General features: G+C 62.2%; 102 protein-coding genes, 2 tRNA genes, 1 pseudogene and 1 riboswitch (2 of these 106 cut by a window edge). Of the genes and pseudogenes, 61 read left to right on the top strand and 44 right to left on the bottom strand.

What is annotated here, in order from left to right:
• The 3 genes from rplQ to bfr all read left to right on the top strand — a co-directional run.
• Positions 1-34: the 3' portion of a 50S ribosomal protein L17 gene (gene rplQ, locus JNA92_RS19515; protein ID WP_003255451.1), read on the top strand. 353 nt of this gene lie to the left of the window's left edge; only the last 34 of its 387 coding nucleotides appear in the window; its start codon lies off the left edge, out of view; the stop codon is at positions 32-34.
• Positions 35-206: 172 nt separating this feature from the next.
• Entirely contained in the window at positions 207-1,646 is a 1,440-nt protein-coding gene (locus JNA92_RS19510; protein WP_241806275.1) for a catalase, read from the top strand.
• 163 nt (positions 1,647-1,809) lie between these two features.
• Positions 1,810-2,274: a bacterioferritin gene (gene bfr, locus JNA92_RS19505; RefSeq protein WP_012316512.1), complete on the top strand. Its 465-nt coding sequence runs from the start codon at positions 1,810-1,812 to the stop codon at positions 2,272-2,274.
• Positions 2,275-2,341: 67 nt separating this feature from the next.
• Here the strand turns inward: bfr and uvrA are convergent, their stop codons facing one another.
• Entirely contained in the window at positions 2,342-5,176 is a 2,835-nt protein-coding gene (uvrA, locus tag JNA92_RS19500; RefSeq protein WP_241806274.1) for an excinuclease ABC subunit UvrA, read from the bottom strand.
• 129 nt (positions 5,177-5,305) lie between these two features.
• Here uvrA and JNA92_RS19495 point away from each other — a divergent pair, with 129 nt between their 5' ends.
• Together JNA92_RS19495 and JNA92_RS19490 are read left to right on the top strand one after the other, a co-directional pair.
• On the top strand, positions 5,306-6,700 hold the full coding sequence (locus JNA92_RS19495; RefSeq protein ID WP_241806273.1) for an MFS transporter: 1,395 nt from the start codon (positions 5,306-5,308) through the stop codon (positions 6,698-6,700).
• Positions 6,701-6,709: 9 nt separating this feature from the next.
• On the top strand, positions 6,710-7,261 hold the full coding sequence (locus JNA92_RS19490) for a single-stranded DNA-binding protein (protein ID WP_012316509.1): 552 nt from the start codon (positions 6,710-6,712) through the stop codon (positions 7,259-7,261).
• 143 nt (positions 7,262-7,404) lie between these two features.
• Here the strand turns inward: JNA92_RS19490 and JNA92_RS19485 are convergent, their stop codons facing one another.
• Positions 7,405-8,838 carry a TolC family outer membrane protein gene (locus tag JNA92_RS19485; RefSeq protein WP_241806272.1) on the bottom strand — a complete coding sequence of 478 codons (1,434 nt, stop codon included), beginning with the start codon at positions 8,836-8,838 and terminating at the stop codon, positions 7,405-7,407.
• 161 nt (positions 8,839-8,999) lie between these two features.
• Positions 9,000-9,106: riboswitch (TPP riboswitch) on the top strand.
• Between the two features lie 156 nt (positions 9,107-9,262).
• On the opposite strand from JNA92_RS19485, the gene thiC reads away from it, so the two are divergent.
• Positions 9,263-11,149: a phosphomethylpyrimidine synthase ThiC gene (thiC, locus tag JNA92_RS19480; RefSeq protein ID WP_241806271.1), complete on the top strand. Its 1,887-nt coding sequence runs from the start codon at positions 9,263-9,265 to the stop codon at positions 11,147-11,149.
• A gap of 86 nt (positions 11,150-11,235) precedes the next feature.
• On the top strand, positions 11,236-12,519 hold the full coding sequence (gene cytX / locus JNA92_RS19475) for a putative hydroxymethylpyrimidine transporter CytX (protein ID WP_241806270.1): 1,284 nt from the start codon (positions 11,236-11,238) through the stop codon (positions 12,517-12,519).
• Here the strand turns inward: cytX and JNA92_RS19470 are convergent.
• Positions 12,488-13,234, bottom strand: a complete 747-nt coding sequence (locus JNA92_RS19470; RefSeq protein ID WP_241806269.1) for an RsiV family protein — start codon at positions 13,232-13,234, stop codon at positions 12,488-12,490. The two genes, cytX and JNA92_RS19470, sit on opposite strands and share 32 nt — an antisense overlap.
• Positions 13,235-13,419: 185 nt before the next feature.
• On the opposite strand from JNA92_RS19470, the gene JNA92_RS19465 reads away from it, so the two are divergent.
• The 9 genes from JNA92_RS19465 (at position 13,420) to JNA92_RS19425 (ending at position 22,702) form a co-directional block, all read left to right on the top strand.
• A complete protein-coding gene (locus JNA92_RS19465; protein ID WP_241806268.1) occupies positions 13,420-14,037 on the top strand; it encodes an NUDIX domain-containing protein in 618 nt (205 codons plus the stop codon).
• A complete protein-coding gene (locus JNA92_RS19460; protein ID WP_042111790.1) occupies positions 14,028-14,480 on the top strand; it encodes a DUF1249 domain-containing protein in 453 nt (150 codons plus the stop codon). Before JNA92_RS19465 ends, JNA92_RS19460 begins: the two co-directional genes overlap by 10 nt.
• Before the next feature lie 85 nt (positions 14,481-14,565).
• Positions 14,566-15,369, top strand: a complete 804-nt coding sequence (gene cpdA / locus JNA92_RS19455) for a 3',5'-cyclic-AMP phosphodiesterase (protein WP_241806267.1) — start codon at positions 14,566-14,568, stop codon at positions 15,367-15,369.
• Between the two features lie 130 nt (positions 15,370-15,499).
• Entirely contained in the window at positions 15,500-16,108 is a 609-nt protein-coding gene (locus JNA92_RS19450; RefSeq protein WP_241806266.1) for a YqiA/YcfP family alpha/beta fold hydrolase, read from the top strand.
• A 35-nt stretch (positions 16,109-16,143) separates the two neighbouring features.
• Positions 16,144-18,048 (top strand): DNA topoisomerase IV subunit B, encoded by a 1,905-nt coding sequence (parE, locus tag JNA92_RS19445; protein ID WP_012316499.1) that lies wholly within the window; start codon positions 16,144-16,146, stop codon positions 18,046-18,048.
• A complete protein-coding gene (locus tag JNA92_RS19440) occupies positions 18,045-19,031 on the top strand; it encodes an esterase-like activity of phytase family protein (protein ID WP_241806265.1) in 987 nt (328 codons plus the stop codon). The genes parE and JNA92_RS19440 overlap by 4 nt, the downstream gene beginning before the upstream one ends.
• Complete coding sequence (locus tag JNA92_RS19435) at positions 19,028-19,546, top strand: retropepsin-like aspartic protease family protein (RefSeq protein ID WP_046788114.1); 519 nt, start codon at positions 19,028-19,030, stop codon at positions 19,544-19,546. Before JNA92_RS19440 ends, JNA92_RS19435 begins: the two co-directional genes overlap by 4 nt.
• 10 nt (positions 19,547-19,556) lie before the next feature.
• Positions 19,557-21,815 carry a DNA topoisomerase IV subunit A gene (gene parC, locus JNA92_RS19430; protein ID WP_241806264.1) on the top strand — a complete coding sequence of 753 codons (2,259 nt, stop codon included), beginning with the start codon at positions 19,557-19,559 and terminating at the stop codon, positions 21,813-21,815.
• A gap of 176 nt (positions 21,816-21,991) precedes the next feature.
• Positions 21,992-22,702 (top strand): PqiC family protein, encoded by a 711-nt coding sequence (locus JNA92_RS19425; RefSeq protein WP_241806263.1) that lies wholly within the window; start codon positions 21,992-21,994, stop codon positions 22,700-22,702.
• Positions 22,703-22,776: 74 nt separating this feature from the next.
• Here JNA92_RS19425 and JNA92_RS19420 read toward each other — a convergent pair whose 3' ends face one another.
• The gene (locus JNA92_RS19420) at positions 22,777-24,243 is read right to left on the bottom strand and encodes an AhpA/YtjB family protein (RefSeq protein WP_241806262.1); all 1,467 of its coding nucleotides are present in this window, start codon (positions 24,241-24,243) and stop codon (positions 22,777-22,779) included.
• Between the two features lie 135 nt (positions 24,244-24,378).
• Between JNA92_RS19420 and serB the strand changes: the two genes are divergently transcribed.
• Entirely contained in the window at positions 24,379-25,593 is a 1,215-nt protein-coding gene (serB, locus tag JNA92_RS19415) for a phosphoserine phosphatase SerB (protein WP_241806261.1), read from the top strand.
• A gap of 69 nt (positions 25,594-25,662) precedes the next feature.
• Here serB and asd read toward each other — a convergent pair whose 3' ends face one another.
• The 3 genes from asd to JNA92_RS19400 are packed head-to-tail and all read right to left on the bottom strand — an operon-like array spanning position 25,663 to position 28,925.
• Positions 25,663-26,526 carry an archaetidylserine decarboxylase gene (gene asd, locus JNA92_RS19410; RefSeq protein WP_241806260.1) on the bottom strand — a complete coding sequence of 288 codons (864 nt, stop codon included), beginning with the start codon at positions 26,524-26,526 and terminating at the stop codon, positions 25,663-25,665.
• 9 nt (positions 26,527-26,535) lie between these two features.
• On the bottom strand, positions 26,536-27,345 hold the full coding sequence (locus JNA92_RS19405) for a rhodanese-like domain-containing protein (RefSeq protein WP_241806259.1): 810 nt from the start codon (positions 27,343-27,345) through the stop codon (positions 26,536-26,538).
• 44 nt (positions 27,346-27,389) lie between these two features.
• Positions 27,390-28,925 (bottom strand): HDOD domain-containing protein, encoded by a 1,536-nt coding sequence (locus JNA92_RS19400; RefSeq protein WP_241806258.1) that lies wholly within the window; start codon positions 28,923-28,925, stop codon positions 27,390-27,392.
• A 130-nt stretch (positions 28,926-29,055) separates the two neighbouring features.
• Between JNA92_RS19400 and motA the strand changes: the two genes are divergently transcribed.
• Positions 29,056-29,907, top strand: coding sequence for a flagellar motor stator protein MotA (motA, locus tag JNA92_RS19395; protein ID WP_241806257.1), 852 nt, complete (start codon positions 29,056-29,058; stop codon positions 29,905-29,907).
• A 3-nt stretch (positions 29,908-29,910) separates the two neighbouring features.
• Complete coding sequence (motB, locus tag JNA92_RS19390; protein WP_241806256.1) at positions 29,911-30,930, top strand: flagellar motor protein MotB; 1,020 nt, start codon at positions 29,911-29,913, stop codon at positions 30,928-30,930.
• 29 nt (positions 30,931-30,959) lie between these two features.
• Here the strand turns inward: motB and JNA92_RS19385 are convergent, their stop codons facing one another.
• Entirely contained in the window at positions 30,960-31,439 is a 480-nt protein-coding gene (locus JNA92_RS19385) for a molecular chaperone Tir (RefSeq protein WP_241806255.1), read from the bottom strand.
• Between the two features lie 114 nt (positions 31,440-31,553).
• Positions 31,554-32,585 (bottom strand): small ribosomal subunit biogenesis GTPase RsgA, encoded by a 1,032-nt coding sequence (rsgA, locus tag JNA92_RS19380; protein ID WP_241806254.1) that lies wholly within the window; start codon positions 32,583-32,585, stop codon positions 31,554-31,556.
• A 160-nt stretch (positions 32,586-32,745) separates the two neighbouring features.
• On the opposite strand from rsgA, the gene orn reads away from it, so the two are divergent.
• Positions 32,746-33,288 carry an oligoribonuclease gene (gene orn / locus JNA92_RS19375; protein ID WP_241806253.1) on the top strand — a complete coding sequence of 181 codons (543 nt, stop codon included), beginning with the start codon at positions 32,746-32,748 and terminating at the stop codon, positions 33,286-33,288.
• 93 nt (positions 33,289-33,381) lie between these two features.
• Positions 33,382-33,993, top strand: a complete 612-nt coding sequence (locus JNA92_RS19370) for a trimeric intracellular cation channel family protein (protein ID WP_003249516.1) — start codon at positions 33,382-33,384, stop codon at positions 33,991-33,993.
• Positions 33,994-34,020: 27 nt separating this feature from the next.
• On the opposite strand, the gene queG is transcribed toward JNA92_RS19370, so the two are convergent.
• Positions 34,021-35,085, bottom strand: coding sequence for a tRNA epoxyqueuosine(34) reductase QueG (gene queG / locus JNA92_RS19365; RefSeq protein WP_241806252.1), 1,065 nt, complete (start codon positions 35,083-35,085; stop codon positions 34,021-34,023).
• A gap of 65 nt (positions 35,086-35,150) precedes the next feature.
• On the opposite strand from queG, the gene JNA92_RS19360 reads away from it, so the two are divergent.
• From JNA92_RS19360 to JNA92_RS19300, 14 genes and pseudogenes are all read left to right on the top strand, one after another.
• Positions 35,151-36,011 (top strand): NAD(P)H-hydrate dehydratase, encoded by an 861-nt coding sequence (locus tag JNA92_RS19360; RefSeq protein WP_241806251.1) that lies wholly within the window; start codon positions 35,151-35,153, stop codon positions 36,009-36,011.
• Positions 35,999-36,472, top strand: coding sequence for a tRNA (adenosine(37)-N6)-threonylcarbamoyltransferase complex ATPase subunit type 1 TsaE (gene tsaE / locus JNA92_RS19355; RefSeq protein WP_241806250.1), 474 nt, complete (start codon positions 35,999-36,001; stop codon positions 36,470-36,472). The genes JNA92_RS19360 and tsaE overlap by 13 nt, the downstream gene beginning before the upstream one ends.
• An 11-nt stretch (positions 36,473-36,483) precedes the next feature.
• Positions 36,484-37,917, top strand: coding sequence for an N-acetylmuramoyl-L-alanine amidase (locus JNA92_RS19350; RefSeq protein ID WP_241806249.1), 1,434 nt, complete (start codon positions 36,484-36,486; stop codon positions 37,915-37,917).
• Positions 37,914-39,815 (top strand): DNA mismatch repair endonuclease MutL, encoded by a 1,902-nt coding sequence (gene mutL, locus JNA92_RS19345; RefSeq protein WP_241806248.1) that lies wholly within the window; start codon positions 37,914-37,916, stop codon positions 39,813-39,815. The genes JNA92_RS19350 and mutL overlap by 4 nt, the downstream gene beginning before the upstream one ends.
• Position 39,816: 1 nt before the next feature.
• Positions 39,817-40,788 carry a tRNA (adenosine(37)-N6)-dimethylallyltransferase MiaA gene (miaA, locus tag JNA92_RS19340; protein WP_241806247.1) on the top strand — a complete coding sequence of 324 codons (972 nt, stop codon included), beginning with the start codon at positions 39,817-39,819 and terminating at the stop codon, positions 40,786-40,788.
• A 94-nt stretch (positions 40,789-40,882) separates the two neighbouring features.
• On the top strand, positions 40,883-41,143 hold the full coding sequence (gene hfq / locus JNA92_RS19335; RefSeq protein WP_003258160.1) for an RNA chaperone Hfq: 261 nt from the start codon (positions 40,883-40,885) through the stop codon (positions 41,141-41,143).
• A gap of 12 nt (positions 41,144-41,155) precedes the next feature.
• Complete coding sequence (hflX, locus tag JNA92_RS19330; protein WP_241806246.1) at positions 41,156-42,457, top strand: ribosome rescue GTPase HflX; 1,302 nt, start codon at positions 41,156-41,158, stop codon at positions 42,455-42,457.
• A gap of 96 nt (positions 42,458-42,553) precedes the next feature.
• Positions 42,554-43,735, top strand: coding sequence for an FtsH protease activity modulator HflK (hflK, locus tag JNA92_RS19325; protein WP_241806245.1), 1,182 nt, complete (start codon positions 42,554-42,556; stop codon positions 43,733-43,735).
• The gene (gene hflC / locus JNA92_RS19320) at positions 43,735-44,604 is read left to right on the top strand and encodes a protease modulator HflC (protein WP_241806244.1); all 870 of its coding nucleotides are present in this window, start codon (positions 43,735-43,737) and stop codon (positions 44,602-44,604) included. Before hflK ends, hflC begins: the two co-directional genes overlap by 1 nt.
• Positions 44,605-44,894: 290 nt before the next feature.
• Positions 44,895-46,082 (top strand): ATP phosphoribosyltransferase regulatory subunit, encoded by a 1,188-nt coding sequence (locus JNA92_RS19315; protein ID WP_241806243.1) that lies wholly within the window; start codon positions 44,895-44,897, stop codon positions 46,080-46,082.
• A gap of 56 nt (positions 46,083-46,138) precedes the next feature.
• The gene (locus JNA92_RS19310) at positions 46,139-47,431 is read left to right on the top strand and encodes an adenylosuccinate synthase (protein WP_241806242.1); all 1,293 of its coding nucleotides are present in this window, start codon (positions 46,139-46,141) and stop codon (positions 47,429-47,431) included.
• 524 nt (positions 47,432-47,955) lie between these two features.
• Positions 47,956-48,648, top strand: a pseudogene (locus tag JNA92_RS26155) (methyl-accepting chemotaxis protein); the annotation flags it as partial.
• Between the two features lie 21 nt (positions 48,649-48,669).
• Positions 48,670-49,554, top strand: a complete 885-nt coding sequence (locus JNA92_RS26150; RefSeq protein WP_372490513.1) for a methyl-accepting chemotaxis protein — start codon at positions 48,670-48,672, stop codon at positions 49,552-49,554.
• Positions 49,555-50,766: 1,212 nt separating this feature from the next.
• A complete protein-coding gene (locus JNA92_RS19300) occupies positions 50,767-51,141 on the top strand; it encodes a hypothetical protein (protein ID WP_241806240.1) in 375 nt (124 codons plus the stop codon).
• 52 nt (positions 51,142-51,193) lie between these two features.
• Here JNA92_RS19300 and JNA92_RS19295 read toward each other — a convergent pair whose 3' ends face one another.
• The 4 genes from JNA92_RS19295 to JNA92_RS19280 all read right to left on the bottom strand — a co-directional run bounded on the left by JNA92_RS19295 (position 51,194) and on the right by JNA92_RS19280 (position 54,215).
• On the bottom strand, positions 51,194-52,759 hold the full coding sequence (locus JNA92_RS19295) for an ABC transporter permease (RefSeq protein WP_241806239.1): 1,566 nt from the start codon (positions 52,757-52,759) through the stop codon (positions 51,194-51,196).
• Complete coding sequence (locus JNA92_RS19290) at positions 52,759-53,772, bottom strand: extracellular solute-binding protein (protein WP_241806238.1); 1,014 nt, start codon at positions 53,770-53,772, stop codon at positions 52,759-52,761. The genes JNA92_RS19295 and JNA92_RS19290 overlap by 1 nt, the downstream gene beginning before the upstream one ends.
• 183 nt (positions 53,773-53,955) lie before the next feature.
• Positions 53,956-54,042, bottom strand: a tRNA-Leu gene (locus JNA92_RS19285).
• A gap of 86 nt (positions 54,043-54,128) precedes the next feature.
• Positions 54,129-54,215 (bottom strand) — tRNA-Leu (locus JNA92_RS19280).
• 270 nt (positions 54,216-54,485) lie between these two features.
• On the opposite strand from JNA92_RS19280, the gene rnr reads away from it, so the two are divergent.
• The 8 genes from rnr (at position 54,486) to JNA92_RS19240 (ending at position 64,158) form a co-directional block, all read left to right on the top strand.
• Positions 54,486-57,074, top strand: coding sequence for a ribonuclease R (gene rnr / locus JNA92_RS19275; protein WP_241806237.1), 2,589 nt, complete (start codon positions 54,486-54,488; stop codon positions 57,072-57,074).
• Positions 57,071-57,817: a 23S rRNA (guanosine(2251)-2'-O)-methyltransferase RlmB gene (gene rlmB / locus JNA92_RS19270; protein WP_012316466.1), complete on the top strand. Its 747-nt coding sequence runs from the start codon at positions 57,071-57,073 to the stop codon at positions 57,815-57,817. The genes rnr and rlmB overlap by 4 nt, the downstream gene beginning before the upstream one ends.
• Before the next feature lie 355 nt (positions 57,818-58,172).
• Positions 58,173-58,598 carry a 30S ribosomal protein S6 gene (gene rpsF / locus JNA92_RS19265; protein WP_003249557.1) on the top strand — a complete coding sequence of 142 codons (426 nt, stop codon included), beginning with the start codon at positions 58,173-58,175 and terminating at the stop codon, positions 58,596-58,598.
• Positions 58,599-58,626: 28 nt separating this feature from the next.
• Complete coding sequence (gene rpsR / locus JNA92_RS19260) at positions 58,627-58,857, top strand: 30S ribosomal protein S18 (protein WP_003249563.1); 231 nt, start codon at positions 58,627-58,629, stop codon at positions 58,855-58,857.
• Between the two features lie 33 nt (positions 58,858-58,890).
• On the top strand, positions 58,891-59,754 hold the full coding sequence (locus tag JNA92_RS19255) for a hypothetical protein (RefSeq protein ID WP_241806236.1): 864 nt from the start codon (positions 58,891-58,893) through the stop codon (positions 59,752-59,754).
• A gap of 20 nt (positions 59,755-59,774) precedes the next feature.
• Complete coding sequence (rplI, locus tag JNA92_RS19250) at positions 59,775-60,221, top strand: 50S ribosomal protein L9 (protein ID WP_012316464.1); 447 nt, start codon at positions 59,775-59,777, stop codon at positions 60,219-60,221.
• Between the two features lie 113 nt (positions 60,222-60,334).
• Positions 60,335-61,732 carry a replicative DNA helicase gene (gene dnaB / locus JNA92_RS19245; protein WP_241806235.1) on the top strand — a complete coding sequence of 466 codons (1,398 nt, stop codon included), beginning with the start codon at positions 60,335-60,337 and terminating at the stop codon, positions 61,730-61,732.
• Between the two features lie 122 nt (positions 61,733-61,854).
• Positions 61,855-64,158, top strand: a complete 2,304-nt coding sequence (locus JNA92_RS19240) for a YgiQ family radical SAM protein (RefSeq protein ID WP_241806234.1) — start codon at positions 61,855-61,857, stop codon at positions 64,156-64,158.
• A 161-nt stretch (positions 64,159-64,319) separates the two neighbouring features.
• Here JNA92_RS19240 and JNA92_RS19235 read toward each other — a convergent pair whose 3' ends face one another.
• On the bottom strand, positions 64,320-64,907 hold the full coding sequence (locus JNA92_RS19235) for a TIGR00730 family Rossman fold protein (RefSeq protein WP_241806233.1): 588 nt from the start codon (positions 64,905-64,907) through the stop codon (positions 64,320-64,322).
• A gap of 348 nt (positions 64,908-65,255) precedes the next feature.
• Here JNA92_RS19235 and azu point away from each other — a divergent pair, with 348 nt between their 5' ends.
• Positions 65,256-65,705: an azurin gene (gene azu, locus JNA92_RS19230; protein WP_241806232.1), complete on the top strand. Its 450-nt coding sequence runs from the start codon at positions 65,256-65,258 to the stop codon at positions 65,703-65,705.
• 108 nt (positions 65,706-65,813) lie between these two features.
• Here the strand turns inward: azu and nadE are convergent, their stop codons facing one another.
• Together nadE and pncB are read right to left on the bottom strand one after the other, a co-directional pair.
• Entirely contained in the window at positions 65,814-66,641 is an 828-nt protein-coding gene (gene nadE, locus JNA92_RS19225) for an ammonia-dependent NAD(+) synthetase (protein ID WP_241806231.1), read from the bottom strand.
• Between the two features lie 3 nt (positions 66,642-66,644).
• On the bottom strand, positions 66,645-67,850 hold the full coding sequence (pncB, locus tag JNA92_RS19220) for a nicotinate phosphoribosyltransferase (protein ID WP_241806230.1): 1,206 nt from the start codon (positions 67,848-67,850) through the stop codon (positions 66,645-66,647).
• 492 nt (positions 67,851-68,342) lie between these two features.
• Here pncB and JNA92_RS19215 point away from each other — a divergent pair, with 492 nt between their 5' ends.
• The 6 genes from JNA92_RS19215 (at position 68,343) to JNA92_RS19190 (ending at position 74,812) form a co-directional block, all read left to right on the top strand.
• Entirely contained in the window at positions 68,343-69,479 is a 1,137-nt protein-coding gene (locus JNA92_RS19215; protein ID WP_241806229.1) for a branched-chain amino acid ABC transporter substrate-binding protein, read from the top strand.
• A gap of 154 nt (positions 69,480-69,633) precedes the next feature.
• Positions 69,634-70,548 (top strand): ABC transporter permease subunit, encoded by a 915-nt coding sequence (locus JNA92_RS19210; RefSeq protein ID WP_012316457.1) that lies wholly within the window; start codon positions 69,634-69,636, stop codon positions 70,546-70,548.
• A 2-nt stretch (positions 70,549-70,550) separates the two neighbouring features.
• Positions 70,551-71,852 carry a high-affinity branched-chain amino acid ABC transporter permease LivM gene (gene livM / locus JNA92_RS19205; RefSeq protein ID WP_241806228.1) on the top strand — a complete coding sequence of 434 codons (1,302 nt, stop codon included), beginning with the start codon at positions 70,551-70,553 and terminating at the stop codon, positions 71,850-71,852.
• Positions 71,849-72,724 carry an ABC transporter ATP-binding protein gene (locus JNA92_RS19200; protein WP_241806227.1) on the top strand — a complete coding sequence of 292 codons (876 nt, stop codon included), beginning with the start codon at positions 71,849-71,851 and terminating at the stop codon, positions 72,722-72,724. The genes livM and JNA92_RS19200 overlap by 4 nt, the downstream gene beginning before the upstream one ends.
• Positions 72,721-73,437, top strand: coding sequence for an ABC transporter ATP-binding protein (locus JNA92_RS19195; RefSeq protein ID WP_241806226.1), 717 nt, complete (start codon positions 72,721-72,723; stop codon positions 73,435-73,437). The genes JNA92_RS19200 and JNA92_RS19195 overlap by 4 nt, the downstream gene beginning before the upstream one ends.
• A 607-nt stretch (positions 73,438-74,044) precedes the next feature.
• Entirely contained in the window at positions 74,045-74,812 is a 768-nt protein-coding gene (locus tag JNA92_RS19190; RefSeq protein ID WP_241806225.1) for an SDR family oxidoreductase, read from the top strand.
• 100 nt (positions 74,813-74,912) lie between these two features.
• Here the strand turns inward: JNA92_RS19190 and JNA92_RS19185 are convergent, their stop codons facing one another.
• From JNA92_RS19185 to JNA92_RS19170, 4 genes are all read right to left on the bottom strand, one after another.
• On the bottom strand, positions 74,913-76,010 hold the full coding sequence (locus JNA92_RS19185) for an AGE family epimerase/isomerase (protein ID WP_241806224.1): 1,098 nt from the start codon (positions 76,008-76,010) through the stop codon (positions 74,913-74,915).
• A 50-nt stretch (positions 76,011-76,060) separates the two neighbouring features.
• Positions 76,061-76,693 (bottom strand): TetR family transcriptional regulator, encoded by a 633-nt coding sequence (locus JNA92_RS19180; RefSeq protein WP_241806223.1) that lies wholly within the window; start codon positions 76,691-76,693, stop codon positions 76,061-76,063.
• 70 nt (positions 76,694-76,763) lie between these two features.
• On the bottom strand, positions 76,764-78,458 hold the full coding sequence (locus JNA92_RS19175) for a hypothetical protein (RefSeq protein ID WP_241806222.1): 1,695 nt from the start codon (positions 78,456-78,458) through the stop codon (positions 76,764-76,766).
• Positions 78,459-78,646: 188 nt separating this feature from the next.
• Positions 78,647-79,144, bottom strand: a complete 498-nt coding sequence (locus JNA92_RS19170) for a phage infection protein (protein WP_241806221.1) — start codon at positions 79,142-79,144, stop codon at positions 78,647-78,649.
• 341 nt (positions 79,145-79,485) lie between these two features.
• Between JNA92_RS19170 and JNA92_RS19165 the strand changes: the two genes are divergently transcribed.
• Positions 79,486-81,552 carry an AsmA family protein gene (locus JNA92_RS19165; RefSeq protein ID WP_241806220.1) on the top strand — a complete coding sequence of 689 codons (2,067 nt, stop codon included), beginning with the start codon at positions 79,486-79,488 and terminating at the stop codon, positions 81,550-81,552.
• A gap of 32 nt (positions 81,553-81,584) precedes the next feature.
• On the opposite strand, the gene JNA92_RS19160 is transcribed toward JNA92_RS19165, so the two are convergent.
• Together JNA92_RS19160 and osmE are read right to left on the bottom strand one after the other, a co-directional pair.
• On the bottom strand, positions 81,585-82,115 hold the full coding sequence (locus tag JNA92_RS19160) for a ferritin-like domain-containing protein (protein WP_241806219.1): 531 nt from the start codon (positions 82,113-82,115) through the stop codon (positions 81,585-81,587).
• A gap of 48 nt (positions 82,116-82,163) precedes the next feature.
• Entirely contained in the window at positions 82,164-82,505 is a 342-nt protein-coding gene (osmE, locus tag JNA92_RS19155) for an osmotically-inducible lipoprotein OsmE (protein WP_241806218.1), read from the bottom strand.
• A 125-nt stretch (positions 82,506-82,630) separates the two neighbouring features.
• On the opposite strand from osmE, the gene JNA92_RS19150 reads away from it, so the two are divergent.
• Positions 82,631-83,521 (top strand): esterase/lipase family protein, encoded by an 891-nt coding sequence (locus JNA92_RS19150; protein ID WP_241806217.1) that lies wholly within the window; start codon positions 82,631-82,633, stop codon positions 83,519-83,521.
• Here JNA92_RS19150 and JNA92_RS19145 read toward each other — a convergent pair.
• Complete coding sequence (locus tag JNA92_RS19145; protein WP_241806216.1) at positions 83,502-84,392, bottom strand: DMT family transporter; 891 nt, start codon at positions 84,390-84,392, stop codon at positions 83,502-83,504. The genes JNA92_RS19150 and JNA92_RS19145 overlap by 20 nt on opposite strands.
• A gap of 143 nt (positions 84,393-84,535) precedes the next feature.
• On the opposite strand from JNA92_RS19145, the gene JNA92_RS19140 reads away from it, so the two are divergent.
• The 3 genes from JNA92_RS19140 to JNA92_RS19130 all read left to right on the top strand — a co-directional run bounded on the left by JNA92_RS19140 (position 84,536) and on the right by JNA92_RS19130 (position 86,752).
• The gene (locus tag JNA92_RS19140; protein ID WP_241806215.1) at positions 84,536-85,324 is read left to right on the top strand and encodes an AraC family transcriptional regulator; all 789 of its coding nucleotides are present in this window, start codon (positions 84,536-84,538) and stop codon (positions 85,322-85,324) included.
• Between the two features lie 64 nt (positions 85,325-85,388).
• A complete protein-coding gene (locus tag JNA92_RS19135) occupies positions 85,389-85,673 on the top strand; it encodes a PsiF family protein (protein ID WP_241806214.1) in 285 nt (94 codons plus the stop codon).
• 71 nt (positions 85,674-85,744) lie between these two features.
• Positions 85,745-86,752, top strand: a complete 1,008-nt coding sequence (locus tag JNA92_RS19130) for an AI-2E family transporter (protein ID WP_241806213.1) — start codon at positions 85,745-85,747, stop codon at positions 86,750-86,752.
• A 118-nt stretch (positions 86,753-86,870) separates the two neighbouring features.
• Here JNA92_RS19130 and JNA92_RS19125 read toward each other — a convergent pair whose 3' ends face one another.
• On the bottom strand, positions 86,871-88,136 hold the full coding sequence (locus tag JNA92_RS19125; protein WP_241806212.1) for an Hsp70 family protein: 1,266 nt from the start codon (positions 88,134-88,136) through the stop codon (positions 86,871-86,873).
• 164 nt (positions 88,137-88,300) lie between these two features.
• Here JNA92_RS19125 and cbpA point away from each other — a divergent pair, with 164 nt between their 5' ends.
• Both cbpA and JNA92_RS19115 read left to right on the top strand, forming a co-directional pair.
• Complete coding sequence (cbpA, locus tag JNA92_RS19120; RefSeq protein ID WP_241806211.1) at positions 88,301-89,254, top strand: curved DNA-binding protein; 954 nt, start codon at positions 88,301-88,303, stop codon at positions 89,252-89,254.
• Between the two features lie 2 nt (positions 89,255-89,256).
• A complete protein-coding gene (locus JNA92_RS19115; protein WP_012316438.1) occupies positions 89,257-89,562 on the top strand; it encodes a chaperone modulator CbpM in 306 nt (101 codons plus the stop codon).
• 155 nt (positions 89,563-89,717) lie between these two features.
• On the opposite strand, the gene JNA92_RS19110 is transcribed toward JNA92_RS19115, so the two are convergent.
• The 17 genes from JNA92_RS19110 to cbiE all read right to left on the bottom strand — a co-directional run bounded on the left by JNA92_RS19110 (position 89,718) and on the right by cbiE (position 107,108).
• The gene (locus tag JNA92_RS19110; RefSeq protein WP_241806210.1) at positions 89,718-90,233 is read right to left on the bottom strand and encodes a GNAT family N-acetyltransferase; all 516 of its coding nucleotides are present in this window, start codon (positions 90,231-90,233) and stop codon (positions 89,718-89,720) included.
• 31 nt (positions 90,234-90,264) lie between these two features.
• Positions 90,265-90,963 (bottom strand): urea ABC transporter ATP-binding subunit UrtE, encoded by a 699-nt coding sequence (urtE, locus tag JNA92_RS19105; RefSeq protein WP_241806209.1) that lies wholly within the window; start codon positions 90,961-90,963, stop codon positions 90,265-90,267.
• A gap of 99 nt (positions 90,964-91,062) precedes the next feature.
• On the bottom strand, positions 91,063-91,920 hold the full coding sequence (gene urtD, locus JNA92_RS19100; protein ID WP_241806208.1) for an urea ABC transporter ATP-binding protein UrtD: 858 nt from the start codon (positions 91,918-91,920) through the stop codon (positions 91,063-91,065).
• On the bottom strand, positions 91,917-92,996 hold the full coding sequence (gene urtC / locus JNA92_RS19095) for an urea ABC transporter permease subunit UrtC (protein ID WP_241806207.1): 1,080 nt from the start codon (positions 92,994-92,996) through the stop codon (positions 91,917-91,919). Before urtC ends, urtD begins: the two co-directional genes overlap by 4 nt.
• Positions 92,996-94,483 carry an urea ABC transporter permease subunit UrtB gene (gene urtB / locus JNA92_RS19090; RefSeq protein WP_241806206.1) on the bottom strand — a complete coding sequence of 496 codons (1,488 nt, stop codon included), beginning with the start codon at positions 94,481-94,483 and terminating at the stop codon, positions 92,996-92,998. The genes urtC and urtB overlap by 1 nt, the downstream gene beginning before the upstream one ends.
• A 126-nt stretch (positions 94,484-94,609) precedes the next feature.
• On the bottom strand, positions 94,610-95,875 hold the full coding sequence (gene urtA / locus JNA92_RS19085) for an urea ABC transporter substrate-binding protein (protein ID WP_241806205.1): 1,266 nt from the start codon (positions 95,873-95,875) through the stop codon (positions 94,610-94,612).
• Positions 95,876-96,063: 188 nt separating this feature from the next.
• Complete coding sequence (cycA, locus tag JNA92_RS19080) at positions 96,064-97,470, bottom strand: D-serine/D-alanine/glycine transporter (RefSeq protein ID WP_241806204.1); 1,407 nt, start codon at positions 97,468-97,470, stop codon at positions 96,064-96,066.
• A gap of 129 nt (positions 97,471-97,599) precedes the next feature.
• Complete coding sequence (locus JNA92_RS19075) at positions 97,600-98,964, bottom strand: PepSY-associated TM helix domain-containing protein (RefSeq protein WP_241806203.1); 1,365 nt, start codon at positions 98,962-98,964, stop codon at positions 97,600-97,602.
• Between the two features lie 56 nt (positions 98,965-99,020).
• Positions 99,021-101,087 (bottom strand): TonB-dependent copper receptor, encoded by a 2,067-nt coding sequence (locus JNA92_RS19070; RefSeq protein ID WP_241806202.1) that lies wholly within the window; start codon positions 101,085-101,087, stop codon positions 99,021-99,023.
• Positions 101,088-101,151: 64 nt separating this feature from the next.
• Complete coding sequence (locus JNA92_RS19065; RefSeq protein WP_241806201.1) at positions 101,152-101,583, bottom strand: DUF2946 domain-containing protein; 432 nt, start codon at positions 101,581-101,583, stop codon at positions 101,152-101,154.
• Positions 101,584-101,609: 26 nt separating this feature from the next.
• A complete protein-coding gene (locus JNA92_RS19060; protein WP_241806200.1) occupies positions 101,610-102,089 on the bottom strand; it encodes a copper chaperone PCu(A)C in 480 nt (159 codons plus the stop codon).
• 48 nt (positions 102,090-102,137) lie between these two features.
• Complete coding sequence (locus JNA92_RS19055; protein WP_241806199.1) at positions 102,138-102,527, bottom strand: DUF2946 domain-containing protein; 390 nt, start codon at positions 102,525-102,527, stop codon at positions 102,138-102,140.
• Positions 102,528-102,664: 137 nt separating this feature from the next.
• Positions 102,665-103,519 (bottom strand): SPFH domain-containing protein, encoded by an 855-nt coding sequence (locus JNA92_RS19050; protein WP_241806198.1) that lies wholly within the window; start codon positions 103,517-103,519, stop codon positions 102,665-102,667.
• A 24-nt stretch (positions 103,520-103,543) separates the two neighbouring features.
• Positions 103,544-103,981, bottom strand: coding sequence for an NfeD family protein (locus JNA92_RS19045; protein ID WP_241806197.1), 438 nt, complete (start codon positions 103,979-103,981; stop codon positions 103,544-103,546).
• A 109-nt stretch (positions 103,982-104,090) separates the two neighbouring features.
• Complete coding sequence (locus tag JNA92_RS19040; protein WP_241806196.1) at positions 104,091-104,813, bottom strand: cobalt-precorrin-6A reductase; 723 nt, start codon at positions 104,811-104,813, stop codon at positions 104,091-104,093.
• Positions 104,810-105,904 (bottom strand): cobalt-precorrin-5B (C(1))-methyltransferase, encoded by a 1,095-nt coding sequence (locus JNA92_RS19035; protein WP_241806195.1) that lies wholly within the window; start codon positions 105,902-105,904, stop codon positions 104,810-104,812. The genes JNA92_RS19040 and JNA92_RS19035 overlap by 4 nt, the downstream gene beginning before the upstream one ends.
• Positions 105,897-107,108, bottom strand: coding sequence for a precorrin-6y C5,15-methyltransferase (decarboxylating) subunit CbiE (cbiE, locus tag JNA92_RS19030; RefSeq protein ID WP_241806194.1), 1,212 nt, complete (start codon positions 107,106-107,108; stop codon positions 105,897-105,899). Before cbiE ends, JNA92_RS19035 begins: the two co-directional genes overlap by 8 nt.
• Positions 107,109-107,283: 175 nt before the next feature.
• Between cbiE and cobG the strand changes: the two genes are divergently transcribed.
• The 4 genes from cobG to cobJ are packed head-to-tail and all read left to right on the top strand — an operon-like array spanning position 107,284 to position 111,659.
• Positions 107,284-108,615: a precorrin-3B synthase gene (gene cobG, locus JNA92_RS19025; protein WP_241806193.1), complete on the top strand. Its 1,332-nt coding sequence runs from the start codon at positions 107,284-107,286 to the stop codon at positions 108,613-108,615.
• On the top strand, positions 108,608-109,234 hold the full coding sequence (locus JNA92_RS19020) for a precorrin-8X methylmutase (protein WP_241806192.1): 627 nt from the start codon (positions 108,608-108,610) through the stop codon (positions 109,232-109,234). The genes cobG and JNA92_RS19020 overlap by 8 nt, the downstream gene beginning before the upstream one ends.
• Positions 109,234-109,965, top strand: coding sequence for a precorrin-2 C(20)-methyltransferase (locus JNA92_RS19015; protein ID WP_241806191.1), 732 nt, complete (start codon positions 109,234-109,236; stop codon positions 109,963-109,965). The genes JNA92_RS19020 and JNA92_RS19015 overlap by 1 nt, the downstream gene beginning before the upstream one ends.
• A gap of 2 nt (positions 109,966-109,967) precedes the next feature.
• Positions 109,968-111,659 carry a precorrin-3B C(17)-methyltransferase gene (cobJ, locus tag JNA92_RS19010; RefSeq protein ID WP_241806190.1) on the top strand — a complete coding sequence of 564 codons (1,692 nt, stop codon included), beginning with the start codon at positions 109,968-109,970 and terminating at the stop codon, positions 111,657-111,659.
• Positions 111,660-111,668: 9 nt separating this feature from the next.
• Here cobJ and JNA92_RS19005 read toward each other — a convergent pair whose 3' ends face one another.
• Both JNA92_RS19005 and JNA92_RS19000 read right to left on the bottom strand, forming a co-directional pair.
• Entirely contained in the window at positions 111,669-112,265 is a 597-nt protein-coding gene (locus JNA92_RS19005) for a MarC family protein (RefSeq protein ID WP_039602487.1), read from the bottom strand.
• Between the two features lie 109 nt (positions 112,266-112,374).
• Positions 112,375-113,985: the 3' portion of a hybrid sensor histidine kinase/response regulator gene (locus tag JNA92_RS19000; protein ID WP_241806189.1), read on the bottom strand. 1,161 nt of this gene lie beyond the right edge of the window; only the last 1,611 of its 2,772 coding nucleotides appear in the window; its start codon lies beyond the right edge, outside the window; the stop codon is at positions 112,375-112,377.

Raw genomic sequence — 113,985 nt, 5'->3', positions numbered from 1 at the left:
TCCAGTCGGTGGTGCTGTAGAAGCTGCCGAGTAAGACGTTCTGTCTGCTACAAAAAACCGGGCCTAGTGCCCGGTTTTTTGTTTTTATAGGAATTGTTTTTTTCTATCGATACGACACGTGCAATGAATTTGTTCTGAATCGACCGCTCGTCGATACTCCTATCCAAGCCGATTCGCCGGCAGTTCAAAACCGATATGGAGAGCCCATGAGCAAGATTCTCACCACCGCCAGCGGTGCCCCCGTAGCTGACAATCAGAATTCCCGCTCTGCTGGCCCGCGCGGCCCGTTGTTGCTCGACGATTTCCACCTGATCGAGAAGCTCGCTCACTTCAACCGCGAGAACATTCCTGAGCGGCGTGTACATGCCAAAGGCTCGGGAGCCTATGGCACGTTTACCGTCACCCACGACATCACTCGCTACACCAAGGCCAAGCTGTTCGACACGATTGGTAAGCAGACGGAAACCTTCCTGCGCTTTTCCACCGTCGGCGGCGAGCGTGGTTCGGCTGACACCGAGCGTGATCCTCGCGGCTTTGCGGTAAAGTTTTACACCGAGGAAGGCAATTGGGACATCGTCGGCAACAACACGCCGGTTTTCTTCATCCGCGATCCGCTCAAGTTCCCGGATTTCATCCACACCCAGAAGCGCCATCCGCAATCAAACCTGAAGAACGCTCAGATGATGTGGGATTTCTGGTCGCACTCGCCTGAAGCGCTGCACCAGGTCACCATCCTGTTCTCCGATCGCGGCATTCCGGACGGCTACCGGCACATGCACGGCTTCGGCAGCCACACCTATAGCTTGATCAGCGCTACCGGCGAGCGCACATGGGTCAAATGGCACTTCAAGACCCAGCAAGGTATCAAGAACCTTACGCCAGCCGACGCTGCGCGCCTGGCGGGTACAGACCCTGACTACGCCCAGCGTGACCTGTTCGAGGCCATCGAGCGCGCAGACTTCCCCCGTTGGACCGTGTGCATTCAGGTCATGACTGAGGAGGAGGCAGCCAGCCGCGAAGAAAATCCGTTCGATGTGACCAAGACCTGGTCGCAGAGGGACTATCCGTTGATCGAGGTGGGTGTCCTGGAGCTCAACCGCAACCCGCTCAACTATTTTGCTGAAGTCGAGCAGGCTGCGTTTGGCCCGAGCAACATGGTGCCGGGCGTTGGGCTGTCCCCAGACCGCATGCTGCAGGGCCGCGTTTTCGCCTATGCCGATGCGCACCGGTACCGTGTGGGCACCAACCACCAGCAGTTGCCGGTCAACGCGCCACGCTGCCCGGTCAATAGCTACCAGCGTGATGGATCAATGGCGTTTGGTAGCTATGGCAGTGCACCCAATTACGAGCCCAATAGCTATGGCGATGCGCCTAAGCAGTCGCCTGGCCATGGCGAACCTGCATTGGCCCTCAAAGGCGCTGCGGACCGCTACGATCACCGTGAAGACAATGACTACTACAGCCACGCCGGTGCACTGTTCCGCTTGATGAACGATGAACAAAAGGCACTGCTGATCAGCAATATCGCCGGAACCATGGCAGGTGTCAGTCAAGATGTCATTCAACGACAACTGCAGTACTTCTTCAGGGCTGATCCGGCCTATGGTGAAGGCATTGCCAAGGCATTGGGCGTGAATCTCGCCTAACTCGAAGTGATAAGAAGAACCGCCCTCATTTGGGCGGTTTTTCAATGAATATCACTACTGTTTACCTGATTTTTGCCCCTGATTGCGCATTTTTCAGTGACCGTGGGCAATTCCTGGTTCAAACTATGTCTCATTAGACGTATCCACACGGAGAATCAGGGCGATGCAAGGTCACCCGGACGTAATCAATTATCTCGTCACGTTGCTGAAGGGCGAACTGGCCGCACGCGACCAGTACTTCATTCACTCGCGCATGTACGAAGACTGGGGCCTGTCCAAGCTCTACGAACGCATCAACCATGAGATGGAAGAGGAAACCCAGCACGCCGATGCGCTGATGCGGCGTATCCTCATGCTCGAAGGCACCCCCGACATGCGCGCGGATGACCTGGAAGTGGGTAGCACTGTGCCGGAAATGATCGAAGCGGACCTCAAGCTCGAGTACAAGGTTCGTGCGGCCTTGTGCAAAGGCATCGAGCTGTGTGAGCTGCACAAGGACTACATCAGTCGCGATATCCTGCGTGCGCAGCTGGCCGATACCGAAGAAGATCACACCTACTGGCTTGAGAAGCAGCAGGGCCTGATCAAGGCCATCGGCCTGGAAAACTACCTGCAGTCGCAGATGTAAGTTATCCACAGATAAAAAAGAGCCCCAGGCACCATCCGTGCCTGGGGCTTTTTCATGGGCTACCAGATCAGGCCCGGTCACGCTCCAGAAGCGGTTTCAGATAGTGCCCTGTGTACGACTGCTTCATCTTGGCCAGTTCCTCCGGGGTACCGCTGGCAATAATTTGCCCACCCTTCGAGCCACCCTCTGGGCCCAGGTCGACCAACCAGTCCGCGGTCTTGATCACATCGAGGTTGTGCTCGATAACCACCACCGTGTTGCCGTGGTCGCGCAGGCGGTGCAAGACGTCCAGCAACTGCTGAATATCGGCGAAGTGCAGGCCCGTAGTCGGCTCGTCAAGGATGTACAGGGTCTTGCCAGTATCGCGTTTGGACAGCTCGCGTGAGAGCTTGACCCTTTGCGCTTCACCCCCCGACAGTGTGGTCGCCGACTGGCCCAGCTTGATGTAAGACAGGCCTACATCCATCAAGGTTTGCAGCTTGCGCGCCAGCGCCGGCACCGCATCGAAGAATTCGCGCGCATCCTCGATGGTCATTTCCAGGACCTCGTGGATGTTCTTGCCTTTGTATTTGATCTCCAGGGTTTCGCGGTTGTAGCGCTTGCTCTTGCACACGTCGCACGGCACGTAGATGTCCGGCAGGAAGTGCATTTCCACCTTGATCAGCCCATCGCCCTGGCACGCCTCGCAACGGCCGCCCTTGACGTTGAACGAGAAACGCCCCGGGCCGTAGCCGCGTGAGCGCGATTCCGGCACGCCGGAAAACAGCTCACGAATCGGGGTGAAGATGCCGGTATAGGTCGCCGGGTTCGAACGCGGTGTGCGGCCGATCGGGCTCTGGTCGATGTCGACGACTTTGTCCAGGTGCTGCAGGCCATCCATGTTGCTGTGCGGTGCGGCTTCCAGGCTGCTGGCACCGTTGAGGGCAGTAGCGGCCAGGGGATACAGCGTGTTGTTGATCAACGTCGACTTGCCCGAGCCGGATACGCCAGTCACGCAGGTCAGCAGGCCGATCGGGATTTCCAGGTCAACGTTCTGCAGGTTGTTGCCTCGCGCGCCCTTGAGCTTGAGGGACAGCTTTTTGTCGCGGGGCGTGCGTTTGGCAGGGACGGCGATTTTCTTGCGGCCGGACAGGTACTTCCCGGTCAGCGAGTCGGGATGTGCCATGACTTCTTGCGGCGTACCCTCGGCAACGATCTGGCCACCGTGTACGCCGGCACCTGGGCCGATATCCACCACGTAGTCCGCCAGGCGAATGGCGTCTTCGTCGTGCTCGACCACGATCACGGTGTTACCCAGATCGCGCAGGTGGTTGAGGGTGGCGAGCAGGCGGTCGTTGTCGCGTTGATGAAGACCGATGGACGGTTCATCAAGGATATACATCACCCCGACCAGCCCCGCACCAATCTGGCTGGCCAGGCGGATCCGCTGCGCTTCGCCGCCGGACAAGGTGTCGGCACTGCGATCCAGGGTGAGGTAATCCAGGCCAACGTTAACCAGAAACTGCAGGCGTTCGCAGATTTCCTTGAGGATCTTTGCCGCAATTTCACCGCGACGCCCGGTCAGGGTCAGCTCACCGAAGTAGCTGCTGGCTTCACCGATAGGCAGGTTGGTCACCGCCGGCAGGGTTTTTTCGCCAACCCAGACATGCCGTGCTTCCCGGCGCAGGCGGGTGCCGCGGCAGTCGGGGCAGGGCTGGGTGCCGAGGAACTTGGCCAGCTCCTCACGCACCGTGGCCGACTCGGTTTCGCGGTAGCGCCGCTCCAGGTTGGGCACGATCCCTTCGAACGGGTGCGAACGCTTGACGATGTCGCCACGGTCGTTCAGGTACTTGAAGTCAACGCTCTGCTTGCCACTGCCTTGCAGGATTACCTTCTGGTGCTCGGCCGACAGCTCGCCAAACGGTTCCTCCAGGCTGAACCCATAATGCGCTGCCAGCGAACCCAGCATCTGGAAGTAGTAGACGTTACGCCGATCCCAGCCGCGGATAGCGCCCTCGGCCAATGTCAACTCGCTGTTGACCAGGCGCTTGATATCGAAAAATTGCTTTACCCCCAGGCCATCGCAGGTCGGACAGGCGCCGGCCGGGTTGTTGAACGAAAACAGCTTGGGCTCCAGTTCGCTGATCGCATGGCCGCACACCGGGCAGGCGAAGCGAGCGGAGAAGATCGTCTCTTCGCCTTCTTCATCGTCCATCGGGGCGACCAGGGCGATGCCGTCGGCCAGCTTGAGGGCGGTCTCGAATGACTCGGCAAGGCGTTGTTGCAGGTCGGCGCGGACCTTGAACCGGTCCACCACCACATCGATGCTGTGTTTCTTCTGCTTGTCCAGCTTAGGCAGTTCGTCGAGTTCGTAGAGCTTGCCGTTGACGCGTGCCCGAACGAAGCCTTGGGCACGCAGTTCGTCGAACACGGCCAGGTGCTCACCCTTGCGCTCGCGCACTACCGGTGCCAGCAGCATGAGCTTGCTGCCTTCCGGGCGCTCCAGCACCAGGTCGACCATCTGGCTGACGGTCTGCGCCTCCAGCGGAATGTCGTGGTCCGGGCAGCGCGGAGTACCCACGCGGGCATAAAGCAGGCGCAGGTAGTCGTAGATTTCGGTGATGGTGCCTACCGTCGAGCGCGGGTTGTGCGAAGTCGACTTCTGCTCGATGGAGATGGCAGGCGACAGGCCTTCGATCGTGTCGACGTCAGGTTTTTCCATCATCGACAGGAATTGCCGGGCGTAGGCCGACAGCGATTCCACATAGCGGCGCTGACCCTCGGCATACAAGGTATCGAATGCCAGGGAAGACTTCCCGGACCCGGACAAGCCGGTGATCACGATCAGCTTGTCCCGCGGCAGGGTCAGGTCGATGTTCTTCAGGTTGTGGGTACGTGCCCCACGAATAAGGATCTTGTCCACTGCGGCCTCGCTTGGCGGGCATAAACAAGGAAGTATACGGGGCGCTGCCAGTACGCGGCAAAGCGTCACGTAGATGCCGTCAAGCTGTCGGACTGATAGAATCGCCGCCGGTTCACACGAGGTTAATCCATGCACGACACCCACAACGAGCGCATGAGTGGCAGCGAAACGCGCGCCGCTGGCGGCCTGGCCCTGGTCTTTGCCTTTCGTATGCTGGGCATGTTCATGGTCTTGCCGGTGCTGGCCACCTACGGCATGGACCTGGCCGGTGCCACGCCCGCGCTGATCGGCCTGGCCATCGGTGCCTATGGCCTGACCCAGGCGTTTTTTCAAATCCCTTTCGGGATGATTTCCGATCGCATCGGCCGCCGTCCGGTGATCTACCTGGGCCTGGTGATCTTCGCTTTGGGCAGTGTACTGGCGGCTCAGGCCGACTCCATCTGGGGTGTGATTGCCGGGCGAATTCTGCAGGGCGCCGGGGCGATTTCTGCCGCAGTCATGGCGCTGCTGTCCGACCTGACCCGCGAGCAGCACCGTACCAAGGCCATGGCCATGATCGGCATGAGCATCGGCCTGTCGTTCGCTGTGGCGATGGTCGTTGGCCCACTTCTCACCAGCGCCTTCGGCCTGTCAGGATTGTTCCTCGCCACGGCAGGACTTGCGCTGGTGGGCATTTTGCTGATCGCCTTCATCGTGCCCAACACCCACAGCACCTTGCAGCACCGCGAATCGGGTGTGGCGCGCCAGGCACTCGGTCCAACCCTGCGCCATCCGGACCTTCTGCGCCTGGACGCCGGCATCTTCATCCTCCACGCGATCCTCATGGCGAGCTTCGTTGCGCTGCCTCTGGCCTTCGTCGAGCGCGGTGGCTTGCCCAAGGAAGAGCACTGGTGGGTGTACCTGACTGCGCTGTTCATCTCATTTTTTGCAATGGTCCCTTTCATCATCTACGGCGAAAAAAAGCGCAAGATGAAACGCGTATTGGCCGGAGCGGTCAGTGTGTTGCTGCTGGTGGAGGTGTTCTTCTGGCAGTGGGCTGACAACTTGCGCGGACTGGTGATTGGCACCGTGGTATTCTTTACTGCATTCAACCTGCTGGAGGCATCGCTGCCGTCGCTGGTTAGCAAGGTGTCGCCTGCTGGCGGCAAGGGGACGGCGATGGGGGTGTATTCCACCAGCCAGTTCCTTGGTGCTGCGCTGGGTGGGATTCTTGGCGGCTGGCTGTTCCAGCACGGTGGGCTGAACACGGTGTTCCTCGGTTGCGCGGTGCTGTGTGCCGTATGGCTGGTGGTTGCGTTACGCATGAACGAGCCGCCGTATGTGACCAGCCTGCGCATGCCGCTGACGCCTGAGGCAGTCCGGGAAGCCGGCCTGACCGAGCGCCTGATGGCCGTGCCGGGTGTGACCGACGCCGTTGTGGTGGCAGAAGAAGCTGCCATCTATATCAAACTGGATACGAAAATTTTGGACCGTGCGACCCTCGAGCGTCTGGTGAACCCAGCCTCTTCGGCGTGCGAAGCCTAGGAGAACGTTATGGCCCGTGGGGTTAACAAAGTCATTCTGGTCGGCACCTGTGGCCAGGATCCCGAAGTCCGCTACCTGCCCAACGGTAACGCCGTGACCAACCTGAGCCTGGCTACCAGCGAGCAGTGGACCGACAAGCAGTCGGGCCAGAAGGTCGAGCGCACCGAGTGGCACCGTGTGTCGATGTTCGGCAAGGTTGCCGAAATCGCTGGCGAATACCTGCGCAAGGGTTCGCAGGTGTACATCGAGGGCAAGCTGCAGACCCGCGAGTGGGAAAAAGACGGCATCAAGCGTTACACCACCGAAATCATCGTCGACATGCAGGGCACCATGCAGTTGCTCGGCGGCCGTCCGCAGAACCAGCAAGGTGGCGGCGACCAGTACAACCAAGGTGGTGGTAACAACTACAACCAGGGTGGCCAGCAGCAACAGTACAACCAGGCGCCACCACGTCAGCAGGCCCCACGCCCGCAACAGGCTCAGCAGCGCCCTGCGCCGCAACAGCCTGCGCCGCAGCCGGCTGCTGACTTTGACAGCTTTGATGACGATATTCCGTTCTGAGCAACCTCAGGTCGGTAAGACGTCCAGCTTCATCGAAAACCCAGGGCATTTGCCCTGGGTTTTTTTGCGTCTCGCGGATTGCCAGAGGATCGGGAAATGCCTCCTCGAACGCTTTGCTTCGGCGATTGCCGTGACCGCTCGCCTCAAGGCCTGCGTTCGAAGTTCTTCGCCGCTGCCGCCGCCAGGTCCGGTGGCAGGAAGTCCTTGTCCGGATTGTAGTCCGCCTTCAGGTACCGCTTGAGGTCCACCAGGTCCTGTGGGCTCAAAGTACCAGCCGCCTGCTTCAGGCTGAGGTTGTCGAGAATGTAGTCGTACCGGCTGTTGTTGTAGTCGCGAACCGAGGTGTACAGCTGGCGCTGGGCATCGAGCACGTCGACGATATTGCGAGTACCGACCTGGTAACCGATCTCGGTGGCTTCCAGCGCGCTCTGGTTGGAAATGATCGACTGCTTGCGCGCTTGCACCTGCTCCACATCGGTATTCACGGCACGGTGCAGGTTGCGTGTGTTCTCCACCACCTGGCGGCGCAGGCTCTCGCGTTGTTGTTCGCTCTGGCTCAGGCGCTGGTATGCCTCGCGTACTTGCGAGCTGGTCAGGCCGCCACTGTAGATCGGGATGTTCAGCTGCAGGCCGATGCTGGTCTGCTCCACGTCACCGCTGTAGCGCACGCCCAGTTGCGAAGGGTTGGAGAAGCCCAGGCTGTCATTGTCGCCTTTCTGGTATTTGGCTACCGCATCAAGGGTCGGGGCGTGGCCGGCCTTGCGCTGGCGTAGGGTTTCTTCGGCGGCATCGACTGCGTAGTTGGTTGCCAGCAGGTTGAGGTTCTGCCGCCCCGCAGTCTCGACCCAGGCCTTGGCGTCGTTGGGGGTGGGCACCTGTATCGGCAAGGTGTGAACAACGCCCTGGATCGAGGTGTATTCGCGGTTGGTGAGGGTCACCAAAGCCTCGAAAGCATCCTGCACCTGGCGTTCGGCAATGATCCGGTTGGCCCGGGCGGTGTCATAGCTGGCCTGGGACTGCAGCACGTCGGTCTTGTCGGACAGGCCGACATCGAAACGTTCGTTGGACTGGTCGAGCTGGCGCTTGAAGGCCGATTCTTCGGCTTTCGTGGCTGCCAGGTTGTCCTGGGCCCGCAGCACGGCAAAGTAGCTTTGCGCGGTCTGCAGGATCAGGTTTTGCTCAGTGGCAGACAACTCCAGCGCTGCCTGCTCGTTGACGGCCTCGGCAGCCTGCAACTGGAACCAGCGATCGGCGCGGAAGACAGGTTGCGCCAGTGTGGCGCTCCAGGAATTGCCGCTGCGGTTCGAGGTGATCGAGGGTTCGTCGAGTTTGGTGCGGGTGTTCATCATTTCGGCACCTGCCGACAGGTTGGGCAGCAGGCCGGCTCGGGCCTGGGGCACCACTTCGCGGCGCGCGCCATAATCGGCGCGAGCGGCGGCAAGATCGGCGTTGTTGTCGACCGCTTCCTGGTAGACACTGACCAAATCAGTCTTCACCGTCATGGGCACATCCGCTGCCCAGGCCACTCCGTTGGACGCACAAGACACGGCAATCGCCAGTGAGAGTTTGCGCAGCATAGAGGCAATCCTTGTACGAAATTTAATTACTGAACTGTTGAGTATCGAGCGATGGGGCAGTGTAGTGCCATGCGCAATTGGCAACAATCGTTGGCGGTGCCTTTCATCATCCCCCCGTTTTACACGCTTGGCTTTGCCGGCCACTCCAGTCTAGACTGCGCACGTTCTTGTCGGGGTGCCTTGAAGCAAAGGCTGAGATCGCATAGGTGCGGATCCCGTTGAACCTGATCAGGTTAGCGCCTGCGTAGGGAACAAGATTGCTCGCCTTCCCGGGGAGCCTCTTGTGCCAGGTCCGGGAATGTCGCAGCTGCATGCAGCTCAAGGCACTCCATGTATCCGGCACTGCATACCCGCCAAGGGGTGCGTCCGCGTCTTTCAGGTTCTCCCCGACATTCCACCGCTAGGAAGCTGTCTGGAGCCTGTGATGAGCAAACAAGAAAAAACGATCAACCTCAGCGAATCGGCGCAAGTCGATCAGCAGTCCGTGCAACCCTTCCCGCGTTCGCGCAAGGTCTATGTCCAGGGCTCGCGCCCGGACATCCGCGTGCCGATGCGCGAAATCAGTCTGCACGACACCCCCACCGACTTCGGCGGCGAAGCCAACGCGCCGGTACTGGTCTACGACACTTCCGGCCCCTATACCGATCCCGACGTCATCATTGATGTACGCAAAGGCCTGGCCGATGTGCGGTCGGCCTGGATTGACGCCCGTGGCGATACCGAGCGCCTGGGTGGGCTGAGCTCGAATTTCGGCCAGCAACGCCTGAACGACGCCGAACTGGCCAAGCTGCGCTTCAACCATGTGCGCAACCCGCGCCGCGCCAAGGCTGGCGCCAACGTCTCGCAGATGCACTACGCGCGCCAGGGCATCATCACCGCCGAGATGGAGTACGTCGCCATCCGCGAGAACATGAAGCTGCAGGAGGCACGCGCTGCTGGGCTGCTCACGCAGCAGCACGCCGGCCACAGCTTCGGCGCCAACATCCCCAAAGAAATCACTGCCGAGTTCGTGCGCGAGGAGATCGCCCGCGGCCGCGCGATCATCCCGGCCAATATCAACCACACGGAACTGGAGCCGATGATCATCGGCCGCAACTTCCTGGTGAAGATCAACGGCAACATCGGCAACAGCGCCTTGGGCTCCTCGATCGAAGAAGAAGTGGCCAAGCTGACCTGGGGTATTCGCTGGGGCTCGGACACGGTCATGGACCTGTCGACCGGCAAGCACATCCACGAAACCCGCGAGTGGATCATCCGCAACTCGCCGGTACCCATCGGTACCGTACCGATCTACCAGGCCCTGGAAAAGGTCGGCGGAGTTGCCGAAGACCTGACCTGGGAGCTGTTCCGCGACACGCTGATCGAGCAGGCAGAGCAGGGCGTTGACTACTTCACCATCCATGCTGGCGTGCTGCTGCGCTACGTGCCACTGACCGCCAAGCGAGTCACCGGTATCGTCAGCCGCGGCGGGTCGATCATGGCCAAGTGGTGCCTGGCGCATCACCAGGAGAACTTCCTGTACACGCATTTCGATGAGATCTGCGAAATCATGAAGGCTTACGACGTGAGCTTCTCGCTCGGTGACGGACTACGCCCAGGCTCGATTGCCGATGCCAACGACGCGGCGCAGTTCGGTGAGCTGGAAACCCTTGGCGAGCTGACCAAGATCGCCTGGAAGCACGACGTGCAGTGCATGATCGAAGGCCCTGGCCATGTGCCGATGCAGCTGATCAAGGAAAACATGGACAAGCAGCTGGAGTGCTGCGACGAGGCGCCGTTCTACACCCTCGGCCCTCTGACCACTGACATTGCGCCAGGTTACGACCACATCACCTCGGGCATCGGCGCGGCCATGATCGGCTGGTTCGGCTGCGCCATGCTGTGCTACGTCACGCCCAAGGAGCACCTGGGCCTGCCGAACAAGGATGACGTCAAGACCGGCATCATCACTTACAAGATCGCCGCGCATGCTGCCGACCTTGCCAAGGGGCACCCAGGCGCACAGATCCGTGACAATGCCCTGTCCAAGGCGCGTTTCGAGTTCCGCTGGGAGGACCAGTTCAACCTGGGCCTGGACCCTGACACCGCGCGTGCCTTCCACGACGAAACCCTGCCGAAGGAGTCGGCCAAGGTCGCGCACTTCTGCTCGATGTGCGGGCCGAAGTTCTGCTCGATGAAAATCACCCAGGAGGTCCGGGAGTACGCCGCCAACCTGCGCATCGATGCCGTGGATGTGTCGGTTGAGGAGGGTATGCGCGAGCAGGCCGAACGGTTCCGCCAGGAAGGCAGCCAGCTGTACCACAAGGTGTAAGCCGCTGTGATCGTTTGCAGGAGCGCCCCGGCAACGCCGCTCCTGCAACGACTGCGTCGATTGGATTTCTTTGTCGAGTGACAACAATGACAACTACCAGCCATTTTTCCCCCGACCACCCCGTCCCCGCCAGCCAACGCCCGTTCGGTGGCCGGGACCTGTTCTCGCTCTGGTTTTCCCTCGGCATCGGCCTGATGGTCCTGCAGGTGGGCGCGATGCTCGCCCCCGGCCTGGGCCTGGCCGGCGCGGTGCTGGCCATCATCTTGGGTACCGGCGTGGGCGTACTGCTGCTTGGGGCGGCAGGCGTGATTGGCAGCGACACGGGCCTGTGCGCCATGGCCACCCTGCGCCTGAGCCTGGGCAGCCACGGCGCGCGCTTGCCGGCGTTGCTCAACCTGCTGCAACTGATCGGTTGGGGGGCGTTCGAGATCATTGTCATGCGGGACGCCGCCAGCCTGCTGGGCGCGCGCACCTTCGGTGAAGGCAGCCTGTGGAACAGCCCAATGTTCTGGACCCTCTGCTTCGGTGGCCTGGCCACGCTGCTCGCGGTCAGCGGGCCGCTGGCATTCGTGCGCAAGGTGCTGCGTAAATGGGGGATCTGGCTGTTGTTGGGCGCTTGCCTGTGGCTGACCTGGAACCTCTTCGCCAAGGCTGACCTGAGCGAGCTGTGGCAGCGCAGCGGAGATGGGTCGATGTCGCTGGCCACGGGCTTCGACATCGTCATCGCCATGCCGCTTTCCTGGTTGCCGTTGATTGCCGACTACTCGCGCTTCGCCCGCAGCGCCAGGCGCGTGTTCGGCGGGACCGTGCTCGGTTACTTCATCGGCAATACCTGGCTGATGAGCCTGGGCGTGGCCTACACCCTTGCCTTTGCGCCGAGCGGTGAGGTCAATGCGCTGCTGCTGGCCCTGGCCGGTGCCGGGCTGGGTATTCCGTTGCTGCTGATTTTGCTGGACGAGTCGGAGAAGGCCTTTGCCGATATCCACTCGGCGGCGGTATCGACTGGCCTGCTGGTACGCCTGAAGGTCGAGCACCTGGCGTTGGCCATCGGTGTGCTATGTACGCTGATTGCTCTGCTGGCGCCGCTGGCCCAGTACGAGAACTTCCTGCTGCTGATTGGCTCGGTGTTCGCGCCGCTGTTCGGTGTGGTGCTGATGGACCACTTCGTGATCCGCCGCCGCCGCCTTCCAGCACAAATCGATGGTTTGCACTGGCAGGCGCTGCTGGCTTGGGCGGTGGGCGTGGTGGCCTATCACAGCATCGCTGCGCAAGCGCCAGAGGTCGGCGCTACCCTGCCGGCATTGCTGCTGGCGGGTGGGCTGCATGCGCTACTGAGCCTCAGCCGCGGCCGGGGAACAGTTCGGGCTTGAGCACGCCATTCAGGCGAGGGTAGGGAAGCTTCAGTTCCACGTGGCCCATGGAGTAGGGCGCGATGGTATAGACCTCGTATTTGACAACCACTGCGCCGTACGTCAGAGCGATGTGCGGCGACTTCTTGAACGGCCAGGTTTTGACGAACTCGGCATCCTTGTCCATCCCCACGCTGATCAGCCAGGCGCGGTGCGATTCTTCTACCGTTTTCCAGAAGGTGTCTTCCTGGCCCGGGACCAGCATGTCCTGCAGGGTCAGTACCTTGTCCAGCTTGCGCGAATAGTTGATGAAGCCGCGGCCTGGCATGCCATGAGCGCCGCCGCTATCGAGGTAGCTGGACAGCTCGATGATCACCAGCCCGTCATGCTGTTCACGTACCTTGGCCTGCAGGTAGCTGCTGTTGCGTTTGTCGGCAGTTGCCAGGTATTGCTGCTCATACGCCTGCAAAGTGCTTGGTGCGGTGCCATGCTGGTTGTCTTCGGTCAGTTGCAGCAGGCGCTTTTCGACGATTGCGTCGAGCTTGGGCAGGTCCGGGAAGTGAATGGTGTCAATATTCACCAGTGGGCAGTCACTCTCGCTGCAACCTGGCTTTACGTGCTCCCAGGCGTCGCGCTTCACCTCCAGCGGGGCACGGTAATTCGGCGCGAACAGGCTCTGGCAGGCACCGAGGGCCAAGGCCAGCACCGCCACGGCAGTCAGTTTGACAAGTGTCATGATGATCCTTGCAATACAGGGAAAAGTCGGCCTTTGACCGCCTGCGCGGCCTTCAGTTCGCCACTAAGCTAACAGAGAGAACAGCCCCTGTCCCGACTGCGCGAATGGTTAACGGAAAGGGGTGAAACAGGCAGGCGTGCAGAGTAGGATGGCGCGAAGCGGTATTTGAGGTAATGAGGATTTCCATGTCAGACGCGTTGAATTCAGTGCCCAAGGGCTTCGACATCATCGAACGGGCCAATTGCTTCCAGGGCTTCTACAGGCTCGACAAGCTTCGCCTGCGCCATGAGCTGTTCGCCGGGGGCATGGGCCGTGAGATCAGCCGCGAACTGTTCGTGCGCCATGATGCCGTTTGCGTGCTGCCTTACGATCCGCTGCGTGATGAAGTGGTATTGATCGAGCAGTTTCGCGTCGGTGCGCTGGATAAAGTCGACAATCCCTGGCTGATCGAGATGGTCGCCGGCCTGATCGACAAGGACGAACAGCCTGAAGAGGTCGCTCATCGTGAAGCCGAAGAGGAAGCAGGCCTGACCTTCAGCGCCCTATGGCCGATGACGCGGTATTTCCCGTCGCCGGGCGGCAGTGATGAATACGTGCACCTGTTCCTTGGCCGCTGCAGCAGCGAAGGCGCCGGGGGGCTGCACGGCCTGGAAGAAGAGGGCGAGGATATCCGCGTGCGGGTCTGGTCGTTCGAAGATGCCTTGCAGGCTGTGCGCGATGGGCGTATCTGCAATGCGGCGACGATCATTGGCCTGCAATGGCTGGCGCTCAACAGAGATGAAGTACGAGGTATGTGGAAGTGAACCTGCTGCGTGAGCGTTATCGGGTCGATCTGGCCGGGCTGCAGGCAGCCTGTGAGGCCAACTACGCCCGGCTCATGCGCTTGCTGCCCGACATGCGTACCACTCAGAGTTCGCGCCGCATCGGCATGACCCAGGGCGACCAGATGCTCGGCGTGCTGGTCCTCGATGTAGTGCTGGCCTGCCCGTATACCACTACCCTGCGGGTGCGCCAGGAGCACAGCCTGCCTTGGCTGCCGGTGCCCCACCTTGAGGTGCAGGTGTACCACGATGCGCGTATGGCCGAAGTGGTCAGCGCCGAACACACCAGGCGCCTGCGCAGCATCTACCCGTATCCCAACCAGTCCATGCACCAGCCGGATGAAAAGGCCCAGCTCAATCTGTTTCTCGGCGAATGGCTGAGCCACTGCCTGGCGTGTGGTCACGAGCTGGCAAGTGTGCGCTGAAATGTGACCCAGGTCGGTTTCGGCTGTTTTCTCGTAACCGATCCCCCGCCATAATTCGTGCTGAATTCCCCCGAGGAGACGGCCGGTGCCGCACCCAGACCCCTCTCAGGCACCCGTATGCGTGGTGCAATTGACTGACGCTCACCTGTTCGCTGACCCTGCGGGCACGCTGCTGGGGCTGCGCACGCGCGACAGCCTGTGTCATGTGATCGCTCAAGTGCGTCGTGAACAGCCGCGTATCGATCTGCTGTTGTGCACGGGTGACCTTTCGCAGGATGGCAGTGTTGCCTCGTATCAGGCGTTTCGTGATCTTACGGGCGAGATCGGCGTGCCGGCGCGCTGGTTGCCGGGTAATCATGATGAAGCCAGGGTCATGGCCGAGGTGGCGCCGGAGCTGGTGCAGGCAGTGACCGATATCGGCGCCTGGCGTGTCATCATGCTCAATTCTGCGGTGCAGGGCGCGACCCATGGGCTGCTTGAGCCGGCACAGCTGGCGCTGCTCGATGATGCGCTGGTGTCGGCCGGTGGGCGCCATTGCCTGGTCTGCTGCCATCATCAACCGGTGGATATCGGCTGCGCCTGGATCGCACCGATCGGGTTACGCAATGCGGATCAATTGCTGCGCCGGCTTGAGGGTTATCCACAGGTGAGGGCGCTGCTTTGGGGGCATATCCATCAGGAGTGGGATGAGCTGCGTGGCGGGCTGCGCCTGCTGGCCACGCCATCGACCTGCATACAGTTCGCCGCGGGTAGCGAAGACTTCAAGGTGAGTGAGGAGCAGCCAGGTTACCGCTGGTTGCGCCTGCATGCTGACGGGCAGCTGGAGACCGGGGTGCAGCGGGCCACGGACTTCGAGGTGAAGCTCGATTTCGATAGCCCGGGCTATTGAACTCAGGCCAGCAGCATCGCAAAAATTGTTGCGAAAAACCCGCCGCTGCGCCAAAACACGGCGAACACGCTACACTGCGCATCCCTGCGCCTCCACCATGGGGCGCGAAGCCAAAGATTCCGGGGGCAGCATGTCGGGTTCCATCCTCTATATCCATGGCTTGAACAGCTCACCGCTCTCCACCAAGGCGCGTCAGCTCGACGCTGTGATGCAGCAGCTAGGCCTGTCCGGCCAGCTGCGCGTACCCGCCTTGCACCATCACCCGCGCCAGGCCATCGCACAGCTCGAAGCGGCCATCGCCGAACTGGGCGCGCCCCTGCTGGTCGGCAGTTCGCTCGGCGGCTACTATGCCACCCATCTGGCCGAGCGCCTGGGCCTCAAAGCCCTGCTGATCAACCCCGCGGTCACCCCGCACAAGCTGTTCGACGGCTACCTGGGCACCCAGCGCAACCACTACAGCGGCGAAACCTGGGAGCTGACCCACGATCATGTCCAGGCCCTGGCTGAGCTGGAAATGCCGGCCCCCGCGGACGCCAGCCGCTATCAAGTGTGGTTGCAGACCGCCGATGAAACCCTGGACTATCGCCACGCCCAGCATTATTACCGGGCGTGCGCGTTGCGTATCCAGGCCGGTGGTGACCACGGCTACCAGGGCTTTGCCGAGCAGATACCAGCCCTGCTGGCCTTCGCCGGAATTGCCCGGAGGCAGTATGCGGCGCTCGATTTTTCTGTATTTTGATTTTTTCGCATTCACCAGACTGACGACGAGAACCCATGGCCAACCCCAGCGCTAGCGCCTATAACGCAGACGCCATCGAAGTCCTCTCGGGCCTTGACCCGGTCCGTAAACGGCCGGGCATGTACACCGATACCAGCCGGCCCAACCACCTGGCCCAGGAAGTCATCGACAACAGTGTCGACGAAGCCCTGGCTGGCCACGCCCGTTCGGTGCAGGTCATCCTTCATGCCGACCACTCGCTGGAAGTCAGCGATGACGGCCGCGGCATGCCGGTGGATATCCACCCCGAAGAGGGCGTATCGGGGGTCGAGTTGATCCTCACCAAGCTGCATGCCGGCGGCAAGTTCTCCAACAAGAACTACCAATTCTCCGGGGGGCTGCACGGCGTCGGCATCTCGGTGGTCAATGCCTTGTCGACCCAGGTGCGCGTGCGCGTCAAGCGGGACGGCAACGAATACCAGATGACCTTTGCCGATGGCTTCAAAGCCAGCGAGCTGGAAGTGGTCGGTACTGTCGGCAAGCGCAATACCGGCACCAGTGTGTACTTCAGCCCCGATCCGAAGTACTTCGATTCACCCAAGTTTTCCATCAGCCGCCTCAAGCACGTGCTCAAGGCCAAGGCCGTACTGTGCCCAGGCCTGTTGGTAAGCTTCGAGGACAAGGCCAGCGGCGAGAAGGTCGAATGGCATTACGAGGATGGCCTGCGTTCCTACCTGGTCGACTCGGTCAGTGAGTTCCAGCGCCTGCCGGACGAGCCCTTTTGCGGCAGCCTGGCCGGCAACAAGGAAGCTGTGGACTGGGCCTTGCTGTGGCTGCCCGAAGGCGGTGACAGTGTTCAGGAAAGCTACGTCAACCTGATCCCCACCGCCCAGGGCGGTACCCACGTGAACGGCCTGCGTCAGGGCCTGCTCGATGCCATGCGCGAGTTCTGCGAGTTCCGCAACCTGTTGCCGCGCGGGGTCAAGCTGGCGCCAGAAGACGTTTGGGAACGCATCACGTTCGTGCTCTCGATGAAGATGCAAGAGCCACAGTTCTCTGGGCAGACCAAAGAGCGTCTGTCGTCGCGCGAGGCTGCAGCATTCGTCTCGGGCGTGGTCAAGGACGCCTTCAGCCTGTGGCTCAATGCACACCCCGAACTGGGCATGCAGCTGGCGGAACTGGCCATCAGCAACGCCGGCCGCCGCCTCAAGGCCAGCAAGAAAGTCGAGCGCAAGCGCGTCACTCAGGGCCCTGCGCTGCCGGGCAAGCTGGCCGATTGCGCAGGCCAGGACCCAATGCGGGCCGAGCTGTTCCTGGTCGAGGGTGATTCGGCCGGTGGCTCTGCCAAGCAGGCGCGTGACAAGGAGTTCCAGGCGATCCTGCCGCTGCGCGGCAAGATCCTCAACACCTGGGAAGTGGACGGTGGTGAGGTGCTGGCCAGCCAGGAAGTGCACAACATTGCCGTGGCCATCGGTGTCGACCCGGGCGCTGCCGACCTGTCGCAGCTGCGCTATGGCAAGATCTGCATCCTTGCCGACGCCGACTCCGACGGCCTGCACATCGCTACCCTGCTGTGCGCGCTGTTCGTTCAGCACTTCCGTCCGTTGGTCGAAGCAGGCCACGTCTACGTTGCCATGCCGCCGCTGTACCGTATCGACCTGGGCAAGGAAATCTACTACGCCCTCGATGAGGCTGAGCGCGACGGCATTCTCGACCGCCTGGTGGCCGAGAAAAAGCGTGGCAAGCCACAGGTCACCCGATTCAAAGGGCTGGGCGAAATGAACCCACCGCAGTTGCGCGAAACAACCATGGACCCTAACACCCGGCGCCTGGTCCAGCTGACCCTGGATGACCTGCAGGGCACCACCGAAATCATGGATATGCTGTTGGCCAAGAAACGTGCGGGCGATCGCAAGAACTGGCTGGAGACCAAAGGCAATCTGGCCGAGGTTCTGGTTTGATTCGTTCGTTTGTCGCGGTTTTCCTTACGCTGGTCGCGCTGCAAAGCCTGGCTGGCGACTGGCCGGAGCTGAAGCTGACATCCGAGCATCCGATCGACGGCATGCGCGGCGGCAATCTCTCCGGGCTGGCTTTTTGTCGGGGTGCGTTGTGGGGCGTTTCGGATCGCGATGATGACCGTATCTACCGCTTCGACCCGCACAATCAGGTCTGGCGCGCCCAGCCTTTGACGTTCTCCCCACCCCCGGTGCCGGACAGCGGTTTGCCTTGGGGGCTGAAGTCGCGCAACTGGGCGGTGTCGTTCATTCGTGGCGGGCAGTTTGATTACGAAGGCATCACGTGCGATCAGGCTGGTAACATCTACCTGGTCAGCGAAGCGCATGTGGCCGTGCTGCAATTGCCGGTCGTAGGCGCACCTGCCTGGCTCAGGGTTGACCCAGCGATGATTCGCCAGGCACGGGCCAGTGGCATGCTGCTGAACTTCAATGCCCTGTTCGAAGGCCTGGCGATCAACCCGGCCGGTGATCGCCTGTGGCTTGCGGCCGAGCGTGAGCGCCGGGGCTTGGTCAAGATAGAACGGCAGCAGTCGGTATGGACGTGCGGACGCAGTTGCGTACTGCTCAGTGAAGCCGGGGTCGAGATGCAACCGCCACAAATGCCTGAGGCCCGTGCGCTTTCGCGTGATTTTGCTGACCTGGCCTGGTTCGAGGGCAAGCTGTTCACCCTCGAACGTAATGCATACCGCGTGTGCCGGCGCCATGCCGACAACGGCGAGGTCGAGCGCTGCTGGTCATTCGCCGCCGATGCTCTGGTGCCCGAGCGCCGCTACGATCAGCCGTTCGGCCTGGCCGAAGCGTTGGTGATCGATGCCAAGGGCGCCTGGATCGGTCTGGACAACAACAACGCTGATCGCGCCGATGGTGAAAACCGCCCGGTCGTCTGGCGCTTCGCCGCCCCGCAGGGCGGGTGGAGCGCCACACCATGAGCCAGCCACCGGGCAAGCGTGCGGGCAGGGTACTGATGATCGTCGCCTGGGCGGCGGCGATGTTCCTCGCTACGCGGTTTTTCGGTGAGTGGGAGGCGCGCGAGCGTAACCCCAATACCCAGGTGCAGTCCGAGCACGGCGAAGGCTTCATCGAGGTGCGCCTGCTGGGCAATGGCCAAGGCCATTTCGTGGCAGATGGCGCGATCAACGGCAAAGCTGTGCATTTCATGCTCGATACCGGCGCCACCGACGTGGCGATCCCCGAAGCGCTGGCCCGTGACCTGAGCCTGCAACGTGGCAGCCCGGTCATCCTCAGCACCGCCAACGGTCGCACCGAAGGTTACCGCACGCGACTGGACAGCCTGCAGCTTGGGGATATCCGCCTGCAGGGCGTGCGCGCCCTGGTGGTGCCGGGGCTGGATGGGCAAACGGTGCTGCTCGGCATGAGCGCTCTGAAACAACTTGAATTTACCCAGCGCGGCGGCACCATGCTGCTACGCCAGAACCTGAAATGACGAGGCCCGCATGAGCGACTCACTGGAACTCAGCCTCGACGGCGTCGAACGCCGTTCGCTGGCTGACTTCACCGAACAGGCCTACCTCAACTATTCCATGTACGTGATCATGGACCGGGCCTTGCCGCACATCGGCGACGGCCTCAAGCCTGTGCAACGACGCATCGTCTATGCCATGAGCGAGTTGGGGCTCGATGCCGATGCCAAGCACAAGAAGTCGGCGCGTACCGTCGGCGACGTGCTCGGTAAATTCCACCCCCACGGCGATTCGGCCTGCTACGAAGCCATGGTGCTGATGGCGCAGCCGTTCAGCTACCGCTACACGCTGGTCGATGGCCAGGGTAACTGGGGGGCGCCGGACGATCCGAAGTCGTTCGCGGCGATGCGTTACACCGAAGCGCGCCTGTCGCGCTATTCCGAGGTGCTGCTCAGCGAACTGGGCCAGGGCACCGTGGACTGGGTGCCCAACTTCGACGGTACCCTGCAGGAACCTGCGGTACTGCCGGCACGGTTACCGAACATCCTGCTCAACGGCACCACCGGCATTGCCGTCGGCATGGCCACCGACGTGCCGCCACACAACCTGCGCGAAGTGGCCAGTGCCTGTGTGCGCCTGCTCGACGAGCCCAAGGCCACCCTCGAGCAGCTGTGTGAACACATCCAGGGGCCGGACTACCCGACCGAAGCTGAAATCATCACGCCGCGTGCCGAGATCCTCAAGATCTACGAAAGCGGCCGCGGTTCGATCCGCATGCGCGCCGTATACCGGGTCGAGGACGGCGACATTGTCGTCACTGCGTTGCCGCACCAGGTCTCCGGGGCCAAGGTGCTGGAGCAGATCGCCGCGCAGATGCAGGCGAAGAAGCTGCCCATGGTCGCTGACCTGCGTGACGAATCGGACCATGAAAACCCCTGCCGTATCGTGATCATCCCACGCTCCAACCGCGTGGATGCCGACGAACTGATGCAGCACCTGTTCGCCACTACCGAGCTGGAAAGCAGCTATCGGGTCAACGTCAACATCATCGGCCTGGACGGGCGGCCACAGCTCAAGAACCTGCGTGCCTTGCTTCTGGAGTGGCTGCAGTACCGTATCGGTACCGTTCGTCGTCGCCTGCAGCACCGCCTGGAGAAGGTCGAGCGGCGCCTGCACCTGTTGGAAGGCTTGCTCACTGCATTCCTCAATCTCGATGAAGTCATCCACATCATCCGTACCGAGGAGCATCCCAAGCAGGCATTGATCGCTCGTTTCGACCTCACCGAAATCCAGGCCGACTACATCCTTGAGACCCGCCTGCGCCAGCTGGCGCGTCTGGAGGAGATGAAAATCCGCGGTGAGCAGGACGAATTGCTCAAGGAGCAGGCCAAGCTGCTGGCCTTGCTCGGCAGCGATGCCAAGCTACGCAAGCTGGTACGCAGCGAACTGATCAAGGATGCGGAGACTTACGGCGACGACCGCCGGTCGCCGATCGTCGCGCGCGCCGAAGCCAAGGCACTGTCGGAAAACGAGCTGATGCCGACGGAGCCTGTCACCGTCGTGCTGTCGGAAAAAGGCTGGGTGCGTTGCGCCAAAGGCCACGACATCGATGCAACCGGCCTCTCGTACAAAGCGGGCGATGGCTTCAAGGCTGCAGCAGCGGGGCGTTCCAACCAGTTTGCCGTGCTCATCGATTCCACCGGGCGCAGCTACTCGGTGGCTGCGCATACCTTGCCATCGGCGCGTGGCCAGGGTGAGCCGCTGACCGGTCGCCTGACGCCGCCGCCGGGGGCTACCTTCGAATGCGTGCTGCTGCCGGAGGATGATGCGCTGTACGTGGTGGCATCGGATGCCGGTTACGGCTTTGTGGTCAAAGGTGAGGATTTGCAGGCCAAGAACAAGGCCGGCAAAGGGTTGCTCAGCCTGCCTAACGGGGCCAAGGTCATCGGCCCGCGCCCTGTGGCAAACCGTGAACAGGACTGGTTGGCGGCCGTGACCACCGAAGGTCGCTTGCTGGTATTCAAGGTCGCCGACCTGCCGCAACTGGGCAAAGGCAAGGGCAACAAGATTATCGGTGTGCCCGGTGATCGGGTCGCCAGCCGTGAAGAATATGTTACAGATCTGGCGGTAATTCCCGAGGGCGCCACCCTTGTATTGCAAGCTGGCAAGCGTACCCTGTCTTTGAAGCCGGACGACCTTGAGCATTACAAGGGCGAGCGCGGGCGGCGGGGTAGCAAGCTGCCACGCGGGTTCCAGCGCGTTGACGGTTTGCAGGTGGAAAGTCCGGCATAAATCAGCAGAAATGTCTGGGGCGGCAATTTCAGCGCCGTTCCAGGCAGAAATGCTGGAGTCGGGCCGACATTTCGCGGATGATAGTGCACCTGTGGTGCCGGCGTGGCCGTGTGCCCGATTGAATCTATATCAGTATCAATGCGGTTAGCCTGGTGGCGACCGCCTGGATGGGATGAATGAAATTTCTGCGCCTTCCATTTGCGCTGTTGATGACGGGCCTGCTGGGGCTGAGCGGATGCAGCATGCATCAGCCGGTTGCCCTGTATCAGCTCGACAGCGGTGACCCTGGCCAGCCTTCGCAGAGTGCGGGCATGGCCGTGGTGCTCGGCCCGGTGTCGGTCGCCGATTACCTGCAGCGTGAAACCTTTTTGCAGCGCCAGCCGGATGGCAGCCTGAGTTCGGCGACGGACGGTCGTTGGGCCGGTAGCCTGTCGGCAGACATCGACCAACTGTTGGTGCGTCAGCTGGCCTGGCGCCTGGACAGCCAGCGGGTGGTCCTGGCACCGGCCAGCAGTGGCTTCTCGCCTGACGTACAGGTATTGCTGTCGATCACTCGTCTGGACTCGGGCAAGAACCAGCCGGCTATTCTCGACGCCCAATGGCGTTTGCTGGACCGCCGTGGGAATGTGCGTGACAACCGGATCGTTCACCTCGAGCAGCCGCACGAAGGCAGCGAGTCTTCGCAGGTACAGGCCCAGGGGCAGTTGTTGCAGAAGCTGGCAGAACAGTTGAGCGCTGCGGTCAAACCTTTGGCCAACCAGCCGGCGATCGCTGAAGAGTCGCGCAAAAAACCTGCAGCGCCGGTTCAAGTCAAGAAAGCACCGGAGAAGTCGAAGATCCCTATGGCTTCGCCTATTCGGACCGATATGGAAGTCTATCGGTTCTGATGCTTACCCCGGATACACAAAAGCCCGCACATGTGCGGGCTTTTTCATGGGTGTGAGATCAAGGGCACTCGGTATCACGCCCTGCGTTCGTGCATCCGCGCCAACTGCCGCTCCAGCATCGAGGGGTAGGGCTCCATCAAGCGTTCGACACAGCAGGCCCCTTCAGGGCTGGCAATTGGCCGAATGCGCGCACGCTGGCGAATCAGCGAGTCGTCACTGATCTGCCGCTCCACCAGCAGTAGGTTGCGGCTGTGCTGGGAGAGCGCCAGGGCGTCCTGGGCTTTTTCGGTCATCAGCAGGTCTACCTGTTCCAGCCCCTGCAAATCATCGCCCAAGGCCAGGCCCAGTTGCAGTTGCAGGGTGATGCCGCTGTCGGCGACCTCGATCTGCAGGGCGTGGCCGAGTGCGCGCAGCAGTTCGCCGCAGCAGATTGCATTGGTCAGGTAATCCTCGCCGCAGTCGCGGCTGTGGAACAGCACCAACGTGCTGCCGTCGTTGAGCGTGTGGGTTTCGCCATCGTACAGCGACGCGGCCTGCTCCAGGCAGTCGCGGTAGCGCTCCAGCAACTCGGTCAGGCGGGTGCGCGGCAGCCGGCGCAGTTGCTCCTGCGATCCTAGCTGAACGGCCAGCACCGCAGTGCTCTGCGGCTCGTCGGACTCGACTGCTGCGGCCTTCGGCGCGCTTTCTTCGTGGTCCAGCAGGCCGGCAAAGGCTTCATCATCGTCTTCGTCGCCTACCTGAGCAGCAGCCTTGGCCCGTGGCGCAGCTTTGACCGGCGCAGGGGCATCGTGCAGATCGTCGAAGTCGTCTTCATCTTCATATTCCTCCGGTTCAGGCTCTGGAGGGGGCGGCGGGGCCAGGCGCGCATGCAGCTGACGGGCAATATCGCCGATCTCATCCTGACGATCGATCGCCGGGGTGTAGGGGTGCGGGTCACGCAGCCATACACGCAGTTGCAGCAGCGGCAGGGTGATGTGGCGGCCTTGGCGCAGGCTCAGGCTCAGTGCCAGGGCCAGCAGGATCGCGGCCAGGATGCCCATGCTCTGCAGGCTGATCAGCATCGGCTGCTGGAACTGGCTCATGTCCAGGCTGATGCGCAGTTGCCCGGCCGTCACGTCCTGGAAGGTGATCTTGGTCTGGTACAGGCCTTCGGCCTCACCCAGCAGGCTGTTGCGTGGGCGCTGCCCGGCTTCTGCCAGGATACGGTTGTCCACGCTGTATATAGCCGCGTGGGCCACCAGCGGGTTCTTCACCAGGTTGCCCAACAGCACGTTGAGGCTGAGGATGTCGTTGGACACCAACAACTCGGTCGCCGATGTGGCTGTCTGGGTGGTCAGGCTCTGGCCAAGGGCGTCCGCCTGCTCGTGCATGGCCTGCTTGAACTGCAGACCCATCACGCAGGCATAGATCACCAGCGCCAGCGCCACCAAGAAAATGTTGGTGCTGGCGATGCGCAGTGCCAGGGGAACGCGACGTTGGCGCAGGGCACGGAAGATCATGAGGAAGAAGTTGTCTGGTTTGACGGGCGTGGGCCGGTTCACAGAGCGCGGCTCTTAATGGCATGAAAGTGCTGCGCAGTATAGCGACCCGAGTTTTGTCGGCAAAGTATCGTTGGCGCCCGATGGTCACGGAAAATCGGTAGAATGCGCATTTTTCATCGAAGTCGGAGCCAGGTTGTGCGCGAAATCGTTCTGATCAACATCACCGGTGAGGACCGCCCGGGTCTCACTGCCGCCATCACCGGCGTCCTCCTCCAGGGCGGTGTGAACATTCTCGACATCGGCTTGGCTGTCATGCATGGCACCCTGTCGTTCGGCATTCTGGTCGATATTCCGGACAACGAAGTGGCCACCAGCCTGTTGCAGAGCGTGCAGTCCAAGGCCCATGAGCTGAACCTGCAGGCCCGCTACACGCCGATTTCCGAGTCTGATTACCAGCACTGGGCCGATGGCCAGGGCGAAGCCCGCTATATCGCTACCGTTCTCAGCCGCAAGATCACCCCGCAGCAACTGCAGCGTGTCAGTGCAGTCATCAGCCAGTACGGCCTGACCATCGAGCGTATCGAGCGGTTGTCTGCGCGTGTTGCGCTGGGCGTGCAGAGTGAGCATGGCAAAGCTGCCCTGGAAATTTCCGTACGCGGAGAGCCAAGCGATGCCCAGGCCCTGCGTGCCGACTTCTTTGCCTTGTCCGAGGCGTTGAACATCGATATCGCCTTCCAGAAGGACGACCTGTTCCGTCGCAACCGCCGCCTGGCGGTGTTCGACATGGATTCGACCCTGATCGAGGCCGAAGTCATCGATGAACTGGCCAAGGCTGCCGGCGTCGGCGAGCAGGTGGCAGCGATCACCGAGCGGGCAATGCGCGGCGAACTGGACTTTCGTGCCAGCTTCAAGGAGCGCATGGCGCTGCTCAAGGGCCTGGACGTTGGTGTGCTGGACCAGATCGGTGCTTCGCTGCGCCTCACCGAAGGTGCCGAGAACCTGTTCGCCGAGCTCAAGCGCATGGGCTACAAGACTGCGATCCTCTCGGGTGGTTTCACCTACTTTGCCAAGCAGGTGCAGGCGCGCCTGGGCATCGATTATGTGTTCGCCAACGAACTGGAAGTGGTTGATGGCAAGGTGACCGGTGTGGCGGTCGAGCCCATCGTCGATGCCCAGCGCAAGGCAGAGCTGCTGCAGCAGTTGGCGAGCGAAGAGGGCCTGCAACTGGAGCAGACCATTGCCGTAGGCGACGGTGCCAACGACCTGCCGATGCTGTCGCTGGCCGGTCTGGGCGTCGCCTTCCGCGCCAAGCCGTTGGTACGTCAATCGGCCAAACAGGCCATCTCGACCCTTGGGTTGGACGGCGTGCTCTATCTGCTGGGGCTGCGCGACCGCGACGCGCGGGGCTGACACAAACCTCGCTGACAAAAAGGCCCTGCATGACTACAGCCATGCAGGGCCTTTTGGTTTTGAGCAGAATCAAGCCTGCGCGGGAACCGCCAACAGCTCACCCATGCGCGTTGCCGAACCGGCACCCAGGGTTTCAGCCCACTTCACCTGCTCCGGCCCGAACAGCACGATAGCCGTGGAGCCCAGCTTGAAGCGGCCCAGTTCCGCACCCTTCTCCAGATGGATCGGCGCACGGCTGCCTTCGTCATAGCGGAAGGTTTTAAGTTCGCGCTTGGGCGGGGTGACCAGGCCGGCCCACACGGTTTCGATCGAGGCAACGATCATCGCCCCCACCAGCACCACGGCCATCGGCCCGCGCTCGGTGTCGAACAGGCACACCACACGCTCATTGCGGGCAAACAGCTCAGGGACGTTTTCTGCAGTGGTCTGGTTCACCGAGAACAGGCGACCCGGCACATAGACCATTTCGCGCAGGGTACCGGCCAGCGGCATGTGCACGCGGTGGTAGTCCTTCGGCGACAGGTAGATGGTTGCGAATTCACCACCCATGAACGGGGCGGCCAGGGCCGGGTCGCCGCCGAGCAGCTCCAGGGCGCTGAAGCTGTGGCCCTTTGCCTGGAAGATGCGACCGTGTTCGATCGGGCCCAGCTGGCTAACAGCACCATCGGCCGGGCAGAGGATGGCCCCCGGCGTTTCGTCCAGCGGACGTGCACCCGGCTTGAGGGCCCGGGTGAAGAAGGCATTGAAGTGCTCGTAGGCGGAGAGGTCTTCGACCAGTGCCTCGCTCATGTTCACCTGGTAGCGCTTGGCGAACCAGGCGGTGAAGGCATTCTTGAACCAGCGTGCGCGGCACTCGGCGACGCAGCCGGCCAGCCGCGACAGCAGATGGTGCGGCAGCAGGTACTGGCTGATGATGAACAGACGGGATTTCATGCAGGTTCCTTAAACTTCTACAGGCGTGTCCGGATGGTTGCCCCATTCGCTCCACGAGCCGGCATAGGCCTTGACGCGTGGGTAGCCGAGGGCTTTGGCCACCAGGTAGGTAAAGCCGGAGCGGCGGTGGGACTGGCAATGGGTGATCACTTCCTTGTCAGGGGTGATGCCCAGTTGCTGGAGGACTTGGGCGATGTCCTTGCGGATGCGCAGGTGGTCGTTGAGGTCCATGCCTGCCGTCCACTCGAAGTTGATCGCGCCGGGTATATGGCCACCTTTGGCTGCTAGGACCTTTTCACCGGAAAATTCTTGCGGGCCGCGAGCATCCCAGATCACCAGGTCATCGGCGCCCAGACGGCTTTGCAGGTATTCGCGGGTGGCGGTCGGTTCGCCATGCAGCTGCAGGCGCACCGGTACGGAGGCGGGCGGCGGCACCTCGGTCGAGAGCTTGTCCGCCGGCCAGGCCTGGATGCCGCCATTGAGGTAATGGCAGGCCTTGTGGCCGATGACGTCGAGCAGCCAGATGAAGCGCCCGGCCCAGCCGCCGCCCTCATCGTCGTACACCACGTAGACCGCATCGTCCCGGTGGCCAAGTTCGCTGAACAGTTTTTCCAGCTCGCCAATGGCCGGCAAAAGCCCCGGCGCGGGCGGCAAGCCCAGCTGGGTGCGCTTGCCTTCGACGAAGCGGGCGCCGGGGATATGGCCGCTGACATAGCGGTTGGCGCTACTCAGGTCGACCAGGATCAGCTGGGGGGACGCCAGGCGCGAAAGCAGGTCCGCAGGCTCGATCACCAGCGGTAGTCCGGCAAAATCAGTCATCCACGGTCTCCAGTGTGGAAAGGGGGGCGATTGTAGCGCAAGGGTCAGGCATTGCGGTTGGCAAACGCCGCAAGGGCGCGCTCGATACATTGCGCGGTTTTACCGAATGCTTGAACACTGACATCTGCCATCGGTTTACCGCCTTGGTCGGCCACTGCCAGCATCAGCACCTGGTTATTCACGGCCAGCGAGCGCAGCAACAGGTGTTCGCCACGGAAGAACGCACGCAATGGGGCGGGCAGCAGGGCCGCGAACTGCGCATGGTTGTCTGGCGACAGGCGCAGCTGCGCGGCCTGGCCGACCAGTTTCTGCAACAGCTTGCTCTGCGTGACGGGCAGGGCGATGGTTGCAGCCTCCTTGGGCAAACCGGCCGTTTGCTGTACACGCAGGTAGTCACTGGCCTTGTCCAGGGTCAGCAGCATGATGCGCTGCATGCCGCAGGCCAACAGTGCTTCGCGGGCGTGGGTGGCCAGGTGCACGGCATTGGTGAAGGGGCTGGGCTGTGCCAACAGCGCTTGGCACAGCGTGCGCCAATGGCCGAGCGCCTCGCTGGAAGGCGGTGGCGGTGTCAGCATGTCTGGGTGCGGGCGACGCTGTTGCCAGGGCCAGATCAAGGCCTCGGCTGGGTGGAACAGGGCATGCCTGGCGTGCCGGCGAGCACTGGCGGCGGCCTGTTGGTGAACTTGCTGTTGCACGTCCTCCAGTGTGGTCTGCAGGTACAGCGCGGTAAGCAATTGCCAGCGCAGCAGGTGCGGGTTGTCCCAGCCTACCTGTGCCGCCAGCGCCAGGTTGTTGGCCAGCAGCACGGTATTGGCCGGCTGGTTGAACCAGCGGCTCAGTGCCGGCGCCTCATCCAGGCGGTGTTGTTGGCTAAGCAGGTCTTCGTCGCGGGCGATGCTCAGTATCTGCCCCAGTTGCTCACGCTCTTCAAGAAGCATGCGGTAACCCTGGGTGACCCATTGCGACAGGCGCCAGTGTTCGGCCATGGCTTGGCATAGCGCCAGAATGCGCACGCCAAACAGCTCGAGCTCGACCTCTTGCGCCTCTTCGCCCTTGTGGATAACCCGTAGTTCCCACGCGTCCAGCAGCTTGGGGTAGGCCAAGGCCAACGGCCATAGTGGCGAGAGGAACAGCAGGCTACCCCAGTGAATTTCCTGCCACAGCCGTGCAAGGCGGCTGGCGAACAGGCCGCTGGCCTGCTGCGAAGCATGCTGGCTGATCAGCAGGAACTGGCGCAGCACCGGCGGGATGTCCTCGTCCGGCAGCGCTGGCAGGCGGGTAAGCAATTCCCTAGTGCGTGCCAGGCCCAGCCTGTTCAGGGCGATTTCCAGGCTTTCGGCGGGCTCTGCCTGGCTGGCATTGGCGGGATGATTGGCCTCGCGCATCACCGACAGCACCAGGGCCGGGCTGTCCTGCATCAGTTCGGCGATATCGCGAAGCGAACGGCGGCTATCGTTGATAGCGCTCATGACCCGGTCATAACTCTGCTTCGGCACCGGTACACGAATACCGTCCAGCAGCTTTACCCAGGCCTCTAGCGTACGCGGATTCTGAGTGGGCACCTTGGATTCCATTGGCATTTTGACATCAGTCCGAACTGGCTTTTCGCTTTGAGTGGCTATAGTCTGGCGCAGTTCTGCCGATAAGTAGAAGAAGAGTTTTAAAGCTCCCGTCCCTCATCCTGACCACGACAGCAAGTGCTTTGAACCTATGGCTAAAATTATCGGCATCATCGTCGTATTCGCGAGCGTGCTCGGCGGATATGTGCTCTCCCACGGCAAGATTGCGGCACTGATCCAGCCGTTCGAAGTGCTGATCATCGGCGGTGCAGCCTTTGGCGCCTTCATGCAGGCCAACCCCGGTTACATGACCATGCATGTAATCAAGAAGTCGCTGAAGATGTTCGGCACCCGCTTCACCCACACCTTCTACCTGGAAGTGCTGGGCCTGGTGTACGAAATCCTCAACAAGAGCCGTCGCGAAGGCATGATGGCGATCGAGGGCGATATCGAAGACGCCGCAGCCAGCCCGATCTTTGCCAAATACCCAGCGGTGCTGGGTGATGAACGCATGACCGCCTTCATCTGCGACTACCTGCGCATCATGTCCACCGGCAACATGGCACCCCACGAACTCGAAGGCTTGTTCGACATGGAGCTGCTGAGCATGAAGGAAGAGCTCGAGCACCCGTCGCATGCGGTCAACGGCATTGCCGACGGCATGCCCGGTTTCGGTATCGTCGCAGCTGTACTGGGCATCGTGGTGACCATGGCGTCTCTGGGCGAGGGCGACCAGGCCTCGATCGGCCTGCACGTCGGCGCGGCGCTGGTCGGTACCTTCTTCGGTATCCTTGCAGCCTATGGTTTCTTTGGCCCGCTGGCCAAGTGCCTGGAGCACGATGCCAAGGAAGAGCTCAACCTCTATGAATCGATCAAGGCTTCGCTGGTCGCGTCTGCTTCTGGCATGCCACCTTCGCTGGCCGTTGAATTCGGGCGCAAGGTGCTGTATCCGAAGCATCGCCCGAGCTTTGCCGAGCTGGAACAAGCAGTTCGCGGTCGCTGAGTCATGGAAAACAATCAGCCGATAATCATCAAGCGCGTCAAGCGCTACGGTGGTGGCCACCATGGCGGCGCCTGGAAGATCGCTTTCGCTGACTTCGCCACGGCGATGATGGCGTTCTTCCTGGTGCTGTGGCTGCTGTCCACTGCCACGCCCGAGCAGAAGATCGCCATTGCCGGTTACTTCAAGGACCCGATCGGTTTCTCCGAGAGCGGAACGCCTTATGTGATCGATCTTGGTGGTTCGCCCCAGCTTGCGCCGGAAAAGACCATCAACCCGGAAGAAAAGTCCGAGCCTACGCCCGATACCAGCATCCAGTTGGACCAGGATCAGGTCGAGACCATGGCTGATCAGGTTGAGCGAGAACGCCTCGAACTGCTGTTGCAGGAGCTGCAGAACAAGGTCGAGGAAAACCCGCAGCTGCAGAAATTCAAGGACCAGATTCTCTTCGAGATCACTCAGGACGGCTTGCGCATCCAGATCATGGATGCCGAGAACCGGCCGATGTTCGATATCGGCAGTGCCCGACTGCAGCCGTATTTCGAGGACATTCTGCTGGCCATGGCCGACACCATCAAGGCAGTGCCGAACAAGATCAGCGTCAGTGGCCACACCGATGCCAAGCCTTATTCGGGCAGCGGAGAGTTCGGCAACTGGGAACTGTCGGCCAATCGCGCCAATGCCGCACGGCGGGCGCTGGTTGCCGGTGGCTATCCGGATGACCAGGTCGCGCGGGTAGTGGGTTATGCGTCGTCTTCGCTGTTCGATCGCAAAGACCCTTTCAACCCGGTAAACCGCCGTATCGACATCATCGTCCTGACCAAGAAGGCCCAGCGTAACATTGAGGGTGAGCAGGGTACGGCGCCTGCACAGCCTAGCCAGCCAGCGCCGCCTGCCGGCGCTGCGCCAGGTGCGCCGGCGGCACCTGCTGCGCAGGATGCACCCATGCAACCGCGTGAACTGCGCCAGAAGCTGAACATCTTCGAGGAAGGGACCTTGAAGATGGACGAGCCCAAGGACTCGTGACGGAGGGGCCGCCCAGCGGCCCCGATGCATCAGAACCCCCGCCGGATCTTGGCCTTCAGATCCGCATGAAAGAAATCTGCATTGTCCCGGTCGGCACAGCTTCCGCGTCCCGGGGGTAACGTCATGGCACGGGTGAACGTGCACTCATCGTGATAGGCCCGCACAAACAGGTCGATGTGCTTGCGCTCGCGCATTACCGGCCATCTGCCAAAACACTCAGGTAGCGCGCCGCCGTTGCTTTGATAAAGGCTGACACGCCGGCTGCTCATGACTGCTGCCCCCAGCAGCCAGGGTGTCCACCAGTCGGCGGCGGCCCATTCGGACAAAAGGCCAATCCAGTGGGTTGCATCGCCCATGGATCGGCAGAAGTTGCCATACAGATCTTCGCGGGTCTGCCCTTGGCAGTCGAACAGGACCAGCTGCGTCGGAATGCTTTCGAGCAGCAGGCGTTCGTTGAGGATAAAGGCGTCAAGCCGCTCTTCGTGGCGGTAAGTGCTTAAAACCGGCATCGCGGTTGCCCTCCCTGATAGGAAGTCATGACCATCAGGGAAAGCAGCAGGCGGGGCAATAGATGACGGCGAAACCGGAAGAGCCCTACGAGGGTAGGTAATATTTCCTACGAATCAGTAGTTGTCATCCGGCAGGCTGGCAATGATCGAGCGGTAGCTGTTCATGCGCTGCTGCTTGATACGGCCATCTTCGAGTGCCCTGAGCAGGGCACAGCCTGGCTCGCGATCATGCTTGCAGTCGCGAAAGCGGCAGGTGCCGAACAGGTCGCGGAACTCGATGAAGCCGTCTTCCACATCATCACGGCTGACATGGCCAAGGCCGAACTCTCGGATGCCTGGCGAGTCGATCAGGTCGCCGCCATTGGGAAAGTGGTAAAGGCGCGCAGTGGTGGTGGTGTGGGTGCCTTGGCCCGACCATTCGGACAGGTCGCCGACCCGGGTGTCAGCAGCAGGCAGCAGGCTGTTGACCAGAGAAGACTTGCCCACACCCGACTGGCCGACGAACACGCTGATATGGCCGTCCAGCATCTGCTGCAGGCGCTGCATGCCGTCGCCGTGGTGGGCAGAGACCTCCAGCAACGGGTAGCCCAGGTCGCGGTACACCTCGAGCAAGGCATGGAGTGCGGGGCCGTTCTCGTCGTTGATCAGGTCGGCTTTGTTCAGCAGCAACAGTGGGCGGATGCCCGCGTGCTCGGCGGCGACCAGATAACGGTCGATCAGGTTCGGATGCGGCTCGGGCGCTGGCGCGAAGACGATGACGATGAGGTCGACGTTGGCGGCAACCGGCTTGAGCTGACCGTGGTTGTTCGGCCGGCACAGCTCGGTGCTGCGCGGCATCTGCGCGACGATTACGCCAATGCCCTGGTTGCCGGCACGCCAGACCACGCGGTCACCGGTGACCAGCGCCGGCAGGTTTGCGCGCAGGTGGCAGCGCACGACCTGGCCTGCAGCCTCGCCGTCCTGAGCCTCCACCTCAACCTGTACGCCAAAGTGAGCGATCACCAGGCCCAGTTGCTCCGGCCCCAGGTCACCCCCTTCCAGCTCCTGCAGCGCATGCTGCTCGCGTTTGGCGGCGCGAGCGGCGCGTTCGTTCTGGATCTTTTCGATACGCCAGTTCTGGCGGCGATTGAGCTGGCGTTTGGCCATTAGTGTTCCGTGCGAGTTGCGTGAGAGAGCCGTGGTGGGGCATTGAAAGCGGCAGGCAGTTTAGCACGACGGGCGGCGGACCATTCTGGTTACCTTTGCGCCGGGAATGCGCTGGTCCATGCCGCTAGGCTACTATGACGGCCTATACGAGGAGCCCTTCATGCAGAACCCACAGAACCTGATCTGGATCGATCTGGAAATGACCGGCCTGGATCCGGACACCGACGTCATCATCGAGATGGCCACCATCGTCACTGACAGCGAGCTGAACACGCTGGCCGAAGGGCCGGTGATCGCCATCCACCACAGTGACGAAGTGCTGGCGCGCATGGATGAGTGGAATACCCGCACCCACGGCGGCTCGGGGTTGACCCAGCGTGTACGCGAAAGCAAGGTCAGCATGGCCGAGGCCGAAGCGCAGACCATCGCCTTCCTGGAGCAATGGGTCCCCAAAGGCAAGTCGCCGATCTGTGGCAACAGCATCTGCCAGGACCGCCGCTTCCTCTATCGCCATATGCGCAGCCTGGAAAACTACTTCCACTATCGCAACCTCGATGTCTCCACAGTCAAGGAGCTGGCTGCGCGCTGGGCACCGGACGTGCGGGACAGCTTCAAGAAGGGCAGCACCCACCTGGCGCTGGACGATATCCGCGAGTCGATCGCCGAACTGCGCCACTACCGCACGCACTTCATCAAGGTGTGAGGTGAAAGCGGGCGCATAGAATGTGCGTGCGCCCTCTTTTGGTGCCTTGGGCAACTGGTTAGACTGCGCGCCTTTCCCGCACGGACCCGCGCCATGTTGTTGATGCTCTACCTTATCGCCATCACTGCCGAAGCCATGACTGGCGCTCTGTCCGCCGGGCGGCGCGGTATGGACTGGTTTGGCGTGGTGCTGATCGCCTGTGTGACTGCACTGGGTGGTGGCTCGGTGCGTGATGTGCTGCTCGGGCACTACCCACTGACTTGGGTGAAGCATCCGGAATACCTGGTGCTGACCAGCTTCGCCGCGCTGCTGACGATTTTCATCGCACCGATGATGCGCCGCCTGCGGTCGCTGTTCCTGGTGCTGGATGCCTTGGGGTTGGTGGCTTTCACCCTGATTGGCTGCATGACTGCGCTCGAGATGGGGCAGGGCATGTTGGTGGCGTCGATCAGTGGCGTCATTACAGGGGTGTTCGGCGGGATCCTCAGGGATATTTTCTGCAACGATATCCCGCTGGTGTTCCGGCGCGAGCTGTATGCCAGCGTGTCGTTTGCCGCAGCGTGGTTCTACCTGGGCTGTGTGTATTTCAAGGTGCCGGCAGAGCAGGCCATGCTGCTGACCTTGTTTGGTGGGTTCCTGGTGCGGCTATTGGCGATCCGCTTCCATTGGGAAATGCCCAAGTTTCACTACAACGACCAGCAGTGAACGCCTGAGGCTGCTTTGCGCCCCCGGCTACGTAATGCCATGCCGCGCCAGCGCCCACTCCACATGTTCACGCACCAGTTGCGAAGGGTCTTCCCGGCGGGCCTTCAAGGCTTCCAGTACCGGAATCGTCGAAGGCGCATTGCCCAGCCCCACTGCCAGGTTGCGTAGCCAGCGCTCATACCCGGCGCGCCGCAGCGGCCCGCCTTCGGTCTTGCGTAAAAATGTCTTTTCATCCCACATGAACATCTCGGCCAGCTCGGCATTCTCCAGGCCATGCCTGGGCTGGAAGTCGTTTTCCTGGGTGGGTCGTGCAAAACGATTCCACGGGCAGACGATCTGGCAGTCATCGCAACCGAACACCCGATTGCCCATCATCGCGCGCAGCTCCACAGGAATGGCGCCTTTCAATTCGATGGTCAGGTAGGAAATGCAGCGCCTGGCATCCAGCACATAGGGCCCGACAAAGGCCTTGGTCGGGCAGATGTCCAGGCACGCCTGGCAGCGCCCGCAATGCTCGCTGGCATGCGCCTCGTCTACGGGCAGCGGCAGGTCGACGAAAAGTTCGGCCAAGAAGAAGTAGCTACCTGCCTTGCGGTTGAGCAGCAGGGTGTTCTTGCCGATCCAGCCCAGCCCCGCCTGTTCGGCAATGGCCTTTTCCAGCACCGGAGCACTGTCGACGAATGCCCGGTAGCCGAACGGGCCGATGTCTTCCTGGATGCGATCGGCCAGGTGCTGCACGCGTTTGCGCACCAGCTTGTGGTAGTCGCGGCCAAGGGCATAGCGCGAGACGTAGGCTTTTTCCGGCTGGGCCAGGCGTTGCGCCATCTGTGTATCGCCGGGCAGGTAGTCCATGCGCAGCGAAACCACCCGCACGGTGCCAGGGATCAGCTGGTCGGGGTGGGCGCGTTTGCCATCGTGAGCGGCCAGGTATTCCATCTCGCCCTGGTAACCTGCGTCGAGCCAGCGCTGCAGGTGCTGTTCGTGCTCGCCAAGGTCCACACCGGCGATGCCGACGTGGGCAAAACCGAGTTCTCGGCCCCAATTTTTGATCGATTGGGCCAGGGCGGCGAGGTCAAGTGTGCAAGCGGACATGGATGGGCAAGGCAATACGGGCTCAGGTGGGTATAATTCTGCCAGACATTGGAGCCTTTGACCCCATGCCGCAGACCAAGCACCCAAGCCATGCCCCACTCCTGCTCAGCAGCGTGACCGTCCCGCGTCTGCCCGCCAGGCATCCGCACGCCCATAAAGGTGACTTCGGCCACGTATTGGTGGTGGGCGGCGACCTCGGTACCGGTGGCGCAGTGCTGCTGAGCGCCGAAGCCTCACTGCGCTGCGGCGCTGGGCTGGTAAGTGTGGCAACGCGGCCCGAGCACGTTGCCCCAGCCCTTGCCCGTGTGCCAGAAGCGATGTGCCTGGGCGTGAGCTCGGCCAACCAGCTGATGGGCGTGCAGGAGCGCGCGTCGGTGCTGGTGGTCGGCCCGGGGCTGGGCCAGGCCGCCTGGGGGCGTAGCCTGCTGTCGGCTGTCGCCAATGCCGAGCGGCCGCAGGTGTGGGATGCCGATGCGCTCAACTTGCTGGCGCGCACGCCCCTGGCATTACCCAGTGGCAGCATCCTCACCCCGCACCCGGGGGAGGCTGCGCGGCTGCTGGGCATTTCAACCGAGGCGGTGCAGGCCGACCGGGCGGGCGCGGCGCGCAAGCTGGCGCGCCGCTATGCCAGTGTTTGCGTGCTCAAGGGCGCCGGTACACTGGTGGCGGACCCATCGGGGCAGTTGGCCCTGTGCCAGCGCGGGCATCCGGCGATGGCGGGGGCAGGCTTGGGTGACGTGCTCACCGGTGTGCTGGCGGCGTTGTTGGCTCAAGGGCTGGATGCCTGGTGCGCCGCAGGTCTTGGGGTGTGGCTGCACGCCTGTGCCGGCGAGCGTTTGGGTGTGAAAGGTAGAGGCCTGGCGGCCAGTGATCTGGCGCCGGTCATTCGTGAGTTGTTGGAGGAGCATTCTGCGTGTCTGGCATAACCCTGTTTCTGGCCGATGAAGAGGCCACCGTCACATTCGGTGCATCACTGGCCGAGGTGACCGGCGGTCGCGGCATCATCTTTCTCGAGGGGAACCTGGGTGCGGGCAAGACGACGCTGTCCCGTGGCCTTATTCGCGGCTTGGGCCATACTGGTGCAGTGAAAAGCCCGACCTTCACCGTGGTCGAGCCTTACGAGATTGGTGACGTACGTGCCTTCCATTTCGACCTGTATCGCCTGGCCGATCCGGAAGAGCTGGAGTTCATGGGCATTCGCGACTACTTCGAGGGAGATCCGCTGTGCCTGTTCGAATGGCCAGAAAAGGGTGCGGGCGTTTTGCCAAAGCCTGACCTGACCATTACCATAAGCCCCCAAGCGGGCGGACGCTCGCTGATCCTTTCGCCGCAGGGGGCTCGCGGCGAGGCCTGGTGCACTGCGCTGGCCAAACACTATAAACAGTAAGTGGGGTAGGTATGCGCATACGCGCACTGGTCGCTGTAGTTGGGCTGCTGCTGACAGCGGTGACCGTCGACGCTATGGCCGTCACTCAAGTCAAGAGCATGCGCCTGTGGCGCGCACCGGACAACACGCGGCTGGTCTTCGACCTGTCTGGCCCCGTGCAGCATAGCGTCTTCACCCTCAGCGCACCCGATCGCCTGGTCATCGATATCAATGGCGCGACACTGGCGGCGCCGTTGAACGTGGCCACCTCCAATACACCCATCAGCAACGTGCGCTCCGCCCAACGTACGCCTAACGATCTGCGCGTGGTGGTCGACCTGAAAAAGTCGGTCACGCCCAAAAGCTTCACCCTGGCACCCAACGCCCAGTACGGCAACCGCCTGGTCGTCGACCTGTACGACCAGGAAGCCGATGCCATCGCCGCCTCGGCACCTGCTGCACCGCCTGCGCCTGTGCAAACCCCGGCGACCACGCCAGCGGTACCGGTCAGCCCGGCCCAGCCCGCGATCAAACTGCCACCTGTACCCAGCGGCAAGCGTGACATCGTAATCGCCATCGACGCGGGTCATGGCGGTGAGGACCCGGGGGCTTCGGGGTCGCGTGGTCAGCATGAGAAAGACATCGTGCTGCAGATCGCCAAGGAGCTGCAGCGTCAGATCAATACCGAGAAGGGCTACCGTGCCGAACTGACCCGTACCGGTGACTACTTCATTCCGCTGCGCAAACGTACCGAGATTGCCCGCAAGAAAGGCGCCGACCTGTTCATCTCGATCCACGCCGACGCTGCTCCGTCGCGGGCTGCCTTCGGCGCCTCGGTATTCGCCCTGTCCGACCGTGGCGCCACATCCGAGACCGCCCGCTGGCTGGCCGACACAGAAAACCGCTCCGACCTCATCGGTGGCGCGGGTAACGTCAGCCTGGACGACAAAGATCGCATGCTCGCAGGTGTGCTGCTCGACCTGTCGATGACCGCAACGCTCAGTTCCAGCCTCAACGTCGGGCAAAAAGTGCTGGGCAACATGGGGCGTATCACCTCGCTGCACAAGCGGCGTGTGGAGCAAGCGGGCTTCATGGTACTGAAGTCGCCGGATATTCCATCGATCCTGGTCGAAACCGGGTTCATCTCCAACAATAATGAAGCTGCCAAGCTGGCCACGCGCAGCCATCAGCAGGCATTGGCCCGGTCGATCCACACCGGTGTGCGCCAGTACTTCCAGCAGAACCCGCCGCCTGGCACTTACATTGCCTGGATGCGCGACAGCGGCAAGATCGCCCAAGGGCCGCGTGAACACACGGTGCGCCCAGGTGAGACCCTGGCGATGCTCGCCGTGCGCTACCAGGTCAGCGTGGCTAGCCTGCGCAATACCAATAGCCTCAAGAGTGATCAGCTGAAGGTCGGCCAGCACCTCAATATTCCCTCAACGACCCTGGCTTCGCAGCAATGAGCGGTGGTTCACGCATCCAGCTGCTAAGCCCGCGGCTGGCCAACCAGATTGCCGCAGGTGAGGTGGTCGAGCGCCCGGCTTCTGTGGCCAAGGAGTTGTTGGAGAACAGTCTCGATTCCGGCGCCCGGCGCATCGATGTCGAGGTGGAGCAGGGCGGCGTCAAACTGTTGCGGGTACGTGACGACGGCAGCGGTATTTCTGCCGACGACCTGCCATTGGCCCTGGCCCGGCATGCCACCAGCAAGATCCGCGAACTGGAAGACCTCGAAGGGGTGCTGAGCCTGGGCTTCCGTGGCGAGGCGCTGGCCTCGATCAGCTCGGTGGCGCGCCTGACGCTCACCTCGCGCACTGCCAATGCGAGCGAAGCCTGGCAGGTCGAGACCGAAGGTCGCGACATGACCCCGCGAGTGCAGCCTGCTGCGCATCCTGTCGGCACCTCGGTGGAAGTACGAGACCTGTTCTTCAATACCCCGGCCCGTCGCAAGTTTCTCAAGGCCGAGAAGACCGAATTCGACCACCTGCAGGAAGTCATCCGGCGCCTGGCCCTGGCCCGCTTCGATGTGGCCTTCCACCTGCGGCACAACGGCAAGAGCATCCTCAGCCTGCATGAAGCGCATGATGAAACGGCCCGTGCGCGGCGAGTCGGCGCCATTTGTGGCGGGGGCTTCATGGAGCAGGCGCTGCCGATCGATGTCGAGCGTAACGGCCTGCGCCTGTGGGGCTGGGTCGGCCTGCCGACGTTCTCGCGCAGCCAGGCAGACCTCCAGTATTTCTTCGTCAACGGCCGTGCGGTGCGCGACAAGCTGGTAGCCCATGCGGTGCGTCAGGCTTACCGTGACGTCCTGTTCAATGGTCGTCACCCGACGTTCGTGCTGTTCCTTGAGCTTGAGCCCAACGGCGTCGACGTCAACGTGCACCCAACCAAGCACGAAGTGCGTTTCCGTGAGGGGCGTTCGGTTCACGACTTTCTCTATGGCACGCTGCACCGTGCCTTGGCCGACGTGCGCCCGGAAGACCATCTGGCCTCGGCGCCGGCCGCCGCTGCCGAGGTCGTCCGCCCAACGGGGCAACAGGCGGGCGAATTCGGCCCGCAAGGCGAGATGCGCCTGGCCTCGCCTGTGCTCGAGCAACCCCAGGTGCCCCAGCATTCGATTTCCAACGGCGGCAGTGGCGCCGGTTACCAGTATCAGTACAGCCCCCGCCCATCGCAGCCGTTGCCCGCTGCCGAGGCCCAGGCGGTCTACCGCGAGTTCTACAAGCCACTGAACGATGACGCCGCAGCGCCCGCGTCGTTGCCGCAGAGCCAGGGCGACATTCCGCCATTAGGCTATGCCCTGGCTCAGCTCAAAGGCATCTACATCCTCGCCGAGAACGCTGCCGGCCTGGTCCTGGTGGACATGCACGCAGCCCACGAGCGGATCATGTACGAGCGGCTCAAGGTGGCGATGGCCAGCGAGGGGTTGAGTGGCCAGCCGCTGCTGGTGCCCGAGTCGCTGGCGCTTAGCCAGCGTGAGGCCGATTGCGCCGAGGAGCATGCCCAGTGGTTCCAGCGTCTGGGCTTCGAGTTGCAGCGCCTGGGCCCCGAGACACTGGCGATCCGCCAGATTCCTGCGCTGCTCAAGCAGGCCGAGGCCAACCGCCTGGTGCAGGATGTGCTTGCCGACCTTATGGAGTACGGCACCAGCGATCGCATTCAGGCGCACTTGAACGAACTGCTCGGTACCATGGCCTGCCACGGTGCCGTGCGTGCCAACCGGCGCTTGGCGGTTGCTGAGATGAACGCCCTGCTGCGTGACATGGAAAACACCGAGCGTAGCGGCCAGTGCAACCATGGCCGACCGACCTGGACCCAAATGGGCCTGGACGACCTGGACAAACTTTTCCTGCGCGGTCGATGACATGAGCGGCAAGCCCCCAGCAATATTCCTCATGGGCCCGACGGCGGCCGGCAAGACCGACCTTGCCATCGAGCTGACCAAGGTCTTGCCCTGCGAGCTGATCAGCGTCGACTCGGCGCTGGTCTACCGCGGCATGGACATCGGCAGCGCCAAACCCTCAAAAGAGGTTTTGGCTGCCCATCCACATCGTCTTATCGATATTCGCGACCCTGCCGAGAGTTACTCGGCTGCGCAGTTTCGCACCGATGCCCTTCAGGCCATGGCCGAGATCACCGCGCGAGGCAAAGTCCCGCTGCTGGTGGGCGGCACCATGCTCTACTACAAGGCCTTGATCGATGGCCTGGCGGACATGCCGCCCGCCGATGCCGGGGTGCGAGCCGCGCTCGAGGCCCAGGCGCAGGCGCTGGGTTCGGCCGAGCTGCATCGCCAGCTCGCCGAAGTGGACCCGGAGTCCGCCGCACGCATCCACCCCAACGACCCTCAGCGCCTGATCCGTGCGCTGGAGGTCTACCAGGTGAGTGGCGAGAGCATGACAGCCCATCGCCAGCGTCAATTCGCGGAAAGTAGCGGCGCAGACGCATGCGCTGGTGGGCATTTGCCCTATACTGTCGCGAGTTTGGCGATTGCTCCCACAGATCGTCACATTTTGCATCAGCGAATTGCGTTACGATTTTCGCAGATGCTGGAACAGGGCTTCGTCGACGAGGTCCGATCGCTGCGAGCCAGAAGTGACTTGCACGCCGGGCTGCCGTCTATACGGGCAGTGGGGTATCGGCAGGTCTGGGACTACCTCGACGGCAAGCTGACTGAGAATGAGATGCGAGAACGCGGTATCATTGCTACTCGCCAGCTGGCCAAGCGGCAGTTCACCTGGTTGCGCGGTTGGTCCGACGTGCACTGGCTCGACAGCCTGGCCTGCGACAATCTGTCCCGCACCTTGAAATACCTTGGGGCCATCTCCATATTGAGCTGAGTCCCTGCTGATTGCCGTCTATTCTTGCGAAGGGGCGGCCTAACTTATCGATTTTTCTGATTTTCTACTATTTATCCTTACAGGAGTGCGGCATATGTCAAAAGGGCATTCGCTACAAGACCCTTACTTGAACACCTTGAGAAAAGAAAAGGTCCCGGTTTCGATCTATCTGGTCAATGGGATCAAGCTGCAGGGCTCGATCGAATCGTTCGACCAATTCGTGGTGCTGTTGAAAAACACCGTCAGCCAGATGGTCTACAAGCACGCGATTTCGACCGTGGTTCCAGCCCGTCCGGTTCGCCTGCCAAGCCCGTCCGATTCCGAACACGGCGACAGCGAACCAGGCAACGCCTGATAGGAGCCTGCATTGTTCTTTGAGCGCCACGGTGGTGGTGAGCGGGCGCTGCTCGTTCACTTGGAAGGTCAGAACCCTGAGGCGCGCGAAGACCCGCAGGAGTTTCAGGAACTGGCATTGTCGGCCGGAGCCGACATCGTCTCGCTGGTCACAGTGGCAAGGCATCAGCCTACCGCCAAATACCTGATTGGCAGCGGCAAGGTCGAGGAACTGCGCGACCTGGTCAAAGCCGAACAGGTAGATCTGGTGATTTTCAATCACACCCTCACGCCCAGCCAGGAACGTAACCTCGAACGCGTCTTCGAGTGTCGCGTGCTTGACCGTACCGGGCTTATTCTCGACATCTTCGCCCAACGGGCGCGTACCCATGAAGGCAAGCTGCAGGTCGAACTGGCCCAGCTCGAGCACATGAGCACGCGGCTGGTGCGCGGCTGGACCCACCTTGAGCGTCAGAAGGGTGGTATCGGTATGCGTGGCCCGGGTGAAACCCAGCTGGAAACCGACCGGCGTCTGCTGCGGGTGCGCCTGCGCCAGATCAAGTCACGCCTGGAAAAGGTTCGCAGCCAGCGTGAGCAGGCTCGCCGGGGCCGTCGGCGCGCGGATATTCCGTCGGTATCGCTGGTGGGCTACACCAACGCTGGCAAGTCCACGCTGTTCAACGCCCTGACCGAATCCGATGTGTACGCTGCCGACCAATTGTTCGCCACCCTCGACCCGACCCTGCGCCGGCTCCAGCTCGACGACCTTGGGCCAATCGTGCTGGCTGACACCGTTGGCTTCATTCGTCACCTTCCGCACAAGCTGGTCGAGGCATTTCGGGCTACGCTCGAAGAGTCGAGCAACTCCGACCTGCTGCTGCATGTGATCGATGCCCATGAGCCAGAGCGCATGGAGCAGATCGAGCAGGTGCTGGCAGTATTGGGCGAGATCGGTGCCGAAGGCTTGCCGATACTCGAGGTCTATAACAAACTCGACCTGCTTGAAGATGTCGAGCCGCAGATCCAGCGCAATGCCGATGGCAAGCCGGAGCGGGTCTGGGTATCGGCTCGAGATGGTCGTGGCCTGGACCTGCTTGGTCAGGCCATTGCCGAATTGCTGGGGGATGATCTTTTTGTCGGTACCCTGTGCCTGGAGCAGCGTTTTGCCCGCTTGCGCGCGCAATTCTTTGCCTTGGGTGCGGTGCAGAGTGAAGAGCATGACGAAGAAGGGCGCAGCCTGCTGAGTGTGCGATTGCCCAGGGTCGAGTTGAATCGCCTGGTCAGCCGCGAAGGCATGGAGCCGCAAGTGTTTGTCGAGCAACACACTTTGCAATAAATGCCCGCCGAGGTCGTCGGGCAGCAGTGGCAGGCATTCTGTAGCATTGGACGGCGCGCCGTGGGCGCGTCTTTGCTTTATCAGATGGAGAGCGCTATGGCTTGGAACGAGCCGGGTGGCAACTCGAACAATCAGGATCCCTGGGGCGGTCGCCGCGGTGGTGGTGGCGGCGGTGGCGATAAAAAAGGCCCGCCGGATCTGGACGAGGCCTTCCGCAAACTGCAGGACAGCCTTAATGGCATGTTCGGCAGCGGCAAGAAACGTGGCGGCGGTGACCGCAATGTCGGCAAGGGTGGCGGCTACGGCCTGCTGGGCATCGGCCTGGCGGTACTGGCTGCCATCTGGCTGTACAGCGCCGTGTACGTGGTCGACGAGCAGGAGCAGGCCGTTGTGCTGCGCTTCGGCAAGTACTATGAAACGGTCGGTCCCGGCCTGAACATCTACTTCCCGCCGATCGATCGCAAGTACATGGAAAACGTCACGCGTGAGCGTGCCTACACCAAGCAGGGCCAGATGCTCACCGAAGACGAGAACATCGTCGAGGTGCCACTGACCGTCCAGTACAAGATCACCAACCTGCAGGACTTCGTGCTCAACGTCGACCAGCCCGAGGTGAGCCTGCAGCATGCCACCGAGAGCGCCCTGCGCCACGTGGTGGGCTCCACCTCGATGGACCAGGTGTTGACCGAGGGTCGTGAGCAGATGGCCGTGGATATCCGCGAACGCCTGCAGCGCTTCCTCGACAACTACCGTACCGGTATCACCGTCACCCAGGTCAACGTGCAGAGCGCGGCAGCCCCGCGTGAAGTGCAGGAAGCCTTCGACGACGTGATCCGTGCGCGTGAAGACGAACAGCGTGCCCGTAACCAGGCCGAATCCTACGCCAATGGCGTGGTGCCGGAAGCCCGTGGTCAGGCGCAACGCATCATCGAGGACGCCAACGGTTACCGCGACGAAGTCATCGCCCGCGCCAAGGGTGAGGCTGACCGCTTTACCAAGCTGCTCGCCGAGTACCGCAAGGCCCCTGACGTAACCCGTCAGCGTCTGTATCTGGAGACCATGCAAGAGGTCTACAGCAACACGAGCAAAGTCATGGTGGCAACCAAGGATGGGCAGAACAACCTGCTCTACCTGCCGCTGGACAAGATGGTCGAAAGCGGTCGCAACAAGTCCGCGCCGGCTACCGGTGTGTCGCCATCGGCCAATGATGCGGCCGCACGTGCGGCGCAGGACCTGCAACAGCAACAGCAGCAGATGCGCACTAGGGAGAGCCGCTGATGAGCAATAAATCGCTGATCGCCCTGATCGCAGCTGTGGTGCTGGCTGTCGTGGCCTGGAACAGCTTCTACATCGTGGCCCAGACCGAACGTGCGGTACTGCTGCAATTCGGCCGTGTGGTCCAGGCGGATGTCCAGCCTGGCTTGCATGTGAAGATTCCTTATGTGAACCAGGTGCGCAGGTTCGACGCCCGCCTGATGACCCTCGACGCCCCGACCCAGCGGTTCCTGACCCTGGAGAAGAAAGCGGTGATGGTCGACGCCTACGCCAAGTGGCGTGTTCAGGATGCCGAGCGTTTCTATACCGCGACTTCCGGTCTCAAGCAGATCGCCGATGAGCGTCTGTCTCGTCGTCTGGAAAGCGGCCTGCGTGACCAGTTCGGTAAACGTACCCTGCACGAAGTGGTGTCCGGTGAGCGCGATGCGCTGATGGCTGATATCACCGCATCGCTGAACCGCATGGCCAGCAAGGAGCTGGGTATCGAGGTGGTCGATGTGCGCGTCAAGGCCATCGACCTGCCGAAGGAAGTCAACCGCAGCGTGTTCGACCGTATGAGCACCGAGCGTGAGCGGGAAGCCCGCGAGCATCGTGCCAAGGGTAACGAGCTGGCAGAGGGTATCCGTGCCGATGCCGACCGTCAGCGCCGCGTGCTGCTGGCCGAAGCCTATCGTGAGGCGGAAGAAACCCGTGGTGATGGTGATGCCCAGTCGGCCGCCATCTATGCCAAGGCCTACACCCAGGACGCCGATTTCTATGCGTTCTACCGTAGCCTTCAGGCATACCGCGACAGCTTCTCCAGCAAGAGCGATGTGCTGGTCCTGGATCCGAAGAACGAGTTCTTCCGCTTCCTGGACAAGAGCAAGCCCTGATGCTCTGATCGGGAAGTGCCCCGCCTGGCAGCTAAAACACCAGGCGGGGTGCATCCTGATTAAAAAGGGGTGTATGATGAGGCAGCCGGGAAATTTCCCGGCTTTTTTGCGTCTGCAAGGTTGATTGGCAAAGCGCCAGTTGACGGTTTGGTCAGTTCGCAAGGCAATTCGAGGGTATTGGGTACGGTGGCGGCGCTGGGATCAGTGCTGCCTGCTGCTGTGCGCCAATGCCTGCTTTACTGACGGCTCGCCTGCAGGCAAGCCGCCCGGACCAGAGGGGAAATGGCGTAATGGCAACGGTAGACCGCTGGCTACTGCCAGATGGCATCGAGGAAGTACTGCCACCTGAGGCTGCGCGTATCGAGATCGCGCGTCGTCAGGTGTTGGACCTGTTCCAGAGTTGGGGCTACGAACTGGTCGTCACCCCGCATATCGAGTACCTGGAGTCGCTGCTTACCGGCGCCGGCCAGGACCTGGATCAGCGCACCTTCAAGGTGGTCGACCCGCAGTCCGGTCGCCTGATGGGCTTCCGTGCCGACTTTACCCCGCAGGTGGCGCGCATCGACGCCCACACCCTGCGCCGCGAAGGCCCGAGCCGCCTGTGCTATGCCGGCAGTGTGCTGCACGCCCAGCCGCGTGCCCTGTCCACCTCGCGCAGCCCGATCCAGCTGGGTGCCGAGTTGTACGGCGACGCCAGCCCTACCAGTGATGTCGAAGTCATCAGCCTCATGCTCGCCACGCTGCAACTGACCGACGTCGCGGATGTGCACATGGACCTCGGCCATGTCGGCATCTACCGTGGCCTGGCGCGCGCCGCCGGGTTGTCCGGTGCAGTCGAACAGCAGCTGTTCGATGCCCTGCAGCGCAAGTCGGTCGATGAAGTGCAGGCACTGACTGCCGACTTGCCGAAAGACCTGAGCAACATGCTGCGCGCGCTGGTCGAGCTGTGCGGTGGCCGCGAAGTGCTGGCCGAAGCCCGTGTGCGCCTGGGCCGCGCCCCAGCCAGCGTGCTGGCGGCGCTGGATGACCTGCTGGCGATAGCTGATCGCCTGGCCGCGCGCTACCCGGACCTGCCGCTGTATTTCGATCTTGGCGAGCTGCGTGGCTACAACTACCACACCGGTGTGGTGTTCGCCGTGTTCGTGCCTGGCGAAGGTCAATCGATCGCCCAGGGCGGGCGCTACGACGACATCGGCGCAGATTTCGGCCGGGCCCGCCCGGCCACTGGTTTCTCCACGGATTTGAAGACCCTGGTCACACTGGGGCGAGCGGAGGTCGTATTGCCAACTGGCGGCATCTGGATGCCCGACAGTGGTGACGCGGCCCTCTGGCAGCAGGTCTGCCAGTTGCGCAACGAGGGCCAGCGTGTGGTTCAGGCTCTGCCTGGCCAGCCGTTGAGTGCTGCTCTCGAGGCGGATTGTGATCGGCAATTGATTCAGCAAGACGGGCGCTGGCAGGTTCTGCCGCTGACCCATTGAGTTTCTGCGTCGGCAGTAGGCCGGCAACCAAGTTTGCGTGAATGAGGACCAATGTAATGGGTAAGAATGTCGTCGTCCTGGGCACCCAGTGGGGTGATGAGGGCAAAGGCAAGATCGTCGATCTGCTGACCGAACATGCTGCCGCCGTAGTGCGCTACCAGGGTGGCCACAATGCTGGCCACACGCTGGTGATCAACGGTGAAAAAACCGTTCTGCACCTGATCCCGTCCGGCATCCTGCGCGAAGGCGTGCAGTGCCTGATCGGCAACGGCGTGGTCGTTGCGCCCGATGCCCTGATGCGTGAAATCACCAAGCTGGAAGAGAAGGGCGTACCGGTGCGTGAGCGCCTGCGCATCAGCCCGGCTGCTCCGCTGATCCTGTCGTACCACGTAGCCTTGGACCAGGCCCGCGAGAAAGCCCGTGGCGAAGCCAAGATCGGCACCACCGGCCGCGGTATCGGCCCAGCCTACGAAGACAAGGTCGCCCGTCGCGGCCTGCGCGTTGGCGACCTGTTCCACCGTGAGCGTTTTGCCGCCAAGCTCGGTGAGCTGCTGGACTACCACAACTTCCAGCTGGTCAATTACTACAAAGAGCCGGCCATCGACTTCCAGCAGACGCTGGACGAGTGCATGGAATACGCCGAGCTGCTCAAGCCGATGATGCTCGACGTGACCGCCGAGCTGCACAACCTGCGTCGTGCCGGCAAGGACATCATGTTCGAAGGCGCCCAGGGTTCGCTGCTGGACATCGACCACGGTACCTACCCGTACGTCACCAGCTCCAACACCACTGCTGGCGGTATCTCCACCGGCTCCGGCGTTGGCCCGATGTACCTGGACTACATTCTGGGTATCACCAAGGCCTACACCACGCGCGTGGGTTCCGGTCCGTTCCCGACCGAACTGTTCGACGAAACCGGTGCCGGCCTGGCCAAGCGTGGTCACGAGTTTGGCTCGACCACTGGCCGTGCCCGTCGTTGCGGCTGGTTCGATGCCGTCATCCTGCGTCGCGCCATCGACGTCAACAGCATCTCGGGTATCTGCCTGACCAAGCTGGACGTACTGGACGGCATGGAAACCATCAACATCTGTGTTGGCTACAAGGACGCAAACGGCGCCGTTAACGATGCCCCGTCCGACGCCGACAGCTACATCGGCCTGGAGCCGGTGTACGAAACGATGCCAGGCTGGAGCGAGTCGACCGTGGGCGCCAAGTCCCTGGAAGCCCTGCCAGAAGCTGCTCGCGCTTACATCAAGCGCATCGAGGAGCTGGTTGGCGCGCCGATCGATATCATCTCCACCGGCCCGGACCGCAACGAGACCATCGTGCTGCGTCATCCGTTCGCCTGATCTGCCACAGGCTGATCTGACGCCGCGCTCTTGAAAGAGAGCGCGGCGTTTTTGCATCTGCTTGGTGCTAATAGCACCGCTGCTCAACCTTGGCGTTTATCCCTGCTGTGCCCGGCACAACCCTTGCTGTAAGAAGTTGCTGTAGATGCCATCAAAATAATGGCGCCAGAAAGCACGAGGGTTTTACCGTGTCTGCCATCCTCTCACTGTTACGAAGCCGCCTCTTGCGGCCTGTGTTTGTTGCCCTTGGTATCGCCCTTTTGGTGCAGGTGCTGGTCGCCGTTGCGCTGACCCGAAGCACTGTCACTGCCCTTGAGGCCGACTTGGGCGAGCGCCTGGGCAGCGATAGCCGTAAGCTTGCCAGCGAGCTTGAGCAAGCTGGGCAGGACGTACGCGCCGGCCTCGACAGCCTTTCCAGCAGTACGCGACAGCGCCTGAGTGCCGGGCTGTCCGAGCGGCTGCAAACCGAGCAGCAGCAACTGCGCGCAACACTGGAAAAAAACCTCAAGGACTCGGCCAACGACATGGCCCAACTGCTGGCATCGGTCGCCCCGCGGGCTATCTGGGACAACGATGTGCCGGTGCTTTCAGACTTCGCACGCCGGGCCCAGCGCAACCCCAACGTCCTGTTCGTGATTTATGACGACGCCCAAGGTCAGCACCTGACCCGCTACCTGAATCGACAGAACCCGATCAACCAGGCCTTGATGGAAAAGGGCCAGGGTGAGCGGGCCTTGGACAAGGTACTGGATGCCGCTCGCCGCGACCCTTCGGTGTACTTCGTCGAAGCCTCGATCAGCCCCAACGGCGCGGAAATCGGCAAGGTACTGATGGGGGTATCCACTGCCGGTGTTGATCAGGCGCTCAAGGCCCTGGACCAGCGCTTCGCTGCCTTGATCACCAGTGCAGAGCAGCTGGTGGGCGACAGCCTCGGTGCCGCCGCAGCCGACAGCGGCAAGGCCCTGCGCGAGCGCCTGGAAACCGCACAGGGCAGTGCTACGGCGATGCAGGCCAATACCGCACAAACCGTGCGCCACGCTGCCGCAGAGCTGCGTTGGCGCATCGGGCTGGGTCTTGTGGTGGTAGGGGTGGGTGTTTTGCTGGTAGTGGCCTTGGTGCTAGGCCGTCGGGTGCTCAGCAAGCTGCGCCTGCTGATCACCGCACTCAACGATTTGGCTGCAGGTGAAGGTGACCTGACCAAGCGCGTCAACCTCGACAGTCGCGACGAGATTGGTGACATGGCCTCAGCGGTCAACCGCTTCGTCGACAAGTTGCAGCCGATTGTCCGCGAGGCCGGCGAGGTGGCACAGCGTACGGGGGTCGAGATTGGCAGCATGACCCAGCGCAATGCTGGCGCCGATGCTGCCGCAGCACTGCAACGCGACGAAGTGGCCGCCAGCCTGCGCGACCTGTCGAGCATGGCCGATGAGGCCCAGGCTGAAAGCCACGCCATGCAGGCGGCGCTGCAGCAGGTGGTCGACATCCGGCAAGCGACCGATGAGAACAGCCGCGCGTCAACCCAATTGGCCGGCATGATCGAGAACCTGGCAGGCCAAGTCGAAACCGGCTCGCAGGTGATCGAACGGCTGGCCAGGCAGAGCGAGCAAATCGAGGTGGTGCTGACCGTGATTCACGGCATCGCCGAACAGACCAACCTTTTGGCGCTCAACGCCGCCATCGAGGCCGCGCGTGCCGGCGAAACCGGGCGCGGCTTCGCCGTGGTGGCCGACGAGGTGCGGGCACTGGCGAGCAAGACGCAAAGCTCGACCGGTGATATTCAGGCCCATATCGCAGCGCTGCAGAAGGGCGCCAAGGAGGCGGTGGCAACCATCGGTCAGGCGGGTCTGAAGGCCAGTGAAGGCCTGTCGGTGCTGCGCGAGAACGAGCGCCGGCAGCAGTCGGTGCAGGCCGCAGTGGAGCAGGTGCATGCCGCAATCGGGCTGGCCACGCGGGCCGCTGAGCAGCAAGCGCATGGGGCGCAGGCGGTGCGTGGGCGGGTTGAGAATATCCATGCTCAGGCAGAGCGTTCGGCAGAAGTGGTGATGCAAACCACAGCGAGCAGCAAGGTGCTGGATGACTTGGCGGCGCAGTTGCGGGCGAGCCTGGGGCAATTCCGCGCCTGATCATGCGAATCAAGGTTTGAGGAGAAGCTGTCTTGCTCAAAATTCGAAAGGCTGTGCGCCCCCTGGGAGCAACTGTCTGGCTCAACTTCTAAAAGTTGCCGCAATCCAAGTGGGAGCCGGCTTGCCGGCGATGGGCCGCAAAGCGGCCCCCAGATGCTCGCTGGCCCCGTCGAGCGCGCTCGGGCTATCACAGCTCGGCTGTGGGGGCTGCTGTGCAGCCCATCGCCGGCAAGCCGGCTCCCACCGCGACCGCGCAATTCCTCAAGCCTGCGGAGCAAACACCCGGAGTCCGTCAAAAAGACGCTAGTGGAGGTTGATCAGCTGCATAGAGTCCCACTTGGGTGGTGGCTCATTAAGCCAGATATGTCGAGACCAGCGCCCTGGCCGGTAGGATTTCTGGTAGTGCCGGTGGTGGGCTCGCGGGAGGCGCATTGCTAAGCTCTGTGTGGGGGGGTGGAATTCCCTCGGCAGGATTTGGAGGGGTAACATGCGTCGTAATTGGGGCGGCCGTGGGTGGGAAGTATGGAGGGGATTACGGTGGTGAGTGGATGGGCGGTCTGGGGGAGGTGATTTATGAGAGTGTGCGAGAGTGAGTTCCGTAGCAATGACAGTAATCGCGTCTATCCTAATAGCTTGTATGGGGGTCAGCGTGTGCATGATGGTTTATTTGGCTTGTCGTTATGTAAAGGATATTGAAGCGGCCCTGTCTAAATGCAGTTATATTCAGAGTAATAAGGATAACTTTTCATCGGCCGGACTTGTTGGGAAGGTGATGCGGACCTGCCTGGCGGCAAACATGCTTATGATTCCGGGGTTGTTCATTCGAAAAGGTGTGGCAGACGTTTCGGATGTAGAGAGCTTCCCAAAGCCTATTAAAAAAATCCTACTACCATCGTGGCTGGGGCTCGTATTGTCGACGATCTTGTTCTTTGCTTTCAATTGGATAATAAGGGTTTTAACGTGAGCCAATGATGTAGCCTCAAGTGCTCAGGCTGTTTTCCCCAAATCGCTTGGTAGAAAGGCTGAGTGCGTCGAGAGGAGTTCGCTAGTTGCGGGCTTGGGAGTGGGCGATTGGTGGATATGTCGGGGCGTATGGAGGCAATAGCATTTGTTGCTGTAGGTATTCCCACCGATGGAATGGCAAATTCCGCATGCGTAATATTGCAAGTGTCGCTGGAGAAGAGGAGGGGAGGTTTTGTATGAGGCAGTGCGATGAGTAACTTGCACCTGGCGGTGCTCGGTGTGGCTGTGATTATTTCTCCGTTTTTGATGTTTGGTGTGTGGATTTTTTTAGTGTATCGATATTTGGATCGTATCGAATCAATCTTATCAAATAGTCGAATGGTGGCTGTGAATAGAGAAGTTTATTCTCATGCTGGGTTGCTCGGGAAAGTCATGCGGTTAGGGTCGATTTCTGCAATGCTATCTCTGAAATATTTCAGCATCCGAAAGAATCTATTGGCTAGCGATGACGTTAGTAAAGTTCCCATCGATCTGCAGAGGCTGTTAGTGGGCTTGTGGAATATACAAATTCTTCTGATTGCACTGATCGTTCTGTTTTTTGTTTGGATAGAGTACTGGAGGTAAGCTCCTGTGTGTCGTTCGAAAATCCAGGCTGCTCGGCAGCCTGGACAGGTTCTTACGCCTTGTTCAAATACATCCGCGTCGTGAGCAGATATACCGGCAATCCCGAAACCAAGATCAACAACGCTGCATAAGGCGCCGCCGCCGCGAACTCGACGTTGGCAGTATGCGCCCAGACCTCGGTGGCCAGGGTGGTCATGCCAGTGGGGCTGAGCAGCAGGGTGGCCGTCAGTTCCTTCATGGCATCGAGGAATACCAGTGCGAAGGCGGCCGCCAAGGCTGGGAAGATGATCGGCAAGGTCACCCGGCAAAACGCCGCGAAACTGCTTGCACCCAAGGTGCGGGCCGCCTCTTCGAGTGTCGGTGAGGCTTTGTTCAGGGCGGTGCGCACCGGCGCTTGGGCCAGTGGCAGGAACAGCAACGCATAAGCCAGCAGCAAAAGCGCAGTGGTCTGGTACAGCGCCGGCACGTAGTGCAGGGCGAACACCACCAGCGTCAGTGCAATCACCAGGCCGGGCAAGGCGTGCAGCAGGTACGGCAGACGCTCGGCCCAGATCGCCAGGCGGCCTTTGTAGCGCACCACCAGGAAACTCACCGGCAGCGCCAGCAGTACACAGAAACCTGCGCCACCCAGCGATACTGACAGTGAGGTGAGCAGCGCCTTGCTGATCGCCGCGACCGGGAACGCCGCCGACGAACCCACGCTCAGCCAGTAGCCGAGCATGGCCAGCGGAATCCCGCTACCCAGTATCGCCAGCGCCACGCAGAACAGCTGCGCCAGGGGCATCCATCCGCCCAGGCGCATCGGCTGCGCACGGCGTGCCACACCTTGGCCGATGCGCACGTGGCGCGCCTTGCCACGCACTTTCAGCTCCAGCCAGAGCATCGCCAGGCACAGCGCCAGCAGCACTGCCGAGAGCATGGCGGCGTTTGCGTTGCTGAACTCCAGTTCGAACTGTTGATAGATCGCCGTGGTGAAGGTCTGCAGGCCCAGGATCGACAAGGCGCCGAACTCCACCAGCATGTGCAGGGCAATCAGCAATGCGCCGCCGAGCATCGACGGCCACAGCAGCGGCAGGGTGACCTTGGTGAACACGCCCCAGCGGCTGCAGCCCAGCGTGCGCGCCGACTCTTCAAGCGAAGTGTCGAGGTTGCGCAGCGTGGCAGCCACCGGCAGGAATATAAGTGGGTACTTGGACAGGGCCATGACCAGAATGGCCCCGCCCAGCCCCTCGAAGTCCGAGCTCAGCGACACCCAGGTAAAGCTGCTGACGAACGATGGGACGGCGAATGGCAGGCACAGCACTACGCCCCACAGGCGACGGCCTGGTAGATTGCTGCGTTCGAGCAGCCACGCCAGCGCCAGGCCAACCACCATGCACGCCACCGTCACCCCGACCATCAGCATCAGGGTGTTGCGCATCAGGCCCCAGACGAACGGGCGCCAGAGCAGGTGCAGGGCTTCACGCCAGCCGGCTTCCCAGGTTTTCATCGCGACGTACAGCAATGGCAGCAAGCTCATTGCAACCAGAAACAGTACAGGCAGCACCACCCAGATGGAGGGGCGCTTGCGGCGCGGTACGAAGCGTACCGGCACCGGCTCGGACAGGGCGGCGGTCATCAGAGCAGGCCGACCTCACGTTCAAGCTCCAGCGCTTCCTCGGCATTGCCCAGGTCGGCCGGCGAGATTTTCGGCGGGCGCAGGTCTTCGAACGGCTTCAGTCCACGGTCGGACACCATGCCTTTGTGCAGCGGGTATTCAGCAGTGGTCTGGGTGATCACGCGCTGACCTTCTTCGCTGGCCATCCAGTTGAGCAGCGCCTGGGCTTCCTTCGGGTGCTTGCTGGCCTTGACCGCAGCGGCGCCGGAGATAGTCACCAGGTTGCCGGCGTCACCGTCGGCCAGGTAGTACAGCTTGGAGTCCAGTTTGCCGCGCTCACGCTCCAGGGCGTACCAGTAGTAGTTGTTCACCAGCACGGCGGCGACTTCGCCTTTTTCCACGGCTTTCAGGGCGACCATATTGTTGGTGTAGGTCTTGCCGAAGGCTTTCAGGCCGGTAAGCCATTCTTCGGTGGCTTCACGACCGTGCATCTTGAGGATGGCAACAGCCTGTTCCTGGAAGGCACCGCTGGTCGGTACGAAACCGACCTTGCCGTCCCACTCGGGGTTGGCGAAATCCATTACCGTGGTCGGCAGGTCTTTCTCGTCGATCTTCTTCGGGTTGAACACCACCACGCGGGTGCGCGCGGTCACGCCCATCCAGGAACCGTTGGCGGCAACGTATTCTTTGGGCAGCATGTTCAGCGTGGCGTCATCGATCTTCGCCAGCAAACCCAGCTCGCCCAGGTTGTTCAGCGGCGGCGATTCTTCGGTATAGATGATGTCGGCTGGCGAGCGGTCGCCTTCTTCGATGATCTGGCTGGCGAGCTGGTTGCTGCTGCCTTTGCGGATATTGATATGGATGCCGGTCTTGGCCTCATAGGCCTTGGCGATAGCTTCGCCGATTTCCTTGTGCTGACCGTTGTACATGGTCAGTGTGACCGGCTCGTCTGCCATGGCGGCCGGGGCGCCCACCACCAGGCTAAGAACAGCGGCGGCCAAGGTGCGCATCAGCGGTTGCGGACGGATCGTCATGCGGGTACTTCCTCGCTTACGGCTACATATTTAGAAACAATGGTAAACGAAATCGTTTCTCAAGTGGCCGTGTGACGAGAAATTCATGGTCAGCCCATCGTCGGGTGGTTCGCCATGCAGGGGAGGGCTGAAACAAAATCGCAGGCAAGAAAAAACCCACTAGCAAGCTAGTGGGTTTTTGTATGGTGCCCAGGAGAAGACTCGAACTTCCACGACCGTTAAGTCACTGATACCTGAAACCAGCGCGTCTACCAATTCCGCCACCTGGGCAAAGCTTTACATCATCTGATGAAGGCGACTATCGTTCGCTTCACACAGTAGTAACAGATCCTTGGTCATCTGTTACTTGAAATACTTGGTGCCCAGGAGAAGACTCGAACTTCCACGACCTTGCGGTCACTGATACCTGAAACCAGCGCGTCTACCAATTCCGCCACCTGGGCACACATTCGAGATAAAAAGATGCTTTACAGCGCCATTCATCTCTACTACAACTTCGGGGTTGTCCGTCGTTGTGGTGCGCACTATACGGACGCTCCCAAGGGCTGTAAAGCCCCTGATCAAAAAAAATTTCAAAAATTCAACCTGTTGATTCCACACGCCTATTGCCGCACTGCGGACATGCTGCTGGGGCTGTCCAAGCCCGACATTTCCGGTTTCAATAGGCCTATGCCAGAATTCATATCTATATACCCCAAGGTGAACCCCTTCTGATGGCCGATTGGCAATCCCTCGATCCCGAGGCCGCTCGCGAAGCGGAAAAATACGACAACCCTATCCCCAGCCGTGAGCTGATCCTGCAGCGCCTTGCCGACCGTGGCGAACCGGCCGCGCGCGAGGAACTGGCGGCCGAGTTCGGTCTTTACGAAGAAGACCAGATCGAAGCCCTGCGCCGCCGCCTGCGCGCCATGGAGCGTGACGGCCAACTTATCTATACCCGGCGCGGCACCTACGCCCCGGTCGACAAACTGGACCTGATCTGCGGCCGGATCTCAGGCCACCGCGATGGGTTCGGTTTCCTCATCCCTGACGATGGCAGCGACGACCTGTTCCTCAGCCCGTCGCAAATGCGCCTGGTATTCGATGGCGACCGTGCCTTGGCGCGTGTCTCGGGGCTCGACCGTCGTGGTCGGCGTGAAGGTGTGCTGGTAGAGGTCATTTCCCGCGGCCACGAAAGCGTGGTCGGCCGCTATTTCGAAGAAGGCGGTATCGGCTATGTGACGCCGGACAACCCCAAGATCCAGCAGGAAGTGCTGGTGACCGCGGGCCGTAATGGTGGTGCCAAGATCGGCCAGTTCGTCGAAATCAAGATCACCCACTGGCCAACTCCGCGGTTCCAGCCCCAAGGCGATGTGGTCGAAGTGATCGGCAACTACATGGCGCCGGGCATGGAAATCGATGTCGCCCTGCGCAGCTATGACATCCCGCACGTCTGGCCCCAGGATGTGATCAAAGAGGCGCGCAAGTTCCGCTCCGAAGTCGAAGAGAAGGACAAGGAAAAGCGCATCGACCTGCGCCACTTGCCCTTCGTCACCATCGACGGCGAGGATGCCCGCGACTTCGACGACGCTGTTTATTGTGAGCCGCTTGGCAAGCTGCGGCTGTTCTCCGGTGGCTGGCGCCTCTATGTGGCCATCGCTGACGTGTCCAGCTACGTGCGTCTGGGCTCTGCCCTGGATGTCGAGGCGCAGCAGCGCGGCAACTCGGTGTACTTCCCCGAGCGCGTTGTACCGATGCTTCCGGAGGAGCTGTCAAACGGCCTGTGCTCGCTGAACCCGCACGTCGATCGTCTGGCCATGGTCTGCGAAATGACCATGAACAAGGCCGGCCAGATGGTCGACTACCAGTTCTACGAAGGGGTGATCCACTCCCATGCCCGCCTGACCTACAACAAGGTCAGCAGCATGCTCGAGCATGCCCGCACCCGTGAGGGCAAGGCGCTGCGCGAGGAGTACAAGGAAGTCCTGCCAGACCTGAAGAACCTGTACAACCTGTACAAGGTGCTGCTGGATGCCCGTCACGCCCGCGGCGCCATTGATTTCGAAACTCAGGAAACCCGCATCATCTTCGGTGAGGAGCGCAAGATCGCGGAAATCCGCCCGACCGTGCGCAACGATGCCCACAAGCTGATCGAAGAATGCATGCTGGCCGCCAACGTCGCCACGGCCGAGTTCCTCAACAAGCATGGCGTGCCGGCGCTGTACCGCGTGCACGATGGCCCGCCACCGGAGCGCCTTGAAAAGCTGCGTGCCTTCCTGGGCGAGCTGGGCCTTAGCCTGCACAAAGGCAAAGACCCTTCGCCCAAGGACTACCAGGCACTGCTTGCAAGCATCGCCGGGCGCCCGGATTTCCACCTGATCCAGACGGTGATGCTGCGTTCGCTGAGCCAGGCGGTGTACAGCACCGACAACAACGGCCACTTCGGGTTGAACTACGAGGCGTACACGCACTTTACCTCGCCGATCCGTCGCTACCCGGACCTGCTGGTGCACCGCGCCATCCGCAGCGTTATCCGTTCCAAGGTCGATACTCCGCACGTCAAGCGTGCCGGCGCCATGAGCATTCCCAAGGCGCGTATCTATCCGTACGACGTGAACACGCTCGACCAGCTCGGCGAGCAGTGCTCCATGACCGAGCGCCGCGCCGACGAAGCCACCCGTGACGTGGTCAACTGGCTCAAGTGCGAATTCATGAAAGACCGCGTGGGCGAGACCTTCCCTGGCGTGATCACCGCGGTTACCGGTTTCGGGCTGTTTGTCGAACTGACCGATATCTATGTCGAAGGCCTGGTACACGTCAGTGCGCTGCCGGGTGACTACTACCACTTCGACCCCGTGCATCACCGCTTGTCGGGTGAACGAACCGGGCGCAGCTTCCGTCTGGGCGACACCATCGAGGTCAAGGTCATGCGCGTTGATCTTGATGAGCGCAAGATCGACTTCGAAGTGTCCGAGCAGCAGCTCGCCGCGCCGATTGGCCGCAAGAACCGTGGTGCTGCACCGGTTGCAGGCGCTGCAGAAAAAGCCGAGCAGCAGCCGGCGGTGGAGGCCAGGGCTACCCCGAAACCGCGCAGCCGCAAGAGCGAGGCCGCCGAGGCTTATTTCCCGAAAGACGCCGTACAGCGTAACGCCGAAGTGCGCAAAAGCCGCGAAATGAAGAAGGCGCTGATGACCGACGCGCGCACTGGCGGCCACGCTGGCAGCAAGTCGGACAAAGGCGGCAAGCCCTCCGGCAAGCCCACCAAGCACCGTAAAGGCCCACCGAAGTCCGGTGCGCCGCGCAAGAGCAAGAACAAGTCATGAGTCAGCTGGAAAAAATCTACGGCGTGCATGCCGTGCAAGCGCTGCTGCAGCACCACCCGAAGCGGGTCAAGCAGATCTGGCTGTCGGAAGGGCGCAGTGAGCCACGCATCCAGGCGTTGCTGGCATTGGCCGCAGAAAACCGTGTGCAAGTCGGCCAGGCCGAGCGCCGTGAGCTGGATGCCTGGGTCGAGGGTGTCCACCAGGGCGTGGTTGCCGAGGTCAGCCCAAGCCAGGTGTGGGGCGAGTTGATGCTCGAGGAGTTGCTCGAGCGCACCGAAACGCCACCGCTGATCCTGGTGCTGGACGGTGTCACCGATCCGCACAACCTTGGCGCCTGCCTGCGCACCGCCGATGCTGCCGGGGCTACGGCAGTGGTAGTGCCCAAGGACAAATCCGCGACGCTGACGCCGGTGGTGCGCAAAGTGGCCTGCGGCGCAGCGGAAGTGATTCCGCTGGTGGCCGTGACCAACCTGGCGCGCACCTTGGAGAAACTTCAGCAGCGTGGCCTGTGGGTGGTGGGTACGGCCGGTGAGGCCGAGCAAGAGATCTATCAGCAGGACCTGACCGGCCCGCTGGTGATGATCATGGGCGCCGAAGGCAAGGGCATGCGCCGCCTGACCCGTGAGCACTGCGATTTTCTGGTCAAGTTGCCAATGTCGGGCAGCGTCAGCAGCCTGAACGTTTCGGTGGCTACGGGCGTTTGCCTGTTCGAGGCAGTGCGCCAGCGTCAGGCCAAGCGCTGATCTTGCGCCTGTAAGACTCTGCCACTGCCAAGCTGGCACTCCACGGGTACCGCCATAGGTTCAATGCCTATGGTGGTCCGGTGGCAGCAACTGTCGTGCTCAACTTCTACATAGCTGGCGCGATCCCTGTGGAAGCCGGCTGGCCGGCGATGAAGGGCGTGCAGGTCTAAAGTGTTTCCGGCTGTTCAAATAATCGCCAATCACCTTGCTTGTGCGCACCGCCTTCTCTACAATTGCGCCCCTTGCCGAGCTGGCAGGTGCGCATGTGCCTCCCCTCCATGGCAAGACATACAGTGTCATTCACTCCTTGTCTGACCAGATACGCTGGCAGACTACTAACCCGTAAGGAGCATTCATGCGTCATTACGAAATCATCTTCCTGGTTCACCCGGACCAGAGCGAGCAAGTCGGCGGCATGGTTGAGCGTTACACCAAGCTGATCGAAGAAGATGGTGGCAAGATCCACCGCCTGGAAGATTGGGGCCGTCGTCAACTGGCCTACGCAATCAACAATGTTCACAAGGCTCACTACGTGATGCTGAACGTTGAGTGCACCGGCAAGGCCCTGGCCGAGCTGGAAGACAACTTCCGCTACAACGATGCCGTGATCCGTAACCTGGTCATCCGTCGCGACGAAGCCGTAACCGGTCAGTCCGAGATGCTGAAGGCCGAAGAGAACCGCAGCGAGCGCCGTGAGCGTCGTGAGCGTCCTGAGCATGCTGACTCCGCCGAAGGCGACGACAGCAATGACAGCGACTCCAGCGATAACGCTGACGAGTAATCCACGGACCTTTTGAGGAGCCTATTACATGGCACGTTTCTTCCGTCGTCGTAAATTCTGCCGCTTCACTGCTGAAGACGTGAAAGAGATCGACTTCAAAGATCTCAACACCCTGAAAGCTTACGTATCCGAAACCGGCAAAATCGTTCCAAGCCGTATCACCGGTACCAAAGCTCGTTATCAGCGTCAGCTGGCTACCGCTATCAAGCGCGCCCGCTTCCTGGCCCTGCTGCCCTACACCGACAGCCACGGCCGCTGAGACCGGGTCGTCGACAAGTAGTAAGGGATAAGCATGCGAGCGTTGGCTGATTTCATCATGCGCGGTCGTGTGCAGGCCACCTTGGTGGTGGTCGTGAGTGCGGTATTACCGCTGCTGTTCTGGTTGAGTGCCGCTGCCGGGAGCCTTGTGCTGCTGCGGCGCGGGTTCAAGGACGCTTCAACGGTCATCGCTTTCGGCCTTTTGCCGGCGGTGGCCATATGGGCCTTCGGTGATCCAAGCACCTTGCTGGTGCTGGTGGGAACACTGGGGCTGGCCGCCTTGTTGCGTGCCGGGCATTCCTGGAGCCGGGTGTTGTTGTCCAGTGTTGTGTTGGGATTGGTCTACAGCCTCATCCTGGACGCGGTACTGCGCGAAACCTTCGAGGTGTTGGCCAAGGCGCTTTCCGAAGCGCTGCCGCAAGTCGAAGGCAAGCCAGTCATTCCCGGTGAGCTGATCGGCCCTGTGCTGGTCGCTTCCACAGCGGTGATGTTGCAGTTGTTCAGTGTGCTGGCTTTGATGCTGGCGCGTTATTGGCAAGCAGCGTTGTACAACCCTGGAGGCTTCGGTCGCGAGTTTCGCGCCCTGAAGTTGCCGCGGGCAGTCATGCTGGCTCTGGTTGCCGCGATGGTGTTGGGTCCGTTCATCGGCCCGCAGTTCATCGTCCTGGCTTCCGCGTCCAGCCTGGTGCTCGTCCTGGCCGGCATCGCCTTGATGCATGGGCTGGTGGCACAGGGTCGACTGGCCGGTTTCTGGCTGGTCGGCATGTATGTGACGCTGCCGCTGATAATGCAGCTGATTTATCCGTTGCTCGTGGTTTTGGCCATTGTCGACAGCCTGATTGATTTTCGCGGTCGCAAGTCCCCTGAGGGAAATGACTCCGCGAACGGTGAAGGTTAAAAGTTAAGAGGTTTTACCAAATGGAACTGATCCTGCTGGAAAAAGTCGCTAACCTGGGCAACCTGGGCGACAAAGTTAAGGTTAAGGCTGGTTACGGCCGTAACTTCCTGCTGCCATTCGGCAAGGCCACCGTTGCCAACGCCGCCAACCTGGCTGCGTTCGAAGAGCGTCGCGCCGAGCTGGAAAAAGCAGCTGCTGACCGTAAATCGTCGGCTGAAAGCCGCGCTGCCCAACTGGCCGAGCTGGAAGTGACCATCACTGCCACCGCTGGCGACGAAGGCAAGCTGTTCGGTTCGATCGGCACCCACGACATCGCTGACGCCCTGACCGCCTCCGGCGTTGAAGTGGCCAAAGCTGAAGTTCGTCTGCCGAACGGCACCATCCGTCAGGTTGGCGAATACGACGTAGCCGTGCACCTGCACAGCGACGTTGAAGCCACTGTACGTGTGGTCGTCGTAGCAGCCTAAGCTGCGCTGACTGGGTAGCTCCTTGCGGGCTGCCCGGTTAACATCGGGCACGTCCTGTTTCTGAACAGGCCGTGCCCTTTGTCTTTTTCATCCTCCAGAATTTTTTCGTGGCCATGAACGAGATCACCAATCCCGAACAGCTAGACCTGCAAACCGCTGCCCTCAAGGTGCCGCCGCATTCCATCGAGGCCGAACAGGCCGTGCTCGGTGGCCTGATGCTGGACAACAACGCCTGGGAGCGGGTGCTGGATCAGGTGTCGGATGGCGATTTCTATCGGCATGACCACCGCCTGATCTTCCGTGCCGTGCACAAGCTGGCCGACGCCAACCAGCCGTTCGACGTCGTTACCCTGCATGAGCAACTGGACAAGGAAGGTTTGTCGACCCAGGTTGGCGGCCTGGCGTACCTGGCAGAGCTTGCCAAGAACACCCCGTCGGTTGCCAACATCAAGGCCTACGCCGCGATCATTCGCGAGCGGGCAACGTTGCGCCAGCTGATCAGCATCAGCACCGACATCGCCGACAACGCCTTCAACCCGCAAGGGCGCAATGCCGCCGAAATCCTCGACGATGCCGAACGGCAGATCTTCCAGATCGCCGAGGCACGCCCCAAAACCGGCGGCCCGGTTGGGGTAAACGAACTGTTGACCCTGGCTATCGACCGGATCGACACGCTGTTCAACTCCGACAGCGATATCACCGGTGTTTCCACAGGTTTCACCGACCTGGACGAGAAAACCAGCGGCCTGCAGCCTGCCGACCTGGTCATCGTGGCCGGGCGTCCTTCGATGGGTAAGACCACCTTCGCCATGAACCTGGTTGAAAACGCCGTGTTGCGTACCGACAAGGCGGTGTTGGTGTTCTCCCTCGAGATGCCAGGTGAATCGCTGATCATGCGTATGCTCTCGTCCCTGGGCCGCATCGACCAGACCAAGGTGCGCTCTGGTCAGTTGGACGATGACGACTGGCCGCGCCTGACGTCGGCGGTCAACCTGCTCAACGACCGCAAGCTGTTCATCGACGATACCGCCGGTATCAGCCCTTCGGAGATGCGGGCCCGTACCCGCCGCCTGGCGCGTGAGCACGGTGAGATCGCCATGATCATGGTCGACTACTTGCAGCTGATGCAGATCCCGGGTTCGGCCGGTGACAACCGTACCAACGAAATCTCCGAAATCTCCCGCTCGCTAAAGGCCCTGGCCAAGGAATTCAACTGCCCGGTCATCGCCCTTTCGCAGCTCAACCGCTCTTTGGAACAACGCCCGAACAAGCGCCCGGTCAACTCCGACTTGCGTGAATCCGGTGCAATCGAGCAGGACGCCGACGTGATCATGTTCGTGTACCGGGATGAGGTGTACCACCCGGAGACCGAGCACAAGGGCGTCGCCGAAATCATTATCGGCAAGCAGCGTAACGGCCCCATCGGCTTCGTTCGCCTAGCGTTCATCGGCAAGTACACCCGCTTCGAGAACCTCGCACCGGGCATGTACAACTTCGACGACGACGAATAGAAGTCTACGCGGGTATCACAGTTCACTAGCGGATGAATCCGACGGCTATCGTCGGATTTGGTCAAAATTTGTGCTATATTTCGCGCCCGCGATTTTCCTGCTCAATAGAACCGGTCACTGACATGCAAGCAGCCAAACCACTCTACGACTATCCCAAGTACTGGGCCGAATGCTTCGGGCCAGCACCTTTCCTGCCGATGAGCAGGGAGGAGATGGATCTGCTCGGCTGGGATTCCTGCGACATCATCATCGTGACCGGTGATGCCTACGTCGATCATCCGTCATTCGGCATGGCCATCATCGGCCGCCTGCTGGAAGCACAAGGCTTTCGCGTGGGCATCATTGCCCAGCCGAACTGGCAGTCCAAAGACGACTTCATGAAGCTTGGTGAGCCGAACCTGTTCTTCGGCGTCGCGGCGGGCAACATGGATTCGATGATCAACCGGTACACCGCAGACAAGAAAATCCGCTCTGACGATGCCTATACCCCCGGCGGCATGGCGGGTAAGCGCCCTGACCGCGCCAGCCTGGTGTATAGCCAGCGCTGCAAGGAAGCCTACAAGCACGTACCGATCGTGCTTGGGGGCATCGAGGCATCGCTGCGGCGCATCGCGCACTATGACTACTGGCAGGACAGGGTCCGCCATTCGATCCTGATCGACGCCAGCGCCGACATCCTGCTGTACGGCAACGCCGAGCGGGCGATCGTCGAGGTCGCCCAGCGCCTGTCCAGTGGCCAGAGCATCGAAAGCATCACCGATGTGCGCGGCACCGCATTCGTGCGTCGTGACACGCCCGAGGGCTGGTACGAGATCGACTCGACCCGCATCGACCGCCCTGGCCGCGTCGACAAGATCATCAACCCGTACGTCAATACCCAGGACACCCAGGCCTGTGCCATCGAGCAGGCCAAGGGCGACCAGGAAGACCCGAACGAAGCCAAAGTCGTGCAGATCCTCGACAGCCCGCGCATGACCCGGGAAAAGTCGGTGATCCGCCTGCCATCGTTCGAGAAGGTACGTAACGACCCGGTGCTCTATGCCCACGCCAACCGTGTGCTGCATCTGGAAACCAACCCGGGCAACGCTCGCGCCCTGGTGCAGAAGCACGGCGAAGTGGATGTGTGGTTCAACCCGCCGCCCATTCCCATGACCACCGAGGAAATGGACTACGTGTTCGGCATGCCCTATGCCCGTATTCCGCATCCGGCCTATGGCAAGGAGCGCATCCCGGCCTACGAGATGATCCGTTTCTCGGTGAACATCATGCGTGGCTGCTTCGGCGGCTGCACGTTCTGCTCGATCACCGAGCACGAAGGCCGGATCATCCAGAACCGCTCCCACGAGTCGATCCTGCACGAAATCGAGGAAATGCGTGACAAGGTGCCGGGCTTCACCGGCGTGGTCTCTGACCTCGGCGGGCCGACGGCCAACATGTATCGCATTGCCTGCAAAAGCCCGGACATCGAGAAGCACTGCCGCAAGCCGTCGTGCGTGTTCCCCGGCATCTGCGAGAACCTCAACACCGACCACAGCTCGCTGATCGAACTGTATCGCAAGGCACGCGCCCTGCCAGGTGTGAAGAAGATCCTGATCGCCTCGGGTCTGCGCTATGACCTGGCAGTGGAGTCGCCGGAGTACGTCAAGGAGTTGGTCACCCACCACGTGGGCGGTTACCTGAAGATTGCCCCGGAGCACACCGAGCGTGGCCCGCTGGACAAGATGATGAAGCCGGGCATCGGTTCCTATGACCGCTTCAAGCGTATGTTCGAGAAGTACTCGAAAGAGGCGGGCAAGGAGCAGTACCTGATCCCGTACTTCATCGCCGCCCACCCTGGCACCACCGACGAAGACATGATGAACCTGGCCCTGTGGCTCAAGGGCAACGGCTTCCGTGCCGACCAGGTGCAGGCGTTCTACCCCTCGCCGATGGCTTCGGCCACGGCCATGTACCACTCGGGCAAGAATCCGCTGCGCAAGGTCACTTACAAGAGTGAAGGGGTGGAGATCGTCAAGAGTGACGAGCAGCGCCGGTTGCACAAGGCGTTTCTGCGTTACCACGACCCGAAGGGTTGGCCGATGCTGCGTGAGGCGCTGGAGCGTATGGGCCGTGCCGATCTCATCGGCCCTGGCAAGCATCAGTTGATCCCGCTGCACCAGCCGCAGACCGATACTTACCAGAGTGCACGACGCAAGAACTCGACCCCGGCCGGCAGCCACAAGGTGGGCAAGGATCAGAAGATCCTCACCCAGCACACAGGTTTGCCGCCGCGTGGCAGTGATGGCAGCAAGCCGTGGGACAAGCGTGAGAAGGCCAAGGCTGAAGCGTTCGCCCGTAATCAGCAGGCGGCCAAGGAGCGTAAGGAAGCGGCAAAAGGTGGTGGCAAAGGCAACAAGAAGCCGCGCCAGCCTGTCATCCCGCGCTAAGGCTCAAAGGGGGCCGCTTTGCGGCCCATCGCCGGCAAGCCGGCTCCCACACTTACCGTGCAGCCCTTGAAGGCTGAGTTTGCAAGTGCAGGCCTTGAATGCGCGCCAAACCTGTGGGAGCCGGCTTGCCGGCGATGGGCTGCAGCGCAGCCCTTTTCGGATCAATCCGGTTTTTTGCCAACCCATTTGGGCTGCACCGGTGAGACAAACGAATTCATCCCGTCCAGCAGGTGCTCCGCCTGCTGCTCCAGCAGCAACATCGCGCGATGCTGCGGCCGCACGAATCCTTCTTCGACGATATGGTCGAGGAACCCGCCCAACTTCTCATAGAAGCCATTGACATCAAGCAAACCTAGCGGCTTTGCGTGATACCCAAGCTGGCCCCAGGTCCAGACTTCAAATAACTCTTCCAGCGTACCCAGGCCCCCCGGCAGGGCGATGAATGCATCGCTCAGTTCGGCCATGCGCGCCTTGCGCGCGTGCATGCCGTCAACGACCTCCAAGCGGGTCAGGCCCTTGTGGCCGATTTCGGCATTCATCAGGCTCTGGGGGATGATGCCGATCACTTGGCCACCCGCCGCCATGGCCGCGTCGGCGACCGTGCCCATAAGGCCGATAGCGCCACCGCCATAGACCAACGTCAGGCCCCGGCGTGCGATCGCCTGGCCGAGGGCGATCGCCGCTTCACGGTAAGCGGGGTTGGCACCGATGCTGGCGCCACAGAACACACAAACGGAACGTACAGGCATTGCTCTTCTCCAGTCACAGGCGTGCACAGGGTACGGCCAATGCATGGCGGTTCCAAGGCAGCTTTCATTCCGGGCGGGAGAACTCGCAGATCGCACCACTGGCGCCGTGGGCGTAGGCGGCGAGCAGGCTGTTCATGAAACTTGAGAGGGACATTGCAGTAGCTCCTAAATGAGAGGTTGTCCCATCGTCTATTAAAAGGGCATGATGTGCTCTTAGATTGGTTGTATACAATCCATTGAACAATTCTACTGGCTGGCCACTTGACGTCCCCTTGATGCACGTCAGCAAGGGGCTGAACGGTTTCAGGCAGTCTCGCAATTGATAAAACCCTGCCAAGGAGATTCATGATGTTTGCGAAAGCTGTAGCGGTATCCTTGCTGACCCTCGCCAGCGCCTCCGTCTTCGCCGCCGAGTGTTCGGTGACTGTCGACTCGACTGACCAGATGTCCTACACCACCAAGGAATTCACCGTCGACAAGAGCTGCAAAGCGTTCACCGTGAAACTGACCCATTCCGGCAACCTGCCGAAAAACGTCATGGGCCACAATCTGGTGATCAGCAAGACTGCCGACATGCAGGCCATTGCCACCGAAGGCATGAGCCAAGGCATCGACAAAGGCTACCTGAAGGAAGACAACGCCAACATCATCGCCCACACCGCGATGATCGGCGCACCAGAGAAACAAACCGAAGTGAAGTTCGACACTTCCAAGCTGGAAGCGGGTGGCGATTACAGCTTCTTCTGCACCTTCCCAGGCCACATCTCGATGATGAAGGGCAAGGTCGTCGTCAAGTAACAGCTCGAAAGCAAAGGAGGGCTTTGCCCTCCATTCGCGACACGCGGCCGCCTCCACAGAAGATCGCACATCCCTGGAGAGGCGGCTGCGCAGCAGGCCCCATTGGCCTCAAGGGGCGAACGGCAGTTCGCGCTTGTGCTGGGTCTTGCGGTAGGTGGCGACGATGATGTCGAACGCTTCCTGCTCAACCGGCTGGCCATGCAAGAAGGCATCGATCTGCTGGTAGGTCACGCCATGCGAGGCCTCGTCAGGCTTGCCTGGCTCCAGGTCTTCCAAGTCAGCCGTCGGCACCTTCTCAACCAAAGCCTCCGGCGCCCCGAAGCTGCGCGCGATGGCCCGCACCTGGTTCTTCACCAGGCCGCTCAACGGGGCCAGGTCGCATGCACCGTCACCAAACTTGGTAAAGAAGCCCATCACCGCCTCGGCGGCGTGGTCGGTGCCGATCACAAGGCCTGCACGGGCGCCTGCGATGGTGTATTGCGCAACCATGCGCGTGCGCGCCTTGACGTTGCCCACGACGAAGTCCACCAGTGATGGCGAGCCGTCTTTGAGTGCCTGCACTTCTGCAGCCAGTGCACGCACGGCAGGTGCGATATCAACGGTGTGCACTTCGTCGGCGTTGATCACTTCCAGGCACGCCTGGGCGTCGTGCTCGTCATGCTGTACCTGGTAGGGCAGGCGCACGGCAATGAAGCGGTAGGCCGGGTCGCTGGTTTCGGCGCGCAACTCGTTGATGGCGCGTTGGGCGAGCAGGGCGGCAGTCAGCGAATCGACGCCCCCGCTGATGCCCAGTACCAGGGTCTTGAGACGGGCGTTGGCCAGGCAATCCTTGATGAACGCCACGCGCCGGGCGACTTCGGCCTCGAGCGCAGCGGCGTCTGCAAACGGCGGCTGCACGTTTAGCGCCTGGGCAATCTCTTGCTGAACGGCTTGCATGGGTTACTCCTTGCTGGGGATTTTGAACACGTGACGCATGTAGGCGACGAAGTTCTCGTCGCGGCACTGGGTCTTGGCGGCCTCGTCAGAGATCTTCGCCACCGGCGAGCCGTTGCAGTCGGTCATTTTAAGCACGATATTCATCGGCGCCACGCCGGGGATGTCGCAGGTCAGGTTGGTGCCGATGCCGAAACTGACGTTGATGCGCCCGCGCAGGGCACGGAAAATCTGCAGCGCGCGGGTCAGGTTGAGGCCGTCGGAGAACACCAGGGTTTTGGTCATCGGGTCGATACCCAGCCTTTGGTAATGGGCGATCGCCTTTTCCGCCCAGGCCACCGGCTCACCTGAGTCATGGCGCAGGCCGTCGAAGAGTTTGGCGAAGTACAAATCGAAATCGCCCAGGAAAGCATCCATGGTGATGCAGTCGGTCAGGGCGATGCCGAGCAGGCCGCGGTACTCTCGGACCCAGCAGTCCAGAGCGGCGATCTGGCTGTCGATCAGCCGCGGGCCGAGCTGCTGGTGGGCCATGATCCATTCGTGGGCCATGGTGCCCAACGGCTTGATATCCAGTTTCCATGCCAGGTCGACGTTGCTGGTACCGACGAAGCGGGCCGGGAAGTCATCGCGAAGTACCCGCACCACTTCCTCCTGCACGCGGCCGGAAAAGCGCCGGCGGGTGCCGAAGTCAGCCACTTGCAGCTCGGCCAGTTCGTCGTCGCTGGCGTGCGCCTGCAGCCAGTCGAACTTGCGGTAGAGCTGGTCACGGGCCTCGGCCAGGCGCATGCGCGGATGAAGGTGGCGGTTGCGCACTTCGCTGATGATGGCCAGCAGCGGGACCTCGAAGAGAATCACATGCAGCCAGGGGCCTTTGAGGCGCAGGTAAAGCTGGTCGCTCTCTATGCCGACCTGTACATAGCGCAGGTTGAAACGGAACAGGCGCAGGAAACGCAGGAAATCGGGCTTGAGGAAGCTGATGCGTTCCAGGAAGGCGAGCTGGCCATCATCGAGGGTCAGTTCGCTCAGCCGTTCGAGCTGGTTGCGGATCTCGCCCAGGTAAGGACGCAAGTCCTCGCCATTGCGGCAGCGAAACTCCCATTCCACGTCGGCGTCGGGGTAGTTGTGCAGCACGGCCTGCATCATGGTGAGCTTATAGAAGTCGGTATCGAGCAGGTTATGCACGATGCGCTCGGCGAATGCGCTCTCGCTCATCAAGGGTGGCTCCGGAAGCAGGACTGGCGGCCATTGTGCCAGCCTTTTCAGGGTTGTTGTGGCAGTGCGGCCCCAATGCGGGCGCGCCAGCTGCCAAAGATCTGCTTCAGCCGACTTGCCCGCGAGGGGCCAGCACCCTCAAAACGGGTGTTTTTTCGTGCACCCGTCAGCCTTGAAACGGTGCTGCCTGTAGCAGTCGCGCACCAGCGGTGTGCACTTCGGTGACGTCTGCTGTTACAGGGCGGTTGCACGTAAACACTTGTCAGGGTTGCAATGATGGCACTCGCTGGTTGCTCCTTGTTCGCGCAAACGGTGGCGCTTGTCGCGTGGTAGACGGTTGCACAGTCAATAAAGAAAAGGCCGTCGGTCGCCTCGACGCAGCCCGCTCAGTGTGTTTTTCCACAGGACAAAACCAATGGCACGGCCCTTGCTCGGAGCTCAGGGCTGAGAAGTTGTAGTGCCAACCAAAAAAAACTCAAGGAGCACCACCTCATGTCGCAGACGTTTTACAAGAAAGGTTTCCTGGCACTGGCCGTGGCTACGGCACTGGGTGTTTCTTCGTATGTTCAGGCCGACGTCAAGATCGGTGTCGCGGGGCCGATGACCGGGGCTAACGCAGCGTTTGGCGAGCAGTACATGAAAGGTGCCCAGGCGGCAGCTGACAAGATCAATGCTGCCGGTGGCGTCAACGGCGAGAAAATCATCCTGGTCAAAGGCGATGATGCCTGTGAGCCGAAACAGGCTGTATCGGTTGCCAACCGCCTGGTCGATCAGGACAAGGTAATCGGTGTGGTGGGCCACTTCTGCTCTTCCAACACCATTCCCGCTTCCGAGGTGTATGACGAAGCAGGCGTGATCGCCATCACCCCTGGCTCCACCAACCCGCAGGTCACCGAGCGCGGGCTGAGCGCCATGTTCCGTATGTGCGGCCGTGATGACCAGCAGGGCATCGTTGCCGGTGACTACATCGTCGATGTGCTCAAGGGCAAGAAAGTGGCGGTACTGCACGACAAGGACACCTACGGCCAGGGCCTGGCCGATGCAACCAAGGCGCAGCTCGAGAAGCGCGGGGTCAAGCCGGTACTGTATGAAGGCCTGACCCGTGGCGAAAAAGACTTCAGCGCCGTGGTGACCAAGATCCGTTCCACCGGTGCCGACGTGGTCTACTTCGGTGGCCTGCACCCCGAAGCCGGTCCGCTGGTGCGTCAGCTGCGTGAACAAGGCCTGAAGGACGTCAAGTTCATGTCCGATGACGGCATCGTCACCGACGAACTGGTCGCGACGGCCGGCGGCGCCCAATACGTCGACGGCGTGTACATGACCTTCGGGGCCGACCCGCGCCTGCTGCCAGACAGCAAGGCGGTGGTGGAAGAGTTCCGCAAAGCGGGTACCGAGCCTGAAGGCTACACCCTCTACGCCTACGCTTCGCTGCAAGCCTTGGCCGCTGCCTTCAACGGTGCCAAGTCGAACAAGGGCGAAGACGCTGCCAAGTGGCTCAAGGCCAACCCGGTGCAGACCGTCATGGGCGAGAAGAAGTGGGACAGCAAAGGCGACCTGACTGTCTCTGACTACGTGGTCTACCAGTGGGACAAGGACGGCAAGTACCACCAGCTGGATAAACAAAAATAACAACGGCAACCAGCCCGGGCCTGCGCCCGGGCCGATGCCCCTGCGGTACCTGTCTTTATTCGGAGATCTGCACGGTTCTGCGCTGCGAGAGCCGCTTCATCCGTGGCTTGCCGTGGTCGGCGCTCGTGCAGTCTCGCTCAGGTGAGATTGCGTTATGGATGGTATTTTCCTGCAGCAACTGGTCAACGGCCTGACCCTAGGGTCGGTCTATGGCCTGATCGCCATCGGCTACACAATGGTCTATGGCATCATCGGCATGATCAACTTCGCGCACGGCGAGGTGTATATGATTTCCGCGTACCTCGCGGCAATCAGCCTGGCATTGCTGGCTTATTTCGGTATCGAGTCGTTCCCCCTGCTGATGTTGGGCACCTTGTTGTTCACCATTGTCGTCACGGGTGTGTATGGCTTCACCATTGAACGCATCGCCTACAAACCCCTGCGCAACTCCACCCGCCTGGCACCGCTGATCAGTGCCATCGGCATCTCGCTGATCCTGCAGAACTATGCGCAGATCAGCCAGGGCGCCCGCCAGCAAGGCGTGCCCACCCTGCTCGAAGGCGCCTGGCGCGTCGAAGTGGGTACCGGCTTCGTGCAGTTGACCTACACCAAGATCTTCATCCTGATTGCCGCATTCGTCGGCATGGGGCTGCTCACCTATGTGATCAAGTACACCAAGCTCGGCCGCATGTGCCGCGCCACCCAGCAAGACCGCAAGATGGCCTCGATCCTCGGTATCAACACCGACCGGGTGATCTCCTACGTGTTCGTCATCGGCGCGGTGATGGCTGCGCTTGCCGGTGTGCTGATCACCATGAACTACGGCACCTTCGACTTCTACGCCGGCTTCATCATCGGCATCAAGGCATTCACCGCGGCGGTGCTCGGCGGCATCGGCTCGCTACCCGGTGCCATGTTGGGCGGCATCATCCTGGGGATCTCCGAGTCGTTGTTCTCTGGCCTGATCAACTCCGACTACAAGGACGTGTTCAGCTTCTCGCTGCTGGTGCTGATCCTTATCTTCCGCCCACAAGGCCTGTTGGGTCGCCCGCTCGTGGCTAAGGTGTGAACATGTCCACTGCCAAAACTGCCTCCGTTGCCGAAACCCAAGGTTTCGATCTCAAACGCAGCCTGCTGGAGACCATCGTCGCCGGCCTGCTCGCGCTCATTGTCTTTGGTCCGGTCGTCGGCGTGGTGCTCGACGGCTACAGCTTCAATGCCGAACCCCGTCGCGTGGCCTGGCTGGTCGGTGGCGTGATGCTCGGGCGCTTCCTGCTCAGCCTGTACCTGCAGACCGCTGCAGGCAAACGCATGCTGCAAGGCTTCGACAGCGGCGGCTCGGGGGTGCACGTCAATGCACCGAACTACAAGTCGCGTCTGCGTTACATCATTCCGGCGCTGATCGTGATCGCCATCGTCTTCCCCATCTTCGCCAACAAGTACCTGCTGACCGTGGTCATCCTCGGCCTGATCTACGTGCTGCTGGGCCTTGGCCTGAACATCGTGGTGGGCCTGGCGGGCCTGCTCGACCTGGGCTACGTGGCGTTCTACGCCATCGGCGCCTATGGCCTGGCGCTGGGCTACCAGTACCTGGGGCTGGGGTTCTGGAGTGTGCTGCCACTGGCGGCCATCGCCGCAGCGTTGGCGGGTTGCATATTGGGCTTCCCTGTTTTGCGCATGCACGGTGACTACCTGGCGATCGTGACCCTGGGCTTTGGCGAGATCATCCGCCTGGTGCTGAACAACTGGCTGTCGTTCACCGGTGGCCCGAACGGCATGCCAGCCCCGGCGCCGACCTTCTTTGGCCTGGAGTTCGGCCGCCGAGCCAAGGATGGCGGGGTGCCGGTCCACGAGTACTTCGGCTTCGATTACAACGCTAACCTGAAGTTCGTGTTCATCTATGCCGTGCTGTTCCTGGTCGTACTGGCGGTGCTCTACATCAAGCATCGGCTGACCCGCATGCCGGTTGGCCGCGCTTGGGAAGCGCTGCGTGAAGACGAAATCGCCTGTCGCTCGATGGGCCTGAACCATGTGCTGGTCAAGCTCTCGGCCTTCACCCTGGGCGCCTCAACTGCAGGCCTTGCCGGGGTGTTCTTCGCCACCTACCAAGGCTTCGTCAACCCGTCCTCGTTCACGTTCTTCGAATCGGCGCTGATTCTGGCCATTGTCGTACTGGGCGGCATGGGTTCGACGGTGGGCGTGGTGATCGCTGCGTTCGTGCTGACCGTAGCGCCGGAACTGCTGCGAAGCTTCTCCGAATACCGGGTGTTGCTGTTCGGTGTGCTGATGGTGCTGATGATGATCTGGCGACCGCGAGGGCTGATCCGTATCAGCCGCGCCGGCGTGGTCCCACGTAAAGGAGTGGCGCCATGAGCGACGAAATCATTCTCTCGGTCGACAACCTGATGATGCAGTTCGGTGGCATCAAGGCGCTCAGCGATGTCAGCCTGAAGGTCAAACGTAACCAGATCTTCGCCCTGATCGGCCCCAACGGCGCCGGCAAGACCACGGTGTTCAACTGCCTGACCGGTTTCTACAAGGCCAGCGGCGGGCGTATCGAGCTGAACGTACGCGGCAGCCATACCAACGTCATCCAGTTGCTCGGTGAGCGCTTCCAGGCGGCGGACTTCGTTTCGCCGGCGCGTTTCGTTTCGCGCCTGTACTACAAGATGTTCGGCGGCACCCACCTGGTCAACCGCGCGGGGCTGGCGCGGACCTTCCAGAACATTCGTCTGTTCAAGGAAATGTCGGTGGTGGAAAACCTGCTGGTAGCCCAGCACATGTGGGTCAACCGCAACCTGCTGGCCGGCGTGCTCAACACCAAGGCCTACCGCAAGGCCGAAAGCGATGCCCTGGACCACGCATTCTACTGGCTGGAGGTGGTCGACCTGGTCGACTGTGCCAACCGCCTGGCCGGGGAGCTGTCGTACGGCCAGCAGCGCCGCCTGGAAATCGCCCGGGCCATGTGCACGCGGCCGAAGATCATCTGCCTGGACGAACCGGCAGCCGGCCTCAACCCGCAGGAGACCGAAGCACTCAGCCGCATGATCCGCGTGCTGCGAGACGAGCACGACATCACCGTGGTGCTGATCGAACACGACATGGGCATGGTCATGAGCATTTCCGACCATATCGTCGTGCTCGACCATGGCAACGTAATCGCCGAAGGCGCGCCGCAGGATATCCGCCACAACCCGACGGTGATCGCCGCCTACCTGGGTGCCGACGAAGAGGAACTGGTATGAGTGCACCCATTCTGGAACTGAAGGATCTGGACGTGTTCTACGGGCCTATCCAGGCATTGAAAAAGGTCTCGATGCACATCGACGAAGGTGAGACCGTGAGCCTGATCGGCGCCAACGGTGCCGGCAAGTCGACCCTGCTGATGTCCATCTTCGGCCAGCCGCGGGCGGCCGCCGGGCAGATTGTCTACCGCGGCACCGACATCACCCGCAAGTCGTCGCACTACATCGCCTCCAATGGCATCGCCCAGTCGCCAGAAGGACGCCGGGTGTTCCCCGACATGAGCGTCGAGGAGAACCTGATGATGGGTACCATCCCCATCGGTGACAAATATGCCAGTGAGGACATGCAGCGCATGTTCGAGCTGTTCCCACGGTTGAAGGAGCGGCGTAACCAGCGTGCGATGACCATGTCCGGTGGTGAGCAGCAGATGCTGGCCATTGCCCGTGCGCTGATGAGCCGGCCCAAACTGCTGTTGCTCGACGAGCCTTCGCTGGGGCTGGCGCCGATCGTGGTCAAGCAGATCTTTTCGACCCTGCGCGAACTGGCCAAGACCGGGATGACCATCTTCCTGGTGGAGCAGAATGCCAACCATGCGTTGAAGTTGTCGGACCGGGCCTATGTCATGGTCAACGGCGAGATTCGCATGACCGGCACCGGGCAGGAGTTGCTAGTCAACGAAGAGGTTCGTAGTGCCTATCTGGGCGGGCACTAAGCTGGACCCGGGGCTGCTTTGCAGCCCCGATATTGTTCAAATAGAGAATGTGGACAACTTGTCGCATAGCTTTCTTGATCCACGCCACAATCCCTGCGCAAGCCATTGTTTCCACAGGCTCATTGTTGTCCACGGATAATGTGGAACCGCCTGTGGAAAACATGGTGGCATCTCGCTGCAACCCATTGAAATCAAGGCTTGCACGGTGCTGGTTAAATGTTGACCAGTTGCCGCAGTGAGCGCTTTCAGGCGTATCTTCACAGGTGTCATTCAAGCCCCCAATAATACGCACGGACTGTGGATAACTCTGTGCGAAACCCTTGGACAGACTGCTGCAGGCGGCATGGTTGAAAGCGTCGCGCCATCATAGGGCTGCGCAAGGATGACCGTAGTTGGCTGAAAGGGTTCCGCCCGAGGGTCAAGTTGCCCCCAATCCGTGGGGAAAGCCTTGTGGATAACATGCGCATAGATGGCGCAGGCCCCTCTACCATGCGGGTTTTCGGGTAATGTACAAAAAATGACCAAGGGCTTCTATGGCTTGCTGACGACGCCCGTCGCGGGCATGCTGCAAAGCTTGCCGAAAATAATCCACAGCGAGGAACAGAGCATGACGTCCACCGTATTCATCACTGGCGCGACTTCCGGTTTTGGCGAAGCCTGCGCGCGCCGTTTCGCCGATGCCGGCTGGAAGCTGATCCTTACCGGCCGGCGCAAGGAGCGCCTGGACGCCCTGTGCGCCGAGCTGTCAGCCAAAACCGAAGTGCATGGCCTGGTGCTCGATGTACGTGACCGCAAGGCCATGGAGCAGGCTATCGCCAATTTGCCGGCCGGCTTCGACACGTTGCGCGGCCTGATCAACAACGCAGGCCTGGCGCTTGGCGTCGATGCTGCGCAGAACTGCAGCCTGGATGACTGGGAGACCATGGTCGACACCAACATCAAAGGCTTGATGTTCACCACCCGCCTGCTGCTGCCGCGTCTGATCGCCTATGGCCGTGGGGCGTCGATTCTCAACGTCGGATCGGTGGCGGGTAACTATCCGTACCCGGGCAGCAACGTGTATGGCGGCACCAAGGCGTTCGTTGGCCAGTTTTCGCTGAGCCTGCGCTGCGACCTGCGCGGCACGGGCGTGCGTGTCAGCAATATCGAGCCGGGGTTGTGCGAGAGCGAGTTCTCGCTGGTGCGCCACGGCGGTGACCAGGCCAAGTACGATGCCACCTACGCCGGTGCCGAGCCGATTCAGCCGCAGGATATCGCCGAAACCATCTTCTGGATCCTCAACCAGCCGGCGCACATCAACATCAACAGCCTGGAGCTGATGCCGGTGAGCCAGGACTGGGCTGGGTTATCGATCGATCGTTCGGTGAAAGGCTGACGCCCTAGGGGCGCTTTGTCGCCCAACCGCCGGCAAGCCGGTTGCCACAGGCGTTGCGGTCGCCGCTCGCTGTGTGGCAACCGGCTTGCCGGACGTGGCGTCAGTCAAGGCGCTGCAGGCCTTCCAGGCAAGTCGCCAGGTGGTAGGGCGTAGTCGAAGGCATGTCATGCCGGCTGACCGCACCGTCACCATCGCGGCATTCATACCAGCCGCCATCGTGCAGGAAGCGTTGCTGCATTGCCTGCAACTGCTCGGCCAGCTTCGCTTCACTGCCTGGCCGTAATGCCAGCGCGCGCAGATATTCAGCCTGTGCCCAGATCCGCTGGGTCGCATCGATCACCTTGCCATCCACCGCGAGCATTGCCAGCACCGCGGCATCCTTCACTCCGCACTGCTCGGCGTAACCGAATGCGCGGTTGATCGACGCATGCAGCGGCGTGCCGCGCAGCAGTGCCGAGGTATGCAGCAGGTAGAACCACTCGAACTGATGCCCCGGCTCGAACCAGTTATCCACAGCACCGCGGGGTTTTTCCAGCATCAGGCCAGAGTGCGGCTCGATGAAGTGCGTCTGCAGGGCTTGGCACAGTTGCAGCAGTGCTTGTTGAACACCCGGGTCTTCACGCACGCAGAGCACTTGCAGGAAGGCTTCGGCCAAGTGCATCTGTGGGTTTTGCAGGGGGCCGCTGCCAAGGTCGCTCCAGTCTTCACCCAGGCTCGCTTCGTAGAGGCCGTCATTGCGGGCAAACTGCTCGCTGACGATCTCAAGGGCAGCATTGAGGGCCGACTCCACCAGGCCTTCGCGGACTTTGCCCCAGTAATGAGCGCAGGCAAACACGATGAATGCATGGGTGTAGAGGTCCTTGCGCCGGTCCAGCGGCTTGCCTTGGGCATCGATGCTGTAGAACCAGCCGCCATGTTCAGCGTCGTGGAAATGCCGCTGCAGGGAGCGGAACAGCGCAGCAGCCCGCTCGGCCGCGCCCGGTTGTTCGATGCGGCTGCTGAACAGGTACAACTGACGCGCGCAGGCCATTGCCCGGTACCGCTGCACCGGCAGCGGGTGGTGCGTGGCATCCAAGGCCTCGTAGGGCAGGGCCATTTCGGCATTCCAGCCCGGGCCGAGCCACAGCGGTACGATGCCTTCGGCGAAGTGCTGTTTGAAGCCGGCCAGTTCGGCTGGAGTGGGGCGGGGGTCGGACATGAATGCGCTCGTCACAATCGGGCAGTGCGCCATGGTAGCAGAAGTGCGCTTCAGCCCGGATTGCCCAGACCCTGCCAATGCCGTGCACCGACGAAGATGAAGCGTAACTGCTGGGTTATCTTGTCCCGTGCGCTCAGGGCCTGTGGATAACCTTGCTCCGGGTTGTCGATCAGTTCCGGCAGGGTGGCAAACACGGTCTTCACCACCAGGTCGGCGATCACCGCCAACGCTGCCTCGTTCAGGTGCTGCCAGCGTTTCATGCGCGCAAGGTCGGTGGACAGGTCGTTGCTGATACCTTGGCGCAAGCGGCCGATGGCCTGGCGCACCGCCTGCGAGCCGCCGTACTGCTCGCGGGCCAGGAACAGGAACTGTGCCCGGTTGGCGGCTACCACGTCGAGGAAGATGCGTACCGAAGCGTCGGTGATGCCGCCCAGTTCGAATTCATTGTGCCGCACCAGGCGGATGGTCTGGCGGAAGGTGTCATCGACCTCGGCCACCAGCGCCAGGCCCAGGGCGTCCATGTCGGGGAAGTGCCGATAGAACCCGGTGGGCACGATGCCGGCGGCCTTGGCCACTTCGCGCAGGCTGATGCTGCCGAAGCCACGGCCACTTTCCATGAGCTGGCAGGCCGCGTCGAGCAGGGCCTGGCGAGTCTGTAGCTTCTGTTCGGCGCGCGGCAGCATGTCAGGTCATTGATCACATGAGAAACCTGCACTTTATTGGCTCATGGCCAAAAGTCAAAAAAAAGCAGTTTCAAGCCGCTTGCTCGCTGAGGTGGCGCGCAGCGTAATGCTCAATGTAGTTATCGCCGCTGATGGGGACCTCCAGCATCTTCATGTCCATGTTTGCCAGGCGCTTGAGAATGGAGGGCGCATACTTCAGCAACAAGGCCTGTTTGCGTTTGGCCCAGCTCCGCACTTGCCTGGCCGAGGCCGCCTGGGTACGCAGCAGGGCCACTGCGTGGTGCTCTAATTGGTTCAGTAAGTAGACATCGAGGATCACTTCATCCAACGCGTCGTTTCGGGCATTGGCCAGGTATCTCAAGCAGGGCATGCGCACCCCCAGCAGCCTGGCCAGCAACAGCAACTCTTCGGTCTGCATGTGCCGGTTCGGTGTTCTGGCAATGCCCGAACGCAGGGCTTCGATGGACGCATCCAGGTGTTTGAGCAGGCGCTGGCGTTGTTTGCCAGTGCTGGCCTGCGTGCTGGCAGGGGCTGCCTTTTTCAGTGAGTAGGAAGCGGCTTTGAGCATGATGACCATGTTTTCGCCTTCGGCTGTGATCGCGCCGTTGTTGGTCAGCAAGTAGCCGATGATCTTGTTCGCCGAGAACATCCCTTGGGCTCCGCACCGTTCACGGCACCTCGTCAGGATGTCCTGGCTGCCCCAGGTCGAAACCGCCTTGAGAATCGCCACCTCGTTAAGTACTTCGGGGGGCAAAGGCTTGATTGCATCACTGCCCAGGCCCGCGACGATCTGTTCCAGCCAGGCTGCGTGGACCAGGGTGGTCGCAACGTCGATGGCCATGGGGTGGCGATAAGTGGGATAGCTGAGCAGGTTGACCGGCCCCGCTGGGCTGAAGCTCTGGCGTTTCTGAGCGTAAGCGTAATTGATCTGCAGGCCCGCCATCGCTACTGCAAGGGAGCAACTGGCCATACACAGCTTGCCGGACTGAACGCGTTCGACCGAGCTGAGGAAGCGCTGGCTGCGCGTGTTCGTCAGCCGCAGGCTGCCGTCGCGGTCGAGTTCGATAATCCCTCGCTGCAGCAGTGCCTCGTACGGGAGTTCGACGTTATCGAACGAGGTCATGGCATTGTCCAGGTGCAACCCCGGCTTGTGGCCCAGCGCCGTGATTCGAATACCGGGGCAGGCGGCGCCATCTGCCTGCAGTGGAACCAGGAATGGCAGGATGCCGACGAACTGATCCTTGACCATCAGCCGTGCCATGACGACCGCTATTTTCGGTAGCGAACTGTGCGTACTGTTCGGCATGAACTTGTAGGACTGGGCACTGGGAGAGTTAAGCATGAAGCGCTGTCGTTCAGGGTGGTAGTGCGCTTCGGTTTCCAATGAAAAAAGATTGCTTCCGTACCCCAGTTCAGTTGCCAGGTACACACCGATTGCGGTGCCATCGTTCAAGCGGCTGTAATGTTCACGCACGTAGTCACTGTCATCGCCCAGGGATTTGATGGTCCCCATGCACAGGTTGTAATGAATGGAAATCATCGATGCCAGGGCGCCATCATGGATGGCACAGACTGCGTGAAGCTGGAGCAATCTGGGCAGGTCGCACAGCAAGGTATCACCCCGCATGCTGGGGTGCGCCAATACATCGATCAAGGCTTGCTTGGCATCTTCACCGTTCGTGATGGGCCGGGCGATGCGGGCCAGAAGTTCTTCGTCCAGCCAGTCCGGCGTGAGTGCTATCAGATCAGTTGCGGGATTGGTCATGCCAACGCTCCATCGCCTCATTTGTCTCAACTTAACAATGGCGATGGGGGGGCTGAAACTGGCAGAAATGATAGGTACTGGTGCATCAGGCGGGCATGCAATACCCCCGTAAAACAAAGCCCGGTCAAGTGACCGGGCCGGGAGGGGCGCAAGCGCTGTACTGCCAGTTGTTCTTTTCGGCCATGGCGTCAGCTCACGCGGCTGATTTCGACCAGACGGTCCGAGCCACCTTCGGCAACATGGCCACTGCGTTCGATCAGACGGTCAGAACCACCCTCGGCAACACGATCATTGCGCTCGATCAGACGGTCAGAACCACCCTCGGCAACACGATCATTGCGCTCGATCAGACGGTCAGAACCACCCTCGGCAACACGATCATTGCGCTCGATCAGGCGGTCAGAACCACCCTCGGCAACACGATCATCGCGTTCGATCAGGCGGTCAGAACCACCCTCGGCAACACGATCATTGCGTTCGATCAGACGGTCAGAACCACCTTCGGCCACACGATCACTGCGTTCGATCAGGCGATCCGAGCCACCTTCGGCAACGGTTTTCAAGGGCTGGGCGATTTCCACAGCGCTGGAGCGCGATTCGGCGGTCAGGTGCTGGTCGGCTGCAGGCACGGCAAAAGCGTTGGCAGCAAGAATGGACAAGGTCAGGGTCAGCAGTTGGCGTTTCATGATTTGAGTGCTCCTCAGAGGGGCTGGAAAGTGGGTACGGAGCCAATGCTACGCCCGGTAACGCCAGAGAGAAGTTCATACGGATAATGGTAACAATCGATGCCATTGATAGCCGTCCAAGAGGGCTCTGGCACGCGGCCTTCAAGTCGATGTATGGCTTATTGCCACCGTTGCTTTCACGTCACGGCGCACCTGCTCTATGGGCAAAACCTGAACAATGAGCCAAGAAAAACTTCGCTATCATGAGCTTCACCGATAAAACCCTGCGGGCTTTCATCAGTCCGAGACAGTGAGTGCCATCGTTGCGCCGTTATGCGCCAAGCCGTCAGGAGAATCACGCAATGACGCGTCCCGCCAGAATCCTCGTCTGGACCCTTACCAGCCTGCTGACCCTGCTGGCGATACTGGTGGTGGTGATCGCCACCTTCGACTGGAACCGCGTCAAGCCGCTGCTCAATGAGAAAGTCTCCGAAGCGTTGCACAGGCCGTTCGCGATCAATGGCAACCTGGCGGTGCATTGGCGTACTGAGCCGGAAGAAGGCGGGTGGCGTGCTTGGGTACCGTGGCCGCACTTCACTGCCGAGGACCTGACCCTGGGCAATCCCGATTGGCTGAAGGCGCCAGAGATGGTCGGCCTGGAGCGTGTGGAGTTTCGTCTGGCGCCGCTGCCACTGATATTCCAGCAGATCGTCATCCCGCGTATCGACCTGGTCAAACCCACCGCCAGCCTTGCTCGGCTGGCCGATGGCCGCGCCAACTGGACCTTCGACTTAGGCCCCAAGGATGAGAATGCGCAACCCTCCAAGTGGCAGTTGGACATCGGCGCCATCGGTTTTGACCAAGGCAATGTAAGCCTGGACGACCAGACCCTGAAAACCAGCATGAAGGTGCAAATTGACCCGCTGGGCAAACCGATCCCGTTCAGCGAGATCGTTGGCAAAGCCAGCGCGCAAAAGGCCGGCGGTGCACAGGATTACGCCTTCGGGCTCAAGGTCCAGGGCCGCTACAAAGGTCAGCCGGTTTCCGGCACGGGCAAGATCGGTGGCCTGCTGGCGCTGCAGGACGCCAGCCAGCCGTTCCCGCTGCAGGCCGATGTGCGGGTTGCCGATACCCACGTCGTTCTCGCTGGTACCCTGACCGACCCGCGTAACCTGGGTGCGCTGGACCTTCGCTTGCGCCTGTCCGGTGCAAGCCTGGGCAACCTTTATCCGCTGACGGGGGTGACCCTGCCAGATACCCCGGCCTACTCGACCGATGGCCACCTCACGGCCAACCTGCAGGCGGCCACGGGCGCGACCTTCAACTACCAAGGGTTCAACGGCAAGATAGGTGACAGTGACATCCACGGCGACCTGGCGTTCACCGCAAGCCAGCCACGGCCGAAACTCTCCGGCAAACTGGTGTCCAATCAGCTGTTGTTCAAAGACCTGGCACCACTGATCGGTGCCGACTCCAACGCCGAGCAGAAGGCCCGCGGGGGCGCCAGCAAGCAGCCTGCTGGCAAGGTGCTGCCGGTGGAGGAGTTCCGCACCGACCGCTGGCGCACCATGGACGCCGACGTCGAGTTTGCCGGCAAGCGCATCGTTCACAGTGAACAGTTGCCATTCAACGATCTCTCCGCCCATGTGATCCTCGATGACGGTCTGCTGCGCCTGGACCCCCTGCGCTTTGGCGTGGCCGGTGGCAACCTGGCATCCAGTATTCGCCTGGATGGCCGCAGCGTGCCGCTGCAGGGGCGCGCCCGTCTGACCGCACGCGGCTTCAAGCTCAAGCAGCTGTTCCCCACCTTTGCGCCGATGCAGACCAGCTTCGGGGAACTCAACGGCGATGCCGATATCACTGGCCGCGGCAACTCGGTGGCGGCGCTGCTGGGTACGGCCAATGGCGACCTACGCTTGCTGATCAACGATGGCGCGATCAGCCGCAGCCTGATGGAGATCGCCGGGTTGAACGTGGGCAACTATGTGATCGGCAAGCTATTTGGCGATGAGGATGTTCAGATCAATTGCGCAGCGGCCGATGTAGGTATCAAGGACGGGCTGGCGAGTACGCGCCTGTTCATATTCGATACCGAGAACGCGATCATCTATGTCAATGGCACCGCCAACTTCGCCAGCGAGCAGCTGGATTTGAAGATTACTCCGGAGTCGAAAGGCTTGCGCCTGTTCTCCCTGCGCTCGCCGCTGTATGTTCGCGGGCCGTTTGCCAAGCCGGGTGCAGGCGTGCAGGCGGTGCCGCTGGCCTTGCGCGGGGCAGGCATGGTGGCGTTGGGTGTGGTGGCAGGGCCGGCGGCGGGGTTGTTGGCGCTGGTAGCACCGAGCAGTGGCGATGAGCCCAACCAGTGCACGCCGTTGTTGCAGCAGATGAAAGCCGGCAAGGCGCCGGCTGAGGTGAAGGGCGAGAGATGAATGAACAGGGGCCGCAAAGCGGCCCCTGGTGATTACAAGCCTTCGAGAATATCCGACATGTCGTCGGCGTGTTCTTCTTCCTGAGCCAGGATGTCCTCGAAGATCCGACGCGTGGTCGGGTCCTTGTCACCAATGTACTGAATGATCTCGCGGTAGCTGTCGATCGCGATGCGTTCGGCCACCAGGTCCTCCAGCACCATCTCCTTCAACGTGTTGCCCGCTACGTATTGAGCATGGGAGTTCTTGGTCAGGTTGTCCGGGTTGAAGTCCGGCTCGCCACCCAACTGCACGATGCGCTCGGCCAGTTTGTCGGCGTGCTCGGCCTCTTGGTTGGCATGCTCGAGAAACTCCTCGGCAGCCACGCTCGCCTTGATCCCGCTGGCCATGAAGTAATGGCGCTTGTAGCGCAATACGCAGACAAGCTCGGTGGCCAGCGACTCATTGAGCAGGCGCAGGATTTCCTGGCGGTCGGCGTGGTAACCCTCGGTCACCGCACCTTGCTCGACGTGCTCACGGGCACGCTTGCGCAGGGTTTGGACATCGGTCAGTTCAACGTTGCTCATGGTTATCTCCAGACAAATCAGGAAGAGTGGTCAAGGTATTACGCAGGCTCAGGCGCCGTGTACGGCTTCGCTGTCCTCTTCTCGTTGTTTGCAGGTCTTGAAGCCCTTGGCATCGACATGGCCGGTGGCATCGAAGCGCACGTAGTAAGGCTGCTGATGGCCATCGCGGTTGAGGATGTAGTCGTTGCAGGTGCCTCCATGCGGCAGGTCGATGGCATTCGATGGGCTGCCACCGATGGCGATGACTTTCTGCATGGTCATGCCGTTTTCAACTTGCTTGACCAGTGGCTCGTCGCGGAAGGTGACGTAGTCCACAGGGTTTTCCGGGCGGCTGCCACAGGCGGCCAGGGTCGCGCTTGCCAGAAGGATTGCCAGGGTCTGTTTGTACATGGTCCCGCTCCTTGCTCCAGGGTCTGTTCTGGTTTGGAACCGCGCGGCGCGTCAGGAGTTCGATTGCGATGCTCATTCAGGCCGCTGTAGTGTTGGCGGGTCGTCCACGCAAAGGGGCTGGGCCCATGCAGCAGGAATTGGCTACGCGATACCCGTTGGTGCTGGTGCCGGGCATGCTCGGCTTTGTCAGGGCGTTGCTGTATCCCTATTGGTTCGGCATCGTGCCGGCCTTGCGCAAGGATGGGGCGCAGGTGTTTCCCGTGCAGGTATCGCCCTTGCACTCCAGCGAAGTGCGCGGTGAGCAGTTGCTGGCGATCATCGAAGACATCTGCCAGCGCACCGGCGCTGACAAGGTCAACCTCATCGGCCATAGCCAAGGCGCCCTGAGCGCGCGATATGCCGCTGCCAAGCGGCCAGAACGTGTGGCATCGGTGACCTCGGTGGCCGGGCCCAACCATGGCTCGGAACTGGCCGACCACCTGGCGCGTACAGCGCCGGGCGATTCTGCTCAAGGGCGCATCCTCAGGGCGGTTCTGCACGGCCTGGCGGTGCTGCTGGGGTGGCTGGAAACCGGATGGCGGCGCGCCCCATTGCCAATCGACGTGCATGCCTCGCACCAGTCGCTGACCAGTGCCGGCGTAGCGCTGTTCAACCAGGCTTATCCACAGGGCCTGCCCGACACCTGGGGCGGCGAGGGGGCGGCAGAGGTCAACGGCGTTCGTTACTATTCGTGGTCAGGCACTTTGCAACCAGGTTTCACCGACCAAGGGCGTAACCGCTTTGACGGCAGCAACCGCTTCTGCCGCCTGTTCGCCCGCAGCTTCGTCAAGGAAAAGGGCCAGTGTGACGGCATGGTCGGGCGCTTCAGTTCGCACCTGGGGCAGGTGATCGGGGATGACTACCCGCTGGACCACCTGGACATCGTCAACCAGTCGCTCGGCGCCGTGGGCAAAGGCGCCGAGCCGGTACGCCTGTTCACCGAGCACGCCGCTCGCCTCAAGGCCGCGGGGCTGTAGCCCGGCGCACGGGGGTGCTCCAGCGTTCGGCGAGGATCACCCCGGCCAGGGTCAGCAGGCCGCCGATCAGGTGGTAGCTGGCCAGTTGCTCGTCGAGCACTGCGGCTGCGATCAGCGCGGTCACCAGTGGCAGCAGGTTGAAGAACAACGTGGTGCGGCTTGGCCCCAGGCGTTGCACGGCCTGCATCCACACCAGCGGCGCGATCATAGAGGCCAACACACAGGCGTACAGCACCAAGCCCACGTTATGCACATTCAGGCCGGTCTTTTCAGAAACCAGGAACAACGGCAGCAAGACCATGATTGCTACCAGCACCTGCAGATACAGCAGCTGCAAGGGCGGCAGGCGCAGCTGCCATTTCTTCAGCAGGAAGCTGTACAGCGCGTAGGCCAGGGTGGCCACCAGCATCAGCAGGTCGCCGCGGTTCAGGCCTTGCTCCAGCAAGATGCCGGGCCGGCCGGCGGAGACGACTTCCAGCACGCCGATGAACGACACCACAGCGCCGGTCAGCGCACCGTAGCTCAGCCGCTGGCCGAGCCACGCGATGGACAGGGCCAGCGACATCAAGGGCATCAGCGAGAGAATGATGCCCATGTTGGTGGCGCTGGTGATGCTGGCCGCGAAATAGGCCAGGCTTTGGTAGAGGGCCATGCCGAGCACGCCAAGGACGAAGATTCTGGCCAGGTGCGGACGGATGGCCGCGCGGTTGCGCCACACGGCCGGTAGCAGGAATGGGGTGAACAGCAGCCCTGCGAGCAGCCAGCGGTAGAAGCCGATCTCGGCAGGGTGAATGGCACCTGCGGACAGCTTGGTGACCACGGTGTTGCCGGCCCAGATGAGGATGGCGGTAAGGGGGTACAGGTAATTCATGACGCAGCGGCTCTCGGATGCTCACTAGCCCCTGTGGCAGCGTGCCCGCTTGCACAGAGGTTGTAGGGTGGCCCGGTATTATCGGATGTCTGTCAGCAAGCCTATACTCTTATCCAGACAACCTGCCCCTTGAAGCAGACAGCATGCGCCGTAAATACCTCGACATCCCCCAGTTCGACCTGCTTCCTGCGCCGGTGTACCTGCGCCACGACGAATTCGGCGCCGATACGCACAGCGCGCCGCACCGCCACACCTGGGGCCAGCTCAACTACACCGCCCATGGCGTGATGCACCTGGACGTCGACGGCCAGCGTTTTCTGTCACCCCCGCATTACGCTGTGTGGGTGCCGCCGGATACCGAGCATGGTTGCTACAACCCGCAGGCCATCGTGTACCGCTCGGTCTATCTGGACCGTAGCCTGTGCGCCGGGCTACCGCAGCAGCCGTGCAGCCTGGTGATCAGCGATATCCTCAAGGCCATCCTCGGCGACTTCGCCCGTCGTGATGTCAAGGTGGCGCAGGACGAACGCGACCAGCGCCTGGTGCAGGTGTTGCTCGACCAGTTGCTGCAGGCACCCACCCAGACCTGCTACCTGCCCTTCGCTCATAGCGAGGGCCTGCGCCAGGTGCTCGATGCCCTCGTCGCCGAACCTGGTGACAACCGCCCGCTGGCGGACTGGGCGGCGCAGGTGCATGTCAGCGAACGCACCCTGGCGCGGCAATTTCTGCGCGAGCTGGGCATCAGCTTTGGTGAGTGGCGCCTGCGCCTGAGGTTTTTGCGGGCCATCGAGGCGCTGGAGGCCGGTTTGCCGATACAGGCCATCGCCTTCGACCTCGGCTACAGCAGCGCCTCAGCATTCATCGCCATGTTCCAGCGCCAGGCCCATTGCACGCCGGAGCAGTACCGGCGGCAAGCGCGCACGGGTGTGTAAAATTTGTTGTCTACACTCATCTGCGACACCGTGCATCGGGCGCGGGAGAGAAGGAGACCACTCCATGAAGATGCTGCACATGCCATTGCTGGCGTTGGCCGTTATGTTCAGTGCGCAGGGATTCGCCGCCACCGCTCAACAGGAAAAGATGACCGCGTGCAATGCCGACGCTTCTGCCAAGGCGCTCAAGGGCGATGAGCGCAAAGCCTTCATGAGCAACTGCCTGAAGAAAAGCGTACCGCCCACCCAGCAGGAAAAGATGAAGCTCTGCAACGCTGACGCCAGCGCCCAGGCCTTGAAGGGCGATGAGCGCAAGGCCTACATGAGTGACTGCCTGAAGAAGAAATGACCTGCGCCTATGCCTGTAGGACGAAGGCTGGCAGACTGCGGTTCTTTTCCGTTGTCTGCCGTTGAGGCTGTATGACCTTCACCCCCCGCCAGGTCACCCTGGCCAGCTGGATCATCGTATTTGCCGGCCTGCTGCTGGCGCTCCCTCTGAAATTGTTACCTAGCTTGCTGGCCGGGTTGCTGGTATTCGAGCTGGTGAACATGCTTACGCCACGCCTGCAGCCGATCATTGCCGGGCAACGCGCGCGCTGGCTGGCGGTGGCGCTGCTGGGTACCCTGGTGGTCAGCACCCTGACCTTGCTGATCGCCGGCGCGTTCAGCTTCCTGCTGCACGAGGCAGAAAACCCCGGCGCCTCGCTGGACAAGTTCATGGCCCTGTTCGAGCGTGCCCGTGGCCAGTTGCCGCCGTTCATCGAGAGCTACCTCCCGGCCAGCGCCGCGGAATTCAAGGTGGCCATCGGTGACTGGATCAAGAGCCACCTCAGCGACCTGCAACTGGTAGGCAAGGGCATGGCGCACATGTTCGTGACGCTGCTGATCGGCATGATTCTCGGCGCGATCATTGCGTTGCAGCGCATCCCCGACATTTCCCGGCGCAAGCCGCTGGCTGCCGCCTTGTTCGAGCGCCTGAGCCTGTTGGTGCAGGCGTTTCGCAACATCGTCTTCGCGCAGATCAAGATCTCGCTGCTCAACACCGTGTTCACCGGCATATTTCTCGCTGTGGTGCTGCCGCTGTTCGGTGTGCACCTGCCGCTGACCAAGACGCTGATCGTGCTGACCTTCCTGCTTGGGCTGTTACCGGTAATCGGCAACCTGATGTCCAACACGCTGATCACCATCGTTGGCATGTCGCTGTCGATCTGGGTGGCGGCGGCCGCGCTGGGGTATCTGATCGTTATCCACAAGGTCGAGTACTTCCTCAACGCGCGGATCGTGGGCGGGCAGATCAGTGCCAAGGCCTGGGAGCTGTTGCTGGCGATGCTGGTGTTCGAGGCGGCGTTCGGCCTGCCGGGCGTGGTAGCGGGGCCGGTGTACTATGCGTACCTCAAGAGTGAGCTGAAGCGGGCGGAGCTGGTTTGAAGCGGCAAGCTGCAAGCTTCAAGCTACAAGCTGCAAGCTGCAAGCTAAAGCCGACCGCGGTGGGCGTTTCATCGCCAATCGGCTTGTAGCTTGTAGCTTGTAGCTTGTAGCTTGCGGCTCATCCGTAACGTTTGCGTGCTTCGATCGCCAGGCCGCTGCCGATGCTGCCGAAGATGTTGCCCTCCACATGCCGCGCATTGGGCAGCATCGCCGCCACGCTGTTGCGCAGCGCCGGGATGCCGCTGGAACCACCGGTGAAGAACACCGTGTCCACCTGGCCTTCGCTTACACCGGCTTTGGTCAGCAACTCGCTGACGCTACCACGCACCCGCTGCAGCAGCCCTTCGATCGCGCCTTCGAACACCGTACGGGTCAGGTCCACGCCCAATTCGCGCTCGACGCGGCCGAGGTCGATACGGCGGCTTTCGTGGTCGGTCAGCTCGATCTTGCTGGCTTCCACCTCCATCGCCAGCCAGTGCCCGGCCCGCTGCTCGATCAGCTTGAACAGACGGTCAATGCCCAGCGTGTCCTCGATGTCATAGCGCATGCTGCCCAGTGCCAGTTGCGACTTCTGCGAGTACAGGGCGTTGATGGTGTGCCAGGTGGCCAGGTTGAGGTGATAGCTGGTCGGCATCAGCGCACCGCTCTTCATCCGGCTGCCGTAACCGAACAGCGGCATCACGCCCTGCAGGCTCAACTGCTTGTCGAAGTCGGTACCCCCGATGTGCACGCCGCCGGTGGCGAGGATGTCGCTTTGACGCTCGGCTACCTGGTGACGTTCAGGTGACAGGCGGATCAGGGTAAAGTCCGAGGTGCCCCCGCCGATATCCACGATCAATACCAGCTCTTCACGGCTGATACCTGACTCGTAGTCGAACGCGGCGGCAATCGGTTCGTACTGGAACGACACGTCCTTGAAGCCAATCTTGCGGGCCACGTCGGCCAGGGTGTCCTCGGCCTCCTGATCGGCGGCCTGGTCTTCGTCTACGAAGAACACCGGACGGCCCAGTACCACCTGATCGAAGCTGCGGCCGGCAGCGGTTTCGGCGCGGGTTTTCAGCTCGCCGATGAACATGCCCAGCAGGTCCTTGAACGGCAAGGCGCTGCCCAGCACGCTGGTGTCGTGCTTGATCAGCTTGGAGCCCAGCAGGCTCTTGAGCGAGCGCATCAGGCGACCTTCGTAGCCTTCGAGGTACTCGTGCAGTGCCAGCCGGCCATACACCGGGCGGCGCTCTTCGATATTGAAGAAAACCACCGAGGGCAGGGTGATCTTGCCGTCTTCCAGGGCTATCAGCGATTCGACCCCGGGGCGGTGCCAGCCGACGGTAGAGTTGGAGGTGCCGAAGTCGATGCCCAGGGCACGGGCCGGGGATACGTCAGACATGGGAAAAGGGCTTCCGGAGGCAAAACGGCCGCGCAGTTTATGCCACTTGGCCAGAGAATCAAGACCGGTCGTCTGCCTTGAAGCAAAGCCAAGCGAACCTTGAAAGGCTATGCTTGACCCTTATCTTCAGATGCAACATGAAAATTCACATTGGTGATCCATAGATGGACTTCAAAGACTACTACAAGATACTCGGCGTAGAGCCCACGGCGGACGAGAAGGCGATCAAGGCCGCGTACCGCAAGCTGGCGCGCAAGTATCACCCTGACGTCAGCAAGGAGCGCGACGCCGAGGAGAAATTCAAAGAGGCCAACGAGGCCTACGAGGTGCTTGGCGACGCCCAGAAACGCGCCGAGTTCGACGAGATCCGCAAGTACGGCGGCCAGCACGGCCGGCCATTCCAGGCCCCGCCGGGCTGGGAGAACCGTGGCGGTGCGGGTGGTGGTTTCGAGGGCGGTGATTTCTCCGACTTCTTCAGCTCGATCTTCGGTGCGCGGGGCGGCAACCCGTTTGGCGGCGCTCGGCAACAACGCAGTGCTGGCAGGCGAGGGCAGGACGTGGAACTGGAACTGGCGATCTTCCTTGAGGAAACCCTGAGCAAGGAATCCAAGCAGATCAGCTTCCAGGTGCCGCAGACCAACGCTGCCGGCCAGCGAACCGGGTTCACCACCAAGACCTTGAACGTGAAGATCCCGGCTGGCGTGAGCGACGGCGAGCGCATCCGCCTCAAAGGCCAGGGGGCACCTGGCAGCGGTGGCGGCGCCAACGGCGACCTGTTCCTGACCATCCGCATGGCACCGCACCCTCTGTTCGATGTCGAAGGCCAGGACCTGATCATCACCGTGCCATTGGCACCGTGGGAGGCTGCTTTGGGCACCAAGGTGGCGGTGCCGACCCTGGACGGCAAGATCAACCTGACCATCCGCCCCGACAGCCAGAGCGGCCAGCGCCTGCGTGTGCCTGGCAAAGGCCTGGCGAACAAGCAGGGCGAGCGCGGCAACCTCTACGCCCAGCTCAAGGTGGTCATGCCGCCGGCATCCGACGCCTCTGCCCGCCAATTGTGGACCCAGCTTTCCGAGAAAGCGGCGTTCAACCCGAGGACACAGTGGAGTAAGTGATCATGAGCAGCACCCTGATCGTTCAACTGGACATGCGCACGCTTTGCCAGGAGGCCGATATCACGGCCGACTACGTGGTCGAGATCGTCGAGCACGGCATCGTTGAACCTTCGGGGCGAACGCCGGAGGAGTGGTTGTTCGATGATCAGGCGCCGCTGCTGGCCAGGCGTGCGGCGAAGCTGCACCAGGAGCTGGAGCTGGAGTGGGAAGGGGTGGCACTGGCGCTGGAACTGTTGCAAGAGGTGCAGCAGTTGCGCAGTGAGAACAGCATGCTCAAGCAGCGGCTGGGCAGGTTTACCCAAATGTGATGTCGACTGCACCGGCCCCCACAAGGGATGGCGCAGGGCGGCTCCACAACTGAGGCCCCAGCTGGGGGAAGGCCTGCCTTGCTCAATTTCTAAAGCCGGCGCGATCGGCGTGGGAGCCGGCTTGCCGGCGATGGGGCCCGTGCAATCAGCAAAAATCAGGCTGGCTCTGCCTCCGGGTCGAGCACCAGCTGCATGAAAGTCAAATCCAGCCAGCGCCCGAACTTCACCCCCACCTGGGGCATCTGCCCGGTCACCGCAAAGCCCAGGCGCTCATGCAGGCGCACCGACGCCGCATTGCCGCTCTCGATGGCTGCGACCATCACATGCTTGCCACACCCCCGCGCGCGCTCGATCAGTGCTGCCATCAACTGCGGCCCCAGGCCCTTGCCGCGCTGATCGCCCCGGATATACACCGAATGCTCCACGGTATGGCGAAAGCCCTCGAACGGCCGCCAATCGCCAAACGACGCATAGCCCAGCACACCGCTATGATCCACTGCCACCAGAATCGGATAACCCTGCTGTGCCCGGGCCTCGAACCAGGCCTGGCGGTTGCCGAGGTCCACCGGCGTTTCGTTCCAGATCGCCGTGGTGTTGCGCACCGCGTCGTTATAGATGTCCAGGATGCCCGGCACGTCAGCGGGCAGGGCATCGCGAATTTCGTGGCTCATTGCTACATCTCACTAGGTCCAGGGCTGCAGATTAAATGGTTACCAGCCCACGCACACCCTCGGCCTGCATGTTTTCGCCACGCCCGCGCTGGATGATTTCGCCACGGGCCATGACCAGATACTGGTCGGCAAGCTCCTCGGCAAAGTCATAGAACTGCTCCACCAGCAGGATGGCCATGTCGCCACGCTCAGCCAGGCGGCGGATGACGGCACCGATTTCCTTGATGACGGATGGCTGTATACCTTCGGTGGGTTCGTCGAGAATCAGCAGGCGTGGTCGGCTGGCCAGGGCGCGGCCGATAGCCAACTGCTGCTGCTGGCCGCCAGACAGGTCACCACCGCGCCGCTGCTTCATCTGTTCCAACACCGGGAACAGTTCGTAGATGAACGCAGGCACCTCACGCGCCTCGCGTGCCGGGAAGCGCGACAGGCCCATCAGCAGGTTTTCCTCGACGCTGAGCCGCGCGAAGATCTCGCGGCCCTGGGGCACGTAGGCAATACCGGCATGCACCCGTTGCTGCGGCTTGAGCGCGGTGATTGGCTTGCCTTCCCACGCCACGCGGCCTTCGCGTGGCGGCACCAGGCCCATCAGGCAGCGCAGGAGGGTGGTCTTGCCCACGCCGTTGCGTCCGAGCAGGCAGGTGACTTCACCGACCTTGGCCTCGAAGGACAGGCCGCGCAGGATGTGGCTGCCGCCGTAGTACTGGTGCAATTCACTGACTTCAAGCACTTTCAATTCCTCGTTCTTGTCAGCTACAAGCCTCGAGCCGCAAGGGCAAGATAAAGCACCGCTACTGCTTGCGGCTTGCGGCTTGCCACTTGAGGCGCGCTAGCGCCCTAGATAAACCTCGACCACCCGCTCATCCGCCTGCACCTGCTCCAGCGACCCTTCTGCCAGCACGCTGCCCTGGTGCAGCACGGTCACATGGTCGGCAATGCTGCCGACAAACCCCATGTCGTGCTCCACCACCATCAGCGAATGCTTGCCGGCAAGGCCCTTGAACAGCTCAGCGGTGAACTCGGTCTCGGCATCGGTCATGCCAGCCACCGGCTCGTCGAGCAGCAACAGTTGTGGCTCCTGCACCAGCAACATGCCGATCTCGAGGAATTGTTTCTGCCCATGCGACAGCAGGCCTGCCTGGCGCTGGGCCAGAGGGAGCAGGCGCAGGGTGGTCAGTACCTCCTCGATGCGTTGCTGTTGCTCACCGTTCAAGCGTGCTGCCAGGCAGGCCCAGACCGATTTTTCGGTTTTCAGTGCCAGTTCCAGGTTCTCGAACACGGTCAGCGCTTCGAACACCGTGGGCTTCTGGAACTTGCGGCCAATGCCGGCCTGGGCGATCTGGTATTCGCTCATGCGGGTCAGGTCCAGGGTATCGCCGAAGAACGCACTGCCGGTGTCGGGGCGCGTCTTGCCGGTAATCACGTCCATCATGGTGGTCTTGCCAGCACCGTTGGGGCCGATGATGCAGCGTAATTCACCTACACCGATGTACAGGTTCAAGTCATTGAGGGCCTTGAAACCATCGAAGCTGACGCTGATGCCTTCCAGGCTCAGCACCGTGCCGTGACGGGTATCGAGCCCCGCCTCCCGGCGGCTGCCCAGGCCAATGGCATCACGGCCACTGCCAAGGTTGTCGAATACCGGTTCGAGCATGAATTCCGGATGCACAGGTGGCACGCCTTTCATGGCTGGCTCCTTTTCTTCAGCAGGCCGACCACGCCCTTGGGCAGGTACAGGGTGACGAGGATGAACAATGCGCCGAGGAAGAACAGCCAGAATTCAGGGAAGGCAACGGTGAACCAGCTCTTCATGCCGTTGACCAAGCCTGCGCCCAGCAGGGGGCCGATCAGTGTGCCGCGCCCGCCCAGGGCTACCCAGACAGCAGCCTCGATGGAGTTGGTCGGCGACATTTCGCTCGGGTTGATGATGCCCACCTGTGGCACATAAAGTGCGCCTGCCAGGCCGCAGAGCACGGCGCTCAGCACCCACACCAGCAGCTTGAAACCCCGCGGGTCATAGCCACAGAACATCATGCGGTTTTCTGCATCGCGTACCGCGGTGAGCAGCCGGCCGAACTTGCTCTGGGTCAGGCGCCAGCACAGGTACAGGCTTGCCAGCAGCAAACCGACGGTGAGCAGGAACAGCACCGCGCGGGTGCCCTGCGCGGCAATGTCGAAGCCCAGAATAGTGCGGAAGCTGGTGAAACCGTTGTTGCCGCCAAACCCTGTCTCATTGCGGAAGAACAGCAGCATGCCGGCGAAGGTCAGGGCCTGGGTCATGATCGAGAAATACACGCCCTTGATCCGCGAGCGGAATGCGAAGAAGCCGAACACCAGCGCCAGCAGGCCCGGCGCCAGCACCACCAGGCACAGGGCCCAGGCAAAGTGCTGGGTACCGGCCCAGTACCAGGGCAGTTCGTTCCACGAGAGGAACGTCATGAACCCTGGCAGGCCGTCACCCGCGGCCTGGCGCATCAAGTACATGCCCATGGCGTAGCCACCGAGGGCGAAGAACAGCCCGTGCCCGAGCGACAGCAGCCCGGCGTAGCCCCAGACCAGGTCCAGGGCCAGGGCGACGATGGCGTAGCAGAGAATCTTGCCGACCAGCGTGAGGGTGTAGGCCGATACCTGCAATGCGTGGTCGGGGGGTAGCAACGACAGCAGCGGCATGGCCAGCAACAGCAGGACGACGACCGTGCCAATGGCGAGCGACAGGCGCGGCCCGGCTTTTTGCGAAGCGGTGACAAGCAGTGGCTGGTTCATCAGTCGATAACCCGTCCCTTGAGGGCGAACAGGCCTTGCGGGCGCTTCTGGATGAACAGAATGATCAACGCAAGGATGAGGATCTTGCCAAGCACTGCGCCTATTTGCGGCTCCAGCAGCTTGTTGGCTATCCCTAGGCCGAAGGCGGCCCAGAGGCTACCGGCCAGTTGCCCGACACCGCCGAGCACCACCACCAGGAACGAGTCGATGATGTAGCTCTGGCCAAGGTCCGGGCCGACGTTGCCGACCTGGCTCAGCGCTACACCACCAAGCCCGGCAATGCCCGAGCCCAGGCCGAAGGCGAGCATGTCCACGCGCCCGGTGGACACGCCACAGCAGGCAGCCATGTTGCGGTTCTGGGTCACCGCACGCACGTTCAGGCCCAGCCGCGTGCGGTTGAGCAGCAGCCATGTCAGCAGCACCACGGCCAGCGCGAACGCAATGATCACCAGACGGTTGTAGGGCAGCACCAGGTTGGGCAGCAGCTGGATGCCACCCGACAGCCAGGCCGGGTTGCTGACCTCGACGTTCTGCGCGCCGAACAGCAGGCGGATGGCCTGGATCAGTATCAGGCTGATGCCCCAGGTCGCCAGCAGCGTTTCCAGCGGGCGGCCGTAGAGGTGGCGGATCACCGTGCGCTCCAGCGCCATGCCCACCCCGGCGCTGACGGCGAAGGCCACAGGCAGGGCAATCAACGGGTAGAACTCGATGGCGCCGGGGGCGTAGCGCTGCAGCAGCACCTGGACCATGTAGGTGCTGTAAGCACCGAGCATGAGCATCTCGCCGTGGGCCATGTTGATCACGCCCAGCAGCCCGAAGGTGATCGCCAGGCCAAGGGCCGCCAGCAGCAGGATCGAACCCAGCGACAGGCCGCTGAACGCCTGGCCGAGCAGTTCACCGAACAGCAGCTTGCGTTTGACTTGGGCCAGGCTTGTTTCAGCGGCAGTACGCACGGCTGCGTCGGTTTCTACATCGGGCTGCAGCAAAGCCTCCAGGCGCGTGCGGGCCAAGGGGTCGCCAGTTTGGCCAAGCAGTCGTACCGCCGCCAGGCGTACGGCTGGCTCGCTGGCGCCCAGTTGCAGGTTGGCCAGTGCCAGGCCAAGCGCAGCGTGCACCGCAGTGTCGGGTTCGCTGGCAAAGCGCCGGTCGAGGAACGCCATTTGCGCCGGGCGCGCACTTTTTTGCAGTTGCTGGGCGGCGGCCAGGCGCGTGTCGCTGTTGTCGCTGAGCAACTGATGGCTGGCCAGGGCGTTATCGATCAAGCCGCGCAGGCGGTTGTTAAGACGCACCTTGCGGGTGTCATCGGCGGCGATGCGGCCCTGGCGCAGGTTTTCCAGCAGCGGCAGGCGCGCGGCTTCGGGTTGCGCCGCCCAGCCTTCGAGCAGGCGAGCCTGCTCGGCGGGCTTGGCGGTGAGGAAGAATTCGCCCTCGCTGGCCTGGGTTGCCAGGGGCAGCAGGAGCAGCAGGGTAAGGAGGATTCTGAACATGCGGGCAATCCTGAAATCGGCGGTGGATTCATCGCCGGCAAGCCGGCCCCCACAGAGTGGTGCTGTTCTCAGGACCCTGTGGGGGCTGGCTTGCCAGCGAATGGGCTGCAGCGCAGCCCAGTGCACTCAGTTGCCTTTCACTGCATAGTCAGGGCGCTTTTCGTTGCCTGGAATGAACGGGCTCCACGGCTGCGCGCGCAGCGGTTGCTCGGTTTCCCAGACCACGCTGAACTGCCCGTCATCCTGGATTTCGCCGATCATCACCGGCTTGTGCAGGTGGTGGTTGGTCTTGTCCATGGTCAGGGTGAAGCCGGACGGGGCCTTGAAGGTTTGCCCACCCAGGGCTTCGCGGACCTTGTCGACATCGGTGGACTTGGCTTTTTCCGCCGCTTGCGCCCACATGTGGATGCCCACGTAGGTGGCTTCCATCGGGTCGTTGGTCACGGCCTTGTCGGCACCCGGCAAGTTCTTGGCTTTGGCATAGGCCTTCCAGTCTGCGACGAACTTCTGGTTGACCGGGTTATCCACCGATTCGAAGTAGTTCCAGGCGGCGAGGTGGCCTACCAGCGGCTTGGTGTCGATGCCGCGCAGTTCCTCTTCACCCACCGAGAACGCCACCACCGGTACGTCGGTGGCTTTCAGGCCCTGGTTGGCCAGTTCCTTGTAGAACGGTACGTTGGAGTCGCCGTTGACGGTGGAGATGACCGCGGTTTTACCGCCCGCCGAGAACTTCTTGATGTTGGCGACGATGGTCTGGTAATCGGCGTGGCCGAACGGGGTGTAGACCTCTTCGATATCCTTGTCGGCCACGCCTTTGCTGTGCAGGAAGGCGCGCAGGATCTTGTTGGTGGTGCGCGGATAGACGTAGTCGGTGCCGAGCAGGAAGAAACGCTTGGCGCTGCCGCCGTCTTCGCTCATCAGGTATTCCACGGCGGGAATCGCTTGCTGGTTGGGCGCGGCGCCGGTGTAGAAGACGTTCGGCGACATCTCTTCGCCTTCGTACTGCACAGGGTAGAACAGCAAGCCGTTGAGCTCTTCGAACACTGGCAGCACCGACTTGCGTGACACCGAGGTCCAGCAGCCGAACACCACCGCGACCTTGTCCTGGGTCAGCAGCTGACGGCTCTTTTCGGCGAACAGCGGCCAGTTGGATGCAGGGTCGACCACCACCGGTTCGAGCATCTTGCCGTTGACCCCGCCCTTGGCGTTGATCTCGTCGATGGTCATCAGGGCCATGTCCTTGAGCGATGTTTCGGAAATCGCCATGGTCCCGGACAGCGAATGCAGGATGCCGACCTTGATGGTCTCGGCGGCCTGGATGCTCCAGCTAAGACCCATCGCCGCAATCGATGCGCTGAGGGTAAAGGCCTTGATCAGACTGCGACGCTTCATGTGCTCTCTCCGCTGAGTTTTTTTTGGTGTTGGCCAAGCGGGGAGGGGCGTTGCAAGGGGTGTGCCGAACGGCAAAAGGTGCGTAATAGAAGGGCTGTGCGAGGTGTTGGGGCGCGGGGCCGGTCCAGGATGGTGCCTGGATGTTTTGCCTGCACAGCATTGGGGCTGCTTTGCAGCCCCTTGGTGCATCAGCTGTTGCGCACCGCCGTTCGCGGATGGCGCTTGCTGCGCACACCTTGGTAGGTGACCGCCAGCAACACGAACCAGATTGGCGTAACGATCAGCGCAGAGCGGGTGTCCGCTTCCAGGCTCAGCAGCACCAGGATGAAGGCGAAAAACGCCAGGCACACGTAGCACATGAAGCGCCCGCCCGGCATCTTGTAGGTCGACGCCTGGTGCAGCGCCGCCCGGGTTTTGCGGTACTTCAGGTACGACAGCAGGATCAGCGTCCAGACAAACATGAACAGCACCGCGGAGACCGTGGTCACCAGGGTGAATGCCTCGATCACATTCGGCACCATGTAGATCAGCACCGCGCCAAGCAGCAGGCAGGTGCACGAGAAGTACAGGCCGTTGGCTGGTACGGCGCGGCTCGACAACTTTTCGAATGCGCGCGGTGCATCGCCTTCCTGGGCCAGGCCGAAGAGCATGCGGCTGGTGGAAAACACGCCGCTGTTGGCCGACGAGGCCGCCGAGGTCAGCACCACGAAGTTGATGATGCTCGCCGCCGCCGGCAGGCCGGCCAGCACGAACAGTTCGACGAACGGGCTCTTGCCCGGCACCACGTCGCGCCAGGGGGTCACCGCCATGATCGCGATCAGTGCCAGCACGTAGAACACGATGATGCGGATCGGTATCGAGTTGATCGCCCTTGGCAGGGTGCGTTCAGGGTTCTTCGCTTCGGCGGCGGTGGTGCCGACCAGCTCGATGCCGACGAAGGCGAATACGGCGATCTGGAACCCGGCGAAAAAGCCCATCAGGCCATTGGGGAACATGCCGCCGTCATTCCACAGGTTGGCCAGCTGTGCGGTGCGCCCACTCGGCGATTCGAAACCGGTGATGACCATGTACAGGCCGGTTGCGACCAGGCCGAGGATGGCCAGGATCTTGATCAGGGCGAACCAGAACTCCATCTCACCGAACATCTTCACGGTAACCAGGTTAAGCGACAGCAGCACTGCAACGCAGGTCAGCGCGGGTATCCACTGCGGCAGGTCCGGGAACCAGAACTGTGTGTAGGCGGCAATCGCGACCACATCGGCAATACCGGTGACCACCCAGCAGAACCAGTAGGTCCAGCCGGTGAAGTAGCCGGCCCAGGGGCCGAGCAGGTCGGCCGAGAAATCGATGAACGACTTGTAGTTGAGGTTCGACAGCAGCAGTTCGCCCATGGCGCGCATGACGAAGAACAGCATGAAGCCGATGATCATGTAGACGAAGAGGATCGACGGCCCCGCCAGGCTGATGGTCTTGCCCGAGCCCATGAACAGGCCGGTGCCGATGGCACCACCGATGGCGATCAGCTGGATGTGGCGGTTGGTCAGGTTACGCTGCAGGTGCTGCGCTTGAGCAGGAGGGGAAGAGGTCCGGGTCATCGGCTGCATTCCATTGAGGGTCAGTCTTTTTGTGAAAGCCGCGTAGGCTAACACGCGCGTCCCAAAACGGGGCGCGACAGATCGACTCGACTTTTCGGTAGCAGGGGCCGCTGTGCAGCCCCAATGGCCTCAGATGCTGGCCAGCACCTTGCGCCGTACCACCAGGCTGTCCACCACCCACATCACCACCATCGACACCCCAACCAGCGGGAAGATCACGCCTAGCACCACCATCACCCCTACCGCCGCCTTCCAGCGCGGCAGGTCATGGCGTAGCGCCGGCACCCCCAGGCCGCCGCTCGGCCGGCGCTTCCACCACATCACCAGCCCGCTCACCGAACCGAGCAGGATCATCAGGCACACCAGCAGAATGATGATCTGGTTCAGCGGGCCGAACATCTTGCCCTCGTGCAGCATCACGCCCACCTCGGTCGCGCGGGCCACCGGGCTGTAGTCCTGCCAGCGCACGTCGGCCAGTACCTTGCCGGTGTACTGGTCAACATGCAGGGTGGCATCGTTGCGCGGGTCGTCGGCGAACACGGCGATGGTGAATACGCCGTCGGCGGTGGTCGGCACGGTGATGCTGTAGCCGGGCTCCACCTGGCGCGCGGTGGCGAGGTCCTGAACCTGCTGCAGGCTCACCAGAGGTGCCGCTGGCCTGTTCGACATCATGTGGTGCCCGGCATGTTCGGCATGCGCGCCAGACTGCGGCATCGGCGTGTTTTCCATGGCCCAGGGCACCGTCTGGCGGTGGGCGCTGTTCAGTTCACCGGCCTGTTGATCGGACTTGGGCACGTCATTCCACATCGCTGCCGGGAAGCGGTTCCACAGGTCGGCGTACTGTTTGCCCCACAGGCCGGTCCAGGTCATGCCGCTGAGCAGCATCAGCAGCAACAGGGCCGAACCCCAGAAGCCGCTGACCGCGTGCAGGTCGCGCCAGAGCAGCCGCCCCCGTGCTGACAGCCGTGGCCACAGCACGCCACCGCCGCTGCGCCCGCGCGGCCACCACAGGTACAGGCCGGACACCACCAGCACGATGCCCCAGCCGGCTGCCAGTTCCACCAGGCGGTCACCGAGCGTGCCGACCATCAGTTCGCCATGCAGGGCTCGGGCGACTGCCTGCAGGTTCTGCTTGGCATCCTGCTCGCCGAGGATCTTGCCGCTATAGGGGTTGACGAACACATTCAGTTCGCGCCCGCCGTCATGTACCACGAATTGCGCGCTGCGCTCGGCATCGATGGGTGGCAGATACTGGGCCACATGGCCTTTGGGGTAAGCCTGGCGCACGTCGGCCAGCATCAGGTCGGCGCCCTGGCGGTGATGGCCGGCCTCGACCACCATCAGGTCACGGTACAGCAGCGGGTCCAGTTGCGGTTTGAACAGGTAGATGATCCCGGTAATAGCCAGCAGGATCATGAACGGGGCGACGAACAGCCCCGCGTAGAAGTGCCAACGCCAGGCCAGGTTGTAGAAGGAAACACGTGTTCCGCTCATGGGAACCTCCTGTTTGACCAGCTGAGGGGCGCAGCCAGCAGCCGCGCCCGTTGTTGTCAGAAGCTGAAATCGACCTTGGTCCAGAACGTCCGGCCGGGCTCGTTGACCGGCTGTGGATCGGAAGCCGGGTAGCCGAACCCGGCGTTGCCGGCCAGGTTAAGGTGCTCGGAATAGGCCTTGTCGAACAGGTTGTCGACGCCTGCACTGAACTTGAGGTTGTTGTTCACCTTGTAGGCTCCATTGAGCGAGAACACGCCGAACCCGGCGCTTTTTTCGTAGTCCTTGCCGACCACATTGCCCTGGTTCTCGGCGATGCGGTTCTGTGCAGCCACCAGCCGCCACAAGGCCCCGGCGCTCCAGGTGTCGCGGCTGTAGGTCAGGCCCATGCGGCTTTCCAGGGGTGGCATTTGTGGCAGTGCCTTGCCGTCACTGCTGTTCTTGCCCCAGGCGTAGGCCAGGGTCGCATCGGCCTTCCAGGTGTCTGTCAGCTTGTAGGCGGCGCCCAGTTCTCCCCCCATGATGCGGGCATCGATGTTCTGCGCCTGGGAGGTGCTCATGCCCATCATGCCGTTACGGTAGTCGAACAGGATGTAGTCGCGGATCTGCCCGACATAACCCGAAGCCCAGGCTTCAAGACGCTCGTCGCGATACTGGATGCCGAAGTCGAGCTGGGTGGTCTTTTCTGGCTTGATGCCGTCGAAGGCGTTGGCTGCGCCAGGGGGCGCCAGCTGGGGCGAGAACAACTCCCAGTAGTCGGGGAAGCGCTGGGCATGGCCAAGGCCAATGTAAGTGGTGGCCGGCACCGCCGCGAGGTCGTGTTCATAACGCACGAAACCGCTGGGTAGCGTATCGGCGCGGGTATCACCTTCGGTCGCGCTGCCAGCCCGGAAATCGCGGGCAGAGGCGCGATCGAGGCGGGCGCCGGTGATCAGCCGGTCAACCCCTGTGGCGTACCAGGTCAGTTCGCCAAAGGCCCCGTAGTTATGGAAGTCGGCGTCCTTGGACCAGGGCTGGCCCTTGTGCGCATCAACGCCCATGCCACCGCGCTCGCGATGTTCGTTGGTCTGCGCGTCGATGCCACTGATCAGTTGCACGTCGGCCCAGCGCCAGGTGGCCTTGATGCGCGCGCCCAAGGTGCGGCGGTCGACATTGCTGACCATGGGCATACCCATCATGCCACTGCCTGATGGGGTGCGCAGGCTGTAGTTGTCCATCACGTGGTCGGCGTAGTTGTAGTAGACCTGCGCCTCGACCTTGTCGAGCACCTCGCCGAGGTTGGACTTTTCAAAGCGCAGGCCCAGGCTTTCGCGCTTGAACTGCGAACCGTCCATGCCACGGCCGGCATAGCGGGCCTCGCCGTCACCCTTACCGGCGGTGAGTTCGAGCAAGGTGTCCTGATCGGGTGTCCAGCCCAGGGTCACATCGCCGTTCCATTTGTCCCAGCGCGAGGGCACGGTGTCGCCGTTACCGTCGTGATAGTCGTCCGAGCGCGACTGGTTGCCGACGAAGCGCGCATAGGCCTGGCTGTTGCCTGCGGCGGCGTCGAGCACCTGGTCGAAGCGGCCGTTGGAACCGGCCAGCAGGCTGGCGTTGATCCGGCTGCCGAGGGTGCCGAATTTTTCCGGTTCACGTTCGAAGAGAATGGTCCCGGCAGAACCACCGGGGCCCCAGATCACGCTTTGCGGGCCTTTGATCACGGTAAGGCGGTCATAGGTTTCCGGGGCGATGTAAGAGGTCGGTGCGTCCATGCGGTTGGGGCAGGCACCGAGCATCACACCGCCATTGGTGAGGATATTCAGGCGCGAACCGAACATGCCGCGCAGCACCGGGTCACCATTGGTGCCACCGGCGCGGATGGCTGAAAAGCCAGGGATTGTCTTGAGGTAATCGGCGCCATCGCTGGCCGGCACGGGCTGGCGCGGGTCTTTGGGGTTGGTGACAACGGTCAAAGGCGAGCTGGGCGCAATGGCGGTGATCACCGTCGGGCTCAGCTCTGGCGGCGCTTGCTCGTGCGTTTCATGGCCAGGTTCGGCGGCCAGGGCCATGGGTGCGAGCAGCGAACCGCACAATACGGCGAACGTCCCTCGCAGATAGGGGGCGAATACAGGGGTGCAGCCTGACATAGTGATTCCAGTCGATCAGTCATGGGTGGGCGCGGAGCCTCCAGGCTCCGTGCGGCAGCAGGGGTCAGACGCTGATCGAGGACGGTGGCGCGCGGCTGCGCGCACCGGGAAATATGGCCTGTCGGGCATGGCCTTGGAGGGGGGCGGCAGGGAGGAGGGCGACGGGCAGGGCGTGCCCGGCAACAAGTGGGCTGAAGGTTTGCGGCAAGGCAGGGCAGTTGAACAACAGGCTGCAGTAGCCGCATTTCTCCCACATCACATGCAGTTGGCCATCGTCGCCGTGGCCGTGATGCGAATTGCTGGCGTGACTGTGCTCCGAGGACAGCGCCATGCCCATCGGCATGCTCATGCCCGCGTGATGATCCATCGGCATCGACTGGGAGATCAGCGGGCCGATAAAGATCATCCACATGGCGAACAGGCTCAGCCAACCGCCACCGATGCGCCTGCGTTCAGGGCCGGTGCTAGGGCTGTGTCCGTTGCGTGGCAGGCTCATGAAAGCGAGCGCCAGTCAGCGAAGGGTCAGTGCGTGTGTTCGTGTGGCTGGTCTGCCGGGGGCTGCTTCTGCACGGCCACCTCGACCGTGATGTCACCGGCCTTCTCGAAATGCAGGGTCAGCGGGAAGCGCTTGCCGTCGCTGAGCAGGCTGCGGTCCTTGGGCTGCATCAGCATCACATGGTAGGCGCTGGGGGCGAAGACCACGTCCTTGCCAGCTGGCACCACTACATCAGGCACCTGCTGCATCTTCATTGCGCCGTTGGCACTCATCACGTGTTCGTGCAGCTGTGCGTCAGCGGTGATAGGGCTGTCTACGCCGAGCAGGCGGTCATCGACCTTGCTGTTGTTGTGCACGATGAAGTAGGCCGCCACATTGGGCGCGTTCGGCGGCAGTTGCAGCGACCAGGGGTGGGCGATATGCAGCTCGCCCACCGTGTATTCATGGGCGTTGGCGAAAGCGCCGGGCAGCAGCAGTGCGGCCACGATGAGAGCTTGCTTGAGCATGGTGTAGGTCTCCGTTCTGTTCAGGTTCAGGTAGACAGCGTGATGAACTCAGACCAGGGGAGAGGCGCGGGGATTGAGCGCGGGCCAGAGCTGGCGCGGCGTCATTTGGTAATCGGCCGGCGGTGGCGCATGCGCAGCCGCCAACGCGGGTGGGTTGTGCAGTTGTGGCGGATAACCTGGCAGGGCCAGCAACGGCGTGGCACCCGAACAGCACCAGCAGTGCTGCATGTTCGAGTGATCGTCGCTTTGCGTGCCGAGGTCGATCTTGGCCAGAGCCTGAACGTCTACCTTGGCCTTACCAACCGCGCTGGAACAGAAAGCCCCCCACAGCAGCTGCTCTGCCGGGCCCTTGGGCGCGGCAGAGGACAGCGGCATGGCCAGCAGGTTGAACAGCACTGCGAGGCAGGCTATCCAGGCGATGTGCCGACGTGGGGGCATGGAGAGATCCGGTCAGGAATCGTGGTGGGTATTGTACGGCGCAGTATAGGTAAAAATGATGGGGTGCGGTGAAGTGACGCAGGCGGGTAGATGGGCTGCTGCGGAGCCCATCGCCGGCCATGAAGCTACTCCAGCCATCAAGCCTTGTTACGGCCCATCAAGCCACGCACGGTCTCTTGCAAATCAGCCGGCAGCACCACCACTTTTGCATTGTTGCTGCTCGCCAGGTTCTCCATGGCGCCGACATAACGCTCACCCAGCAAGTACATGGCGGGTACCGTCTCAGTGCCCACCGCCTCTTTGACCAGCGAAATCGCCTTCGCCGAAGCCTCGGCAAGGTTGATTTGCGCTTCGGCATCGAGCTTGGCCGACTGCAGGCGCGCCTGGGCCTCGAGAATGGCGGCCTGCTTGGCACCTTCAGCACGGGTCACGTCGGCTTTACGTTCACGTTCGGCCGCGGCCTGGCGCTCCATGGCCAGTTGCATGTTCTGCGAGGGCTTTATGTCCTGGATTTCTACCGAACGGACGGTCACACCCCAGTCTTCGGTCTGTTCGGACATTGCCTCTCGCAGGCGTGCCTTGATCTGCTCGCGGCTGGACAGCGCTTCGTCCAGGTCCATGGCGCCGACGATGGCGCGCAGCGATGTCATGGTCAGGCTGGTGACGGCGAACGAGAAATTCTGCACGCCATAGGAGGCTTTCTGCGGGTCGACCACCTTGGCGAAACACAGGGCATTGGCAACGATCACCGCGTTGTCGCGGGTGATGATTTCCTGCTCCTGCACGTCGAGGATGATGTCCTTGGTCGGCAGGCGGTAGGCGACCACGTCCATGAACGGGATGACGATGTTCAGGCCAGGCTTGAGCGTGCTGTGGTAGCGCCCCAGACGCTCGACGATCCACTCCTCCCCCTGGGGTACGATGCGTACGCCCTTGAAGACAGTGATCAGGACGAAAACGGCGAGCGTGCCGACGACGATGAGGCTGGTCATGATGTGAACTTCCTTTTAGTGCGGTTAGGCCCGGATGACCCGGGCAGTATTGCCTTCGATGGCGACAAGACGTACACGCTCGCCTGACGGGATATCGCTGTCGGCGACGCAGACCCATTCCTCGTTGCCCAGTATCGGTTTCTGAAACCGCACACGGCCTTTCTGGAATTGCGAAACGCTGCTGATCAGCAGCCCCACTTCGCCGATCACGCTGTCGGCCGTCCAGCGCACATCCGGCTGCTTGCGCCGGAACAGCTTGAACCAGAGTGCGGTGGTGACCGAGGAGAACAGCACCCACGCCAGTACCTGCATATCCAGTTGCAGGGTGGGGGCGGCGAGCGAGATGAGTGACACCAGCACGGCACCGATGCCGAACCAGATGATGAAGAACGTGGGCAGGATCAGTTCGAGCAGGATCAGCGCGATGCCGAAGACAAGCCAGATCCACCATTGCATTTCCATATGGTTGACGCCTTCCGGGGGAGAGGGGCGAGTTTACGCCAGCGCAGCGGCCCATGGCCATTCGACAGCCAGCGGAAAACGCTGAAACGGTTGTAGGACTCGAAGCGACTTACGCAAGATCCAGCGTTGAAAGCAGCTGCGCGACCGACGTCAGCTCCAGGTCCACGGGTGGAAGCGCTGGGCGTTTCAGGATGAGCACCGGAATGCCAAGTTCCCGCGCCACCTCAAGCTTGGGCTCGGTCGCAACGCTGCCGCTGTTCTTGCTGACCAGCACATCGATAGCGCGCCGGGCGAACAGCGTCCGCTCATCGTCAAGGTGAAACGGCCCGCGCGCACCGATCACTTCGCAGCGATCGTTACCCGGGCAGGCCTGTAACGCCCTCAGGGTCCAGAACTGCTCTGGCGGAATCTCATCCAGATGCTGCAGCGGCTCGCGCCCCAAGGTGAACAACGGCCGACGGAATGGCTTGAGTGCATGGATCAGCCCCGCCCAGTCCTCCACCTCGCGCCAGTCGTCACCGGGCTGGGCCTGCCATGCCGGGCGACGCAAGGCCCAGCACGGGATGCCCACGGCGCGTGCGGCGGCGGCGGCATTGCGGCTGATCTGCGCGGCGTAGGGGTGGGTGGCGTCTATCAGCAACGTGATACCCGCCTCGCGCAGGTAGGCGGCCAGGCCTTCAGCCCCGCCATAGCCGCCGACCCGCACCTGGCAGGCCAGGCCTTCCGGCACCCGGCCGATGCCAGCCAGGCTGTAGACATGCTGCGGCCCAAGCTGGCGGGCGATGGCCAGTGCCTCGGTGACACCGCCGAGCAGCAGGATGCGCCGGTTCATTGCACACCTGCCTTGCCGACGATGCCGCCCTGGCGGTCGATGGCGAACACTTCCACCTGCACCTGTGCAGGCACCACGCTGCGGGCGAACGCCAGGGCGTGCTCGCAAACCGCATCGCCCAAGGCTATGCCGGCGGCGTGCGCCAGCGCCAAGGCTTGCTGGCTGGTGTTGGCTGCCCTGATCGCGGCCTGCAGGTCGGCATCGGCGCCGATGTCTGCGGCCCAGCCGGCCAGTTGCGGCAGGTCGATGCTCGAGTGGCGGCTGTGCAGGTCCATGTGCCCGGCAGCCAGCTTGCTGACCTTGCCAAACCCACCGCACAGTGAAAGGCGTGGCACCGGCACCTTGCGCAGGTGCTTGAGCACCGCGCCGACAAAGTCGCCCATCTCGATCAAGGCAATTTCCGGCAGGCCGTACACGCGGCGCATGGTGTCTTCGCTGGCATTGCCGGTGCAGGCGGCGATATGGGTATAGCCATTGGTGTGGGCGACATCGATGCCCTGGTGGATGGAGGCGATGTAGGCCGCGCAGGAGAAGGGCCGCACGATGCCGCTGGTACCGAGAATCGACAACCCGCCGAGGATGCCCAGGCGCGGGTTCATGGTCTTGAGCGCCAACTGCTCGCCGCCCGCTACGTTGACCGTGACTTCGAAGCCGCCGCGGTAGGCGCAGTCGTTGGCCAGTTGCTGCAGGTGTTCGCTGATCATGCGCCGCGGTACCGGGTTGATCGCCGGCTCGCCCACGGCGAGTACCAGACCGGGGCGGGTGACGGTACCGACACCCACCCCAGCGACAAAGCGTATGCCCGGCGCTTGCTGTAAACGCACTTGGCTGTAGAGCAGCGCGCCATGGGTGACATCGGGGTCGTCGCCGGCGTCCTTGAGTGTGCCAGCTTCGGCGTGCTCGCCCTCGCGGCGGCAGAATTCCAGGCGCATCTGTACCACCTTGCCCTTGGGCAGGGTGATGCTCACGGCGTCAGCGCTCACACCGGTCAACAGCAGGCGCGCTGCCGCCAGGCTGGTGGCCGTGGCGCAGCTGCCGGTGGTCAGGCCGCTGCGCAGTGGCGCCGGTTGTTCGCGGGTTTCTTCACGCATCGAGGGGCTTCACCACGTCGAGCAACGTGATCGGCAATGCCTGGCGCCAAGTGTCGAAGGCGCCCAATGGCTGGGCCTGGGCGACATGGATGCGCGTCAGTTCACCGCCGTGCAGTTGGCGAAAGTGCGCCAGTGCCAGTTCGCTTTGCAGTGTCACGGCATTGGCCACCAATCGCCCCCCTGGGCGCAGCCGCTCCCAGCACAACGGCAGCACGCCTTCCCGGGTGACGCCGCCGCCGATGAAGATCGCATCCGGGCGCTCCAGCTCGGCCAAGGCCTGCGGTGCCTTGCCGCGCACCAGTTGCAGGCCGGGGACACCCAGGGCATCACGGTTGTACTCGATGAAGCCCTGGCGGCCCTCGTCGGCTTCGATTGCCAGTGTTCGGCAGGCCGGGTGGGCGCGCATCCACTCGATGCCGATCGAGCCACAGCCTGCGCCCACGTCCCACAGCAACTCGCCTGGCTGCGGGGCCAGGCGGGCCAGGGTGATGGCGCGTACGTCACGTTTGGTCAGCTGGCCGTCGTGCCGGAACGCATCGTCCGGCAGGCCGGCCGTGGGTGAGCGCCGCGGAGCGTCGGCCGTGGCCTGGCACTCGATGGCAACCAGGTTCAGCGCGGCCACCTGGGGCTGGGCCCAATCATCGGCGATGCCCGCCAGGTGGCGTTCGGCAGGGCCGCCGAGGTGCTCGAAAACCTGCAGGCGGCTCGGCCCGAAACCGCGCTCGCGCAGCAGGGCGGCGATGGCTGCAGGGCTGTCACCGTCGTTGCTCAGCACCAGCAGGCGCATCCCGCTGTAAAGGTGGGCGTTGAGAGCGGCCAGGGGGCGTGCGACCACTGACACCACCTGCACGTCCTGCAGCGGCCAGCCAAGGCGGGCGGCGGCCAAGGCGCAGGAAGAGGGCATCGACAGTACCTGCAGCTCTTGGGCCGGCACCTGCCGCGCCAGGCTGGCGCCGACGCCGTAGAACATCGGGTCACCGCTGGCGAGCACGCACACCTGCTCACCGCGCCGGGCCAGTACCGGGGCGAGCGAGAACGGGCTCGGCCAATCCTCTCGGGCGGCGCTCACGCAGCGCGGTAGCAGGGCCAGCTGACGTGGGCTGCCGATGATCCGCGAAGCGCCGAGCAGGGCGCGCCGGGCTTGCTTGCCTAGCCCACTGAAGCCGTCTTCGCCGATGCCAATTACTGTCAGCCAGGGTGTCATGTGTTTCCGATCCGCCATTTTTGGGGGCGCGTTGCCCCCCTCAGCCGGCAAAGGGGGGCGACGCGGTGATGAATTTCTGTTCAATCGCCAGCGATGCTCGACCACCGGCTTTTCATGCCGCCGGACAAAGCAGGCATAATACCGCGCCTTCTACACTCAAGCGCATTTTCAGCGATTGCCGGACGCCCCTTTGAAGCAGGTCCATACCCCACCCGTGTCGCCCCGTCCCTCGGCTTGCCCGGGGTTGTGGCGCATCGTCAGCGCCCTGGATGGCGGGATCTGCCGGATCAAGCTGCCCGGTGGGCTGTTGCTGGCCGATCAGGCCGATGCCGTGGCGGCGGCTGCCGAGCGCTTCGCCGGTGGCGTGATCGAGGCGACCAACCGCGGCAATCTGCAGATCCGTGGCATTGGCGATGATCACGCCGGCCTGATCGAAAGCCTGCTGGCAGCAGGCCTGGGCCCCCGCGATGCCGCCAGTGACGATGTGCGCAACCTGATGCTCAGCCCTTTGGCCGGGCATGACCCCTCGATGGTGCTGGATGTTCGCCCCCTGGCCGAACACATCCTCGACCTGCTGCAAGGCACGCCGCGCTTTCATCAGTTATCGGCCAAGTTCGCCCTGCAACTGGACGGCGGCGAAGGCCTGGCGATGCTCGAGCACCCACACGATCTATGGCTTTGCGCATTGCGGCTCGAACAACGCACCTGGCTGGCGTTCGGCCTGGCCGGCTGCCCGGCTGACGGCCAGGTGCTGGGTGCGGTGCCGGTAGAGCAGGGGCTGGAATTGGTGCGTGCAGTGCTTGAGCGCTTTCTCGATCTGGCCAGCCCGGAGCAGGCGCGCATGCGCCAGTTGCTGGAAAACTGCTCAGTGGAGCGGTTCATCGAGGGGCTGGGGCTGCAAATCCGCCGGGATGATGCCGTGCTCGCGTGGCGCCGCGCAGCGAGCCACCGCTCATGGCTCGGCGCCGTTCAGCAGCAGCAAGGCATGGCCCTGGGCATTGCCCCGCCGCTTGGCAGGCTCAACGCCGACATGCTGCGCGGTGCGGCGCGCATCGCCCGTGAACACGGCGATGGCAGCCTGCGCCTGAGCCCCTGGCAAAGCCTGATGCTGACCTCTATCGCTGGCACGCGCATCGCTGCGGCGCAACGTGAGCTTTCGGCCCTTGGCTGGCTGTGCCACAGCCATGAGCCCCTGGCCCGCCTGGTTGCCTGCACCGGCGCCAGCGGCTGCGCCAAGGCGCACGGCGATACCAAGGCCGATGCCGTGGCCCTGGCCGCCCTGTTGCCTGCGGGCGCGCCTGCCAGTGTGCACCTGTCGGGTTGCCCCCGATCCTGCGCCGTGGCCCATGTCGCCCCGGCCACGCTGCTGGCCCGCTCGCCGGGCCGCTATGACCTCTATTTGCGTGACGCGCGGCTGCCGGGCTTCGGCGCCCTGCGCGCCGCCAACCTCACCTTGAACGAAGCAGGCGCCATGCTCGACCTGCCGACGGAGCACCTTGATGATTGATTACATCCGCGATGGTCAGGAGATCTATCGCAATTCTTTCCGGATCATCCGTGAGGAGGCCCGGCTCGAGCGGATCCCCGCGGACCTTGAGAAACTCGCCGTTCGTGTGATCCATGCCTGCGGCATGGTCGAGGCCATCGACGGCCTGCAGTTTTCCGAAGGTGCAGGCCGCGCCGGGCGCGAGGCCCTGGCCAACGGCGCGCCGATCCTATGCGATGCGCACATGGTCGCCGAAGGTATCACCCGTGCACGCTTGCCCGCTGACAACAACGTGATCTGCACCCTGCGCGACCCGAGTGTCCCAGCCTTGGCCAAAGATGCCGGCAATACCCGCTCGGCGGTGGCCCTGGAACTGTGGCGGCCCTACCTGGAGGGCAGCGTGGTGGTGATCGGCAACGCACCGACCGCACTGTTCTACTTGCTGGAAATGATCGATGCAGGTGCACCCAAGCCTGCGCTGATCCTCGGCTTCCCGGTTGGCTTCGTCGGTGCGGCGGAGTCCAAGGCCATGCTTGCCGCAGATAGCCGAGGGGTACCCTTCGTGATCATGCAGGGCCGCCTGGGCGGTAGCGCGATGGCGGCGGCGGCGGTCAATGCCCTCGCCACGGAGGTGGAATGATGGCGCCGCGTGGACGTCTGCTGGGCCTGGGCGTAGGCCCTGGCGACCCTGAGCTGATCACCCTCAAGGCCCTGCGCTTGCTACGCGAGGCCCCGGTGGTCGCCTACTTCGTGGCCAAGGGCAAGCGTGGCAATGCCTTCGGCATCATCGAGTCGCACCTGCAGCCAGCGCAAACGCTGCTGCCGTTGGTCTATCCGGTGACCACCGAGGCGTTGCCGGCACCGTTGTCCTACGAGCAGGTCATCAGCGATTTCTATGACGAGGCCAGCGTGCAGGTGGCCGAACACCTCGATGCTGGCCGCGATGTGGCGGTGATCTGCGAGGGTGACCCGTTCTTTTACGGCTCCTACATGTACCTGCACGACCGTCTGGCGCAACGCTATGACGCGCAAGTGATCCCTGGCGTCTGCTCGATGCTGGGCGGCGCCTCGGTACTGGGGGCTCCTTTGGTTTACCGCAACCAGAGCCTGTCGGTGCTGTCGGGCGTGCTGCCGGCCGAAGAGCTCAAGCGGCGCCTGGCCGACGCCGACGCGGCGGTAATCATGAAGCTGGGCCGCAACTTCCCCAAGGTGCGGCAGGTGCTGGGCGAACTGGGCCTGGACAGCCGAGCGCTGTACGTGGAACGGGCGACCATGGCCAATCAGAAAATCGTCGCGCTGGACCAGGTGGACCCACAGTCATCACCGTACTTCTCGCTGATCATCGTGCCGGGTGAAAAATGGCAGGGATGAGCATGCACAAGGCACCGGCGATCATCGTGCTCGGCGCTGGCAGCGTGGCCACCGCGCGGCGCATTCAGCAGCGGTATCCACAGGCAACGCTGCACGGCCTGAGTGGTCGGGTCGACCTGGCCGACCAGTATTACGAAAACTTTGGCGACACGTTGCGCGAGCTCTACCGGCAAGACACGCCGATCATTGCCCTGTGTGCGGCGGGTATCGTCATCCGTAGCCTGGCCAGCCTGCTCAGCGAGAAAGGCGCGGAGCCGCCGGTGCTGGCGGTGGCCGAGGACGGCAGTGCGGTAGTGCCGCTGCTGGGCGGGCTGAGCGGCGTCAACCTCATGGCCCGGGAGATCGCTGAGGCGCTGGGCGTGGCCCCGGCGATCACCACCAGTGGCGAGCTGCGTTTCGGCACTTGCCTGCTGAACCCACCCGAAGGCTACGCCCTGGCGGACATCGAACAGGGCAAGCGTTTCGTTTCCGATCTGCTGGCGGGTGAAGCCGTACGCATCGAGGGCGATGCGCCGTGGCTGGCTCAGGCCCAATTGCCAACCAGTGAAGCCGCCCAGCGCACCATTCATGTGGGATGCACTGCGCGCCCGGCCAGCCGTGACGAGTTGCTGATCCGCCCCCGTTCGGTGGTGGTTGCGGTGGATGCGGGCGGCGCTGATCTGGTCGAACGCGTCAATGATGCCCTGCGTGAAGCGGGCATCGCCGAGCAGTCACTGGCGTGCCTGCTGGCCGCCGAACAGGCCATGGCCGAACCGTCCTTGCTGGCAGCGGCCGAGACGCTGGGTGTCGCACTGCGTTTTGCGGCCAAAGAAAGCACGCTTGTCAGCATGGCCGCCGCAGCACTGCCGGATGCGCGCCTGATCGAGCAGGCGGGCCTGGTCATCGCGCTGGCATCGGCGCCAGTCAAGGTCAACCAGCTGGGGCGCAAGCGTGGTCGCCTGGCCGTCATCGGCCTTGGCCCTGGCGCCGCCGAGCTGATGGTGCCGGCGGTCAAAGCCGAGCTGGCACGCGCCGAGGACATTCTCGGTTACGAAACCTACGTGCGCATGGCCGGGCCGTTCCGCGACGACCAGGTGCAACATTGCACCGACAATCGCGAAGAGATGCAGCGCGCGCGTCATGCTTTCGAGCTTGCTGCCCAGGGGCGCTCGGTGGTGGTGGTGTCGTCGGGTGACCCGGGGGTCTTCGCCATGGCCGCAGCCGTGCTGGAAGCGCTGCACGGGTCCTCTGACCCCGCCTGGCATCGGGTCGATCTGCAGATCCTGCCGGGAGTTTCGGCCTCGCTGGCCACCGCCGCTCAAGCAGGCGCGCCGCTGGGGCATGACTTCTGCGTGATGTCGCTTTCGGACAATCTCAAACCGTGGTCGACCATCGAACATCGGCTGGGCCTGGCAGCTCAGGCCGACCTGGTGCTGGCCTTCTACAACCCGATCTCGCGTTCGCGCCCCTGGCAGCTTGGCCGCGCGCTGGAAATCGTGCGCCAGCACCGGTATGGCGATACACCCGTAGTGCTGGGGCGTGACATCGGCAGGCCGGGGCAGACGCTCAAGGTGGTCACCCTCGCCGAGTTGGTGCCAGAGATGGTCGACATGCGCACCATGGTACTGGTCGGTTCTTCCACGACCTGCACCTTTGCCCGTGCCGAGGGTGGGCAGTGGGTCTATACCCCGCGCTGGTACCCTGTTGCGCCATAAGCGGCGGGGCTAGCCGACCAGGTAGCCCCTGATGCCGGTGAAGATGATCTGCGCCGCCAAGGCGCAGACGAACAGCCCCATCAGGCGGCTGACGATCTGCAGGCCTTGCTCACCGAGAATGCGCTCGATGCCGTGCGACAGATACAGCACCAGGCCCACGGTGAAGCTGGCCAGCGCGATACTGACGATGGCCAGTAACTTGTCGTCCCAGTGCGGCTGGCTGACGCCCATCACCAGCAGCGCGCCGATGGTGCCCGGGCCTACGGTGAGCGGGATCGTCAGCGGTACGATGGTCACGTCCTGCTGCACATTGTCGGCCTGCACGGCCGGTTTGCCCTGGGCCATCCCCAATGCCGAGATGAACAGCACGCTGCCGGCGCCGATGCGGAAGGCATCGGCCGTGATGCCGAAAATGCCGAAGATCGCCCGCCCGAACAGGTACAGCAACACACTGGCCACCAATGCGGCGAACGCAACCTTCCAGGCTAGCTGCTTGCGCTCCTTGCTGGAGTGGCCACGGGTCAGGCTGATGAAGCACGACAGCACGAAGAACGGGCTGTAGAGCACCAGCATCTTCAGGTAGACACTGAACAACTCGTGAAGCATGAGGGTGAGTCCTTTGTCGGCGCGGCCTGGTGGCGCAGAAGGGCTGCGCAGCAACCGCAGTTCCATGCAGCGCTGCTGTAATCCAGGCCGCTGCTGCAGCGCTTTATCGTTAGGAGGTATGCAGCGGATCGGTCTTGGTTTCCCGCTGGTTCGCCCAATACTGGATCAACTCGCGCAATTGCGACAGCTCCACCGGCTTGGCCATGTGCCCATCCATGCCGGCCAGCCGTGCGCGCTCCTTGTGCTCGGCGAGGATGTGCGCGGTCAGTGCCACCACCGGGGTGCGCTGGCGCTGGTTGGCGACCTCCCAGGCGCGCAGTTGCTGGGTGGCGGAGAAACCGTCGAGCACCGGCATTTCACAATCCATCAACACCAGGTCGTAGCGCTGGGCTTTCATGGCCTGCAGGGCTTCCTCGCCATTGCTGGCGGTATCCGGTTCGAGATTGAGTTTGCCCAGCATGCCGCGGATCACCTTGGTCGAGATGCTGTTGTCTTCGGCGACCAGCACGCGGAAGTCGCCCGGCAGCTCGTGGGTGGGCGGGGTGCCTGGCAGGGGCATCGGCACGGTCTGTTCGCGGCCGCGCTGGGCCAGCTCTTCGGCCAGGGTGGTCTTGAGCGTGTAGCCGGCCACCGGTTTGGCCAGGATACGCTTGACCCCGGCATTGCGGGCAATGACCTTGCTCGGTGCATTGCTGATACCGGTGAGCATCACCACGAGGATGTCGTGGTTCAGGCTGGGGTCTTCCTTGATCTTGGCGGCCAGCTGCATGCCGGTCATGCCGGGCATGTTCTGGTCGAGCAAGACCGCGTCGAAATAGTCGCGCAGGTGCGCCTTGGTCCGGAGCAGGGCCAAGGCTTCTTTGCCCGAGGGCACGGCACTGACGTTCATGCCCCAAGCGCTGCACTGCTGCACCAGCACCTTGCGGCAGGTGTCGTTGTCGTCCACCACCAGCACCCGGGCATCACGCAACGGGCTGTCGAGGTCGGCCAAGGGTTGCTCCAGCCGCGAGGGGTCGAGCGGCAGTGTCAGCCACAGGGTGTTGCCCATGCTGGTGCTGCTCTTGATGCCGAATTCGCCCTGCATCAGGCCGATCAGTTGCTTGGCGATGATCAACCCAAGGTGGCCGCCAAGCTTGTTGCTGGACAGGAAGTGGTGGCTGTGCAGCTCTGCCTGCAGCAGGGCTTCGCGCTCGGCCGCAGGCAGCGGCTCGCCGCTGTCCTGCACGGCGATCCGCAGGCGCGGCACCTCGCTGCGCTGGTCCAGTGCAACGACCAGGAGGATTTCGCCGTGGTCGGTGTTTTTCAGGGCGTTTTCCAGCAGGCTGGAGAGGGCCTGACGCAGGCGCGTCGGGTCCCCGCTGATGACCCGTGGCACTTGCGGCTGGGTGAAGCTGATCAGCTCGATGTTCTGTTGTTCGGCCTTGGCGCGGAAGATGTTCAGGCAGTCTTCAATCAGGGCATTGAGGTCGAATTGCACATCGTCCAGTTCGATCTGCCGCGACTCGAGCTTGGAAATGTCGAGAATCTCGTTGATCAGTGTGAGCAGTTCGTTGCCGGCGCTGTGGATGGTCTGCACGTAGTCACGCTGCTTGACCGACAGCGGCGTGCCGAGCAGCAGCTCGGTCATGCCCAGCACGCCGTTCATGGGGGTACGGATTTCATGGCTGATCTTGGCCAGGAACTCGGCCTTGGCATTGATTTCGGCGTCACTGGCCGCCAG

Source organism: Pseudomonas putida (assembly GCF_022627325.1).
Taxonomy (GTDB): Bacteria; Pseudomonadota; Gammaproteobacteria; order Pseudomonadales; family Pseudomonadaceae; genus Aquipseudomonas; species Aquipseudomonas putida_X.
Note: the sequence above shows the minus strand (reverse complement) of the source record. Positions and strands in the feature narration are given on the sequence as shown.

What these genes read in the sequence shown, in the direction of transcription:
- JNA92_RS19400 (WP_241806258.1), bottom strand. Translation starts at nt 28,925, where the DNA reads ATGCCAATGGAATCCAAGGTGCCCACTCAGAATCCGCGTACGCTAGAG.
- JNA92_RS19135 (WP_241806214.1), top strand. Translation starts at nt 85,389, where the DNA reads ATGAAGATGCTGCACATGCCATTGCTGGCGTTGGCCGTTATGTTCAGT.
- rlmB (WP_012316466.1), top strand. Translation starts at nt 57,071, where the DNA reads ATGAGTCAGCTGGAAAAAATCTACGGCGTGCATGCCGTGCAAGCGCTG.
- JNA92_RS19150 (WP_241806217.1), top strand. Translation starts at nt 82,631, where the DNA reads ATGCAGCAGGAATTGGCTACGCGATACCCGTTGGTGCTGGTGCCGGGC.
- rsgA (WP_241806254.1), bottom strand. Translation starts at nt 32,585, where the DNA reads ATGGCCAAACGCCAGCTCAATCGCCGCCAGAACTGGCGTATCGAAAAG.
- JNA92_RS19290 (WP_241806238.1), bottom strand. Translation starts at nt 53,772, where the DNA reads ATGACGATCCGTCCGCAACCGCTGATGCGCACCTTGGCCGCCGCTGTT.
- JNA92_RS19040 (WP_241806196.1), bottom strand. Translation starts at nt 104,813, where the DNA reads ATGAACCGGCGCATCCTGCTGCTCGGCGGTGTCACCGAGGCACTGGCC.
- pncB (WP_241806230.1), bottom strand. Translation starts at nt 67,850, where the DNA reads ATGAGCGAGAGCGCATTCGCCGAGCGCATCGTGCATAACCTGCTCGAT.
- JNA92_RS19255 (WP_241806236.1), top strand. Translation starts at nt 58,891, where the DNA reads ATGCGAGCGTTGGCTGATTTCATCATGCGCGGTCGTGTGCAGGCCACC.
- thiC (WP_241806271.1), top strand. Translation starts at nt 9,263, where the DNA reads ATGAGCAAACAAGAAAAAACGATCAACCTCAGCGAATCGGCGCAAGTC.
- JNA92_RS19215 (WP_241806229.1), top strand. Translation starts at nt 68,343, where the DNA reads ATGTCGCAGACGTTTTACAAGAAAGGTTTCCTGGCACTGGCCGTGGCT.
- cbiE (WP_241806194.1), bottom strand. Translation starts at nt 107,108, where the DNA reads ATGACACCCTGGCTGACAGTAATTGGCATCGGCGAAGACGGCTTCAGT.
- dnaB (WP_241806235.1), top strand. Translation starts at nt 60,335, where the DNA reads ATGAACGAGATCACCAATCCCGAACAGCTAGACCTGCAAACCGCTGCC.
- queG (WP_241806252.1), bottom strand. Translation starts at nt 35,085, where the DNA reads ATGTCCGCTTGCACACTTGACCTCGCCGCCCTGGCCCAATCGATCAAA.
- JNA92_RS19385 (WP_241806255.1), bottom strand. Translation starts at nt 31,439, where the DNA reads ATGCCGGTTTTAAGCACTTACCGCCACGAAGAGCGGCTTGACGCCTTT.
- JNA92_RS19055 (WP_241806199.1), bottom strand. Translation starts at nt 102,527, where the DNA reads ATGCCCCCACGTCGGCACATCGCCTGGATAGCCTGCCTCGCAGTGCTG.
- JNA92_RS19485 (WP_241806272.1), bottom strand. Translation starts at nt 8,838, where the DNA reads ATGCTGCGCAAACTCTCACTGGCGATTGCCGTGTCTTGTGCGTCCAAC.
- parE (WP_012316499.1), top strand. Translation starts at nt 16,144, where the DNA reads ATGGCCAACCCCAGCGCTAGCGCCTATAACGCAGACGCCATCGAAGTC.
- JNA92_RS19350 (WP_241806249.1), top strand. Translation starts at nt 36,484, where the DNA reads ATGCGCATACGCGCACTGGTCGCTGTAGTTGGGCTGCTGCTGACAGCG.
- cbpA (WP_241806211.1), top strand. Translation starts at nt 88,301, where the DNA reads ATGGACTTCAAAGACTACTACAAGATACTCGGCGTAGAGCCCACGGCG.
- cytX (WP_241806270.1), top strand. Translation starts at nt 11,236, where the DNA reads ATGACAACTACCAGCCATTTTTCCCCCGACCACCCCGTCCCCGCCAGC.
- JNA92_RS19360 (WP_241806251.1), top strand. Translation starts at nt 35,151, where the DNA reads ATGCCGCAGACCAAGCACCCAAGCCATGCCCCACTCCTGCTCAGCAGC.
- JNA92_RS19165 (WP_241806220.1), top strand. Translation starts at nt 79,486, where the DNA reads ATGACGCGTCCCGCCAGAATCCTCGTCTGGACCCTTACCAGCCTGCTG.
- motB (WP_241806256.1), top strand. Translation starts at nt 29,911, where the DNA reads ATGGAAAACAATCAGCCGATAATCATCAAGCGCGTCAAGCGCTACGGT.
- orn (WP_241806253.1), top strand. Translation starts at nt 32,746, where the DNA reads ATGCAGAACCCACAGAACCTGATCTGGATCGATCTGGAAATGACCGGC.
- JNA92_RS19310 (WP_241806242.1), top strand. Translation starts at nt 46,139, where the DNA reads ATGGGTAAGAATGTCGTCGTCCTGGGCACCCAGTGGGGTGATGAGGGC.
- JNA92_RS19470 (WP_241806269.1), bottom strand. Translation starts at nt 13,234, where the DNA reads ATGACACTTGTCAAACTGACTGCCGTGGCGGTGCTGGCCTTGGCCCTC.
- JNA92_RS19130 (WP_241806213.1), top strand. Translation starts at nt 85,745, where the DNA reads ATGACCTTCACCCCCCGCCAGGTCACCCTGGCCAGCTGGATCATCGTA.
- bfr (WP_012316512.1), top strand. Translation starts at nt 1,810, where the DNA reads ATGCAAGGTCACCCGGACGTAATCAATTATCTCGTCACGTTGCTGAAG.
- cycA (WP_241806204.1), bottom strand. Translation starts at nt 97,470, where the DNA reads ATGACCCGGACCTCTTCCCCTCCTGCTCAAGCGCAGCACCTGCAGCGT.
- JNA92_RS19175 (WP_241806222.1), bottom strand. Translation starts at nt 78,458, where the DNA reads ATGACCAATCCCGCAACTGATCTGATAGCACTCACGCCGGACTGGCTG.
- mutL (WP_241806248.1), top strand. Translation starts at nt 37,914, where the DNA reads ATGAGCGGTGGTTCACGCATCCAGCTGCTAAGCCCGCGGCTGGCCAAC.
- JNA92_RS19300 (WP_241806240.1), top strand. Translation starts at nt 50,767, where the DNA reads ATGAGTAACTTGCACCTGGCGGTGCTCGGTGTGGCTGTGATTATTTCT.
- JNA92_RS19235 (WP_241806233.1), bottom strand. Translation starts at nt 64,907, where the DNA reads ATGCCTGTACGTTCCGTTTGTGTGTTCTGTGGCGCCAGCATCGGTGCC.
- hfq (WP_003258160.1), top strand. Translation starts at nt 40,883, where the DNA reads ATGTCAAAAGGGCATTCGCTACAAGACCCTTACTTGAACACCTTGAGA.
- JNA92_RS19185 (WP_241806224.1), bottom strand. Translation starts at nt 76,010, where the DNA reads ATGTCCGACCCCCGCCCCACTCCAGCCGAACTGGCCGGCTTCAAACAG.
- rpsF (WP_003249557.1), top strand. Translation starts at nt 58,173, where the DNA reads ATGCGTCATTACGAAATCATCTTCCTGGTTCACCCGGACCAGAGCGAG.
- osmE (WP_241806218.1), bottom strand. Translation starts at nt 82,505, where the DNA reads ATGTACAAACAGACCCTGGCAATCCTTCTGGCAAGCGCGACCCTGGCC.
- JNA92_RS19190 (WP_241806225.1), top strand. Translation starts at nt 74,045, where the DNA reads ATGACGTCCACCGTATTCATCACTGGCGCGACTTCCGGTTTTGGCGAA.
- rplI (WP_012316464.1), top strand. Translation starts at nt 59,775, where the DNA reads ATGGAACTGATCCTGCTGGAAAAAGTCGCTAACCTGGGCAACCTGGGC.
- livM (WP_241806228.1), top strand. Translation starts at nt 70,551, where the DNA reads ATGTCCACTGCCAAAACTGCCTCCGTTGCCGAAACCCAAGGTTTCGAT.
- JNA92_RS19110 (WP_241806210.1), bottom strand. Translation starts at nt 90,233, where the DNA reads ATGAGCCACGAAATTCGCGATGCCCTGCCCGCTGACGTGCCGGGCATC.
- JNA92_RS19020 (WP_241806192.1), top strand. Translation starts at nt 108,608, where the DNA reads ATGATTGATTACATCCGCGATGGTCAGGAGATCTATCGCAATTCTTTC.
- JNA92_RS19125 (WP_241806212.1), bottom strand. Translation starts at nt 88,136, where the DNA reads ATGTCTGACGTATCCCCGGCCCGTGCCCTGGGCATCGACTTCGGCACC.
- JNA92_RS19490 (WP_012316509.1), top strand. Translation starts at nt 6,710, where the DNA reads ATGGCCCGTGGGGTTAACAAAGTCATTCTGGTCGGCACCTGTGGCCAG.
- JNA92_RS19075 (WP_241806203.1), bottom strand. Translation starts at nt 98,964, where the DNA reads ATGAGCGGAACACGTGTTTCCTTCTACAACCTGGCCTGGCGTTGGCAC.
- JNA92_RS19070 (WP_241806202.1), bottom strand. Translation starts at nt 101,087, where the DNA reads ATGTCAGGCTGCACCCCTGTATTCGCCCCCTATCTGCGAGGGACGTTC.
- azu (WP_241806232.1), top strand. Translation starts at nt 65,256, where the DNA reads ATGTTTGCGAAAGCTGTAGCGGTATCCTTGCTGACCCTCGCCAGCGCC.
- cobJ (WP_241806190.1), top strand. Translation starts at nt 109,968, where the DNA reads ATGCACAAGGCACCGGCGATCATCGTGCTCGGCGCTGGCAGCGTGGCC.
- JNA92_RS19200 (WP_241806227.1), top strand. Translation starts at nt 71,849, where the DNA reads ATGAGCGACGAAATCATTCTCTCGGTCGACAACCTGATGATGCAGTTC.
- JNA92_RS26150 (WP_372490513.1), top strand. Translation starts at nt 48,670, where the DNA reads ATGGCCTCAGCGGTCAACCGCTTCGTCGACAAGTTGCAGCCGATTGTC.
- JNA92_RS19210 (WP_012316457.1), top strand. Translation starts at nt 69,634, where the DNA reads ATGGATGGTATTTTCCTGCAGCAACTGGTCAACGGCCTGACCCTAGGG.
- JNA92_RS19145 (WP_241806216.1), bottom strand. Translation starts at nt 84,392, where the DNA reads ATGAATTACCTGTACCCCCTTACCGCCATCCTCATCTGGGCCGGCAAC.
- JNA92_RS19170 (WP_241806221.1), bottom strand. Translation starts at nt 79,144, where the DNA reads ATGAAACGCCAACTGCTGACCCTGACCTTGTCCATTCTTGCTGCCAAC.
- JNA92_RS19425 (WP_241806263.1), top strand. Translation starts at nt 21,992, where the DNA reads ATGAAATTTCTGCGCCTTCCATTTGCGCTGTTGATGACGGGCCTGCTG.
- JNA92_RS19315 (WP_241806243.1), top strand. Translation starts at nt 44,895, where the DNA reads ATGGCAACGGTAGACCGCTGGCTACTGCCAGATGGCATCGAGGAAGTA.
- urtA (WP_241806205.1), bottom strand. Translation starts at nt 95,875, where the DNA reads ATGAAGCGTCGCAGTCTGATCAAGGCCTTTACCCTCAGCGCATCGATT.
- JNA92_RS19160 (WP_241806219.1), bottom strand. Translation starts at nt 82,115, where the DNA reads ATGAGCAACGTTGAACTGACCGATGTCCAAACCCTGCGCAAGCGTGCC.
- asd (WP_241806260.1), bottom strand. Translation starts at nt 26,526, where the DNA reads ATGAAATCCCGTCTGTTCATCATCAGCCAGTACCTGCTGCCGCACCAT.
- JNA92_RS19370 (WP_003249516.1), top strand. Translation starts at nt 33,382, where the DNA reads ATGTTGTTGATGCTCTACCTTATCGCCATCACTGCCGAAGCCATGACT.
- JNA92_RS19450 (WP_241806266.1), top strand. Translation starts at nt 15,500, where the DNA reads ATGTCGGGTTCCATCCTCTATATCCATGGCTTGAACAGCTCACCGCTC.
- JNA92_RS19295 (WP_241806239.1), bottom strand. Translation starts at nt 52,759, where the DNA reads ATGACCGCCGCCCTGTCCGAGCCGGTGCCGGTACGCTTCGTACCGCGC.
- JNA92_RS19510 (WP_241806275.1), top strand. Translation starts at nt 207, where the DNA reads ATGAGCAAGATTCTCACCACCGCCAGCGGTGCCCCCGTAGCTGACAAT.
- motA (WP_241806257.1), top strand. Translation starts at nt 29,056, where the DNA reads ATGGCTAAAATTATCGGCATCATCGTCGTATTCGCGAGCGTGCTCGGC.
- JNA92_RS19240 (WP_241806234.1), top strand. Translation starts at nt 61,855, where the DNA reads ATGCAAGCAGCCAAACCACTCTACGACTATCCCAAGTACTGGGCCGAA.
- JNA92_RS19465 (WP_241806268.1), top strand. Translation starts at nt 13,420, where the DNA reads ATGTCAGACGCGTTGAATTCAGTGCCCAAGGGCTTCGACATCATCGAA.
- JNA92_RS19495 (WP_241806273.1), top strand. Translation starts at nt 5,306, where the DNA reads ATGCACGACACCCACAACGAGCGCATGAGTGGCAGCGAAACGCGCGCC.
- rpsR (WP_003249563.1), top strand. Translation starts at nt 58,627, where the DNA reads ATGGCACGTTTCTTCCGTCGTCGTAAATTCTGCCGCTTCACTGCTGAA.
- urtB (WP_241806206.1), bottom strand. Translation starts at nt 94,483, where the DNA reads ATGTTCAGAATCCTCCTTACCCTGCTGCTCCTGCTGCCCCTGGCAACC.
- JNA92_RS19180 (WP_241806223.1), bottom strand. Translation starts at nt 76,693, where the DNA reads ATGCTGCCGCGCGCCGAACAGAAGCTACAGACTCGCCAGGCCCTGCTC.
- JNA92_RS19405 (WP_241806259.1), bottom strand. Translation starts at nt 27,345, where the DNA reads ATGACTGATTTTGCCGGACTACCGCTGGTGATCGAGCCTGCGGACCTG.
- JNA92_RS19115 (WP_012316438.1), top strand. Translation starts at nt 89,257, where the DNA reads ATGAGCAGCACCCTGATCGTTCAACTGGACATGCGCACGCTTTGCCAG.
- JNA92_RS19065 (WP_241806201.1), bottom strand. Translation starts at nt 101,583, where the DNA reads ATGAGCCTGCCACGCAACGGACACAGCCCTAGCACCGGCCCTGAACGC.
- JNA92_RS19005 (WP_039602487.1), bottom strand. Translation starts at nt 112,265, where the DNA reads ATGCTTCACGAGTTGTTCAGTGTCTACCTGAAGATGCTGGTGCTCTAC.
- rnr (WP_241806237.1), top strand. Translation starts at nt 54,486, where the DNA reads ATGGCCGATTGGCAATCCCTCGATCCCGAGGCCGCTCGCGAAGCGGAA.
- JNA92_RS19195 (WP_241806226.1), top strand. Translation starts at nt 72,721, where the DNA reads ATGAGTGCACCCATTCTGGAACTGAAGGATCTGGACGTGTTCTACGGG.
- JNA92_RS19060 (WP_241806200.1), bottom strand. Translation starts at nt 102,089, where the DNA reads ATGCTCAAGCAAGCTCTCATCGTGGCCGCACTGCTGCTGCCCGGCGCT.
- JNA92_RS19435 (WP_046788114.1), top strand. Translation starts at nt 19,028, where the DNA reads ATGAGCCAGCCACCGGGCAAGCGTGCGGGCAGGGTACTGATGATCGTC.
- urtC (WP_241806207.1), bottom strand. Translation starts at nt 92,996, where the DNA reads ATGAACCAGCCACTGCTTGTCACCGCTTCGCAAAAAGCCGGGCCGCGC.
- JNA92_RS19015 (WP_241806191.1), top strand. Translation starts at nt 109,234, where the DNA reads ATGGCGCCGCGTGGACGTCTGCTGGGCCTGGGCGTAGGCCCTGGCGAC.
- JNA92_RS19035 (WP_241806195.1), bottom strand. Translation starts at nt 105,904, where the DNA reads ATGCGTGAAGAAACCCGCGAACAACCGGCGCCACTGCGCAGCGGCCTG.
- urtD (WP_241806208.1), bottom strand. Translation starts at nt 91,920, where the DNA reads ATGAAAGGCGTGCCACCTGTGCATCCGGAATTCATGCTCGAACCGGTA.
- hflC (WP_241806244.1), top strand. Translation starts at nt 43,735, where the DNA reads ATGAGCAATAAATCGCTGATCGCCCTGATCGCAGCTGTGGTGCTGGCT.
- parC (WP_241806264.1), top strand. Translation starts at nt 19,557, where the DNA reads ATGAGCGACTCACTGGAACTCAGCCTCGACGGCGTCGAACGCCGTTCG.
- miaA (WP_241806247.1), top strand. Translation starts at nt 39,817, where the DNA reads ATGAGCGGCAAGCCCCCAGCAATATTCCTCATGGGCCCGACGGCGGCC.
- JNA92_RS19045 (WP_241806197.1), bottom strand. Translation starts at nt 103,981, where the DNA reads ATGGAAATGCAATGGTGGATCTGGCTTGTCTTCGGCATCGCGCTGATC.
- nadE (WP_241806231.1), bottom strand. Translation starts at nt 66,641, where the DNA reads ATGCAAGCCGTTCAGCAAGAGATTGCCCAGGCGCTAAACGTGCAGCCG.
- JNA92_RS19050 (WP_241806198.1), bottom strand. Translation starts at nt 103,519, where the DNA reads ATGACCAGCCTCATCGTCGTCGGCACGCTCGCCGTTTTCGTCCTGATC.
- JNA92_RS19140 (WP_241806215.1), top strand. Translation starts at nt 84,536, where the DNA reads ATGCGCCGTAAATACCTCGACATCCCCCAGTTCGACCTGCTTCCTGCG.
- hflK (WP_241806245.1), top strand. Translation starts at nt 42,554, where the DNA reads ATGGCTTGGAACGAGCCGGGTGGCAACTCGAACAATCAGGATCCCTGG.